Source organism: uncultured Roseobacter sp. (assembly GCF_947488185.1).
Classification (GTDB): domain Bacteria; phylum Pseudomonadota; class Alphaproteobacteria; order Rhodobacterales; family Rhodobacteraceae; genus Roseobacter.
The window spans coordinates 1066249-1167500 of sequence record NZ_CANKYM010000001.1 but is presented as its reverse complement, the minus strand read 5'-3'; the positions used below and the strand labels follow the sequence as shown (position 1 = coordinate 1167500).

Genomic DNA, 101252 nt, shown 5'->3' with positions numbered 1-101252 from the left:
AGGGGGATCAAAAGCACAAAGCCTGCCATACCGATTGTGATATACGGGCGCTTGAGGATGTCCGCCCAGATCTGGCTCAGGATGCCCACGTCCAGCACCAACCAGACCAGCAGGTGCAGGGACACATATATAAAGGCGAGCAGGCCGAACATGCGGCGGAACTTCAGCAGGTTGATCCCGAGGTAGCGGCGCAGCGGCGTGATGGTCAGGCCGATGATCAACAGTTGTAGGGCAATCTCGCCCAGTTCATGTTCCAGCGCCTTGATCGGTTCACGGCCCAACCCCCCCGTCTGCGCGAGATAGAGCAGCCAGGGCACCGGCAACAGATACAGTATATAGAGCACCCATGTGGGCACCCGGCGCGCGAAGGCGTTGATACGGTCAACAACTGTCATGGCATCAGCCTAACACAGACGGCTTAATAATTGACCGTCAGGTCCATGCCTTCATAGAGGCTGGCGACCTCCTCTTCGTAGCCGTTGAACATCAATGTCGGCACGCGTTTCGAAAACAGGCCACCGCCCACCTTGCGTTCCGTCGCCTGACTCCAGCGGGGATGATCCACGGTCGGGTTCACATTCGCATAGAAACCGTATTCGCTGGCTTGCAGCGCCTGCCATGTGTTCACGGGCTGATCTTCGGTCACAGTAATCCGCACAATCGACTTGATCGATTTGAACCCATACTTCCACGGCACCACCAGACGCAGGGGCGCGCCGTTCTGGTTCGGGATGGTTTTGCCGTAAATGCCGGTCGCCATGATAGTGAGCGGATGCAGCGCCTCGTCCATGCGCAGACCTTCGATATAGGGCCAGTCGATGGTGCGATACTTCTGACCGATCATCTCTTCGGGCCGGTAGAGCGTTTCAAAGCGCACGTATTTGCCCTCGGGCATCACACCGGCCAGCGCCAGCAGGTCCGCAAGCTCAAATCCGTTCCAAGGGATGACCATCGACCAGGCCTCGACACAGCGGAAGCGGTAGATACGTTCCTCCACCGTCATCTCGGCCATGATGTCCTTGAAGCTGTAGTCGCCCGGCTTTTCGACAAGGCCATCGATCGCCACTGTCCAGGGATCGGTCGTCAACGCGCCGGCATACGTCGCGGGATCGCTTTTGCCGGTGCCGAATTCATAGAAGTTGTTATATTGCGTGATGTCTTCCCACGGGTTCGGCTCCAGCGCCTCTTCGGCTTGAGCACCCGCACCGATACCGGCAAGGGCCACGCCGGACGCCGCACCTGCCATTAGTTGACGGCGGTTCATGAAATGCGCCTGCGGCGTCACATCTTTATGCGTCAGCGTGTTGGTCCACCGATGTGCCATCATCTACTCCAAAGCAATCGCGTTTCAGCTCATGTAGAGAGTAGTACGTGCAGGACCAAACCAATTCGAGTCACGAATGAGACAGCAGTCTGTAACTATTCACGCCAGCGTGCGCAGGTTCAGCAGGCCGGGCAGGTCATCCATGCTCCTGAAAAGAGCGTCGCAGATCGGTGCCAGACGTTCCGGATCGGTCCCTGCCACATAGCCAAGGCAATACATGCCCGCCGCCTTGCCCGCACGGGCACCACTGGCGCTGTCTTCGACCACCACGCAGCGATCAGGCGAAACACCCGCCTCGGCCGCCGCCTTGAGATAGACGTCGGGCGCCGGTTTAGGTTGGGCGACGTCCTCACGCGAGTAAATCCGACCGCTCAGACGCTGGCGCAGCCCAGTGCGGGTCAGGGTGATCTCCATCTTGCGGTGCGGCCCGTTGGAGCCAACGGCATATCCAATCCCGGCGGCATCCAATTCATCGAGGACACCGAAAATCCCGGGAACCGGTTCGACCTCTGCCGCGAGCACATCGAAAATCTCGCCGTATATACTGTCGAGCCAACCGTCCGGGAGCTTTGCCCCCATCTCACGTGCCGTTGTCATCACGCCTGCCAAAGTGCCCCCCACAAAATAGTCTTCAACCTGATCGATGGAAATGTTCAGACCGTGGCGCGCAAGATTGTCCTGAATAACGACATTCGACAGCGGTTCGCTGTCCACTAGAACGCCATCGCAGTCGAAGAGTACCAGATCAGGGGGAAAGGTCATAAAAAAGGCCGGGGTTAAGTCCCGGCCTTTGTGCAGTTATTTTGACCGTGCCGTCAATGCACGACGGCATCATCCGGTTTCGGACGGTTCGACGCAGCAATCCGGTCGCCGATGATCAACCCTTCGCTGCCCGCGCTGACACTCACGCTCTCGCCGTCTTTGACGTCGCCCGCCAAGAGCATCTCCGCAAGGGGGTCCTGCAGCGCCCGCTGGATCACGCGCTTGAGCGGTCGCGCCCCGAAAACCGGGTCATAGCCTTCATCCGCCAGCCAGGTCCGCGCGCCGTCGTCCAGATCCAGCGTGATCTTCCGCGCGGCCAGCCGTTTGAGCAGACGCGCCATCTGGATATCGACGATGCCGTCCATGTCCTCGCGGGCCAGACGATCAAAGATGATGGTCTCGTCCAGACGGTTCAGGAATTCCGGCCGGAAATGCGCCCGTACCGCATCCATCACGTCGCGTTTGGCATCCGAGGCATCCGCCCCATCCGGCAAGCGGCTGAGGCTTTGCGCCCCAAGGTTCGACGTCAGGATAATGAGCGTCTGCTTGAAATCCACGGTGCGGCCCTGACCATCGGTCAGCATCCCATCGTCAAGCACCTGCAACAGCACGTTGAAGACATCCGGATGCGCCTTCTCGACCTCGTCGAAAAGCACCACCTGATAGGGCCTGCGTCGCACAGCTTCCGTCAGCACACCGCCTTCGTCATAACCCACATAGCCGGGGGGCGCCCCGATCAGACGCGCCACGCTGTGTTTTTCCATGAACTCCGACATGTCGATACGCACCATCGCGCTGTCATCGTCAAAGAGAAACTCGGCCACGGCCTTGGTCAGTTCGGTCTTGCCGACACCGGTCGGTCCGAGGAAGAGAAAAGACCCCAAAGGCCGGTTCTCGTCATTCAGACCGGCACGTGCGCGCCGTACCGCATTAGCAACAGAGCGCACGGCGGTTTCCTGACCGATCACGCGCGTGTGCAACTGATCTTCCATACGCAGCAGCTTGTCGCGCTCGCCTTCCAGCATCTTGCCCGCCGGAATACCCGTCCAGCGTTCGACAACACTGGCGATCTGGTCGGGGCGCACGGCCTCTTCCACCAGCACATCGGTTTCGTCGCGTCCCTCGGCCTCGCCCAGCTGTTTCTCAAGCTGAGGGATCACCCCATAGGACAGCTCACCGGCCTTCGCCAAATTGCCTTCACGCTTGGCAATCTCAAGTTCAGCGCGTGCGTGATCCAGTTTTTCCTTGATGTCCCGCGCACCTGCCATCTTGTCCCGCTCCGCCTGCCATTTGGCGGTCAGCGCGTCACTTTTCTCCTGCAGTTCGGAGAGGTCCTTTTCAAGCGTGGCCAGTCGGTCCTTGCTCGCCGCGTCATCTTCCAGACGCAGAGCCTCGGCCTCGATTTGCATCTGCAGGATCTGACGGTCCAGCGCATCCAGCTCTTCGGGTTTGCTGTCCACTTCCATGCGCAACCGGCTCGCCGCCTCATCGACAAGGTCGATGGCTTTGTCCGGCAGGAACCGGTCGGTGATGTAGCGGTGACTGAGCGTCGCCGCTGCCACCAGCGCCGAATCCGAAATCCGCACGCCGTGGTGCAGCTCGTACTTCTCTTTGATGCCGCGCAAGATAGATACGGTATCTTCCACCGTCGGCTCCAGCACCATGACGGGTTGGAACCGCCGCGCAAGGGCTGCGTCCTTCTCTACATACTTGCGGTATTCATCAAGCGTGGTCGCGCCCACGCAATGCAACTCACCCCGCGCCAGCGCTGGCTTGATCAGGTTGGCGGCATCCATCGCGCCATCCGCCTTGCCCGCACCGACCAGCGTGTGCATTTCGTCGATAAAGAGGATGATCTCGCCTGCGGCCTCGGTGACCTCGGTCAGAACAGCTTTCAGCCGCTCTTCGAATTCACCCCGATACTTCGCGCCGGCAATCAGCGCGCCCATGTCCAGCGCCAGCAACTTCTTGTTGCGCAGGGACTCCGGCACGTCGCCGTTGACAATCCTCAGGGCCAGGCCTTCGGCAATTGCCGTCTTACCGACACCAGGCTCACCAATGAGAACAGGGTTGTTCTTGGTCCGACGGCTCAACACCTGCATGGCGCGGCGAATCTCTTCATCACGGCCAATGATCGGGTCGATTTTGCCTGCCTCCGCCCGCTCCGTCAGGTTCATCGCATACTTCTTCAGCGCGTCGTAGCCTTCCTCGGCGCTGGCCGTGTCCGCGGTGCGGCCTTTGCGGACATCGTTGATCGCGGTATTCAGCGCTTGCGCCGTCACGCCACCTGCGTCCAGCGCGGTCTTTGCAGCCGATTTCACCATGCACAGCGCCATCAGAATGCGCTCCACCGGGACAAAGCTGTCGCCCGCCTTCTTTGCAAGGGTCTCTGCCTCAACCAGCACCTTCTGTGTTGCATTGTCGAGATAGAACTGCGCCGCGTCACCACTGACTTTGGGCATCTTGGACAAGGCCAGCTCAACCGATTGCACGACATCTGCGGGCTTGCCGCCCGCAGCGGCAATCAGGTTGCTCGCCAACCCCTGATCGTCGTCCATCAGTGCCTTGAGGATGTGTTCAGGCGCCAGCCGCTGATGGCTGTCGCGCGTCGCAATTGTCTGTGCCGCCTGAATGAAACCGCGCGATCGCTCCGTGAACTTGGTCAAGTCCATGGGTATTCTCCTTTATGTAAAGCGTCCCGGATGTGCTGCGCCCGACTTAGCGGCACGACAGCGGTCAGGACCTTGAGGTGTATTTGGGGCGCAGGCGAGCCCGCTTCAAGAGGCTGCTACGCTCCGCATTTGCGATACCTTATCCTGCAAGTGGTTGCTCTGATATGAATCAAACGAGCAGCCCTTGTGGGAATAGCCGCCGCCCTTTCCCCGTTTTTGACCCCCTTTGATCCCCTATCTTTGATGCCATGTGAAGGCGTACCCGTACCGCAGTCCTTCATCGTATGTAACCAGTTGGCGTGTTCTGCCAGTTCCAATTGCATCCCGGGTCCTCACAGTTCCACATCAGGCCCGGGGCGCAATCTGCCACAGGAGCAAACCTCGGTTTGCCGGTAACTTACCTGCTTGATGGGTAGGGTCTGCGCGCTCCTGATCGGCTTACCACTTAAACCCGGAGCGCATGGGAGATGCCTCCGGGTCTTTTTCTGCCCCGCCATAAGATGGACAGGCTGATCCGTTCCGCCTAAGAGACACCGACGGGAAAAGGAGCGGTAAATGGTGGATGACAGACTGATCGTTGCGCTGGATGTGCCAAATGCGCTGGCAGGTCATCAGCTGGCCACGCAGCTCGGCGACGCCGTCAATTTCTACAAGATCGGTCTGGGCATGCTGACAGGGGGCGGTCTGGCGCTGGCCAATGAGCTCAAACAGGAGCATGGCAAACGCATCTTCCTGGACATGAAACTCTTCGACATCAGCGCCACGATAGAAGCCGCCGTCCGGGGGCTGGCACAGTTCGATCTCGACTTTCTCACCGTGCACGGCGACCCGCATGTGGTTGCCGCCGCAAAAGAAGGCGCTGGCGGATCGGAGATGAAAATCCTGGCCGTTACCATCCTGACGTCGCTGGACCGATCCGATCTTGATGCCTGTCAAATCCGGCAGGGCGATGTGCCGGATCTGGTCGTTGCACGTGCCGCCGCAGCCTTCGAGGCAGGTGCAGACGGTGTGATCGCCTCCCCCCAGGAAGCCGCGCGAATCCGGGCCCTGCCCGAAGCCCGGGATCGCCTGATCGTCACCCCCGGTGTCCGCCCCGCAGGCTCGGATCTCGGTGACCAGAAACGTGTGGCGACCCCCGCAAATGCTATTTCTGCGGGTGCGGACCATGTCGTCGTGGGCCGACCGGTCTGGCAATCGGCCAGTCCGCGCGCAGCGGCAGAGGCGATTCTGGCGGAGCTGAACAGCCCGCAGGCCCACAGTCCAAACCACTGATCCCACGTCGGAATTCAGGGTTGTCCACAACCTGAACGCGCCTGCTATGCCAACAGATGAACCGCAAGACACTGTGGCCGTAAGACAACAGACCACAGGATGTGGGTTTTAAGACCTTTTGGTCATTAGGCGAATTCGCCTTTAGGTGGTACGTTGACGTAAGGTGATACTCCCCAACGAACCACGTCTTCCTGAGGTTCGTTACCTCCCCCCGCTCAGATCAGCGGGGGGTTTTTCCTTAAAAGCTCCCGTTCTTCTGTCAGGTAAATGGCAAGCCGTGTCTTGAAATTCGGCACGGCCTTGGGGTGGTTCAGAAAATCGGCGACTGCCATCGCCTCCCAACGCTGACCTTCATCTCCAAACCGGATGGACCCCACGATCTCTTGCGGCACGCGCGCGACAAAGAACCAGTTCACCTCTTCCCTGGAGGGGAAGCGCCGCCCCCATGAAATCACATCTGGCCGGATCGTCAGACCCAGCTCCTCAAAGGTCTCGCGCATCGCGCAGGCCAGCGGCAGCTCGTCCGCCTCGCGCCCACCACCCGGCAGATCCCAATAACCCGGAAAGGGAATCGTCGGAATGTCATCGCGCAGGATCACGATGATCTGTTCCCCCACCAGCAGGGCCAGCTTGGCCCCGGTGAACGGCATGTTCATTTCATTTGCTGTGGCGTAAGATCGGGACATGCACGCACCTTAACTGACCTGCCGGATTATGCCCGCCCTTTGCCGCGATTGCCTGACCGAGTTTGACGACAGCCGCCGTTGCCCCGCCTGCGGCGGCCCGCGCGTTGTTGCGCATGACGAACTTTACACCCTCTCCATCGCCCATATGGACTGCGATGCCTTCTATGCCTCGGTGGAAAAGCGCGATGACCCCAGCCTGATGAGCAAACCGGTCATTATCGGCGGCGGGCGGCGCGGTGTGGTTTCCACCGCCTGCTATGTGGCGCGCATTCGGGGTGTCCGCTCGGCGATGCCGATGTTCCAGGCGCTGAAACTCTGCCCGGACGCGGTGATCATTAAACCACGGATGGAGGCCTATGTTGATGCCTCCCGCGCCATTCGCAAGATGATGGAAGAGCTGACGCCCGACATTGAACCCCTGTCGCTGGACGAGGCCTTCATGGATCTCTCCGGCACCGCGCGGCTGCATGGTCACCCGCCCGCAGTGATGCTGGCGCGACTGATCAAACGCATGCGTGACGAGCTGGGCCTGACCGGCTCCATCGGTCTCAGCCACAACAAGTTCTTGGCCAAGGTCGCCTCCGATCTCAATAAACCGCACGGGTTTTCGATCATCGGCAAGGCGGAAACGGATGATTTTCTGCGGGACCAGCCGGTACGGTTGATCTGGGGGGTGGGGGCTGCCACGCAGGCCTCGCTCGACAAGGCCGGTATCCGCACGTTTTCCGATCTGCTGCGCTGGGACCGCACCGAACTGATTGCGCGGTTCGGATCGATGGGGGACCGCCTGTGGCACCTAGCGCGCGGGCAGGATCGCCGCCGTGTGTCCGCGCATGCGCCGATGAAATCCATCTCCAACGAGACAACCTTTCACGAGGACACCTCCGACCCTGAGCTTTTGGACGGCCATCTCTGGCGGATGGCCGAAAAAGTGGCTGATCGCGCCAAGGCCAAGAGGCTCGCAGGTCGTGTCGTCACGCTGAAGCTGAAACGGGCGGATCACTCGCTGATCTCGAGGCGGCTGAGCCTGAGGGACGCGACGCAGATGGCTGATACGATCTACCGCACGGCGCGCGGGCTTTTCGACCAGGTTGGTGATCAGGGCCCTTATCGGTTGTTGGGGTGCGGTGTGTCCGATCTGATTGGGGCCGAAGATGCCGACAGGTCGAGTGATTTGCTCGACCCGCAAGCAAAGCGCCGCGGCGATGCTGAGCGCGCCACCGACGCGATCCGCGCCCGCTTTGGTCCAGACGCGATTCTGAAAGGCCGGGCGTTGCGATAGCGCCTATTCAGCGGCCAACGGCATCCGTTCCTTACCGATCTGCGCAATTTCCGCGATCACGCCACGCAATGTACGCTGAACATCGGCGAAACGCGCGGACGGGCGGATCAGGGATTCGTCCATATAGATGGCACGATCAATCTCCACCTGCACGGCATGCTGACCCCGTGTTGGACGTCCATAGGCCTGCGTCACGTAAGCGCCGGCGAAAGGTGCGTTGCGGGTGACGACGAACCCGGCGGAGGCAAATGCCGCCTCGACGCGGTCCACGACATCGCCTGCGGCTGCCGCGCCAAAACGATCCCCCAGCACAATCTCGGGCCGCTTCGCACCCGAGCGGGCAATGCCCTGCACCGCCTCATGTGGCATGGAGTGGCAATCGATCAAAACCGCTTGCCCGTGATGGTTCACCGCCTCATCCAGCAGACCCTGCAGCATGTCGTGATAGGGGTGCCAATAGTCATTGAGCCGCCGTCTGGCTTCCACGAGGCTGATCTTGCCGCGATAGATCGCACGGCCATTGGCAACCACGCGCGGGATGACCCCAAGGCCGGACGCCACACGCGGGTTATGTCCCTGGCGCCGCACCCCTTCGATCAGGGCCGGGTCAAGCTCGTCGCTGCTACGGTTCAGATCAACGAAAGCGCGCGGCGCGCCAGCCTTGAGAAAGGTGGCACCAAATTGCGGTGCGCAGTCAAACAACTGGTCAACAAACGCATCTTCGGAGGTCCGGATCGCCATATCATCCAGAACGGTTGTGCGCAGCAAGGACCATGGGTATTCCCGTCCGCTGTGAGGAGACGCAAAAACCACGCAGGATTCGTTGCTGTGGGGATAACTGACTTCAAACGCTGACTTTGGCATACACCTTCCTCCGACCCCGACCATAGCGCAGAAAAACCAAAAACCAAAAGCCCTTGATCTTGTGCGCGACTCCTTTTAAAGACCCCGCTACCGGCGCGACTTTTCGCGCCCCATTTTTATTTGGGGCACAGGGTTTCGCGCAGGTAAAGTGGGTGATTAGCTCAGCGGTAGAGCACTTCGTTGACATCGAAGGGGTCACTGGTTCGATCCCAGTATCGCCCACCACCTGTTTCACCCGTCCGGCCCGCCGGACGACCCGCAACCCCGGCGCTGGCCAGCGCGCCGACTGAGAAGAAGACATGAGGAGACGACCATGAAGGTTCGCAATTCGCTCCGCTCGCTCAAGAACCGGCACCGCGACTGCCGCATTGTGCGTCGCAAAGGCCGCGTCTACGTGATCAACAAAACCCAGCGTCGGTTCAAAGCCCGCCAGGGCTGATCGAACGACGATGACGTTAAAAAGCCGCTCCTTCGGGGGCGGTTTTTTTCATTGGGAAGAGACGGGAAACGAAATACCTTCATTCCAACGAATTGAAGGGCTTCTCAAGACCGCACGTAGACCCGCACGCCAGGCAAGGAATGCTCCTCATCCAGAACCAGGCCGTTCCGGTCAAATGACCTGCGAAGGTCCTGCATGCCTTCACGCCCGTAAATCTGGCGATGCACCTCAAAAATCACCATGTGGACCCCGTCAAGATCCGCATGTTCGAAAAACGCGCGTTCTGCCCCCTCAATATCCATGACAATCACATCATGTGGGAACTCAACCTTGAGGGTCTCATAGGCCATGACCGGCACCTGAACCTTACGGGCTTTTTCCGGTTTCTTTATCACGTTCAGAGCCGATCCCAGGAAGTTCCCGCGCAGGAAAAAATCAATCACCGAGGGCGGATCTGGCTCTGTGAGCACCACGCCATGGCGGACCTCGATGACATCTGACAACTGATTGTGCCTATACAGGCGAGTAATGTGCTCGATCAGTTCGGGATTCGCCTCCACGGACAGCATCTTGTCCGGTTTGCAGTTTTGCGCGATGACCGCCCCGACGATGCCGGAGCCTGCCCCCAACTCGAGAATGCGAGCGCCCGGTTCGATTGCCGCCAATCCGGCGCGCACCTCGTTTCGCTCATAGCGACCGTCTTGCATCGATTTGATCATGCCTGGCCCAAAGTGCGGCGCATCGGGCACTTCGATCCCATGGCACTGGGCAACAATGGTGGGGGTTACATCTGCCAATTCACTGACCTGCTATCTGACGACTGCCAATTTGGGCACTCTTTCAAAAATCTGCCCTCCGGTCACGCGGAAAGGCAATGCGCCATCAGAGGTCGGGCAACTGGACGTTTGAACCACACAAGCGACAGCCGCTGCACATCATCTAGATCCAGTCCAAATTGACCTGCGTTGGCGGGTAACTCTCTGCTACTTTTGTGCGCAGAGCTTTGAAACGGGGGGCGAGGTCACGAAACTTCTTTTCATGAGTTTCTGCCACCGTCAGGCGAATATTGTCGAAGAGACGCTGCTCCAACATGATTTCAAGCACTTCAAGTTCCGCGCCCTCAATGTCCATTTTCAAAAATGCGATCTCACCATGTTCGTCAATGAGATCACGGGCCAAGGCGGGCAGATCAACAAGATTCACATCAATGGTGTTGTCCGGGTGTTCGTCAATCCGCCTGCCACCGACCATGACCGTACTTTTCACCGACGCCCCTTTTGGATTTGCCTCGAAGTTTTCCGCCCGCATGAGCTTTATCGTTCCTGACGAAACGCCAACGGCGGCGTTGTGCAGGGTTACGTTGGGCGTGTCCGCAAAGGCACGACGCAATCTACCAAACGCATAAGGGTCCGGTTCATAGGCATGCACGGCGGCCCCCGTTGCGGCCAGCGGTCCGGTGACGTCACCAATGTTTGCGCCGCAATCCAGAACGATTTCACCGGGCTTCAACATCGAAAGGATACCCTGCATCAAACCCTTCGCATGGGCATGACGCATGTTGCGCTGCTGACGCCGCTTCAGTTTCGCCAGTTCTTCCTCCGCGCTCAAGTCTGGCATGGGTCTGCTCTCCATGTTGCCCGCGTTCGAGGCATCGACCGTCAGGTGATGTTTTCATCTCTGCCCAGATCGCCTAGAGCATTGGCCTGCTTTGGTCAAAACTTCGCTTGGCTTTCCGGCATTTTGAGCTGCGACCGTAGCCGCCGGGACTCACTCTGAGATCGTGATGAAGCCGTTGGCAGACGAAGCTGTGGCGGCGTATTCCTCGCCCATCAAATTACCTGTTTCTGACATACCGGAGTTGGTGTAACGATTCAGGCAACGAAACAACTTGGTGATCAGACAATCCTCATGCCCGAACTGAACCGCAGACCAGTGGCATCGCTCTGGATTGGCTCACGCCTTCATTACCTCAATCAACTTTGTCTGAAATCTCATGTGGTCGCGGGGCACCCCACGACACTCTATTGCACCGACGAGGTCCACAATGCACCCGACGGCGTGGAAATCCGCCCGGCCTCCGAGATTTTCGATATCGACATGAGCCTTGTGGCCAAGACAAGTGCCTCGTTTTTGTCGAATGTCTTTCGCTACAAGATGATCCGCAAGACCGGCGCGATCTGGATTGATTGCGATGCCTTCTGCCATCGTCCGTTTCCGGAGGAAGACGCCTATATCTTTGGCGAGCACAGCTATCGCGGTGCCCTGAATTGCGGCGTGATCGGCCTGCCGCAACAGTGCGATGTCATGGATCAGCTGTTGGACTATTATGATAATCTACCGGATTATCCGCCCTGGTGGGGCAAGCGGCAGCGCAAGAAGATGGATGAGCAAAACAACAATCTGTCTCACGCCGCAAGGATATATGCGACAGAACGTACCGCCTTTGGACCGCAGGCTTTCACGCATTTCGCAAAGGTCACGGGCATCTTTGATCAGGCCCGCCCGCGCGAGGCGCTTTACCCGGTACCCTTTCAGCTGAATGATGTTTTCTATGACCCCTTTGGCCAGGTCGAGGGGCATTTTACGGACGAAACGCTGTCGGTTCACCTTTACACCAACGGCACCCGTCGCTGGTGGCGCAAGCACGTGCCGGAACAAGGCTCCTATGCGGCCCGCATGTGCGAAAAGGTTGGCATAGACCCGGCGCTTGCGCTGGAGGACTGATCGATCGGGAACGCCGAGATCAATCTGAAAAAACATGTCAGCCCGCATGGCCGCACCCTGGCCGTGTCGATGATGAAGGACGAAGCGCCCTACCTGATCGAGTGGTTTGCACATCATCTGGCCGTCGGCTTTACCGATATCCTTGTCTACACCAACGATTGCACGGACGGCACGGATGACATGCTGATCCGGCTGGAAGAGCTGGGTCTTGGACATCACCGCAGAAATGTCATCCCCAAGGGGATAAAGCCGCAACCTTCCGCAATCAAACATGCGCAGGTCGAACCTCTGGTGCAGGAAAGCGATTGGGTTCTGCTGTTCGATGCGGATGAATTTCTGTGCATCAACTATGGGGACGGCAAGCTCGACAGCCTGCTGAGCGCTGCCGGAAAAGCCAATGGCATCGTGATCACCTGGCGGATATTTGGCTCCGGCGGCGTGACAGACTGGAGCCGCGCGCCAGTCACAGAACAGTATCAATACGCGGCTCCCCCACTCTGGAACAAGGGATGGGGCGTGAAAACGCTCTTCAAACATGACGCCGATTACTGGAAACTCGGCATCCACCGGCCCAAGATAAAGGCCAAACATCTGAATACCGGCTTCCCGGACACGGTTCAGTGGTTGAACGGGTCGGGTCTGCCGATGGAAGATTACTTCAAGTTCCGGGGTTGGCGATCAATCCGGCGCACGCTTGGGTACGACTGGGCCCAAATGAACCACTACGCGGTCAAATCCATCGATTCATACGCAATCCGCAAGTTCCGTGGAAATGTGAATCTCAAGAAAGACAAATACAACGGCGAATACTGGGCCCTTCAAGACCGCAACGAGGTACGCGACACAAGCATACTGCGATACGCAGAGGACCGCGCCCGGATCGTCTCCGAACTTCTCAAGGACCCGGTCCTTGGCCGGCTGCACAATGAAGCATTGGAAAGGGTCGATGCTCGTCTGGCCGAATTCAAACAGACGGACGCCTATGCGGCGCTTAAGGCGGAGCTCTTGGAGGCATCCAAAACCCCCTTGTCGAAAGTAAATGCAAAACCGCCCAAGGCCCGCGATCCGGCAAAGATCGCCGCATTGATGAGCGAAGTAGAGAAGAAATCTGCAGCGCGCTCAAAGTCCGAACGCCGAAATACCCAAACCCCTGGCGCCATCTTAACAGCGCATGCGGCAGATCCATACCTGTCCGGCTCAATTGATCGCAGCAGCGATATAACTTTTGAAAGTGTGGCAAACCACGGTGTGCAGCTGCCTGCCGACCCGCGCGTTTTCAAACCCGAGGCGCTGGCAGAGATCAGCGCCGGGAAATTTGACCGACGCCATGCCCGGCACCTCCCCTTTCTGCTCGACGGGCACCGGCGCATCCTGATGCTCGGCGCAGGCGTCAGCTTCCTGCCGATCCTCGCCTGCCTCACGCGTCCCGATAGCGTCCTGCTGGCGCATGAAGAACGTAAGGGATTGTCTGCTATCGGACGGGAGATCGCAGCAAGCCACGACATTGCCAGCAACCGATTGAAGATTGTCGATGGTCCACTTTTTTTTGCAAGCGACGAAGCAGGCAAGACATCCGGCGGGTTGAAAGCGATGGTGTCGGACTTCGCGCCAACGGCATTGTTCGTGGACCACCCGCGCCTGACGCCGGACATCTTCGCGACCTCAATCACACCGGCTGTCCGTCGCATCGTCGTGTCTGCGCGGCTGGACACAGATGGTTTCCCCGGTGCTCTCGGCCGTCTTGGCTTCGCGACCCCGGCGGAACCGCATAAATCCGGTGCGATCGTGCTTGATCGGGCAGCGCGCTAGACGTTCACGTCGACTTCAACGAAGTCTTCGCCGCGACGCTCCGAAAATTCCGAGATCAACGCGCCTTTCTCGGAGGCCGAAGCGAACTCAGGTTTGAACCCCTTGTCCACGTAACCAAGCCCCTTGAGTTGCGCAAAAAGTGCCGCGAAATCCAGCTCCCCAACCGAGCGGAAATCCGTTCGTCGGGCCCCGCCGGAAACCCAATTCTTCACGATAACATCAACCACGTCGGGCGTCGTCCTGCAGAACGACTGATACTGCAAAATGTAGTCCGCCACATTGGCCTTTGACCGACGCAGGATGATGCAGACATCGCCTTTCTCCTGCATGAAGAATGCAGCGAAGTGCAGCGCGGACCCATCCAGAGCAACGATGCGTTTGGCAGCCTTGTACCGCGCGATCTGCACTTCAAGCGGATGTTTCTCGGGATGGAAAATCTCATACCCCTGCCGGGCAAGGTTTTCTTCGATCACCTGCTCGCCCAAAATACCGCCCCGCTGAGACGACAGCCGCGCGCGGCTGATGTAGAGCTTTTCGCTGCCTTCGGAGGCAATATCCCTCCCGAGCCGCTCACGCATGAATTGTCGGTAGAGCGGAGAGCCTGCGTATTTTTCCTTCCAGCCAAATCCGAGCTCGGGCACATAAAGCTCCTCGACCCTCATTGCGGTATCAAACGTCTGGATCGGCAGGGATAGACCCAGCTGGTTAAAGAACCTCTTGAAGGTTTTTATCCCACGTCTGGCCCGCCTCACGGCCCCGCGATACGGTAGGAACAGAATACCATCCACCTGGCCTTCGAGTTTCTGCAAAGCCCAAAGACGCGCGGTCGACTCGACAAGGAAGTGACCGAAATGGCCTCTGAAATGACCGGCAAAAAGATGGCGGCCACTGAGCTCTTCGATGGGCTCTTGCGGCGACAGAACCGGGGCTGGCGTGGACTTCGTCGCGCGAATCCATGTCCGGGACATCTCGCAGTACTGCCCATCTGCCAGCAGCACACCGGACGCTAGTTTGGCGTCATGCTTGCGTTCCGGGACGGCGATTGCGTTCTGCGCTCTTACGATGGTCCCGGTGAAAGGCGGTTGCGGGTCGCCATCCGTCACGATGATGTCCTCGGCGATCACCGGCGCGCGCGAAGCTTTCTCAAGCCGCGCCTGCGCCTTTTGGAGATAACCGGCCTTTGGGTCGGTCTTCAACAAGTGTTGGATCGCCTGCCGGGCCAGTTTCGGGTGGCCCGCCTCAATGAGATCGCCCAGCAGCGCGCGACACCAAGGCCGCACTTTTCGTCGCGCGCGGCGCTTTTTGTGGAAGGCAAGGGCGTCAAAAGTACCCGTGCCGATATCTGACATCAGATCTTCCAGAACACCGCAGGCCTTGACCTGTCGGATCAACCGGTGCCCGAAGTGTCGGCATTTCATGTGATGCACATGCGGACCGGCAATGCGCAGGGCATGCGCGCGATCCTCTGGCACCATCGGGTCATAAAAGAGCCAGACCCGCCCCGCATCCGGCGCCGCCTCTGCCGCATCGAGGAAAGCCGGGTCATCCCACTCCCACTTCCGCAACCCATATTTGAAGCGACTTTCGAAAGGCGCGATCTCACGGTTCAGCGTCGTTTGTGGACTGAAAGCCAGCACCTGTGACCCCGGCAAAAGCCGTGAATAGGTCAGGGCTGCATAAGCACCCATTGATGTTCCCGTGAAAATGATCCGCTCAAAACCTTCGAACAGCCCGGCATCACGCAGACTGGTCAGCAAGGCCGGTGTATCCGCATTGCGATACCAGTCTTTCCGCCGAGCGATCAGACCCAGAACCGAAAAACCCATCTTTGCCAGGCGCGCATGCATCCACGGCTGCGGCGGGTCATATTCACCAACTGACGCAAGATTGTCGAAGGTAACAAATAAAACGGGCGAGCGCCGGAAAAAGCAGGCGTCCACGAGATCGGATTTCAATATAAACGCGTTCTGTCCAACGGCTTCCCGAGCAGACACGGCGACCGGCGGCGGCTCAAAAATGCGCCTTGAAGAAGGGGCCGTATCGGGCTCTGACATACTACGTCCCAGTCTATGGCATTCGCTGTCTGTAACGACGGGAAAGCGCCTTGGAATACCGGCAACTCTGTGCGGTTCTCACACCGTGATCAAGGTAAAAAGCGCGATTTGCCTCCGTTGAGCTGACGACGCATCCAGCGTGCAAGGGGCCGTACGTTTAACGCGGGCTTGTCTGGTTCAATGCGCCGGGGCACGCAGCTTGAGGATCTCCCGCGCCTCGTTCGGGGTCGCCGGACGGCAACCGAGCCCTTCGACCAAACGGATTGCGGCACGTACCTGCTCCGCATTGGACGTGGCAAGTTCTCCGGGCCCGGACCAGAGTGAATCCTCCAAACCCACACGGACATGGCCCCCTGCTGCGGCGACGGTGGCCGCCACGCCCATCTGATGCGCACCGGCTCCCAAGGCGGACCAAACCAGATCATCACCGAAAAGCCGCACGGCGGTGCGCCGCATGTGAGAGATGTCATCCACATGGGCACCGATCCCGCCCAGCAGGCCAAACACAGTTTGCACAAAGAACGGAGGCTCCACCGCGCCCTGATCCGCAAAATGCGCAAGATTGTAGAGGTGGGCGGTATCATAGCATTCAAACTCGAAACGTGTCCCTCCCGCGCGGCAGGTTTCCAGCACATAGGCGATGTCCTTGTAGCTGTTGCGAAATACCAGATCGCGCGATCCTTCCAGGTGATCATTTTCCCACCCAGGCATTTGCGGATGGCGCTTGAGCATCGGGAAGAGCCCCATGTTCATCGACCCCAAGTTGAGCGAGGCCAGTTGCGGCGCGAAGTGAGCAGCGGGTTGCACGCGTTCCTCCACCGTCATGTACGGGCTGCCACCGGTGGTGAGATTGAGCACCGCATTTGTTTGCGCAGCGATATGCGGCACGATGCGACCAAAACCCGCGACACTCTGATCCGGCTTGCCGGTGGCATCGTCTCGCGCGTGCAGATGCAGGATTGCCGCTCCGGCTTCGGCGGCCTCTACAGCGGAGGCGACAATCGCCTCAGACGTTGCGGGCAAATGCGGCGACATGGAAGGGGTATGGATCGCGCCGGTGATGGCGCAGGTGATGATAACGGGACGTCTTTGGGCCACGGTGCTCTCCTGACTGGGTATCGGCCCCGTCGTCCTCTTGGATGGGGGCATGCAAGATCGGCAAGATGATGGCCCGTATGGCCGCCTGCCGACAGTGGTCCGAGAGTGCACCCTTGGGCATCCCGGTCAAGCCCGACGAGGGCGGATGGCACGTCTCGCAGTCCCATTGCCGTTTCCTCCGGGTCCAAGAACTTCTTACCGGAAGGCCGGAAAAAACACCGCATGCGCAATCCGTGGCTTGACACGTCGCCCTGCCGCCCGACTCCCGCACCCGAAGAGACGGAACAAAGATATGTGACCGCTTACTCTGGCGTCTGCCCTTGCGCTGGATATTATCCGCCATACGTCAGTCCGACATAACTTTGATCAAGAGGCATCTCCCATGAGCGATACGGAAACCTACACCCCCCCAAAGGTTTGGACATGGGAGCAGGAAAGCGGCGGCACCTTTGCCAGCATCAACCGCCCCATCGCCGGGGCGACACATGACAAAGCGCTGCCGGTGGGCAAACACCCGCTACAGCTCTACTCTCTGGCCACGCCGAACGGGCAAAAGGTCACCATCATGCTCGAAGAGCTTTTGACGCTTGGCATCAAGGAGGCTGAGTATGACGCCTGGCTGATCCGGATTGGCGAAGGCGATCAGTTCAGCAGTGGGTTTGTCGAGATCAACCCGAACTCCAAGATCCCGGCAATGTTCGACACGACAACCGGCCTGCGGGTGTTCGAGAGCGCGGCAATCCTCATGTATCTGGCCGAGAAGTTCGACAACGCCTTCCTGCCCACCGCGTTGAAAGCCCGCACCGAGTGCCTGAACTGGCTGTTCTGGCTGCAGGGTTCCGCACCCTATTTTGGCGGCGGCTTTGGCCATTTCTATGCCTATGCGCCGACCAAGCAGGAATATCCGATCAATCGATTTGCCATGGAAGCCAAACGCCAGCTTGACGTGCTCGACCGGCATCTGGCGAATCATGAATATCTGGCGGGCGAGGCCTACACCATTGCCGATATGGTCACCTGGCCCTGGTATGGGCGTACTGTGCGCGGCGAAAGCTATGATGCGGGTGAATTTCTTAGCGTGCATGAGTACCACAACGTGATCCGTTGGGAAAAGCAGATTGCCGCACGCAAGCCGGTACAGCGCGGTGTCATGGTGAACCGAACCAGCGGGCCGCTGGAAGGCCAGTTGCATGAGCGCCACGACGCCAGCGATTTCGAGACCAGAACGCAGGATAAAATCGGCGAGGATGCCTAGAGCGGCGCGCGGGGTGGTGGCGTAAGCCCCACCCTACCTGTTACCGCGACGGCTCACCTGACGGCAGATCAGGACGACCGGCAGCAAACCGATCGCAACGATCACGAGGCTGGGCACAGCCGCGCCTTCGAGCCGTTCGTCCGAGGCCAGACGGTAGGCCTGTACCGCCAGCGTATCGTAGTTGAAGGGCCGCATGATCAGCGTTGCGGGCAGTTCTTTCATCACGTCCACGAAGACGATCAGCAGGGCGGTCAGCAGGCTGGGCGCCAGAATAGGCAGGTGAACCCGGCGCAGCGTGCCCGTCGGCGTTTGACCCAGAGAGCGCGCCGCGGCGTCCATGTTCGCGGGCACCATTGCCTGTCCGCCTTCGTAAGCGCCTAGAGCCGCCGCGAGGAACCGTACCATATAGGCGGCGACGAGCAGCCAGATGGACCCGGTGATCAAGAGCCCTGTCGACAGGTCGAACCGGGCCCGCATAAACGCATCAAAGGCGTTGTCGAAAGCTGCGAAGGGGACCATCAGGCCAACAGCAATGACGCCACCCGGCACGGCGTATCCCAACCGCGCGACATAAGCCGATCCGTGCGACAACCGACCAGGCCGCAACCGCTGGAAAAATCCGACGGTGATCGCAGCGGCGACAGTACAAACAGCGGCAACGGAGGCCAGCGTCAGGGAGTTCTGGATAAACCCGAGATAGCGCGGGCTCAGGAGGTTCTGCTCCGATCCGAGCCCCATGGAAAAGAGAATGACGACCGGCAGCACCGCCCCCAGCGCCACAGGGATGCCGCAGAGGATTGCGGCCATCGCGGCCCGCGGGCCCTTCAAAACAGCTGGCTCCATGCGTTGTTGACGACGCGCCGGGTCGTGATACTTGGCCCCGCCCCGCTGCGCCCGTTCAAGCAAGGCCAGCAGCAGGGCAAAGCTGAGCAGGCAAAGCGCCAGCTGTGCTGCACCCGCGCGGTCGGCGAGGGAAAACCAGCTGGTGTAGATACCGGTCGCAAAGGTCTGCACCCCGAAATAGGCGACCGTGCCAAAATCCGCGATGGTCTCCATGACGGCCAGCAAAACGCCCCCGGCAATCGCGGGTCGGGCAAGTGGCAGGCTGATCTTGAAAAACGCGGCCCAAGCGCTGGCCCCCAGCGCCCGCGCGGCCAGAAACGTCGTGGCACTTTGCTGCAGGAATGCGGCCCGCGCCAGCAGGTAGACATAAGGGTAGAGCACGAGGATCAGCATGACCGCCGCCCCGCCGACAGACCGGATTTCGGGAAACCAGTAGTCTCGTGGCCCCCAACCGGTCACATCGCGCAGCAGGGTTTGCACGATGCCCGGATGATCCAGAATATGCGTATAGGCATAGGCCAGCACATAGGCCGGGAAGGCCAGCGGCAGCACCAGCGCAATCTCAAAGAGGCGCACGCCGGGAAACCGGGTCATCGTGACCAGCCAGGCGGCCCCCACGCCGAGACAGAACGTCCCCACCGAGACCAGGGCGACAAGCCATATCGTTGTACCCGCATAGCGGGGCAGCACGGTCTGCATCAAATGAGTGATGGTCTCGGTGCCACCGCTTAGCGCGGCTATGGCGACGGCCAGCATGGGCAGGGCGCAAATGCCTGCAACCATCACGGCACAGCCCGCCAGAACGCGCAATCCGTCCTGCGCCCGGCGACGGGCCAAGGTGGGTAATGCGGTCGAAACGGGCGGTGCGTCGGACATGAGCGCCTTTTTCGACAATTTTAGTCGGAAAGGCCAGAGGCTTTGCCGGGCTCCGCATCCGTCGCATCAAAAAAGGCGCGCACGTCGTCAAAGACCGACCGATGCGTGAGAAACAACATATGGCCGTGCCCTGCGTATGTGCGCACCGGCACACCCCCCAACTTTGCAGCATAGGCCCTGGTCGCTTCTGTCGAAAACACAGGATCCTCTGTTCCGACAAAGAATGCCAACTGCTGCGGATTGCGCAGCGGTACCTCGGGTCCGGCCCATCGCCGCAGATCCCGCGCATGAGCGCGCAGCAACCCGCCTTCGGGATAGATCATGTGGGCCAACCGATCCAACGTGAGGGTGCGGGCGGTCTCACAAAGGCGATCATCCTGCAGACCGGCCCGCCCGACGAGCAACGCTTGGTAATACGCACGCCAGACCGAACGCACACCGACCGAGCGCGCCCGCAAGGCGGATGCAAGCAGGTCCATCGTTGTGTCTTTCATTGTGGGCCACCCCCCGGCGTAAGGCAAAGCAGGAGCAATCGCCGCCGTTTTCACGTCATCGCCGAGCAATGTCGCGGCGTGGACCACAATCGCGCCGCCTGTTGAGAAGCCGAGAAGGCAAATGCGCTTCTCTGCGTACCGGCGGGCGACATCAGCGATATGGCCTGCGGCCTCTGCAATGTCCAAAGGAGGTGACAATGCGCGCCCATCCAACCCGGGAAACGGATAGAAAACCGGCTCCCACCCCCGCGCGCGCCAATCCAGAACCGCATCGAAGATATCCACTCGCGTCAGCGCGCCCGGCACGCAGATCACTAGCTTCTTCGCATTTTTGACGGCAGTGGCGTCGTAGATCAGGGGAGCATGCGCATCAGACGTGTTTCCAGGTTTGGTCATCTCGCGCACCTCTAATCGTAGCTGCGCTGATCCTCAATCACCAATCCATCCCGGGGCAGACTGCCCGGCGCAAGGATTTCTACCGCGCCCTTCATTTTGAGCACGTCTACGACGCTGGCCGAAAACACCTCTGCCGATCCGCCAGCGGCTTCGACCTGCACCGTCATCGCGTCCTGTGCGCCGTCCCGGCTGGCGATCACGCGCGCCTTCACGATCTCGTCGTGCCGCGCCACCAGTGCCGCCACCTGTTCGGGCCGCACAAACATGCCCTTGATCTTGGTGGTCTGATCGGCGCGGCCCATCCACCCCTTGATGCGCGTGTTGGTGCGTCCGCAGGGGCTTTGGCCCGGCATCACGGCGCTCAGATCTCCCGTGGCGAACCGGATCAGCGGATAGTCCGGGTTCAGCGTGGTGACGACCACCTCACCGACCTCGCCGGGCGCCACAAGATCACCGGTGCCCGGCGTCACGATCTCCACGATCACGCCTTCGTCGAGGATCATGCCCTCCATCGCGGGAGACTCGTACGCGATATTGCCCAGATCAGCGGTCGCGTAACACTGCAGGCAGCTGATCCCGCGCTCTGCATAGTCCTGGCGCATGGCGGGGAAGAGCGCGCCGCCGCCCACCGCCGCCTTGGTGATGTTCAGGGTCACGCCCATCTCGGCGGCCTTGTCGAGGATCACCTTGAGATAATCCGGCGTGCCCGCGTAAGCCGTCGTGCCCACCGCAGCCGCCGCCTGCACCTGCAACTCGGTCTGCCCGGTCCCGGCGGGCAACACCATGGCCCCCACGGCGCGCGCGCCGCTTTCGAAAATCATGCCTGCCGGGGTCAGGTGATAGCCAAAGCAGTTCTGTACCAGGTCACCTGCGCCAATCCCTGCGGCATGCAGAAAGCGACCCATGCGCCACCAGTCGTGGCTGACCCCGCCGGGCTCGTAAATCGGCCCTGGCGACTGGAACACATGGGCTGCGTTCGAGACGGGGATCCCGCCGAAAGGAGGTTTCTCTTTCTGCCATTGCGCCAGATCGGATTTGCGCAGCACCGGCAGCTTGGGCAGATCGGAAATCTCCGTGACATCCACGTCTTCGAGCAGACATGTGTCCTCTGCTGCGCGGACCCGCGCGATTTGCGCCATCAAAGAGGCGGTCTGCGCTGCCTCGCGCGCATCCGCACTGCGTGTTTCAAGCTCGTCGAAATACGGGGTCATGTCATTCCGCCGCTGTCTGGAAGGGTTCATCCGCGCGCACGATATGGGTGGTGACGATCTCCATCGGTGCCGTGCCGAGGTTGGTCACACCACCATGCACCTGACCTTCCGGAAAGAACATCGGCGTGCCCGCAGCAAATTCCACCTCCTTGCCATTCGGCAAGAGCGCCAACCCGCCAACAACGATCACCGCATGTTCGTCCCCGGGATGGGTGTGCAGCGGAATGCGCCCGCCGGGCATCAGCTTGAGCTCGGAGACAATCACCACCGTGCCCTCTGCCCCGCTTAGCGGCTGCTCGTTCAGCACGTTGCGCTGCGCCAGGTTCTCTGCCCAGACAGGCAATGCCAACATCAGTGCTGCGAAAGTCAAACCCAATTGTCTCATCGCATTTCCCCCATTTTTCAGGACAACCAGCGCTTGCGCCGACGATAGCTGCGTACATCGCGGAAGGATTTGCGGCCCTCCTCCGACATGCCGAGGTAGAATTCCTTCACGTCCGGGTTTTCCCGCAGCTCGGCGGCAGGGCCGTCCATCACCACGCGGCCCGATTCCAGAATATAGCCGTAATGCGCAAAGCGCAGCGCCACATTGGTGTTCTGCTCGGCCAGCAGGATCGTCACGCCCTGCTCTTCATTGATCGATTTCACGATCTCGAAAATCTGCTCCACCAGCTGCGGCGCGAGCCCCATCGACGGCTCATCCAGCAGGATCGTCTCGGGCTTGGACATCAGCGCCCGGCCGATCGCCGTCATCTGCTGCTCGCCTCCCGATGTATAGCCAGCCTGAGACTTCCGCCGCTCCCTCAGGCGCGGGAAATAGCCGTAGACCATCTCAAGATCCGCCTGGATCGCGGCATTGCCATCGCGCCGCGTGTAGGCGCCGGTCAGCAGGTTTTCCTCCACCGTGAGGTGCTCAAAACAATGCCGCCCTTCCATGACCTGCACGACCCCACGCTTGACGGTTTCCGCCGGGTCGGCGTGGTGAATGTCCTGCCCGTGATACTTGATCGTGCCTTTGGTCACCTCGCCCCGCTCGGAGGCCAGAAGACCCGAGATCGCCTTGAGCGTCGTGGTCTTGCCTGCGCCGTTGCCGCCCAAAAGCGCGGTGATGCCGCCTTTGGGCACCGCCAGGCTGACGCCTTTGAGGACGAGGATCACGTGATTGTAGATCACCTCGATATTGTTGACGTCCAGCACCGTGTCGGCGCGAATGTCCTGTTCCTTGGCAGCATCCAGCATGGCCAGTGACCTCAGCATAGAGTTGAATGCCCCGGCAGTGGACCTGCCGGGGCAATGGTTTTAGTTACAGTTGCTTTCTATGTTGTTCTCCGCCTTGTAGGCAGCGGAATCCTCATCGATCAGCGGCTGGATGACATCCATGTCCGTGGGTGCAAAGTCCGAGATCGTCACGAACTCGCCCGCTGCCGCATCCCACTGCGTGACGGCCACCAGACCCTCGCCCCCATGGTTCTGGCAGGAGACAGAGAAAGTCGGGCCGAAGTTCGGCAGGCCCAGTTCAGTCATCAGCTCTTCGGTGATCACGAGGTTCTCCATCCCGTCGCGCATCTGGCCGGAGGTGATGTCATCGGTGCCGTGCATCTTCTGCGCCACTTTCACCGCCTCGGCGGCCAGCATGGCAGCATAGATCCCGCGGTTGTAGGGTACGGTGCCGAGCTGATCACCCGCGCCTGCGGCTTTGCCCGCATCGACCACGTATTGGCGCAGCTCATCATAGAGCGGGAAGTCGTCGCCCACCGCCGTCAGCGCGAGCGCCTTGTAGCCATTGGCCTTATCGCCCGCTGGCTGCACGTCGATCTCCGCACCGGACCACCAGATGCCGATGAAATTCTCCATCGGGAAACGGATGTTTGCCGCTTCCTGCACAGCCACCTGGTTCATCACGCCCCAGCCATACATGATCACGTTGTCGGGCTTTTCACGGCGGATCTGCAGCCACTGGGATTTTTGCTCCTGACCGGGGTGATCGACGGCCAGCAGGCTCAGCTCAAACCCGTGTTTTTCGGAGAGTTTCTCCAGCGTCCGGATCGGCTCCTTGCCGTAGGCGGAGTTGTGATAGACCAGCGCGATCTTCTTGCCCGAGATGTCGCCGCCATTCAGGTCCAGAATATGGTTGATCGCGGCAGATGCACCATTCCAGTAGTTGGCCGGGTAGTTGAAGACATGGCTGAACACATCACCATTGGCAGCGGATGTCCGACCATAGCCCATGGAGTGGATCGGGATGTCATCGGCGGTGGCCTTGGGGATCAGCTGATAGGTGATCCCAGTGGAGAGCGGCTGATAGACCAGAGCGCCTTCGCCCTTGGTGCTCTCGTAACACTCCACCCCTTTTTCGGTGTTGTAGCCGGTCTCGCACTCCAGCACGCGCGTCATGACGCCGCCGATGCCACCGTCGCGTTCGTTCAGAAGCGTAAAGTAGTCCGCGTAGCCGTCGGCAAACGGAATACCGCCCGCAGCATATGGCCCGGTGCGGTAGCTCAGCGATGGAAAGACAAGATCCGCCATCACGGGGCTTGCCGCCATCAGGCCTGCCACGGCCCATGTTCCCAGTTTACAATTCATCGGTGTTACCTCCCTTGGTTTTTGTCCGATGTGCCGGTTGCCCGGCGCTGTTTTTCTTGTTGAGGGTGGCCTGAAAGCCCACCCTACCTGTCTGTTGCTCAGTGTGGGAATGGCCACAGCCTGAGTTTCTCCTTGGCCACCCGCCAGAGCTGCGCCAGCCCATGCGGTTCCGCGATCAGGAAGACCACGATCAGCCCGCCGACGATCACCAGGTTGAGATGCGCCACGATATCCGTGGGCCAGCCCAGCCAGTCCACACCGATCACCTTGAGCGCGACCGGCAGCAGCACGAGAAAAGCGGCCCCCGCGAAGGAACCGAAGATCGACCCCAGCCCGCCGATGATGATCATGAAGAGCACGAGGAACGACTTGGTGATGCCGAAGGCCTCGCCCACTTCCACAGCGCCCAGATAGACCGCGAAGAAGAGCGCACCGGAGATTCCCACGAAGAAAGAGCTCACCGCAAAGGCCGTCAGCTTGGCCTTGAGCGGGTTCACCCCGATGATCTCGGCGGCGATATCCATATCCCGGATCGCCATCCACTGCCGCCCCACGGACCCGCGCGTCAGGTTGCGCGCGACCACCGCCGAAAAGATCGTGAAGATCAGGCAGAACATATAGGTGGCCCAGGCCTCGGTGTTGGGTCCGGTGATCAGGATGCCGAAGGTATCCCGCTCGGGCGCGTTGATCTGGCCGGAGGCCGAGTAGTTGTAAAACCAGCTCACCTTGTTGAAAAGCCACACCAGGAAGAACTGCGCGGCCAGCGTCGCTACCGCCAGATAGAAGCCTTTGATCCGCAAGGACGGCAGGCCAAAGAGCACGCCGACCATCGCCGTGATCCCACCGGCCAGCAGCACATGGATGAACATGCTGACCTCCGGAAAGCCCGTCATCAGCTTGTAGCAGGCGTAGGCGCCCACGGCCATGAACCCGCCCGTGCCAAGGCTCACCTGCCCGCAATAGCCCACCAGGATGTTCAGCCCGATCGCCGCGATCGCGTAGATCAGGAACGGCATGAAGATCGAATTGACCCAATAATCATTGATCACAAAGGGGATGATCACCACTGCGATGAACAGCACCGCGTAGTACCGCCACCGGTCGAACTTGATCGGAAAGGTCTGGCTGTCCTGTGGGTAGGTGGTGCTGAAGTCTCCGGCTTCACGATAGAACATCCGACAGCCCTTTCTTGTGAGAGAGTATCATGATCAGAAGCGACCCGCCCAAAAGCGCCAAAGGCGCACCGAACCAGACAAAGTCAGCAAAATCGGCCAATGCTGCATAGGCCGCGAGCCCCAGAGTGACGAGCGCGACCGATAGGGCCCCAGCCTTCAGAGACCGCGGCACTCCGCGCCCGCGCACCCTCACGATCATGAAGGCAACCGGTATCGCGGTGGCGAGTACGCCGGTGCCCAAAGCAACAAGCGTGACCGCTCGATCCCGGGGTGACGGCGCCCCGCCCAGGGCCCCCGACCATTCCATAAACGTCATGACGGCCACGATCCAAAGGCAGACGCCGGCCGCGATGGACGCGGTCGCCGCAGCGCTCCAAAAGACGATATCACTGGACAGGCTCATGTCAGGGCGCTCTGCCCAGAGGCGTTAACCACTTCACAATCTTTCACGGATTTTCCCAATTTCGCCCCATTTCCCCTGCCACACCCAAGCGTGGGGGCAGGAGTGGGACTGATGACGGCCATCCTGAAAGATCTGCGCGAGCTGGACGCCCGTCTGGCGCGCGGCGAGATTACGGACGTGGAATATACAGCGCAGCGGGCGCTGCTGATCGACAGTGTCGATGTCGTCGAAACCGAATTCGTCGGAACCGAGAGTCCTGCCGAACCGCAAGAGAAAAAACTCTCCAACTCCATGACATGGGGCTTTGGAATCGTCATCTGTCTTGGTGTCGTCGGCGTCTGCCTTTGCTTTGCCATGCTGGTCTTCGGGGACATGAACCTGGCGCTCACGTTAGGGGTCACGATCCTAGCCGCACTCACCGTGGCGCTGTTCCGCAGCTTGGAAGAGTAGCGCACATCCCCATGCTGCCGCCCTTTGAGGACACGAAAAGGTCCACTGGACCTTTTCAAGGCAGTGTCCCATCCGGGGCTCCGCCCTTTGCCGGGCTCAAAACCTCCCCCAGAGGTTTTTACAAAACGCCCGTCAAACCCGTTCAATGATCTTCTCCCCGAACAAGCCCTGCGGGCGGAATACAAGAAACAGCAGCGCCAGCATGTAGGCGAACCAGTTCTCGGTGGCCCCGCCGAGGTAAGGCGCACCGATCAGGAATTCGAAAAGCTTCTCGCCCACGCCGATGATCAACCCGCCGACAATCGCGCCCGGAATCGAGGTGAACCCACCTAGCATCAGCACCGGCAGCGCCTTCAAGGCAATCAGCGACAGAGAGAACTGCACGCCGGATTTAGCCCCCCACATGATACCCGCCACCAGGGCCACAAAGCCTGCGAGCGACCACACCAATATCCAGATGAAATTCAGCGACACACCAACCGAGAGCGCCGCCTGATGGTCATCGGCCACCGCCCGCATCGCGCGCCCCTGCTTGGTATACTGCGCGAACATCACCAGCGCCGCCACCAGAATGATCGCCACGATGCTCGCCACAATGTCCAGATTGTCGATAAAGAAGCCGTAACCGAACCACCCGAAGGTAGTCTCATCAATGGTCTCGTTGATCCCCTGCGGCAGGCCAACATCCAGCGTCTTGATGTCAGAGCCCCACATGAGGTCGCCCACACCCTCAAGGAAATACGCCAGCCCAATGGTCGCCATGAACAGGATAATCGGTTCCTGCCCGACCAAGTATCGAAAGATAAACCGCTGCACCATCCAGGCGAGCAGGATCATCACCCCTATGGTCAGCAAGATCGCCGCCAGGGCCGGCACGTTCCAGCCAAAGTAGTGGATCTCCGTGCCGAAAATCGCGTTGATCAGATGGGCAAAGGGCACCTGCCCATTCATGATCCCGTAAAGGGTCATGGCCGCGAACAGCGCCATGACCCCTTGCGCAAAGTTGAAGATGCCACTGGCCTTGTAGATCAGAACAAAGCCCAGCGCGACGAGCGCATAGAGCACCCCCGCCATGAGCCCGTTCAGAAACACCTCGATGGTAAAGGCCAGCTGTTCCGGCATCAGTTTGCTCCTTGTCCCAGCAGAAGCCGCGTGTGCTCGCGCTCAGGTTGATATGAGACTTTGAGCCGGGTCAGACCCGCCTCGCTCAGGTTCCAGTTCAGGGTGATCTCCGTGACTCGCCCATCTTCACGGGGCGCAGCCAAAAACACCGCCGCATAGGCCCGCGGCATTTCGCGTTTCGACACCGGCTCGAAGGGGGCCGTGGCCGCAAACTTGGCCCCCTCGCCGCCGCGCCAGTCGCGATACGCGATTAAGAGATCCGAGTATTGCATCCCCGTCATCAGCAGTTCGCACGACGGATATTCATCACCATAAACTACAGCCACCTGCGGGTTCGGCGTCGTCAAATACCCCAGCGTGACCTGCGTCAACTCGCTCGCTGCAAATCGCGCCCGCGCGCCACTGGGAATTTCGCGCAAGGTTGAGCGATCCAGCGAGGACGGGTCCTCCAGATAAGCCGCGCAATACGACTGATAAACCTCGCAAGTCTCCTGCATCGCCGGGCTCGGCTCCGCACAGAACTGCGGCGCTGCTTCCGCGTCCGTGCTCGTGTAAACTAGACTTCCAAGAGCGAACGCGCCCATTAACCACCAATTACTCATTGTACCCTCCAAAAGGTATCCATTGTCCGTCTGCTCTGTGACACCGGCCCGAGGGGCGCGGCATTGCATGAAGGACAGGATCGCCGGCAGACTAAGCATGATCTCGCCCATGCTTGGGTGGTACCACGGAAACAATCCGCCGATGGTTAACCTTTTGTTCAAAAAATATAACAGGAGTGGAGTGTTCGTGAGCGTATGTTCGCGCCGCACAGAACACAGGCACCACGCCCAAATGAAGATCTAAATACTTGCTGGGCCGACCGTTCGCCACGCACCAACGTAATACCGACGCGATACCGACCCAAAACAGACGCGTCACTGACCGGGCTAATTCAGTCATGCGCGACCCCCAGATAGGCGTCGATCACCGCCTGATTGCCGCGCACCTCAGACGGTGTCCCGTCGCCGATCTTCTTGCCGTAGTCCATCACAACGACCCGGTCAGAGAGGTCCATGACCACACCCATGTCATGCTCGATCAGCGCAATGGTCGTGCCGAACTCGTCATTCACATCAAGGATAAAGCGGCTCATGTCCTCCTTTTCCTCAACGTTCATGCCCGCCATGGGCTCGTCCAGCAGCAGTAGCGACGGCTCCGCCGCCAGCGCCCGCGCCAGCTCCACCCGCTTTTTCAGCCCATACGGCAGCCGCGAGACAGGCGTCTTGCGGATCGCCTGAATTTCCAGAAAGTCGATGATCTTTTCAGCGACTTCCCGGTTCTCGGTTTCCTCTTTCTCCGCCTTGCCCAGCCAGAACGACTGCGAAAACAGCCCGGTCTTCATATGGGTCAGCCGCCCGGTCATCACGTTGTCGAGCACGCTCATGCCTTCGAACAATGCAATGTTCTGAAACGTCCGCGCGATCCCCTGTTGTGCCACCTGATAGGGCTTCATCGGCGGCCGCGGCGCACCCTTGTAGAACACCTGTCCCTCCTGGGGCACGTAGAACCCCGAGATGACATTCAACATCGAAGATTTACCCGCCCCATTGGGCCCGATGATCGCGCGAATTTCCCCTTCGCGAATATCAAAGGAGATGTCCTTGATCGCCTCAACCCCCCCGAATCGCAGGGTAATATTGCGCATCTCCATGACCACGCCGCCGATCTTACGGCCGTCCTCGGTGGTGTAGCCTTCCGTCTGATCAAGCATGGTTTACCCCCGCCGTGCGCCAACTCCGCGATAAATTAACCATTCTCTGTTTAAGGTGACGAACGGAGCAGCAAAAAGGATCGTCACAATGCACAGCGATTGGGAACGCACCTGCCTGATCTCGATGGCCGCCAAACGCAAAAGCCGCGGCCTCACCCGTACCGAAGCCATTCACGACATCGACGCGACCCTGCGCGGCTTCTCCACAAGGTTCCACATCAGCCGCGCGGTCAGCGCCGCCTACAACGGACCAATCACAGAGTTCTAAGCGCACCCTGCGGGAGGGTGGGCGGGGCGATGGCGCAGCCGAGCGTCGTCCCATCATTCCGCCGCCATCTTCTGCGCCACGGCTTGTACCGCTGCTGATCGCACTTCCAAAGTTGCCGAAATCGAACCCTTGCGCCCGTCCTCATAGGTCACTTCCGTGACCGTGCTTATCGACGTCGATCCATCGTAAAGCGCGGCTATAATATCCGCATATTTCTCCTCGATGATCCGCCGCCGCACCTTCCGGGTCCGCGTCAACTCGCCATCGTCCGCGTCCAGCTCCTTGTGCAGCACGACAAAGCGGTGCACCTGGCAGCCTGACAGCATCTCGTCCTGCGCGATGGAGGTATTCACCTCCTCCACATGAGCCTGGATCGTGTCCATCACCTGCGGATGCCGGGCCAGCTCCTGATAAGACGCATAGCCAATGTTGTTCCGCTCCGCCCAATTGCCCACCGCCGTGAGGTCGATGTTGATGAAGGCCGTGCATTCATCGCGCCCGTTACCAAAGACCACAGCCTCCAGAATATTGGGGAAAAATTTCAGTTTGTTCTCAACATACTTGGGAGCAAACAGCGATCCATCCGCCATCTGCCCCACATCCTTTGCGCGATCGATGATGCGAAGATGCCCGGTGTCCTCCTCAACAAATCCCGCATCACCCGTGGCCACCCAGCCCTCGGCATCTTTGGTATCAGCGGTGCTTTCGGCGTTCTTGTAGTACTCCACGAACACCCCGGGCGAGCGATAGAAGACCTCGCCATTCTCCGCGATCTTCAACTCGACGCCCGGGCAACACACGCCAACCGTATCGCTGCGCACCTCGCCATCGGGCTGTGCCGTGATGAACACCGTTGCCTCGGTCTGACCATAGAGCTGCTTGAGATTGATGCCCAAAGACCGATAAAAATCAAAGATTTCCGGTCCGATTGCCTCGCCCGCCGTATACCCGACACGCACCCGGCTGAAGCCCAGCGTGTTCTTCAATGGTCCGTAGATAAACAACTCGCCCAGATTATACTTGAACCGGTCCCACTGGCTCACCGGCTGACCATCCAGAATCGCAGGGCCCACCTTGCGCGCTTGTGCCATGCAGACATCGAACAGCCACTTCTTGAAGCGCCCTGCGTCCTCCATGCGGATCATCACATTGGTCAGCTGCGTCTCGAACACCCGCGGCGGCGCGAAGTAATAGGTCGGCCCGATTTCCCGAAGATCCACATGCATCGTGTCTGCGCTTTCCGGGCAATTGGTGCAGAACCCGGTCCACATTGCCTGACCCACCGAGAAGATGAAATCCCCCACCCAGGCCATCGGCAGGTACGCCAGAATATCATCGCTCTGCCGCAGATCATCGAATTCAGAGGAGGATTTCGAGGTCTCGATCACATTGCGATTGCTCAGCACCACGCCCTTGGGCTTGCCGGTCGTGCCGGAGGTATAGAGCATCACACAGGTGCTGTCGTAGTCGAGCTTATCCTGTCGCGCTGTCAGCTCGCCCAACAGCTCATCGCGCTTGGCGCGCCCGACGTCCTGAATGTGGCTGTATTGATGCAGCCTGGAATGATCGTATTTCCGCAAGCCCCGGGGGTCGAGGTAGATCATCTGCTCGAAGTTCGGCAACTCGGCCTGCACTTCGATCACCTTATCGACCTGCTCCTGATCGCCCACAATAACAAAGCGCGCGCCGCAATGGCTCAGCACATATGACATCTCTTCCGCAACCGCATCCTGGTAGAGCGGCACGGGCACGGCGCCGCACATCTCGGCCGCCACCATGGACCAATAGAGCTTGGGCCGGTTACGCCCGATGATCGCGACAAAATCCCCTTCGGCTACCCCCAGATCCAGCAGGCCCAGCGCCAGCGCTTCGATCTCTTCGCGCGTCTCCGCCCATGTCCAGCTCTGCCAGATGCCATACTCTTTTTCACGATACGCAGGCGCGTTCGCAAACTCGGTGGCATTGCGGTGCAACAGCGCCGGAACGGACTGCGGTCCGTCAGCGCCCTTGGTGCGATCAGTCAACTGTTGTCCTCCCAGACCTTGTCTTTTGCAGACAAGCGCGGCGCTGACGCCGTCATATCAGTAACAATGTTGCTTTTAGGCTCGGCGTCAACTTTTTCGTTATGATTTCTCAATCCTTACGAATTGTTACACGCATCTCTCACACCGCTGTGTCGGACGATTTGGATTTTCACCATCTCAATCCATGATAGGTTTGCGCCGTCCGCGCGCAGTCACAGGAGCAGCATTGGCCCTTTCCGATTCCAGAACGCAGGAGCTGACCGCTGCCGGTCTCAACCTGATCGGTCAGTCTCTGACGATCTACGATTCCGACCTGCAACTGGCCGTCTGCAACGGCCCGTTTCAACGCATGTTCGACCTGCCGGATGCGTTGGTCACACCGGGTGCCACTTTCGAGGATACGATCCGGCATCTGGTCAGGCGCGGGGAGTACGGCGATGTGACCGACATTGACGCCTTTGTGGCTGAACGGGTGGAACAGGCCCGCGCGTTCGAGCCGCACTACATGGAACGCACACGCTCAAACGGGCGCATCATCAGCGTCGAAGGTGCCCCGCTGCCCCAGGGTGGGTGGGTCACGGTTTACACGGACATCACGCGCACCAAGCGACAGGAGGCCTTGCTGCAAAGCCGGTCGGAGGAATTGTCCGATCAGCTCAACACCTATGCAGAGGAACTCTCCAGCACGAACCGCGCGCTGGCTGCCATGAATGCCGCGCTGCAGGAAGCCAAGCGTGAGCTGACGGAGATCGAAGCCCGCACCCGGCTCACCACGGAAATGATGCCCGCGCATATCGCGCATATCGATGCAGCAGGGCACTACACCTATTCCAACCGACAACTCAACGCCGTGATCCCGGGACGCCCCTCAGACATTCATGGCATGCACATCAGCAGCGCCCTGGGCGCCTCTGCCTACAACCGGATCGTGCCGCATCTGGAGCAGGCCTACGGGGGACAGGCCTCCGTTTTCGAGTTCACCGATGATGCCAGTGCACGCCGCATCCGGGCGGCGTTTACCCCCGACACCCGGGGGGGTATCTACATTCTGTCCATGGATGTGACTGCCGAAATGCAGGCCCGCGTGGCCTTGCAGCAAACCCACCGCCGTGCTTTGGCAGCCCAGATGACCTCTGGCCTGACCCATGACTTCTCCAACCTGCTCACGATCATTCTGGGGCTGCAATCCAAGCTCTTGCGGCACCAGGAGCTGCCCGGTGACGTGATCGAAATGGCAGAAGGCACACTGGCCGCAGCCCGACGGGGGGGTGCTCTGCTGAGCAGCATTGCAGGCATGACCGAACAGCGCGCGCTGCGCCCCAGCGCCACCAGTCTTCGTCAGTTGATGGACGACCTGCGCAGACTTGCGGATCACACCTTGCCAGAGGGCATCGCGCTGGATCTGGATGTGTCTGCGCCCGAGGGTCTGGTGATGCTGGACGGTGGCATGGCGACGGACAGCCTGTTGAATCTCATCCTCAACGCCCGTGATGCCTGTGGCGCGACGGGTCGCATTCTCGTCAGGCTGCGCATCGTGCATGACACCTGGATTGAATGGCAGGTCACGGACACGGGGCCGGGCTTTTCGGACCGCGCACTCAGCCACGGGTTCGATCCGTTTTTCACCACCAAAGGGGCCGAAGGGTCCGGGCTCGGGCTGCCGATGGTCTACGATATGACCAAGCTCGCAGGCGGCGATCTGCGATTGGAAAACACCGATACCGGCGCCCGCGTGGTGCTGCGGCTGCCCTTCAGACCGGCCGTGGAAACCCCACAGGCGCTGGTGCTGCTGGTGGAAGACCGCGATGATCTGCGCGCCCTCTACCGCGATATGCTGACAGATCTGAATCACTCGGTCATTGAAGCGGTCAGCGCCGATGAAGCCAGCGCATTGATGGCGGATCTGCCGGAAATCTCACTGGTGCTTTCAGATATTCAACTGGCCGGAGACGCTACGGGCATCGACCTCGCACAGCGTCTGATCGGTGTCGTGCCGGTTATCCTGATGACCTCCCTGCCTGCGGACCACGCGCTGTACCAATCCGCCCAGAGAATTGCGCCTCTGCTGCAAAAACCATTTACGGCAGAGGACATCAGCGCCGTCCTGGGCCCGTCAAACAGCAAGGCAATCGCCTCATGACCGCACCCTTGGTGACCATCCTCGACGATGAACCGGCCATCCGTACCATGCTGACCGACGCGCTGGAGGAGGCAGGCTTTCGCACGCTGAGCTTTGCCCGCGCGCAGGCCTTCACCGCGGCACTGGCGCAGCATCAACCGGACGTCTGTCTTGTCGATCTATCGCTGCCCGACACGGATGGCCTGACGCTGGTGCACAAGTTGGCTCTGGAACAGGGGGCTATTGTCATCATTATCTCGGGCCGGGCGCTGGTGCAGGATAAGGTGACCGGTCTGGAACTGGGCGCGGATGACTACATCATCAAGCCCTTCGACCCGGCAGAGGTCGTTGCCCGCATCCGGGCCCGTTTGCGCACCTCGAAGCCCGCAGCCGCAGCAGGCCAGATTGCCCGCTTTGCCGGGTGGCAGGTGTTTTTCGACCAATATCTGATAGAAGACGCGGAGGGACAACAAACGCCCTTTTCCCATGCGGAAGGCGAAGTGCTCCGCCTGTTTCTTGAAAATCCCAAACGGCTGATCAGCCGGGCGCAGATGCAGGACCATCTGGGGGGTGCCGCCAGCGAAAGCTTTGACCGGGCGATGGACGTGCGCATCTCACGCCTGCGCACCAAGCTGCGCGAAGATCCGAAGAACCCGCAGCTGATCAAAACGATCTATGGTGCAGGCTACATCTTCCTCGGCGACGTCGCCTGGAGCTGACCGCTGGCAGACAGCAGGTAGGGTGGGCTTCAGGCCACCCTTAGGCGCGCACCCCAACCGCCTGCGCCAGCACTTTCAGACCCGTCACCAGATCCGCTTCACCGGTATCTTCCTCAAACGCGTGGCTGATGCCATCAATCGATGGCACAAACAGCATGGCAACCGGCATCAATCGCGACACATTGGTGGCATCGTGCAGCGCGCCGGATGTCATTCTGCGCCATTTACCCGGGACAATAGCCTCTGCCGAAATCGCCAGAGCCTCTTGCAGATCCGTATCCATGGCAACCGGCTCCAAGCCAAGGAGCGGTCCATAGCTCAACACCATATCTCGTGCCGCGGTGACCTCCGCCGCAGTTTCACGGATAATCTGCTCCATGCGCTGCAACCGATCCACGTCGGCATCCCGCCACTGCATCGAAAACACCGCCCGCCCCGGCACAATCGAGGAGGCATTGGGATGCAGGCTAACATGCCCAATGGTCCAGACCGTCTGCGGGGTTGCTACGTTCTGAAACCGGTCGTTCAGCAGCGTGTTGAAAGCTGACACAGCCTGAAACGCATCCCGGCGCAGTGGCATCGGGGTTGTGCCAGCATGGTTTTGCTGCCCCTCAAAGGTGACTTTCATGTCGCGAATACCGACGATATCCGTGACCACCCCGATTCTTTCTCCGCTCGTGTCCAGCGTGGGACCCTGTTCGATATGCATCTCGATGAACCCGGTGAACTGCGCGGGATCAACCTCGCCCGTGACCATATCCGCCACAGCCTGCCGCGCCTTTGAAAGCGGAACGCCCGAGTGATCCGTCAGCGCATCTGCCTGCCTCTGCGACATGTGGCCTGACCAGACCGCAGATCCTGTCGTCACGCCAAAGCGGCCTTCCTCATCCTGAAAGGAGACAACCGAGACAGGCGGCCCATCATTTTCGCGCGCAGCGCGGGCAATCTCCAATGCGGCAATCACGCCAAGGGCGCCATCCAGCCAACCACCCTCGGGCTGGCTGTCACTGTGCGAGCCCAGCAGAACGGACGGACCTTCCGTCAAGCCAAAGAGATTGCCCATGGGGTCAACCGCGACCTGCAATCCGGCTGCGCGTATTTGGTCCGCCAGCCACCGCCGCGCGGCCACATCGGCCTCCGAGTAGGCCGGGCGCACAACACCCTTGCCGACGCCAGCGGCTCCGAAGGACCGCAGCTTGTGCAGATCAGCGAGAAAACGATCAGGGTTCACCATGGACAAAAGCGCTCCGGTTTTTGGCGATCCTAGGTGTCGTCACTGGAAATGAGAAGATCAGGCTCCTGTCAGAAACGGGCACCAGCAGGCCGTAGACCCGATCAAAAGGAGCCTTCATGATAAAATACGACTATCCCAACGGAGCATACTGCTACCGCGCCTTGCACACAGCGCATGCGGTTTACACCAACGCGATGGCACGCTGATCGCCCGGGCGGAAAAACTGGACCGTTCGGATATGTACGAATTCGAAATCACCGGCTTCAAGCTTCTCAGCCCGGGTGTGCGCTATGAATGATCGTGGTCGCGGCTATTCCGCCGCGACCTGCTTTTCCGCCTTCTCGACCCGCACAGCGGAAAACTTGAATTCCGGGATCTTGCCATAAGGGTCAATTGCCGGGTTGGTCAGAATATTCGCCGCCGCCTCGACATAGGCAAAGGGGACAAAGACCATATCGGGGGCCACCGCGCGATCCTCCCGCGCCATGATCGAGATGCTGCCACGCTTGGTGGTCAGCACCACATGCTCGCCGGGCGCCACGTCCAGTTTGCGCAACGTGGAGGGGTGCAGCGAACAGTTTGCCTCGGGCTCCAGACCATCCAACACCGCAGACCGCCGGGTCATGGAGCCGGTATGCCAATGCTCCAGCTGGCGCCCCGTGGTCAGGATCATCGGGAACTCTTCATCCGGCACGTCATCTGGGGCAATCACACTGGCGGGTGTGAACCGCGCACGCCCTTCCGGCCGCGGGAATCCATCGCCAAAGACAATTGCCTGACCAGGGTCTTCCGGGCTGAGCGACGGGTAGGTCACCGCATTTTCACCCATCAGCCGGTCCCAGGTGATGTTCTCCAGGCTGCGCATATTGTGCTTCATCTCGGCAAAGACATCCGCAGGGCTCTCATAGGTCCAGCCAAGGCCCAGCCGCTTTGCCAGTTCAACCTCGATCCACCAGTCTTCCCGCGCCTCACCGGGCGGGGACACCGCCGGACGGCCCATCTGCACCTGCCGGTTGGTATTGGTCACGGTGCCCGATTTCTCGGCAAAGGCGCTTGCGGGCAGGATCACATCGGCGAAATTCGCGGTCTCCGTCAGGAAGATGTCCTGCACCACCAGATGATCCAGTTTGGCCAAGGCTGCGCGGGCGTGTTCCACATCCGGATCGGACATCGCCGGGTTTTCCCCCAGCACATACATGCCCCTGATCTTGTCCTCATGCACCGCATCCATGATCTCGGTCACGGTCAGACCGCGTTCATTCGAGAAATCCGCAGAGCCCCAGACCTTGGTAAAGGCGGACCGCACACCGTCATCCGTGACCGGCTGATAATCCGGCAGGAACATCGGGATGAGCCCTGCGTCCGACGCCCCCTGCACGTTGTTCTGACCGCGCAGCGGGTGCAGGCCGGAACCGGGGCGCCCCACCTGCCCGGTCATCAGCGCAAGGCTGATCAGGCATCGGGAATTGTCCGTCCCGTGAATGTGCTGGCTGACCCCCATGCCCCAGAAGATCATCGCGGCCTTCGCCCCCGCAAAGGTGCGCGCAACATCGCGCAGCACTTCGGATTCGATGCCACAGATCGGGGCCATGGCCTCGGGCGAGAAATCCGCCAGATGCGCCTTTTCCGCCTCCCAGTTCTCGGTATAGGCGTCGATGTACTGCTGATCATAGAGGCCTTCCTCGACAATCGTATGCATGATCGCGTTCAGCATCGACACATCCGCACCGGGGCGGAATTGCAGCATGTGCGAGGCAAAGCGTTTCAGCGCCTGTCCGCGCGGGTCCATCACAATCAGCTTGCCACCCCGCTTGGTGAACTGCTTGAAATAGGTCGCCGCCACGGGATGGTTCTCGATCGGGTTACACCCAATGGCAATCGCCACATCCGCGTTTTCGATCTCGTTGAAGGTCGCGGTCACGGCACCCGATCCCACATTCTCCATCAGCGCCGCCACCGAGGATGCGTGGCACAGACGCGTGCAGTGATCCACGTTGTTGTGGCCAAAGCCCTGCCGGATCATCTTCTGGAAAAGATACGCCTCCTCATTTGTGCACTTGGCTGAACCAAAGCCCGCAATCTCGCGCCCCCGGCCCTTCATGCCCGCAGCGGCAAAATCCAACGCCTCGTCCCAGCTGGCCTCACGGAAATGCGTCTGCCAGTTGCCCGGATCCACATTCAGCCCCTTGGCGGGTGCATCCTCACGTCGGATCAGCGGCTTGGTCAACCGGTGGTCATGATGGATGTAGTCGAACCCAAAGCGCCCCTTGACGCAAAGCCGCCCTTCATTCGCCGGGCCGTTGATCCCTTCGACATATTTAACCTTGTTGTCCTTGACCTTCAGCGAAACCTGACACCCCACACCACAGAAGGGGCAGATGCTCTCGACCTCTTCGTCAAAATCCGCGCTGTCCCCCACCTGGTTCTCATTCACCACCGTTGAGGGCATCAGTGCCCCCGTCGGACAGGCCTGCACACATTCGCCACAGGCCACACAGGTGCTATCCCCCATCGGGTCGGCCATATCAAAGGTCGGGTAGGCATCATGCCCCCGCCCGGCCATGCCAATCACATCGTTCACCTGTACCTCACGGCAAGCCCGCACACACAGCCCGCATTGAATGCAGGCATCCAGGTTTACCGACATCGCCACATGGCTGTCGTCGAGCAGCGGAATGCGCCCCTCTTCCAGCTTCGGAAACCGGCTCTCAGAGACGCCATTCAGCGCCGCCATCTCCCACAGATGGCTAGATTTGTCGTGCGATACCTCCTGCTCCGGCTGATCCGCCAGCAGCATCTCGACCACCATCTTGCGCGCACCCTCAGCTCGCGCGGAATTGGTCGTCACCACCATACCCTCGGCAGGCTCACGAATACAGGAGGCGGCCAGCGTGCGCTCGCCCTCAATCTCGACCATGCAGGCACGGCAGTTCCCATCCGGGCGATACCCCGGTGCGGGTTTGTGACACAGATGCGGGATCACCAGCCCACGACCGTTTGCGACTTCCCAGATGGTCAGACCCACCTCGGCCTCAACCGTCTGGCCGTCCAGCGTAAAGGTGATTTTGTCGCTCATCGCACCCGTCTCCCACAAAATTCCGCCCGACTATAGCGACGGCGCATCCCCCACCGTAGCCCCAATCCCGACACCTCACACAGGATTCACGGCAGAAAGTTTCCGATAAGAGGCACCTGTCTATTCATTGTTCCGCAAATATGCCCGCCGGAGGCACCCGCCCTTTCCACCGCGCGACCGCTCGCCTATGAAGAGCCAATGTCTCACATCACTCTCATACGCCACGGTCAGGCCAATTCCGGTGCCCAGGATGAAGCCAGCTACGACAAACTGAGCGCACTCGGCCATCAACAATCCGCCTGGCTAGGCACCCATCTGCGCAACCAGAATCAGCATCACGTGCGACTCTACACCGGCACGTTGAAAAGGCATATTGAAACAGCCCGCTCCATGGACACCGGGCTGACGCCCACCCGGGATGCGCGTCTCAATGAGCTGGAGTATCTGACGCTGGCCCGCGCGCTTGAGGAAGAACACGGCATCCCTTTTCCAACCGATCAGGTCGGATTCACCACCCATTTGCCAAAAGTCTTCGCCTACTGGCAGCGTGACGAGATTGCGGGCGCGCCGGAACGGTTCAGCGATTTCGAAGACCGGGTGGGCGCCGCACTGGCAGAGATCGCAGAAGGCGACGGCCCTGCCCTTGTGGTGACCTCGGGCGGGTTGATCTCCATGGCGATGCGGCAAGTGCTCCGGCTCGACATAACGGCGATGGCGCAGATGGCACTGGCCATCTACAACACCTCCCAACACCGGCTGTTCCCGATTGGCGGCACGCTGTCGCCCACCATGTTCAACGCCATCCCACATCTTGAAGACCCGGATCGGCATTATGCCCAGACCCATGTTTAAAAGGAGATCATGATGCGCCTTTACTATGCCCCGCGGACGATTTCGATTGCTGTGGCCATCGCCCTGGAAGAAGCAGGGCTGTCCTATGAGCCGGTGCTTGTGGATTTTCAGTCCGGGGAGCAGAAAAAGCCCGAGTATCTGGCGTTGAACCCAAAAGGGCGCGTTCCGACACTGGAAACCGATGCGGGGACCCTGCTCACTGAAACGGGTGCCTTGCTGGACTATGTCGCGGCCCTTGCGCCGGGGGCCAATCTGGTGCCAGCAGACCCCGAGCGGACCGCCCAGATGCGCAGCGTGATCCATTTCCTCGCGGCAACGATGCATGTGAACCACGCGCATATGCGCCGCGGCGACAGATGGGCAACGCAGCAATCGAGCTTTGACGACATGGCGGCCAAAGTGCCCGAAACCATGACCGACTGCGCGCGTTATTTCACCAGCGACTGCCTTGAAGGCGACTATGTGCTGGGGGACAGATTCTCCATCGCTGATCCACATGCCTACATGCTGTGCAGCTGGCTCGAACGGGACAACGTGTCCCTGGATGACTTCCCTGAGATCAAGGCCTATCTGGCGCGTATGGCAGCGCGCCCATCAATCCAGGCGGTCACCGCCAAGGGCATGCTGTGAGCCAGCTGCATCTTTGGGTCCGGGCAGAGCAACGCGAAAATGAAACCCGTGTTGGACTGACCCCGAAAGGGGCCGCCTCCCTTCTGGCAACAGGCATGACGGTCAGCGTCGAACACTCTCCCACGCGTGTCATCCCGGATGCGGCCTACGCCGACGCAGGGTGCCAGATGGAACCCCCTCACAGCTGGCCCGACGCGCCCGGGGACGCGGTTATCTTTGGCCTCAAGGAACTGCCCGAGGACGGCACGCCGCTGCGTCACCGCCACATCATGTTCGGGCACGCCTTCAAGGGGCAGCCTGCCGGGTTGCGCCTGCTGCAGCGCTTCAAGGCGGGCGGCGGGACCTTGCTGGACCTCGAATATCTGCTGGATGACGACGGGCGCCGGGTGGCGGCCTTTGGCTATTGGGCCGGATATGCCGGTGCGGCCGTGGCGCTGAAGTGCTGGGCGGCGCAACAGACCGGTGGCATCGCAGGTCCGATCACTGCCTATGACAGCTCCACGCATCTGCTGTCCGAATTGCAGGCTAATCTCGTGGCAACGGGCAGCCACCGACCCAACGCCCTGATCATCGGCGCGCTGGGGCGCGTCGGCAAAGGTGTCGCCGATCTCTGCACAGCCATGGGTGTGGCAACCACCAAGTGGGACATGGCGGAAACTGCTTCGGGCGGTCCCTTCCCGCAGGTTCTGGCCCATGAGCTGTTTTTCAACTGTGTGCTGGCACGTCCCGGCACGCCGGTCTTCGTGCCGTCAGATGCGCCAACCCGCCCGCGCAGGCTCAGCGTGATCGGCGATATCGCCTGTGACCCGGACAGCGATTTTTCCCCGATCAAGGTCTATGACAGGACCACGACTTGGGACGCGCCCGCCCTGCGGGTGCATTCAGAACCGATGCTGGATGTGACCGCCATCGACAACCTGCCGTCGATGCTGCCCCTGGAGAGCAGCGAGGACTACGCGGAACAGCTCCTGCCGGTGCTGGCCCAGCTTGGGACACCGGACGCGCCCGTCTGGACCCGCGCCGCACAGACCTTTCAGGACCACGCCGCGCGGCTCTAGGAAAAAATCCGGAAATACAGCCAGTCCGGCAGCAGCTGGCTGCCCCGGAACACCAGTGAAAAGAGACGCGGAAAGCTCAGCTTGAACCGGTCGCTGTTCATGTGTTTGAACATGTATTCCGCAGCCTCTTCAGGTGTCATCAGGAAGGGCATCTTGAAATCGTTCTTGTCGGTCAGCTGCGTCTTGACAAAGCCGGGATTGGCCACCTGCACCTGCACCCCGGTCTGCCGCAGATCGGCATACATGCACTCCGCCAGTGACATCGTCCCGGCCTTGGACGCGGTGTATCCGATGGACCCCGGCAAGCCGCGAAAACCGCTGAGACTGCCTGTGATCACAATGTGGCCCGCATCCCGGCGCACCATGCCCGGCACAACGGCGCCCATGACACGCATCAACCCGGTGAAGTTGATATCCGCCATGGCGGTCGCCTGGTCCGCATTCCATTCCTGTGCGGGAAAGGGCCAGTACACCCCGGCCAGAAAAACGACACCGTCGACCGGGCCAACGGCTTCTGCTGCCGCCTTGACACTTTGATCGTCGGCCACATCGACCGTCTGGTAGCTGCCGTCCGAGGGCAGCGTATCGACCAATTCCTTCAACTTGTCTTCTGACCGGGAGGAGACAATGACATGGGCCCCTGCCGTACTCAGACGGGTGGCCAGCGCAGCCCCGAGACCGTCACCGGCGCCGACCAGCCAGTACCGTTTCCCGTTCCAGTTTTTCATGTGATGTCCTTTGGCCGCATGGTGGCGACCAGTTCGGCAACCTTGATCCCGAACTTGCGAAACTGGGACCGGTTCATGATCGTGCCGTTTGGCGTCAGGTACATCCAATCGACGGTGTTCAGGACATGACCGCCGGACCCGTCGGGCAACCTGATCCGGTATCTCAACTGCACCGTTGGTCCGAGCTGCTGCCCCGATCCCTCCCCCACCACATCGTCGGCCCGTGCACAGATCTTGCCGTGATTGTCGATCTGCAAATGCCACTCGCGGTCCTGAACGCTGCCATCGTCGTACACAAAATGCTCTTTCATCGAGCCCGAATTGCCCTCCCACGTGGCATCGAAATCTGCAACAAACCGGCTGCTGACCCGCCCTGTCGGGCCGTAAATGACCCCTTCGCAGAGGAGCGGGCCATTGAGATGCTTACGGATGTCAAAGTCCGGTGTGCCGTCTTCGTAGTCTTCCGGTTTCTGCGATGCAAATCCGACGATGCGTCTGCAGAGCCAAAGGGCCACCAGAGCGGCCACGGCACCGAAAGCCAAAAACATCCATTCACTCATCGTCTCAGACCTCGCTCAGATCGGTGATGGCCAGCAAGGCGATGGAGATCACCTTGAGACCGCAGGGAACCGCAGCATAGAGGATCGCCAGCAAGGCCAGCGTCTCTGGGCTGTTCTGCGCCGCGCTGCCGCTTTGAAACCCCGCCCGCTCCAGCATCGGCAACAGGGTGACGGCGGCAAAGGCCAGTGTGAGTTTCGACACGAAAGACCAAAGCCCGAACCCTTCCGCTGCGGAGGGCGAAATCCGCGCCATTCGGTTGGCGAAGATGGCGGGCATCAGCGTGAGGTCAGCCCCCAGCGTCGCCCCGGACATCACGCAGATAATCGCGAAAAGCACCCAGTCGCCAGGGCCCAGCGTCAGTGTCAGCCCAAAGGCGCAGATTGCCAGGATCATGGCGACAATCAATACGTCTTTTGGGCCAAATCGCTCGGCCATTGCGCCCCAGAACGGCGCGGCAGCAGCAGCCGACAGGAAGAACACCAGCAAAAGCGGCCCTTCGAAGCCCGGCGCGTCCAATTTGCTTTCGACGAAAAACAAAAACAGGGTCGAGCTGACGGCGACGGGTGCCGCATTAACCAGCGCGATGAGCAACAGGCGGCGCGCCAGTTTGTCCTTCAAAACCACGCCGAAGCCGGTGGATGCCGCAAGGCCAGCCGTGCTCCATTCCGACCGCATGGCCAAAGCGGCGATCACGGCGAGGACGGCGAAACCAATGGCAAACCACGCAAAGGGCGCGGCAAAGACCGACGCCAATGCGACCGGCGCCACCGCTGCGACACAGACGCCCAGAAGCGCCCCACTCTCGCGCCAGCGGGCCAGCCTGAAATGGCCCTGGCCGGACAACCGCGTGCCTTTCATCACCCCCTGGGCGTAAAAGTTGATTGTCAGAAAGCTGAACGCGGAAAACACCAGCGTCAGCGTCAGACCGAACCAGACCAGTGGCGGCAAAAGCGGTGGGATGGCAAACAGACCGATCATGGCCAGCGCGATCACGGCACAGCCTGCGGCGACCGCCACTGCACGCTGATCCCGCAGCTTTTCCGCCAGCTTGCCCAGCAGCGGATCCTGCACCACGTCCAGCAGCCGAAGGCCAAAGAGGACAGCTCCGAGAGCCGCCAGCGACACGCCGTATTCATCCACGTAGAATTTCGGCGCGTGGATATAGATGGGCAGGCCAGCGGCTGCCAAAAGCGCAGCGAAAAGGGAATAGGCCGGTAATCGCTCGCTGTCCTGCGTCACCGTGAGACCTCTTTCTCAGGTGGCACCGGACGGGCCCGATACCGCGCCCCCTTGGCCCACAGTTTGAGTGCCTGCCAATGGATCAACGCGAGGACACGGCGTGCGCCCAGTGGCCGGAGAAGGGCGGAACGCAAGATGGCCCGATTGGTCAGCGGCTTGCGTTTGCCGGTCAGCGTGGCAATCAATCCGCCGTTGCCTCGTGTGTAGTCGATCCAGATGCCGATCCGCGCGTCGTTGATGTCGAAGCGGAAGCTATACCCACCCTCGACGGGCTGAAACGGTGAGACATGAAAAATCTTTTGCGCCTTGAGCGTGTCGCTGGGCTCAATCGGGTGCAGATCGGGGTGGTGGCACAAATAGCTGTGGCGATCGCCAAAAGTATTGCTGACTTCGGCAATCACCGTGATCAACGCGCCATCGTCACCGCGGCAGAGCCAAAAGCTGACCGGGTTGAAAACATGCCCCAGCATGCGCGGCTGCGCGAGCAGTTCGATCTGTGCTACGCCAGTGATCTGATGCTGTACCAGCACCTCGCGCACCCAAAGCGCGCCACGACCCGCTTTGGGCGGGCCGCCATGGTCGCTGTCATGCAGCGAGGTCAGCGCCGATCCGTTGCGCGCAAAAAGGCGCGGGCAACGCACCTGTGCTTCGGCATCCAACAGGATGTAATCCACGGAATAGCGAAAGGCATTCTCAATGGCGCCTTTGCGACCGTGAAACGTCAGGCCTGAGATATGATCGACCCGGGCGGTCATTCAGCTGCAACCCGCTCGCGGTGTACCATGCGCAGGCTGCGCACCACGTCCACGGCGCTGGACAATCCGTCTTCGTGAAAACCGTTTTTCATCCAGGCGCCGCAGAACCAAGTGTTCGCCGTCCCGTTGAAAGTCCTGATGTCCTTTTGGGCCTCAAGTGCTGCCAGATCATAGATCGGGTGGCGCAGGGTCACCGCGTCATAGATCAGCTCTTCGCGGATCTGGCGTTTGGTGTTGAGGGTGACGAAATGCGGGTCATCCTGCGGAATGGGCTGCAAGGAGTTCATCCAGTACGTGAGGTCGATCCGGTCGGATTGGGCGTCCTTGTCTTCGGTGTAGACCCAACTGGCCCAGGTCTTGCGGCTTTTCGGCATCATATCGGTATCTGCGTGCAGAACGATGTCATTCGGCTGGTAGGCAATTGCGCCCAACGCTTTCTTCTCCTGCGGTGTCGGATCGCCAATCATCCGCAGGGTATCGTCCGAGTGAGTGGCGAAAATCACGTGATCGAAAACCTCAGGGGCGCCGCCAAAGGGATGCAGGATCACATGGCCAGCCCCCCGGGTCACAGATTTTACGGGCGCGCCAAGCCGGATGTCGTTGCCTGCGCCTTCCAATGCCGCTGCCAGACGGCTGACGTATTGGGTGGATCCGCCATCAACCGTGTACCACTGATGCTGCCCGTGCACGCCGAGCAGCGCGTGGTTCTTAAAGAACTCAATCATGGCATAGGCTGGGAAATCCATGATCTTTTCTGTCGGCGTCGACCAGATCGCTCCCGAAAGCGGCAGAAGATAGTAGTCGCGAAACCACCTGCCGGTCCCGAGCTTGTCGAGAAAGGCGCCGAGGCTCAGACTGCGATCTTCTGCGATGCTGACCGCGTGTTTGTTGAACCGCAATATATCACGCACCATGCCCAGAAACGCAGGGGTGATGGCGTTTTTGCGCTGCGCAAAAAGGGCGTCGAGCGAGGTCAGCGCGTATTCCAGACGCCCGCCGTCGATGGACGCGCCAAAGCTCATGTTCGACTCCACAACCGGCACGTTCAGCTGTTCAAACAGGGCCGTCATATAGGGGTAGTTTGCGCGGTTGAAGACGATGAAACCGGTGTCGACGGGCTGGTCACCACGTTTGCCCGCCATCACCGTCCGGGCATGGCCGCCCAGCCGCGGCTCCGCCTCGAACAAGGTAACGTGACTGTCCTTGCCCAGCATAAAGGCCGCACCCATCCCCGAGATACCGCCGCCGATGACGGCGACTTTTCGGGTTGTTCTGCGAATGTCAAAGGGAGCAAAGGTGCCTTCGGTCAGGGCTTCAAAGGGCATAAAGGACGTGTCCGGTCTTTCTGGTTGCAGTGCCATGTATACGGCGTGTTGGATAAAATGGATGCATTGCGTTAAAAACAAAGTTTTTTTGATCTAATTCTGCATGCGCAGCGTAATCTGAGCATGTTGGCGGGTGTAGAACCAGATATAATAGACGCAAGCGCACGATCGATGGGCACACCATCGGCGGCACCTGCGGTATCGATGAAGAAGGCTGGGCAAAAAAAAGTGATTGCAACGACCGGACCTGCGCGGATGCTTTGGGTGGAGCATGTGGCCCGTATCCGTGACGATCAAGATACGCAGGCATTTGCCGAGTTGTTTGCCCATTTCGCCCCCCGGGTGAAGGGCTTTTTGATGAAATCCGGCGCGGATGCCTCCCTCGCAGAGGAATGTGCCCAGGACGTGATGGCGACGCTCTGGCACAAGTCGCATCAGTTCGACCCCGCCCGTGCTTCTGTGGCGACGTGGATTTTCACCATCGCGCGGAATCGGCGCATTGACCTTATCCGCCGACAACGGCGGCCGGAACCGGAGGACCTGACGTGGGGTCCCGAAGAAGAACCAGATCAGGAAGACGTCCTGACACTGCAACAGGAAACCGAAATTCTCGGTGCGGCGCTGGCAGAGTTACCAGATGCGCAGCGGGAATTGATTGAAAAGGCGTATTTCGGGGATCTGACCCACAGCGAAATCGCCGCCGAAACCGGTCTGCCCCTGGGCACGATCAAATCGAGAATTCGACTGGCGCTGGACCGTCTGCGCCACGCAATGAAGTGAAATGTAAGATGACCGAGACAATCAAACATCACCTGAATGACGCCATCCTGATGGCCTATGCAGCGGGATCGTTGCCCGAGGCCTTCAACCTGATGGTGGCCTCTCACCTGTCGCTCTGTGACAGCTGTCGGGCGCAGGCCGAGAGCTTTGATGCTCTGGGCGGTGAAGTACTGGACCAGATGCGCGATGATGAAGTGGCCGACCTTCAGCCGGAAAGCCTCGAGGCGACGCTGGCGTTGATCCTCGGAGGTCCCATGGACAAACCGCATGTAGCCGAGACCGATGTCTGCGCCGTGCTGCCCAAGCCACTGCGTGACTACGTAGGCGGGGATCTGGAAGCGATCCGTTGGAAACCGATTGGCATGGGCGTCAAACAGGCTATTTTGCCAACGTCAAAGGACGCCTCTGCGCGGTTGCTCTTTATCCCTGCGGGCACCGCGATGCCGGATCACGGACACCACGGGACGGAGATGACGATGGTGCTGAAAGGCGCGTTCCAGGATGAGGATGATTACTTTGCCCGTGGTGACGTGGAGATCGCGGATAGCGACATGCATCACACGCCTGTGGCGGACATTCACGAGGATTGCATCTGTCTGGCCGTGGCCGACGCACCGCTGCAGTTTGACCGGCTGATCCCGAAGATTGCACAGCGGTTTCTGCGGATCTGACCTTTGCGTCCAGGACAAGCTGCGGGATTTGCATATTTTTGGAACAATGAAGCGGCGTTGGTCCGGTTGTCATACTACCGTTCGCGTTACAGGCGCACCTCAAACGGCACAAGCTGTGGCCAGTCGAAGACAACGCCCACGCCGGGATCATCGGGGGCCACCGCTCGGTGGTCCTTTATGACAAGGGGGCGTGTTGTGTAGCGGTCAATCGGGAAGCTGTGCACTTCGATCCAGCCGGCATGCGGTTGCGCAGAGACCAGGCTGACATGAAGTTCCTGCATACCGTGGCTGCACACCGGAACATCTGCCTCCCGCGCCAGATCGGAGGCCTGTAACCAGCCGGTAACTCCGCCGCAATTCGAGGCATCGGGTTGGATGAACCCAAGCTCTCCCTGTGCCAGCGCCATCTCGAATTCATGGATCGTGTGCAGGTTCTCTCCCTGCGCTACGGCCATGCCCGTAGCCTCCGTGATCTCAGCGTAGCCTGCGTAGTTATCCGGGATAATCGGCTCTTCGAACCACAGGATGTTCTGATCCTTCACCGCATTTGCCAGCGAGATCGCCTGCGGCACCGTCATCGAGTAATTTGCGTCGATCATAAAGGCCGCATCGGGCCCGATCTGCTGGCGTACCGCGCGGATGCGGTCCACATCTTCGGCTTCGGTGGGCTGCCCGATCTTGATCTTCACCCCGTTCAGCCCGACATCGATGTAGCATTGCACATGGTCCAGTAGTTTAGGCAGCGGGTAGGCCAGATCAATGCCGCCGCCATAGGCTTTGCAGGTCTTGTCCGCACCGCCCGCCATTTGCCATAACGGCTGGCCTGCCGCCTGACAGCGCAGGTCCCAGAGCGCGATATCCACGGCTGAGATTGCAAAGCTGAGGATGCCGCCGCGCCCCACGTAATGCATATGCCACTGCATCGCATCATAGAGTGCTTCGACATCTTCGGCCTCTTGCCCTACCAGAAAGGGTGCCAAGTCATGGGTAATCATAGCGGCAGTCGCGTGACCTCCGCGACCGCCGTTATAGGTGTACCCCGTGCCACTGCGACCGTCCTCTAAGGTCACGCTTGCCGTGATCAGGTGGAAATGACTGTGAGACCCATGTTTGGCATCCACCAGCACTTCATCCAACGGCACATTGAAAAGCCGCGCTTGAACCGAGGCAATCCGGCTCATGGGCTCACATATCCGCGCATTCCGGGACCGGGCTGATCACCGTGCCGTCCTTGAGATGCTGCAGCAGGTTGTCCACCGTCAGCGCCCCCATGGCGGCGCGGGTCTCCAGCGTGGCGCTGCCCACATGGGGCAACAGAACGACGTTGTTGAGTTTGCGCAGCGCTTCGGGCACATGTGGTTCTGCCTCGAACACATCCAGCCCCGCCCAGCCAAGGCGACCGTCCTGCAAGGCAGCAATCATCGCCTCTTCGTCCACAACCGTTCCCCGGCTGACGTTGATCAACGTGCCCTGCGGCCCCAGCGCGTCGAGCACCTCGCGGTTGACGATCTTGTTGGTCGCAGGCCCACCGGGCGTGATGCAGATGAGCATGTCCACATCCCGCGCCATGTCGACAAGGTTAGCGTAGTACTTGTAGTCCACCTCTTTCTGGCTACGTGAGTGATAGACAATCTTGGTGCCCCAGGGTGCGAGCTTGTCCGCAATCGCCTGACCAATCCGGCCAAGGCCCAGAATGCCCACGGTCTGATTGTCCGCCGAACGCGTCAGCGCCGAATTACCCTCTGTCTCCCACCGTCCGGACCGCACATAGGCATCGTCGCGCAGCAATTCGCGGTAGCAGGCCAGCATCAACAGAACGGCCGTGGTCCCGACCTCGGCGTTCAGCACATTCGGCGTATGTGTAACCACAACGCCCTTGGCCCGCGCCGCATGGGTATCGATGGCGTCATATCCGACACCGTAGCAGCTGATGGCTTTGAGGTTGGGCATCGCCGCCATGAATTCGGGCTTTACCCCATCGTGACCATTGGTCGCCACATACTCGATGTCATTGCCATTTGCCGCCAGCCACGCCTGCGGATCCTCCATATCCTGTGCCCGGTGAATGGTGAATTTCTCCCCCAAGCGCTTCAGCATCACGTCCGTCGCGCCACCAATCATGAAAAGCTCGGCCACCTATGCGTCCTCCGTCACGGTTTGGCGCTGCGCACCCAGACCTTCGATGGTCAACTCCATGACATCCCCCTTCTTGAGGTAGACAGGGTCGGGCTTGATGCCCATGCCCACGCCCGGCGGCGTGCCTGTGGTGATCACATCCCCTGGATGCAGCGTCATCAGAGACGACAGGTGTTCGATGATCTCCGCCACCGTGAAAATCATGGTCGAGGTGGTCCCGGTCTGCATCCGCTTGCCGTTTACATCAAGGCTCATGGCAAGGTCTTGTGGGTTCGGTACCTCGTCGCGGGTCACCAGCCACGGCCCTGTTGGTCCAAAGGTGTCGCAGGATTTGCCCTTGGTCCATTGGCCCGTGAGCTGGGTCTGAAAATGCCGCTCGCTCACGTCGTTCACGACACAATAGCCCGCGACGTGATCCAGCGCGGTCTCCTTGCTCACATATTTCGCGGTGGTGCCGATCACCACGCCCAGCTCGACCTCCCAATCGGTATGGGTCGACCCCCGCGGCATGCTGACCTCATCATAGGGGCCGACAATGGCGGAGTTGGCCTTGAAAAAGAGGATCGGATGCGCGGGAATGTCCGCGCCTGTCTCCGCCGCGTGGTCGGAGTAGTTCAACCCGATGCACAGGAATTTCCCGATATTGCCAACACAGGCCCCGATGCGCGGGGCGCCGTCAACCAAAGGCAGGCTGGCAGGATCAATTGCGCGCAGCTTTTCAAGCCCGGCATCCGACAACACGTCTCCCGCAATGTCGGCAACATGCGCTGACAGATCGCGCAGGGTCCCCTCGGCATCCAGCATTCCAGGCTTCTCTGCGCCCCTCTCCCCATATCGCACAAGTTTCACGTCTCTTGGTCCTTCTCAGTTTGCGGGTAGGGTGGGCTTTCAGGCCACCGCTCCTCGTCGCCACGCCAGAGGCGCGCTAGTGATCGTCGCCCTGAGGGCGCGCTAATGGTTATCGCGCGGCATGAACCGGCGCGAGATATCCTGGTACTTGTCGGCGTCCTCCAGGATCATGCCCTGATCAAAGCGGCCGACTTTTTCGCGGAAATACTGCTGCCAGGGCGACTGGCTCTCCGGCGCGTCATAGCCGCCCGCTGCTTCGAAAGCGCGTGCCCGTTCAGCAAGTTCATCCAGCGGCACCAGCATGTCGGCGGTACATTTGTTCAGGTCGATCCGCACCCGGTCCCCGTTTTTCAACAGCGCAAGCCCACCACCTGCTGCCGCTTCGGGCGACGCGTTCAGAATCGACGGGCTGCCAGAAGTGCCCGACTGCCGCCCGTCCCCCACACAGGGCAGCGCCTCGACACCCTTCTTCAGCAGGTAGGACGGCGGGCGCATGTTCACTACCTCGGCCCCGCCCGGATAGCCCTTGGGCCCCGCCCCACGCATGAACAGCACGCAATCCTCGTCGATATTCTCCGCCGGGTCGTCGATCCGATGGTGGAAATCCTCCGGCCCGTCAAACACCACCGCGCGGCCCTCAAAAGCGTTCATGTCGTCCGCGTTTGACAGGTATTTCGCGCGGAATACCTTGCTGATCACGCTGGTCTTCATGATCGCGCTGTCAAAGAGATTGCCGGACAGGTTGATAAACCCGGCCTGCTCTTTCAGCGGCTCCGACGCAGGCTTGATGACCTTGGTGTCTTCACTGCGCAGATGCCCGCAATTCTCCGCCATCGTCTTGCCATTGGCGGTGATCACATCCGGATGCGGCAGCAACCCCGCCGCGATCAGTTCTCCCACCACCGCAGGCACGCCGCCTGCGTGCTGGTAGTCCTCGCCCAGATACTCACCCGCCGGCTGCAGGTTGACCAGCAGTGGCACATCATGGCCCACGGCCTGCCAGTCATTGTTGTCCAGCGGCACGCCCAGATGCCGCGCAATTCCGTTCAGGTGAATGGGCGCATTGGTCGACCCGCCAATCGCCGAATTGATCACGATGGTGTTCTCGAAGGCCTCGCGGGTCATGATGTCGGAGGGACGCAGGTCCTCCCAGACCATCTCGACAATCCGCCGCCCCGTCTCATAGCTGATCTGTCCGCGCTCACGATAGGGCGCAGGGATCGCCGCCGAGCCTGGCAGTTGCATGCCCAAGGCCTCGGCCAGTGAATTCATTGTCGTCGCCGTGCCCATAGTGTTGCAATACCCAACCGACGGGGCCGATGAGGCCACCAGTTCCATGAACCCATCATCGTCGATCTCACCCGCCGCGAGCATCTCGCGCGCTTTCCAGACGATGGTGCCTGAGCCTGTGCGCTCGCCCCGGAACCAACCGTTCAGCATCGGACCAACTGACAGTGCAATCGCCGGGATATTCACCGTCGCCGCCGCCATCAGCAGCGCAGGCGTGGTCTTGTCACAGCCGATGTTCAGCACCACCCCGTCCAGCGGATAGCCAAAGAGCGTCTCGACCAGCGACAGATAGGCCAGGTTCCGGTCTAGCATCGCCGTGGGCCGTTTGCCGGTTTCTTGGATCGGATGCACCGGCACCTCGATACAGGTGCCGCCCGCGGCAATGACCCCATCCCGAACCCGCTTGGTCAGCTCTAGATGGTGGCGATTGCAGGGGGAGAGGTCACTGCCCGTCTGCGCAATCCCGATGATCGGTTTACCCGACTGCAGCTCTTCCCGCGTCAGCCCGTAGTTCAGATAGCGCTCCAGATAGAGCGCGGTCATTTCCGGATTGTCCGGGTTCATGAACCACTTGCGCGACCGTAAGTCCTTGATCTCAATCTTCTTGGTCCCAGAATCTGTCACTGTCCTGACCAGCCTCCGTCAATGATATGGGGATGCCCCGTTGTAAATGCGCTCTCGTCGCTGGCCAGATAAACGACCAGCGCCGCGATCTCCTCGGCTGTGGCCACGCGGCCCATGGGTTGGCGCGAGACAAACTGCGTAATCGCCGCGTCCTTGCTGCCCAATTGCTTGCCCAAGGCGTCCACCCGGTCATGCCAACTCGGGCTTTCCACCGTGCCGGGGCATATCGCGTTGCAACGGATGCCCTTGGATACGTAATCCACCGCAACTGATTTCGTCAGCCCGATCACCGCCGCCTTCGTGGTGCCATAGATGAAGCGGTTCGGCGCGCCGATCACGCTGGAGCAGGCCGAGGACATATTGATGATCGATCCACCCCCGCGTTCCAGCATCCCCGGCAGGGCGGCACGGATTGTGCGCAGCATCGAACGCACGTTCAGATCAAAGGCAAAGTCCCATTCGTCATCGGTTGCATCCAGCACAGACCCATGATGCACAAAGCCCGCGCAGTTGAACAGAACGTCCGGCTGCGCCCGCGCCACCCCGGCGGAGACACTCTCATCGCTGCGGGCGTCAAGTTCGAAAATTTCGATATTTTCGTGATTCGCCTCCCGAATCGTGGAAAGTGCATCCATGTTGATGTCGGTGGCAAAGACCTGCGCACCTTCTGCCGCCATGGCCAAAGCACTGGCGCGCCCGATCCCCTGACCAGCCGCTGTCACCAACGCCCGCTTTCCCTTAAGCCTTTGCCCTGTCATAAAAAAGTGTCCCCCGTAGTGCTTGCGGCCGGCTCTCCACACCGGGTGATACACCCCCGGCCGCAGCACAAATTTTGCCGTCTTCATCAAAAAACCACCGGACGGGCTGGTCCAATGGCTGGTTTTCGTTAGCGTATGACAACAGCGCCAGTTTGGCTACTGCTTTGGAAAACGGATTAAGGGGGATGTCCGGCACCATGACCACATCGCGAAAAATAACGCTGATCGGAACGGGGCTGATGGGCGTTCCGATGAGCCGCAATCTGCTCAAGGCTGGGCATGACCTCACCGTCTGGAACCGTACACTGGCCCGGGCCGAACCTCTCGCCAAGGATGGCGCCACCGTTGCCCCCGATGCGATGACCGCCATCAAGGGCGCCGAGTTCGTGATCACCATGCTCTCGGATGGCTTTGCCTCCGGCGCCGTGATCGAAGAGGCGCTGGCTGCAAAGGCGCTCAGCCCCGGGGCCGTCTGGATCGACATGTCCAGTGCCAAGCCGGAACATGCGCGCGCCCAGGCCAAGCTACTCGAAAGCCTCGGCTTCGCGCACCTGGATGCGCCGGTTTCAGGCGGGACCAAAGGGGCGGAGGCCGCCAGCCTCGCCATCATGGTCGGCGGCAAACCCGAGACCTTCGATGCGGCCCGCGCCGTCTTCGAGGCCATGGGCCGGCCGGTGCACGTGGGCCCCTCGGGCGCGGGGCAGCTCTCGAAACTCGCCAACCAGACCATCGTCGCCGTCACCATCAGCGCCGTGGCCGAGGCCATGCTGCTCGCCGAACAGGGCGGCGCCAATCCGGCAGCGGTGCGCGCCGCGCTCAAGGGCGGCTTTGCCGACAGCGTGATCCTGCAACAGCATGGCGAACGTATGACGACAGGAAATTTCAAGCCCGGCGGGCTGACCAAGTTTCAGGTCAAGGACCTCAACAACACCTTGGACGAGGCCGCGAGCCTTGGCCTCACGCTGCCCGCCACGGAAAGCGTGCGGGACAGATTCCAACATTTCATCGACGCCATGGATGGCGCGGAGAAGGACCATTCAGGGCTTTACCTCGAACTGAAAGCCAGAAACGGATTGAGCACATGACCCGCGTTCTGATCATCGGCGGCGGCGGCATGGTCGGGCAGAAGCTGTTGGCGCGGTTGCTGTCTGAAGGCCTGCCGGGCCACGACACGCTGGATATCTCGCTGTTTGACATCGGCTTTCCGCCCAGCTGCCCCGAGGGGCCCGCGCAGATCACTGGCAATCTCACCGACCCTGCAAAGATCACCCAGCTCGCCGGTCTGCGGCCCGATCTGATCTATCATCTGGCTGCCATTGTTTCAGGCGAATCCGAGACCGATTTCGACAAGGGCTGGGCCACCAACATGATGGCCATGTGGCATCTGCTGGAGGCCCTGCGCGGCGAACATGACGCAAGCGGTGGCGCATATGTGCCGCGGGTGATCTTCACCTCTTCCATCGCGGTTTTTGGCGCGCCCTTCCCGGACAAGATCGGCGACGAGTTCCTTTGCTCTCCGCAAACCAGCTATGGTGCACAGAAGGCCATTTCCGAACTGATGCTGCAGGACTTCAGCCGCAAGGGCTTCATGGACGGCATGTCGCTGCGACTGCCCACAATCTGTGTTCGCCCCGGCAAAGCCAACCTGGCGGCCTCCTCCTTCTTTTCCGGGATCATCCGCGAACCGCTCAACGGGGTCGAGGCGGTGCTGCCGGTGCCGGATACAGTACGACACTGGCACGCATCACCACGCGCTGCTGCTGGTTTTCTGATCCATGCGGCAACCCTCGACACGGATCAGCTCGAAGGCCGTCGCGCGCTCAGCCTGCCGGGGCTCAGCTGCACCGTGGCCGAGCAGATCGAGGCACTGCGCCGCGTCGCAGGTCAAAAGGCGGTCGATCTGATCAAGCCGCAACCAGATGAGGCCATCATGAAGATCGTCGCGGGCTGGCCACGCAATTTCGACCCGGCCCGCGCCGCGGCGCTCGGATTCAGGGCGGAGAACGGTTTTGACGAAATCGTACAGACCTATATCGCGGAGGATTTACCGAAGGCATCAGGGTAGGATTTGCGGGGCAGAGGTCGCGTCAGATTTCGTGCCAGGTGGTCGTTCACACAGACACGCATCAGGTCTTCATTGCGCTGCAAAGCGGCATCCAGAATCGCCTGATGCTCGCGAATATTCTCCGGAAAATACCCGTAATTTGTCTCCGCAGAGACCAGTTGTTGCCGAAACTGTTCGTAAATTACCACATGCGTACGCTTTAATAGTCCGGACCCGCAGGCGTCGATCAACGTCTCATGGAATTCCTGCTCCGCCCGGCTCCAGAGCCCCAGCAGGGGAATCAGATCGCCCGATGAGCGCACCCGGGTTTCGATGTGAGACAACTTGTGGTGGGCCGCGGTCAGACGGGATTCCCACTCGACGCCCCCCAAACGTATCGACAGGCACGCGCCTTCCGTCTCCAGCAAAATACGCATATGGGTCAGCTCATGTTGCCGCTCAACTGACTGATATGGCGATCTAAATCCACGCTGCTCCTGAAAATCTACCAGTCCGACGGTGGACAGACGAAACAGGACTTCCCGCACGGTGCTCGCAGAACAGTTGTAATCTTGACGTAGCTTTTCCGCGCGCAGTTTGGTACCATATCCAAACTCGCCCGTGATCAGCCGGTGACGCATGTCGTCAAAAATATCGGCATCCTGCGTGGCCATGTGAAGTCTCCCAGTCTCCCTCCAGCGTTACGCTCAAAATTTCGAAAATCAAAGAAAATATCGAAATTCTGGGAAAATAAAATATTTTCTTGCTTGAAGCGCCCGCCTCAGCCTAACGTTTCGTTAGCGTAATCACCGCCGGGGCATTCAAGTCCCGAAAATTAGCGCGCTCAACGTCTGGGAGGACAAAATGAAAATGATGAAAAAGGCGGCCACGGTCGCCGCTGTAGCAGCCTTTGCTGCGTCGACTGCGCTGACCGCGTCGGCAGAGACAAGCAATCTTCGCATTCAAACACATTATGCGCCTGAAACTGTTTCGGGCAAACTGGCAGCACAATACGTGCAGGACATTCAGGACATGTCGAACGGCGAGATCGTCGTGGAGATGTTCTATTCTTCATCCGTCGTAAAATCGGTCGAGACTTTCGATGCCGCATCCACGGGCATTCTCGACTGCGACATGACGGGCGGCGGGTATCAGACCGGTAAGAACTCTGCCTTCCAGTTCGTCGGCGACATCATGGGCGGCTACGACACGCCGTATCAGCAGCTGAGCTGGCTCTACTTCGGCGGCGGTCGGGAAGCAGCGGCACCGCTCTATAACAAATACGGCATGGAGCTGATCGGCTGGTGGGTCTACGGTCAGGAGAGCTTTGCCTCCTCCAAGCCGATTGCCAAGGTTGAAGACTTCAAGGACTGGAAATTCCGGTCGCCCCCCGGCATGGAAACCAAGATCTTTGAAAAGCTGGGCGCCTCGCCCATCGTGATGGACTTCACCGAGATCTTCACCGCACTTGAAACCGGCATCATCGACGGCGCGGACGCGTCAGGCCTCGCCAACAACGTGGGTCTGGGTCTCTATGACATCGTGAAATATGCCAACTTCCCCGGCTTTCACTCGATGCCGTCCGATCACCTGGCGTGCAATAAGGCCGTGTTCGACGCGATGCCTGCGCACCACCAGAAGATCATGAAGGTGGCGATGGAAGCGCTGGCCCTGCGCACCGCGCTGACGTTCGAGAAGAAGAACGCCGAAGCGGCCGCTCAGCTGCGTGAGCAAGGTGTGACCCTGTCGCAGTGGGCACCTGAAGAGCTGGCGAAGTTCCGTGCAGCAGCACAGGCCACATGGCCTGAGTTCGCCGACACACCGGAAGCCAAGGCGCTTGTCGAAAGCCACCTGGCCTATCTGGAGCAGCTCGGCCTCAAGCAGTAAGCCGGCCTGAAACCGGACCCCGCCTGCCAAGGGCGGGGTCTTTTTTGTCTCTGGCCGGGGCAATCACCAACAATCGGCCGCTGGGGGAGAACCATGCAGGAAAAATCCGGAAGCCTTATCGAATGGCTTATACCGCTCGCCTTCATCGTCTGCGCTGCGTGGCTGACATGGCATCTTCCCGCCTTTACGCTCTCGTGGTTTCCCCCCGAGGACCCATCGCAATTTGACAAGCTCAGCGCGCTTTTCGGGCGCATCGACGTGACGCCCGAAATGGGTGGACTTTTTGGCGGTTACGCCGACATGGTGGATTGGATCACGCTACTGCTCTTGCCGATCTTCGGCTTCATCGGTGTGCGCACCGTCCGCCGCGCGCCCATGGAATTTGAAAGCTGGCGGCCGCTGGACCGCCTTGCCGTTTTCATCGGGCGGCTGACCATGATGCTGATTGTCCTGCTCTGCTCTGTGATGATTTACGAGGTTGTGTTGCGTTATGTCTTCGAGGCGCCAACCCTCTGGGCCAATGAACTCTCGCTCTGGCTCGCCGGGTTTGTGTTCCTCTGCGCCGGGCTCTACGCCATGCAGCAACGCAGCCACATCCGCATCTTCCTGCTCTATGACATGCTGCCCCGCGCCTTGCAGCGCACTTGCGACTGCATCTCTACGCTGCTGATCGTGACCTTCGCCTTCTTCCTCGTCTATGGAGGCTACGGCGAGGCCTTCGACAAGTTTTACCGGTGGGAAACATTCGGAACCGCCTTTGACCCGCCCATTCCTGCCACGCTGAAACCCATGGTCTTGCTGGTGATCGTGCTTGTGGCTTTTCAGGCCGTTGTCAATCTGGTCTCCGATTGGAACGCCGAGCCGGTGATCCATACCGCTGCCGACGACATCGACCAGGACGAGTTGGAGCGGATCAAGGCTGCCGTCGGCGCGGACGGCACCGGCGACCTCGACGTCACACGCGGCAGCATTCAGTCCAAAGGATCCAACTGATGGATATCGGTACAATTTCACTGGTCCTCATGCTGGGCCTGATCCTTTTGCTGGCCATCGGCATGCCGCTGGGCTTTGCCTCTGCCATCCTCGCCGTGCTCGTGCTGGTGATGAAGTTCGAACCGGCGCTGCTGACCGCACCCTGGACCTTTGGCGACGGCATTTTAACCGGCAGGCCCGGTGCGGGGCCGCTCAACATTCTCGCGCAGAAAATATATGGGCTCTTAACGGACTATGTCCTCATATCCATCCCGCTTTTCATCTTTATGGCGGCCTTGCTGGAACGATCGGGCATTGCCAAGGATATGTACTCCTCGCTGAACGTCTGGCTGAACCGCACCCGTGGCGGCATCGCCATCGTGACCTCGATCATGGCGGTGATCATGGCCGCGATGTCCGGCATCATTGGCGGCGAAGTGGTGCTGCTGGGTCTGATCGCCCTGCCACAGATGCTGCGTCTCGGCTACAGCCAGAACCTTGCCATCGGCACCATCTGTGCCTCAGGCTCGCTGGGGACGATGATCCCGCCGTCTATCGTGCTGATCATCTACGGGCTGATCACGGAAACCTCGATCAAGGCGCTCTTCACCGCCTCCTTCCTGCCCGGCTTCATGCTGGCCAGTTTCATCATCCTCTACATCATCATCCGCACCCAGCTGCGCCCTCAGGATGCGCCGCTGCCCGACCCTGTTGAGGGCGAGCCCTATGGCATGGAGAAAGCCAAACTCTTTCTCGCCTTCCTTTGTGTCCTGATTGCCGGCTTTGGCACGGCACTCTTCCTGCGGGCCCTTTTCTTTGAGCTCTCCGGCCAGAACGCAGGCAATACCGGGGCCGCCATCGCCTATGGCACCGCCGACTGGTTGCCGTGGTTCGGTGGCGCCGTGGCGCTGTCTTTCGTGATGATGTTCGCGGTTCTGGGCAAGGCGCGCACGGCCTTGGGCTGGTCGATGGGCAAGGGTCTTGTGCCCCCCATCGTCGTCATCGGCGTTGTCATGGGCTCGATTTACGGCGGTATCACCGGCATTACCGAAGCGGCGGGCATGGGCGCACTGGCCGTTCTGGTGATCGCCATCTGCCGGGGAGAAGCCTCTTTCGAGCTGGTCTGGGACAGCCTCATGCGCACGTTGAAATCCACCGGAACCATCATCTGGGTGACCATCGGCGCAGCAGCGCTTGCGGGCGCCTATACCATCGCGGGCGGTCCGGTCTATGTGGCCGATTTCATCGTCGGCTCTGACCTGCCGACCATGGGGATCATCCTCGCGATGATGCTGATCCTGCTCTTCATGGGGGCCTTCATGGATTGGGTCGGCATCGTGCTGCTGATCATCCCTGTGTTCCTGCCCATTGTGCAGCGCCTGCCCATCGAGGAAATCGGTGTCTTCGGCGAGCTGAACCCCCGCCATGTCGCGATCTGGTTCGGTGTGGTCTTCTGTATGAACATGCAGGTGAGCTTCCTGAGCCCGCCCTTTGGCCCTGCAGCCTTCTACCTGAAATCCGTGGCGCCGCCGCACATCAGCCTGACGGATATCTTCAAGGGGTTCCTGCCTTTCATCGGTATCCAGCTTTGTGCCCTGTCGGTACTGCTGATCTGGCCCCCGATCGTTTCATTGCTCTTACCCTGAGGAATGTAAAATGCTGACCTATGCCCAACGTCGTGCCTTTGCCACCGATGGCTATCTGGTGCTGGAAGACGTGGTGCCAGCGGAGATCAGGGCACAGGTTGAAGGCGAATATGCCGCGCTGCTGGACAGCCTGTGCGAGGGTTGGGTTGCAGACGGCCTGCTGCCGCAGGAGGTCGTGCAGCAGGATTTCTGGCAAAAACTGCTGACGGCCTATGAGGCCGGATGTGACTGGTTCCAGCCCATGGACATCAACTTGCCCGGGGATGAAGTCACCCCGGATACACCGATGCATTTCGGCCCTGCCGTTTTCGACCTGGTGACATGCCCTGCCATTCTCGACGTTGTCGAAGCCCTGATCGGGCCGGAGATCACGTCAAATCCGATCCAGCATGTGCGGATCAAACCGCCCCGCCCCGCGCTTCAGGAAAATGAAATCCGCGCCCATGTCACCCAGACGGACTGGCATCAGGATCGTGGCGTTGGTCTGGAAGAGGCCGACCAGACGGAGATGGTCACCGTATGGATCGCCATGACGGACGCGACGGAGGAAAACGGCTGCCTGCAGGTGATGCCCGGCACCCCCGACACCATGCTGCCGCATTGCCCAAAGACCCAGACGGCCATCGCTGATGGGTTCATCGACCCCGCGCAGGCCCTGCCCCTGCCCGTCCGCGCAGGGGGCATCGTGCTGCTGCATCCACTCACGCCGCATGCCTCGCTGCCCAATGGCACCGATGCCTTCCGCTGGTCCTTTGATCTGCGCTACAATGTAACCGGCCAACCCACCGGCCGCGCGCATTTTCCCGATTTCGTCGCCCGCAGCGCCGCCCAGCCGGAGACGGCCTTGACCGACTGGCGCACATGGCGGCAGATGTGGGAAGAGGCCCGGGCAGACCTTGCCGGCGGGGCTCATATCCCGATCCATCGCTGGCAAAGCGATGCCCCCTTCTGCGCCTGAGGAGCTGTCATGGACATTGTCCGTCTTGATCCCGCCGATAACGTTGTGACCGCCACCCGCGCTCTGGAGGTCGGCGTGGCCGTCGAAAGCACCACAACCCGCGCGCTCATCCCTTCAGGGCACAAGATCGCAACCCAGGACATCGCCAAGGGGGAGGCCATTCGCAAATACGCGCAGGTGATCGGCTACGCGGCGGATGACATTGCGGCGGGCGATCATGTGCACACGCAGAATGTCGAATTTCGTAACACCGACGCGGATTACGACTATGCCACCGACCTGCGCCCGGTCACGCCCGTTCCCGAAGACCAGCGCGACAGTTTCATGGGGTATCGGCGGGAAAACGGTCAGGTCGGCACGCGCAACTATATCGCCATTGTCACCTCGGTGAATTGTTCTGCCACCGCCGCGCGGATGATCGCCGCGCATTTCACGCCCGAGGTGCTGGCCGACTATCCCAACGTCGACGGTGTGGTGGCTTTTGTGCATGGCACTGGCTGCGGCATGGCCGATTCCGGGGATGGCTTTGAAGCGCTGCAACGCGTGATGTGGGGATACGCGCGCCACCCCAACCATGCGGGCGTGCTGATGGTCGGCCTGGGCTGCGAGATGAACCAGATCGACTGGTTGCTGGAGGCTTACGGCCTGAAACAGGGGCCCACCTTTCAGGTGATTAACATTCAGTCGGTCGCGGGATTGCGCAAAACAATCGAGTTGGGCATCGCGAAGATCGAGGCCATGTTGCCCATTGCCAATCAGGCCACGCGAGAGCCCTGTCCGGCCTCTGACCTGATGGTGGCCCTGCAATGCGGCGGATCTGATGCCTGGTCGGGGATCACCGCCAACCCGGCGCTTGGCTACGCCTGCGATCTGCTGGCAGCTCAAGGCGGCACCGGGGTGCTGGCGGAAACGCCGGAGATTTATGGTGCAGAGCATCTGCTGACGCGTCGCGCAACGGATCGGGCGACGGGCGAGAAACTGGTAGACCTCATCAAGTGGTGGGAGGATTACACCGCACGCAACCTCGGATCGATGGACAACAACCCGTCGCCTGGCAACAAGGCGGGCGGGCTGACCACCATCCTCGAAAAATCGCTGGGCGCCGCGGCCAAGGGCGGCACAAGCCCCCTGATGGGTGTCTACAAATATGCCGAACCAGTGCGCGCCCGCGGGTTCACCTTCATGGACAGCCCCGGCTATGATCCGGCCAGCGTCACCGGCCAGATCGCCGGGGGCTGCAATCTGGTGTGTTTCACCACCGGGCGCGGCTCCGCCTTTGGCTCAAAACCCAGCCCGACGATCAAGGTGGCGACAAACTCGCAGATGGCCCAGCGCATGGCGGAAGATATGGATGTGAATGCGGGCACGATCCTCTCCGAAGGCACCACGGTCGAGGAGAAGGGCCGCGAAATCTACAATCTCTTCCTGAAGGTCGCCAGTGGTGAGATGACCAAGTCCGAAGCGCAGGGCCTTGGGGATTACGAATTCGTGCCTTGGCAAATCGGGGCGGTGATGTGAAACGCATCCTTGTCGTGGGGGGAGGTCTGATCGGCATTCGGCATGTTGGGGCGGTGCAGGCTCATCCGGGCTGCCACCTCGTCGGGCTGGCCGATCCGGACATGTCTCTTGCGCCGGATGTCCCACGCTTTGCCGATATGGCGGAGGTGGCGGACCCAGTGGACGGCGTCATCATCGCAACACCCACGGACCTGCACGCCCGTCACGGGGGCTACGCCGCCAAACGCGGCTGGCATATGCTGATCGAAAAGCCGGTTGCAGGCGATCTGACCGGCGCGCGCGCCCTGCGCGATGCGGTGGCGCGCGCCGGTGTCGGCTCTCTTGTCGGACATCACCGCCGGTATCATGCCGCCGTGCAACAGCTCAAAGCCATGATCGCGGAGGACACTATCGGCAGGGTGGTCTGCGCCAACCTGATCTGGGCGATGCGCAAACCGGATGACTATTTCGCCGGGAACTGGCGGGCCGCAGGCGGCAGTCCCGTGATGATCAATCTGGTACATGACATAGATATCCTGAGGTTTGTCGTGGGCGAGATTGCGGCTGTTACCGCCCTGCGTGGTGCGGGGTTGCGCGGACGGAACCGCATTGAAAGCGGGGCTGTGGCGCTAGTCTTTGAGAATGGCGCCACCGGCACCATCAGCTTTGCCGACACCAGCCCCAGCCCCTGGGGGTTCGAAGCGGGCACAGGGGAGAACCCGAACATCGGCACCACCGGGCAAGACATGATGTGGATCATGGGCACGGAAGGGGCGATCAGCTTCCCGTCGATGACCCTCTGGTCTGGCACGGAATGGAGCCAACCGGCACAAAGGGTTCCCCTTCAGAAGGCGGAGAACGCACGGGCACCGCTTGAGGCGCAGCTTGACCACTTTCTCGACGTGATCGACGGGGCCACGCCCCTCATTGATGTCGCCGATGCCACGCGCACCCTCGATATCGCCCTGCAGATCGAAACCCAGCTGACCGACACAGTGGAAGGGGCAGCCTATGCCTGAAGTGCTCTCCCCCGATCAGATCGCGCTCTATCAGGAGCAAGGGTATCTCGTTCTGGAGAACCAGATCCCTGCGGCATGGCTCGCCCGTATCCACGCCGAAATCGCAAGGTTCGAGGAGGAAGCACGCGGGATGACCGCCAGCAACGACCGGCTCGATCTGGAAGACAGCCACCGGCCTGACGCACCCCGCCTGCGGCGGATCAAGCTGCCGCATCTGATCTCGGATGTCATGCGGGAGCTGATGTATTCCGATCACATCCTCGCCCCAGCGCGCGATCTGGCCGGGCCTGATCTGCGGCTGCACACGACCAAGCTGAACATGAAATCGGCAGGCTATGGCGCCGCCGTCGAATGGCACCAGGACTATGCGTTCTACCCGCACACGAATGACGACATCCTCGCCATTGGCGTGTTGATCGACGATATGGCCAGCGAAAATGGCCCGCTGATGGTCTACCCCGGCTCGCACAGAGGGCCGGTCTATGACCACCACGTGGACGGTGTCTTTGCGGGCGCGATGCTGCCGGAAGAAAACGGGCTCGACCCGAAGGACGCGGTGGAACTGACCGGCCCCGCGGGATCGATCAGCATCCATCATGGGCGCATCGTGCATGGCTCGGCGCTGAATACCTCTGACCGCGCGCGGCGCATTCTGTTTTACGAGATGATGGCGGCAGACGCCTTTCCGATCATGGGGTCGATGACCCGCTGGGATGGGATCAAGGATTACGACACCCGCATGCTCTGCGGCAACACCACGCTGAACCCACGGCTCAAGGACATTCCGGTGCGCATTCCGCAGCCGCAGCCGGATGTGCCGATCTCCATCTACGAAATCCAGAAAGGCCTGAAGAAACGGGCCTTTGACACCATTTCAGAACCAAAAGACGTAAAGGACAGGACATGACACACCCCACAATCGGATTCATCGGGCTTGGGCTGATGGGCGCAGCCATGGTCGGGCGCCTGCAGGACAAGGGCTATGGCATGACGGTCACCGCCAACCGCTCCCGCCCGAATATCGATGCCGCCGTGGCGCGCGGGGCCACCGAGGTCGCCACCGCGCGCGATGTGGCGGCGGCCAGCGACATCATCATGCTTTGCATGGACACCAGCGACAGCGTGGAAAGCCGGATGCGTGGGGCAGACGGGGTGATCGCGGGCCTGAAGCCCGGCGCGGTGGTGATCGATTTCGGCACCTCCCTGCCCGGCAGCACCCGCGCCCTGGGCGCAGAGGTCGCGGAGGCGGGCGGCACCTACATGGACGCGCCGCTGGGCCGCACGCCCAGCCACGCCAAGGACGGGTTGCTGAACATCATGGCGGCGGGCGACAAGGCGGCCTTTGACAAGGTGGAACCGGTCCTCAAGGACCTGGGCGAAAACGTCTTTCACTTGGGCGCGCTGGGATCGGGCCATACGATCAAGCTGATGAACAACTTCTTTGGCATGACCGTCGCCAATGCCATGGCCGAAGCCTTTGCCATGGCGGATGTCGCGGGCATCGACCGTCAGCAGCTTTACGACGTGATGGCCGCCGGGCCGCTGCATTCCGGCATGATGGACTTCGTCTCGGGCTATGGCCTCAAGGGCGATCCGAACCAGCTGGCCTTTGCCATCAGGAACGCCGCCAAGGATGTGGGCTACTATGCCCGGATGGCCGAAGAGGCAGGTGTCGAAAGCATCATGTCGAAATGCGCGCTCTCTGCCCTGCGCGAAGCCACCGAGACCGGCCACGGCGACAACATGGTCAGCCAGATGATCGATTTCTACGCCAGCAAGATGGGCAAGTAACATGGCAGTGGCCGCGCGCCTGATCGAGGATCGGCCACATTTCGGCATCCTCCTGATGCTTGGCGCGTGGTTCCTGTTTTCACTGGTGGACACCAGCGCTAAATGGCTGGTGATCGCCGGGTTTTCGGCATTCCAACTGGCCTTCATGCGTTACGCCGGTCACTTCGTGATCTCGCTGGCAATGATCGCCCGGGGCGGCGTCACCCGCGACCGCTTTCAGACCACGCACATGTGGCAGGTGGTCAGCCGCGCCATGCTGCTGATCATCGCCACCCTGTCGAATTTCTACGCGCTGAATTTCCTGCCGCTGACCGTCACCTCGGCGATCATGTTCTCCAGCCCCGTTATCGTCTGCGCCCTGTCGGGACCTCTGCTTGGCGAGCGGGTGGGCCCGTGGCGGTGGTTCGCGATCCTTCTGGGATTTGCGGGCGTTCTGGTTGTCATCCGCCCCTTTGGCGAGGCCTTTCACATCGCGATGCTGCTGCCGCTGTTCAATTCGCTCAGCCTTGCGCTCTACTCCATCATGACGCGCAAGCTGGCGGGCGTGGTGGCCACCGAAACGATGCAATTCTACATGGGCGCGCTTGGCACCGCCGTCATGTTGCCAATGGCTGTCTGGGCGTGGCAATGGCCGGACACCGCTGCCGACTGGCTGATCCTGATCGGGCTGGGTGTTTTCGGCTGGGCAGGCCATCAGCTGCTGACCAACGCCCATCGCTTCGGTTCTGCCAACACCTTGATGCCCTATACCTATTCCTTCATGATCTACCTCTCAATCCTGAGCTATCTGGTGTTCGAACACTTGCCGGATCGGTGGACGGTCATCGGGGCCGTGATCATCGTGGTCTCCGGCCTCATCATCTGGAAAAGGGAACAGCGATGACACGCGTGGCCTGTATCGGCGAAGCCATGATCGAACTCTCCATGCAAGGCACCACCGCGCAGGTCGGTGTGGCAGGGGACACGCTCAACACGGCAATCTATCTCAAACGCGCGGCACGGGATGTCTCGGTCGACTATGTCACCTGCCTGGGCGATGACCCTTTTTCAGAGCAGATTCGCGCCTTCATCGGGGCCCAGGGAATTGGCTGCGCGGCGATCCGCACGATTGAGGGCAAATCACCCGGCCTTTACGCGATTACCACGACCGACGCGGGCGAGCGGTCCTTTACCTACTGGCGCAGCGCCTCTGCCGCGCGCGACCTCTTTCAGGCGGATGGCGGCTATGACTTTGACCTGCTCGCCGGTTACGACCTGATCTACCTCTCCGGCATCACCATGGCGATCCTGCCCCACGCGGTTCGGCTGGCCCTGATCGACTGGCTGGCCGACACGCCTGTGCGTTTCGCCTATGACAGCAACTATCGCCCGAAGCTCTGGGAGGATCGGCAAACCGCCCAAGAGGTGACGCAAGCCCTCTGGGCGCGCGCCGATATTGCGCTGCCCTCCATCGACGACGAGATGGCCCTCTTCGAAGAGACCGAGGCGGATGTCGCGGCACGCTTCGCAGCCTACCCCGGCGGCGGTGCGCTCAAACGTGGCGAAACCGGACCGCTCTCACTCGCCGATCCCGTGGATCAGACCTATACGCCCGCCACTAGGGTGGTCGACACCACCGCAGCCGGAGACAGCTTCAACGGCGGGTACCTCGGCGCCCTCGTGCAGGGAAAACCACAGGCCGAAGCCTTGAGGGCAGGCCATGACTGCGCCGCCCGCGTGGTCCAGCACCGCGGCGCGATCATTCCAGAATAACGTCCTTGAGATCCGCCGCGCCAACCAGCGCAAGCAAGTCCGCATCCGACCCGCCGGAGCGGACGATGGTGGCAATCTCTTCCGCCTTCGGGTCCTGCAACGCCCGCCCTGCGGCCACCTCGGCGCGGCAGAACGCGATCCATGCGCGGACGCCTGCGGCGAGCGCGGGCCCACCATCCCGCAGCGTCTGCAGACTGTCGATCATCCGGTAGGGCAGCTTCTGCGTCCCATCCATCGCGATCTGGCGCAGACTGTGATTGATGTGGCGGTTGTCGAACCGCGGCACCAGCGCCGCGGCATAGGACGAGGCCATCTTTTGCATTTCGGGCGCCAGCGTCTGCGCCGCCTCCGCCATCAGCGCCCGCGCCGCCCTCCGCAATGTCGCATCCGCCATCGCCTCGTGCACATAGGTGTGCCCCGCCAAGGTGCCCGCATAGGCCAGCATCGAATGCGCGCCGTTCAGCATCCGCAGCTTGCGCATCTCATGCGGGGCCACATCTCTGGCAAGGACCACGTCCGGCCAGTCTGGCCGAGGCCCGGCAAAGTGATCCTCGATTACCCATTCCCGAAACGGCTCGGTCGGCACGGCCATCGCATCTCCCGTCTCGGCGCGCAGCGCGTCCGAAGTCGCGGGCGTGATCCGGTCCACCATGCTGTTGGGAAAGCGCGCTTTTGCTGCCCTCATGTCCAGCCGCGCCTCCGCGGCAAAAGCCACCACCGCACCGCGCAACACGTCGCCGTTGTGCGCACGGTTGTCACAGCTCAGCACCGTGACCGGCGTTGTCCGCGCAGCGATCCCTCGTGCCAGAAACCCGATCACCGTACGCGGCCCACCACCCTCTAGGTCCTGCGCAATCAGGGGATCCTCCAGATCCAACCGGTTCTCCGGCGTCAGGTGATAGCCCTTCTCGGTCACGGTGACCGAGATGATGTGCACCCCGGGGTCAGTGATCTGCGCCAGTACTGCCTGCGGGTCCTCCGGTGCGACCAGCACGCTGTCAAAAACGGTGATCTGTTTGACGCCCTGCCCCTGCACCGACAGCCCATAATCATAGCCCTGCGCCCGCAGCCCATCGCGCACCGTGGCCGAGCGCAGGCTCACCCCGGTGATCGACCAGCCGCCCGCATCCTGCGTGTAATCGGCGATATGCGCCCGCGCAAAGTTGCCCACACCGATATGCAGAATGCGCGGCATCATGTGGTCAACCTGTAGGTATCCCGCGCCAGATCAACCGCCAGCAGGGGCGCGATCTCCCGCGCATCCGCCAGATCGAACACACCCCGCGTCACCTGCTGTTCAAGGTGCAGCGCCACGCCCCGCCGCCACATGTCGTGCCGCGCCGGAATCGACAGGAAGGCCCGCGTGTCATCATTGAAACCGGCGAGGTTCCAATAGCCCGCTGTTTCCACCACTTGGTCGAAATAGCGCGCAATCCCCGCGGCACTGTCGTGGAACCACCACGGCGGGCCAATCCGCAGGCACGGCCAATGGCCCGCCATCGGCGCCAGCTCGCGCGCATAAGTGGTCTCATCCAGCGTGAACAGGATCAGCATGAAATCGGGCGTATTCCCCACCCGGTTCAAAAGGGCCTCCAGCCCGCGCACCCAATCCACGGCAATGGGGATATCCGCGCCCTTGTCGCGGCCAAACTGATCCATGACCGTGGCATTCGTATTGCGCCTGCTACCTCCGTGGATCTGCATGACCAGCCCATCCTCGACAGACATCTGCGCCATCTCGATCAGCATATGGCCGTAAAAAATCCGAGCATCCTCCTCTGACCCGGTGCCTTTGCGCAGCCGCTGATAGACCCTGTCCGGATCCTCCAGCCATTCCGTATGGATTACCTCGATCGCGTGGTCGGTTGCCGTGGCCCCCATCATCTTGAAAAATGTGCGGCGCGCACGCAGGGCGGCAAGGAACCCATCAAAGCTACTGACGTCTTCCCCGGTGTGCATGGCAAGGCGACCCAGGTTTTTCAGGAAATCGGGATCGCTGGGGTCAAGCACATTATCCGGTCGGAAGGTCGGCACGACGCGTCCGGTCCAGGTGCTGTTGGTGATGGCCTCATGATGCGACAGGTCGTCCAGGGCCCCATCCGTCGTGGCCAGCACCTCGATCCCGAACTGATCGAAAAGGGCGCGCGGGCGGAAAGCGGGATCAACCAGTTTTTCGGCAATCCGGTCGTAAATCTCATCCGCTGTCTCCTCGGATAGCGGTGTTTCGATCCCTAACGTTTGGGTCAGCACATAGCTCATCCAGAACCGCGACGGCGTGCCCAGAAACAGCGGCCAGTGCCGCGCAAACAGCCGAAATATCGCGCGCGGGTCAGCCCCCTTACCGGGCGTGCCCACCCCGAGATCCGCGAGGCTCACCCCTTGTGAATACAGCATCCGGAAAACATAGTGATCCGGCACGACCAACAGGGTCGCCGGGTCCGGAAAGGGATTGTCCGCGGCAAACCACTCCGGCGCGCAATGGCCATGGGGTGACACAATCGGCAAACCCTGAATTTCCTCATAAAGAGTGGCCGCCGTTCCTGTCAGATGTTGCACTGCTATCCCCCTTATCCATGCGCTGTGCCACGTGATACCACGCTTTGGCGCTTGTACATCTTTTGCTTGGCCTTATCCGATCTTTCCTGCAAGTGTTGCCTCAATCGGGAGGGGGTATGAAGACTGTTTTGATCGGCCTCGGCATGGTCGCGGACACGCATCTTGCGGCGATCCAGCATTCCACAAAAGGCATCGAACTGGCCGCCGTCATGGGCCGCGATTGCGCGCGCGCCTATGCGTTTGCCGGCAAGGCGACAACGGCACTTGGCTATGCCGTTCCGGTCGCGGAAACGGTGCGGCACATCGCGCAAGACGATACCATTGATTTCGTGATCATCGCCACGCCACCCGACGCGCGGCAAGACCTCGTGGCAGAGCTGAGCGCGGCGGGTAAACCCATCCTGATGGAAAAACCCATTGAGCGGACATTGGCTGCGGCGACAGCGATCGTTGCGCAGTGTGAAGCGGCAAGGGTGCCGCTCGGGATCGTCTTCCAGCATCGTGCCCGTGCCGCATCGCAACAGCTCAAGACGCTCCTGACCGAAGGCACGCTGGGGGATGTCGCCACCGTGGATATCCGCGTGCCCTGGTGGCGCGATCAGGCCTATTACGATGCGCCGGGGCGCGGCACCTATACCCGTGATGGCGGTGGTGTGATGATCAATCAAGCCATTCACACGCTTGATCTGGCGCTTTGGCTGCTGGGTCCCATCCGCAGCCTGCAGGCCACGATGGGGAAAACCCCGCTGCATGATCTGGAAGCCGAAGACTGGGCCAGCGCGGTTTTCGAAATGGAGAGCGGCGCACTCGGTAATCTGACCGCGACGACAGCAGCCTTTCCCGGCGAAGCTGAAAGCCTGACAATCCAGGGCACAGAGGCAGCCGCCCATCTGGCCTCCGGCGTTTTGACGCTGACTCATCTGGACGGACGTGTGGAGGCGTTCGGCGCAGATGCCAGCACAGGTGGCGGCGCTGACCCCATGGCCTTTACTCATGACTGGCATCAGACCATTCTCGAAGACTTTGCCACATGCATCACCACTGGGCAGGCCCCGCTTGCCTCCGGCACCAGCGCGCTGGAGGCACACCGCGTGATCGACGCCATGGAACGGGCCAACGCATCCGGACAACGCACAGAGGTGACACCCACATGACGCTCTCCTTCATCGCCTTGGGGCTGGACCACCGGCACATCTTCGGCATGACGCAGAACATGCTGGACATCGGGGCGACCTGCCTTGGCTACTGGACCGAAGGCGCGCCCGAAACGCTTGCTGGCTTCACCAAGCGGTTCCCCGAGTTGTCGCGCTTTGACAGCCTCGACGCGGCGCTTGCCAGCGGCGCGGATCTGGCTCTGGTGTCCGCCATTCCCGCCGACCGGGCCGCCCTTGCAACCCGCGCCATGCGACAGGGCATGGACGTGATGACCGACAAACCCGGCTGCACAACGCTGGCCCAGCTGGAAGAAATCAAAGACTGTGTGGCCGGGACGGGCCGCATCTGGTCCGTCAACTTCTCGGAACGTTTCGAGGTCCCTGCGGTGACCCGGGCAACCGAATTGGTCGAAGCTGGTGCAATCGGCAAGGTCGTGCACACCGCAGGCCTTGGCCCCCACCGGCTCAACCGCGCCACCCGGCCCAGCTGGTTCTTTGAACGGGAGCGTTATGGCGGCATCCTGACGGACATCGGCTCTCACCAGATCGACCAGTTCCTGCACTTCACCGGATCAAGCGAGGCCGAAGTTGCCCATGCTATGGTCGCAAATCACACCAACCCGGCAGATCAAGGATTGCAGGATTTCGGTGAAATCTCACTGCGCAGCGCCACGGCCTCGGGCTACATACGCGTGGATTGGTACACCCCCGATGCGCTGCCCACCTGGGGCGACGGGCGGCTGACCATCCTTGGCACCGAAGGCTACATCGAGCTGCGCAAATACGTGGATGTCGGCGGCACGGACGGCACGGACCATCTGCTGCTGGTCAATGGCACACGCTGCGAGAAAATCGACGCAAGTGGAGCCGGATTGCCCTATTTTGAAAGACTGGCGCATGACATCCGCAACCGGACGGAAACTGCGATGAGACAGCGACACTGCTTTACGGTGATGGAACTGGCGCTAAAAGCGCAGGCGATGGCGGAGGGTGCGGACACATGATCCGCGTCGCTATCCTTGGCGCGGGCATCGGGCGCGAACATCTTGCTGCCTATCGTGCGCTGCCAGACCTCTTTTCGGTGGATATCCTCGTTGATCAGGACGCGGCCCGCGCAGAGAGCATTCGCGCGAACGATACATTTAACGTCGAAACCGATCTACAGGTCGCCTTGGACGATCCGCAGATCGATATGATCGATGTCTGCCTGCCGCCCCACCTGCATGTACCCGTGACCCTGCAGGCGCTTTCCGCTGGCAAGCATGTGATTTGTGAAAAGCCGCTGGCCACATCCATGGCAGACGTGGATCGCATCCGCCATGCGGCATCACAATGCGGGCGCCGCGTGTTTCCGGTGTTCCAATACCGCTGGGGGCCCGCATTGGCGCAGCTGCGCGGTCTGATCGCCGCCGGGTTGACCGGCGCACCGCAGGTTGGCGCGATTGAGACGCATTGGTCACGGGGCGCTGATTACTACGCCGTGCCCTGGCGCGGGACATGGGCGGGTGAGCAGGGCGGTGCCGTGCTGGGTCATGCCATTCACAACCATGACCTGATGACCCATTTCATGGGGCCGGTCGCCCGCCTGTCAGCCATGACAACCACGCGGGTGAACCAGATCGAAACCGAAGATTGCGCAGCCATCAGTTTCCAGATGAAAAACGGCGCGCTCTGCACCAGCAGTATCACGCTGGGTGCCGCAACGGATGAAACCCGCATTCGTTTTGTCTTTGAGCACCTGACCGCAACCTCCGGCACAACGCCCTATGCCCCCGGCGCCACAGACTGGCAATTCGTCGCCCGTACCCCCGACGACCAGCACACGGTGGACGCCTGTCTGGCCGCAACAGCACCCGAACCCATCGGGTTCAAAGGTTTTCTGACAGCCATCGCGCAGGACATGGCCGGAGAGGACAACCACGCCGTTTCACTAGAGGAGGGCGCGGCCTCCGTCGCGCTGGTGACGGCAATTTATCACGCGGCCCGCAATGGCGTGCGCGTGAACCTCCCGCTCGACGCCGCGCACCCGCTGTATGAAGGATGGCAACCATGAAACAATGCTGGCGCTGGTTCGGACCACACGACACGATTGCCCTGGACGATCTGCATCAGGTCGGGGTGGAAGGCATCGTAACCGCGCTGCACCACATCGCCCCCGGCATGCCCTGGACCGAAGACGACATCGCCAAGCGGCAAGAGATGCTGAGCAGCGCCGGGTTTGCCTGGGACGTGGTTGAAAGCCTGCCCGTGTCCGAAGAGATCAAGACGCAGGGACCGGAGGCGCGGCAGCATCTGGAGCACTATAAATCCAGCCTGACCGCCCTGGCCGCACGTGGGATCAAAACGGTGTGCTACAACTTCATGCCGATCCTCGACTGGACGCGCACATCGCTCCGGGCGCCGCAGCCGCATGGCGGCACTGCGATGCTGTTCCACCTGCTGGATTTCGCTGTCTTTGACCTGCACATCCTCGCCCGGAATTCGGCGCCAGAAGACTATTCCGTCGCGATGCGCGAGGCCGCCCGCGCGCAATTTCAGGCGATGTCAGGCGCGGAACGCCTGAGCCTGCAGCGCAACATCATCGCCGGTCTGCCCGGTGCAAACGATACCTGGAGATTGCCGGATGTGGCCGCACGACTGGGCACATATGATGGCATCAGCCCGGACAAGCTACACGCCCATCTGGTTGATTTTCTGGCCGAAGTTGCGCCCGTTGCCCAATACCTCGGCCTGCGCCTGTGCTGCCATCCGGATGATCCGCCTTTTGGGCTGCTGGGGTTGCCGCGGGTGATGTCCACAACCGATGACTATGCCGAAACGCTGGCCGCCGTTGATGTGCCTGCCAACGGGGCCACTCTCTGTACCGGGTCGCTGGGCGTGCGATCGGATTTCGACGCACCGGGATTCGTGGAACGGCTTGGCTCACGCATCCATTTCGTACATCTGCGCAACACCAAACGGTTGGGCGGTGAGCCGAACCGACCGGATTTCTTTGAAGCGGCGCATTTGGAGGGCGACACCGATATGGTTGCCACAATCCGGGCGCTGATGCAGGAACAGGCCCGGCGTAAGGACGCGGGCCGGCCAGATTGGCAAATTCCGATGCGCCCGGATCACGGGCAGGAACTGCTCTATGACAGGGAAGCGGGCAGCATGCCGGGTTATCCGCTGATCGGGCGGATGCGCGGGCTGGCGGAACTGCGCGGCATCATGGCTGCCTGCGCCGATTAGACGTCCTGCTTGGCGAGTGGAACGACGTTTGCCGTGTCATCATCCGGGCTGATCTCTTCGAAATCGAAGTTGTCGAGACGGTGCGCCCGTTTGCCCGCCTTATCCGCGCTGATCTTGATTTCCTCGATGTCTTTCGAGGCCTGATTGAAATGCCGGTCAAGGTTGCCCACCCGCGTCCCCAGACGGTCCACATCTGCCACCAGCTTGGACAATTCAGACCGGATCGCCCCCGCGTGCTCGCGCATCCGCGCGTCTTTCAGAATGGCGCGCATGGTGTTCAGCGTCGCCATGCAGGTGGTGGGGGACACGATCCAGACCCGAGCATCAAAGCCCTTGCGCACCAAATCGGGAAAATTGGCATGCAGTTCGGCGTAGACGGCCTCAGACGGCAGGAACATCAACGCCCCATCCGCTGTTTCACCGTCGATGATGTATTTCGCCGCGATGTCGCTGATGTGTTTTGTCACCGCGACCTTCATCTTGGCCACCGCTTCTTTCAGCTCCCAATCGGTCTCTGCCGCGCGCAAAGCTTCGTAAGCTTCCAAGGGGAATTTACTGTCGATCACTATAGGCCCCGGCGGGTTCGGCAAGTGAATGAGGCAATCCGCGCGTTTGCCGTTGCTCAGCGTGTGCTGCAACGCAAAACTATCCTTCGGCAAGGCTTTGGAGACGATATCCCGCAGCTGAATTTCGCCAAAGGCCCCGCGCGTCTGCTTGTTGCTGAGAATATCCTGAAGCGACAGGACATCGCCCGAAAGCTTGGTGATATTATCCTGCGCCTTGTCGATGGCCGCCAGCCGTTCCTGCAGTTGCGTCAGCGATGTGGTCGTCTGCTTGGAGGACCCGTGCAGGGTCTCCTTCATCCGTTCCTGCATTTCCGAAAGGGAGCGGGCCGAGCGCAGGGCGTTGTCGGCCAGACGGTCCTGCATCTGCTGCTGCACTGTGGCAAGGCGAGCCTCTACCGTCTGGATAACCTGCGCCTGCGCGGTCGCCTGTGTGTCAGACACCGTCTGCAACCCCCCGCGAAGCTGTTCCTGACCTGCCCCCAATTGCTGCACATGCTGGCCCAGAAGGCCAATTTGCTGCATCAACGGGGCGGAAACGGCCGCGCTCCGGCGCGCCGCCCGAACCGTCATGATCAGCAGTATCAGGATCACCAGGACGACACCGGCGCTGGCCAAAATGACCATCACCTGCGGATCCGTCAGGGAATAGGTTTGTCCAGCAATTTCAATCACGTGCGTCCAAACAGGCGTTCGATGTCGCTCATTTTCAACTCGACATAGGTTGGTCTGCCGTGGTTGCACTGACCTGAGTGCGGTGTCGCCTCCATCTCGCGCAGCAGGGCGTTCATTTCTTCCGCGCGCATCCAGCGACCCGAGCGGATGGAACCGTGGCAAGCCACACGGCTGAGGATGGCTTCTATTCTGGCTTGTAGCGTGTTGCTGCTGTTCTGATCGGCAAGCTCGTCAAGGATGTCGAGGACCATCGCCCGCGCGTCGACCGTGCCGAGAATGGCAGGGGTTTCGCGCACGGCAACTGCGCCGCCTCCAAATGGTTCAATGCCTAAACCAAACTTTTCGAGCTCCGCTGAAACATCCATCAACCTGGCGCATTCCGCTTCCGAAAGCTCAACAATTTCAGGGATCAACAGGGCTTGCCGCGCCACACCGTTTTCCGCCATTTGGCGTTTGAGCTTTTCGTACACAAGTCGTTCGTGCGCGGCGTGTTGATCAACAATGACCATGCCCTTTGCCGTTTGCGCGATGATGTAATTCTCGTGCACCTGTCCCCGCGCTGTCCCAAGCGGGTAGTCAGGTGCCTCTTCCGGCTCCGTTTCGGGGACTGGTTCCGGCGTATCGACCACCCGCCCCCAAACCGGCGCGGTCTCAGCAAAGCTTGGCGCGTGGGAGGACGGCGGGCGACGGTCCATCTGGTAGACCCGCGCGCCCACGGGCTCTGGCGTCATCGCGCCCAGTGTCGCCCCTGCAACCGTTGTGGACGCCCGATGCCCCGCATTGGCCAACGCGTGACGCAAGCCGGACACGATCAACCCACGGGCCACGCCAGGATCGCGAAAGCGTACCTCGGACTTGGCCGGATGCACGTTGACGTCCACCAGGTTGGGATCGCAATCAATGAAAAGCGCGGCAACCGGGTGTCTGTCACGGCTGAGGAAGTCAAAATACGCCCCCCGCAGAGCACCGGTGAGCAGTTTATCCCGCACGGGCCGTCCGTTCACAAAGAGATACTGAGCAACAGCCGATCCCCGCGAATAGGTGGGCAAGGCCGCAAAACCCGTCAGATGCAGCCCTTCGCGCTCGGCGTCTATGGGCAGAGAATTCTCGGCGAACTCGCCCCCCAGAACACGGGCGAGACGCCCCTGCAACGCCCCGAAAAGGTCGCCCTGTTCAGCGTCGGCGCGAAAGACTTCCCGTCCTTCGCCGTCGCCTGAAATATCGCGCAAGATGAACTGCACAAAGGGCTCCGCCATCGCCAACCGCTTGACGACGTCGGTGATTGCCTGGCTTTCAGCACGGTCCGTGCGCAGAAACTTCAGGCGCGCGGGCGTAGCGTAAAAAAGGTCACGCAGGGTGACGGTCGTGCCGGTGTTCAGTGCTGCTGGCCGGAGCGCGCTCATCTGCCCGCCGGTCACAGAGACTTCCACACCTGTGGCACCCTCTGCACGGCTGGCGATGGTCAAGCGCCCCACGGCTCCGAGCGACGGCAAAGCCTCGCCCCGAAACCCGAAGGTATGAATGGCGAGCAAATCCGATCCGTCGATCTTTGATGTCGCATGACGTGACAAGGCCAGCGGCAATTCGTCTTCGCCCATGCCACAACCGTCATCCTGTACCCGGATCAGGGTCTTGCCACCATCCGCATAGTCAATCGTGATCCGGCGGGCGCCGGCATCCAGCGCGTTTTCAACCAGTTCCTTGACCGCAGAGGCGGGGCGTTCGACAACTTCTCCGGCAGCAATACGGTTGATGGCTGCTTCATCCAGTTGCCGAATGACAGGGCGGTTTTCGCCTATATTGGGGTCGAGAGATGCCATACCCCAAGGTTTAGCATAGTCGCACCCGATTCTAAAACCGCTTCTGCGCAGATGGTGGCCTAAAGCCCACCCTACCTGCCGCCCACGTCGGGATGAGGTAGACAGGTAAGGTGGGCTTTAGGCCACCCTTGGTCACTCTGCGGTCGCGGCACGGTACCAGGCGACAATCAGCGCGCGCTCTTCTTCTTCCATATAGGACAGGTTCGCGGGCGGCATGGCATGGCTCATACCGGCCTGCAGGTAAATTTCCCGGGCTTGCCGCGCGATCTGATACTCCGTTTCCAGACGCACAGCCTTCGGTGCCCAATGCAGCCCTTCCCATACCGGTTCCGCTGCATGGCACATGGAGCAACGCCCCAGGACAATGTCCTGCACGTCAGAAAACCCATCCGCCTGTGCGAACTTCAACGCGCTTCCTTGAGCCGTCTCCAGCTCTTCCGCGCGGAACATCGGTGCCGTCGATAACCACATGATCAGAATGAAGATCAGCGCCGTGATCGCCCAGGTCCAATGCGGGTTCCCTGTCCGGGCGTGCATAGAATTGAAGTAATGGCGGATGGTCACCCCCATCAGGAACACAAGGCTTGCAATCAACCAGGTGAACTCAGTTGCGAAGGCCAACGGGTAATGATTGCTGAGCATCAGGAATATGACCGGCAATGTGAGGTAGTTGTTGTGCGTGCTGCGCTGCTTGGCAATTTTCCCGTATTTTGCATCCGGCGTGCGCCCGGCCATCAGGTCCGCCACGACAATCTTCTGGTTCGGGATGATAATTATGAAAACATTGGCGCTCATGATCGTGGCGGTGAATGCGCCCAGATGCAGCATCGCCGCACGGCCTGAAAACACCGATGTATAGAAATAGGACATCGCCACCAGGACACCGAACAAGGCCACCATCAGCGTGGTCTGGTTGGCGTCGACAAACACCCGGCACAGCGCGTTATAGGCCACCCAGCCGAAGGTCAGCGAGGCGAGCGAAATACCAACAGCTTGCCACACAGCCAGATCAGCAATCGCGGGGTCAATCAAGTAGAACTCGGCGCTCAGATAGTAGACCAGCACCAGAAGGATAAACCCGCTAATCCACGTCCAGTAGCTTTGCCATTTATGCCAGATCAGCCCGTCGGGCATGTTGTCGGGTGCCACCAGGTACTTCTGGATGTGATAAAATCCGCCCCCGTGCACCTGCCATTCCTCGCCATCCGCACCGCTGGCAAGATTGCGATCCCGGTGCAGCCCGAGGTCCAGCGCAATGAAGTAGAAGGACGAACCGATCCACGCGATGCCGGTGATGACATGCAGCCACCGCACCGCAAATTCGATCCAGGCGCCCATGGCGGCGAAATCATACATGGCATTTGTCCTCTGCAGCAGTTGATGAATCGATGTGAAACCCTGCCAACAGCACGCCGCGGTGCCCGAACGGACAGGGGTTCAACCAATCATCGTCTGACTACACATCATCCGGCAGCGCAAGGTTCAACACGATGGCCACCAGGGCGGTGGGTGCCACCGCAGAGGTCGCCAGCGTCTTGACCACACCCGGCAGATATTGAACCGCCGTGGGCACCAGATTCAACCCCAATCCAGCCGCCAGAGACACGGCGATGATCACCATGTTGCGGCGGTTCATTTCGATCTCGCTCAGGACGTTTAACCCCGCCGCGGCCACCATGCCAAACATGACGATCACACCACCCCCCAGCACGGGCAGTGGCATGGAAGCGATCACCGCACCGATTTTCGGCACGAGACCACAAAGGATCAGAACCAGCGCCCCGATCGTGACCACATGACGGCTCATGATGCCTGTCATGCCGACGATACCCACGTTCTGGCTGAAAGACGTGTTCGGCAGACCGCCAAAGACACCTGCAATGGCGGTGCCCAGACCGTCGGCATAGGTCGCACCGGAGATTTCCGCATCTGTGGCTTCGCGCCCCGCACCAGCCTTGGTTGTGGCCGAAGTATCACCGACGGTTTCAATGGCCGAAACGATAGAAACCAGCGTCACGGCGATCACGGCGCCAAGCGAGAACTCAAAGCCGTAAGGCAGCGGTGTAATGGCGGTGAACCAGCCGGCATTGGCAACCGCGCCAAAGTTCACCATGCCCAGCATCAACGCCAGCAGATAGCCCACGATCAACCCGATCAGGATGGCTGCATTCGACAAAGTGCCCTTGGTGAAGAACTTCAGCACCAGCGCCACGATCACCACGCTTAGCGCCACGGACCAATGCATCAGCGATCCGAAACTTTCGGCCTCCATCTGGAAGGTCGCCGCCCCGCCCGCCGCATATTTGATCGCCACCGGGATGAGGTAGAGGCCAATGGCAAGGATCACCAGACCGGTGACGAGCGGCGGGAATAGCCAGCGCAGGTGTTTGATGAAGGCGCCCAGCACGAAATGCACGCAGCCGCCGATGATACAGGCGGTCAGCGCTACACTGAGCCCCTGGGTGGCCGCCACCCCGGCCAACACACCGACAAAAGCAAAGCTGGTGCCCTGCATGATCGGCAACCGCGCCCCGATCGGACCCAGCCCCACTGTCTGGAACAGCGTGGCCACCCCGGCAAAGAGCATCGCCATCTGGATCAAGTAGACCTGTTCCGGCCCGCCAAAGGCCAGTCCTGCAGCCCCGGCCACGATGATAGAGGGCGTCACGTTCGAGGCAAACATCGCCAACACGTGCTGCAAGCCCAAAGGCACGGCCTGCGCCAGCGGCGGGGTCTGATTGGGGTCGCGGAAAGCGCCAGATGCGGTGTCGGTCATGATTTTGTCCCTGTCATGATTGGCCTGTTTGTCGGCCTCAACCGGTTATGGAACCACGCGATAGGGCGGATCAAGCAAAACTTCTTCAAGGTTCGGCGTTTCCCCAATCCGGTCCACAACTGCAAAAATTCCGGGCGCGGCGAGCGGGGTCAGCACCCCGTGCCACGTGCCCTTGTGAAAGTTGATCGCCTGATGGGGGGCGGTCAGAAACGCCCGAGGGGCACCCGGCTTGCCACCCGCGTCCGGGGCGACGGTCACCAGAAAGGGCTGATCCGTCATCGGGATGAAGGCCTGGCTGCCTTCCGGGTGCCGTTCCATCAGGTCAAGCGTGTAGGGCAGAGCGCGCGGCTCGGCATGGAACAGGCTGATGCCTGCGCGACCACCTTCACCGAAATCAAGCCTGGCGCGGTCATGGTAGCGCCCGCAGAGCCCTGCGTTGATCATCTTGTCGGGTGTGCCGCTGCAATCGAGCAAATCACCATAGGGCGCAAAGGCTTCTGCGGTCAGCGGTGCGCAGCGGATCTCCCGTCTCACAGGCGCACGTGACGATTCACGTCTTTGTAGAGCAGGTAACGGAAGGGCTCGGAGCCCGTGGCGATGCAGGCTTGGGGGCAAAAGGCACGCAGCCACATGAAATCCCCCGGCCCCACGGTGACCCAATCCTTGTTCAAAAGATACTCGGCGGTGCCCTGTAGCACGTAGAGCCCGTGTTCCATCACATGGGTTTCCGCAAAAGGGATGCGCCCGCCCGGCTGAAACGTCACGATGTTCACGTGGCAATCATGGCGCAAATCCACCGGGTCCACGAAACGGGTTGTCGCCCAGACACCACCGCAATCGGGCATGGGCGTCGGAGCAACGGATTGGTCTGATGTGACAAAGCTTTTGGGCGCTTCGATATTTTTGGCGGATTGGTAGGCTTTGCGGACCCAGTGACATCTAAAATGCGCCGTGCCGTCATTCCACAGCGTCCAGAAATCCCCCGGGGCGATATAGGCATAGCTCCCCGGTTTCAGCGCGTACTCATTGCCTTCCACGGTCAGGGTCGCCTCTCCCTCGGCCACGAAAAGGATGGCTTGTGCGGATTGGTCCGGTTCTGGCGCATCCGATCCACCTCCCGGGGCAATCTCGACGGCGTATTGCGCAAAGGTTTCTGCAAAACCGCTCAGCGGGCGGGCGAGAATCCAGACTCGCGTGTCTGCCCATTCCGGCAGAAAGCTGGTGACGATATCGCGCTGTGTGACGGCGGGCAGGACCGCGTAGCTTTCAGTGAAAATCGCGGTGCCTTCGGGGTGTACGGATTGATCCGGCAGCCCGCCCGGGGGAAATGCATAGCTCATAAAAGCGCCTCCAACCTGATCTCGGCAATGCGTTCCACCTGACGACAGGCCTCGTCAAATTCCGCGTCCGTCTCATGTTCCAACCGCCGCTGGAAAGCGCGCAGAATGCTCGCTTTGTCGTAGTCTTTCACAGCAATAATGAAGGGAAACCCGTGTTTCTTGACGTAGTCGGCGTTCAGTTTCTCAAAGTCCTTGCGTTCCTTGTCGGTCAGCGCGTCGAGCCCGGCACTGGCCTGTTCCTCTGTGCTTTCGGCGGTCAGGCGTTTGGCGGCCGCCAGTTTCCCCGCCAAATCGGGATGCGCCCGCAAGACGCCCAGGCGCTCTTCCACCGTGGCGCTGCGAAACATGCGCGCCAGTGCGGAGTGCACGCCGGTGACCGTATCATGCGCGGGCCCAAGCTCCAGCTCATAGGCGCGTTCCGCAATCCACTCAGAATGCTCAAAGATACCGCCAAACCGTTCGATGAAATCGGTTTTTTTCAGCGCCGAGGGCCGCGCTGTGCGCGTTGGCGGATGTACTTTGCGCCAATGCTCCGCAATCTCGATCCGCCGGGGGCACCAGACACCCTCAAAGCCCTGAATATATTCGACAAAGCGTTTCAGCGCCTGCACCCGACCGGGCCTGCCGATCAACCGGCAGTGCAGCCCGACGGACATCATCTTGGCCGCCCCCACTGCGCCTTCGGCATAGAGTGCATCGAAGGTGTCGCGCAGATAGGCAAAGAACTGATCCCCCGAGTTGAACCCCTGCGGCGTGGCAAAGCGCATATCGTTACAATCCAGCGTGTAGGGGATGATCAGCTGATTGCGCCGCCCGATCTTGCGCCAATAGGGCAGATCATCATCATAGGTATCCGAGATGTATTCGAACTGCCCCGTCCTAGCCGCCAACGCCACCGTGTTCTCGGAGCAGCGCCCGGTGTACCAGCCACGCGGGCTTTCGCCGGTGACCTCACCGTGCAAACGGATCGCCTCCATCATATCCGCCGCCTCGTCGGCCTCGGAGTGATCCTTGTAGTCGATCCATTTCAGCCCGTGGCTGGCGATTTCCCAGCCTGCCTCCTGCATCGCGCGAACCTGCTCGGGCGCACGGGCCAGCGCCGAGGCCACACCGTAGACCGTGACCGGCACGTGCGCGCCGGTAAACAGGCGGTGCAGCCGCCAGAACCCGGCGCGCGCGCCATAGTCGTAAATCGATTCCATGTTCCAATGCCGCTGTCCTGACCAGGGCTGCGCGCCGACGATTTCGGAGAGAAATGCCTCTGACGCGGCGTCCCCGTGCAGCAGGCAGTTTTCGCCACCTTCCTCGTAGTTCAGCACGAATTGCACGGCAATCCGGGCACCGCCGGGCCACTGCGCATCTGGCGGATTGGCCCCATAGCCTGAAAAATCCCGGGGATAGCGTTTCACAAACGAACTCCTGTGCCTGCCGCACCATTCAATACCGGGTTGCGGGCCGTTGCAATTCGTATCTGGGCCGGGCAGGTTGCGGGTGAACCAGCAGGAAACGCGCCAATGCCCGAGGGATATCTGACCACCCATGTTCTCGACACGGCGCGCGGCTGCCCGGCGGAAGGGCTCCGCATCCTGCTGTTCCGTGTTTCCGGCAACAGCCACCGGAAAATTGCTGAGGCGGTCACTAATGCGGATGGCCGCACGGATGCACCAATCCTCGGCAAGGACAGGTTCGAGACGGGCGTCTACGAGTTGATCTTTGAAGCCGGGCCCTACCTCATCGCCAGTGGTGTCGCGCCGGAAGAGCCGCGCTTTCTCGACAGCATTCCGATCCGCTTCGGGATTTCGGACAGCGAAAGCCATTATCACGTGCCACTGCTGCTCTCGCCCTTCGGGTATTCGACATACCGCGGCAGCTGAAGTTTCAACAGCAATTGCGCGCGTGACGCGGCGTGCCGGTTCTTGCCAAGCCTGACGGGCCATGCGACTTTGCAGTCCCGCAGGTTCAGGAGTGCCGCGATGCTCAGCCAGACAACACAAACAGCGACCGCAAGCCACCAGTTGCCGCAGGTCACCGAACCGCGCAATCCCGGCATGGCGTTGGATCTGGACTGGGTGCGCAGCCTTCAGGCCAACACCTCCGCCATTGAACGCCGTGCAGCCAGCCTGCCCGCGCGGCGGTCCGTCAAGAAAAAGCATCAGGCCGCGTGGCTCTTGCGCGCAGTTACCTGCATCGATCTGACCACCCTGTCCGGCGATGACACCGAACACCGTGTGGCGCGGCTCTGCGCCAAGGCCCGGCAACCCATTGCGCAAAGCCTGCTGGATGCAATGGGCATGGGCCCGATCACCACCGGTGCTGTTTGCGTCTATCACGAGATGATCCCGCCGGCGGTGCGTGCCCTGAACGGATCGGGCATTCCCGTGGCCGCCGTCAGCACCGGTTTCCCTGCGGGCCTGTCACCTTTTCACCTGCGCCTTGCCGAGATCGAAGAAAGCGTCAAGGCCGGAGCCGCAGAGATCGACATCGTGATCTCCCGCCGCCACGTGTTGTCTGGCAATTGGCAGGCGCTCTATGACGAGATGCGCGCCTTCCGCGCGGCCTGTGGTGACGCCCATGTCAAGGCAATCCTGGCCACCGGTGAATTGGGGTCGCTGCGCAATGTCGCGCGGGCCTCGATGATCTGCATGATGGCGGGCGCCGATTTCATCAAGACCTCGACCGGCAAGGAAAGCGTGAATGCCACGTTGCCCGTCACCCTGGTGATGATCCGCGCGATCCGGGATTATTTCGAGCGTACCGGCTTTCGCGTCGGCTACAAACCGGCGGGCGGGATTTCCAAAGCCAAGGATGCGATCACCTATCTGGCGCTGATCAAGGAGGAGCTGGGCGACCGCTGGCTGCAGCCCGACCTCTTCCGCTTTGGAGCCTCGTCGCTGCTCAATGACATCGAACGGCAGCTCGAACACCATGTGACCGGCAATTATTCCGCCAGCTATCGCCACCCGACCAGCTGATACGACCGAAAGGGCCATGTGCCATGACCATCTCCGAGATTTTTGAAACGATGGATTACGGGGTCGCCCCGGAAAGTGCTGCCGAAGCCCTGGCGTGGCTGGTGGATCAGGGGGACCGCTTTGGCCATTTCATCGACGGGGCCTTTACCAAACCCGGCGAAGGCTTCGACAGCCGCAACCCCGCCACCGGTGAGGTCCTTGCGACGCTGACACAGGCCACGCAGGCCGATGTGGATACGGCGGTCAAGGCCGCGCGCAAGGCACAGCCCAAGTGGGAGGCCTTGGGCGGACCGGGCCGCGCACGCTATCTCTATGCGCTCGCACGTTTGCTGCAAAAACACAGCCGCCTTTTTGCCGTGCTGGAAACGCTGGATAACGGCAAGCCGATCCGGGAAAGCCGCGACATTGATGTGCCCCTGGCCCAGCGGCATTTCTATTTCCATGCGGGCATGGCGCAGCTGATGGAAGAGGAACTGCCCGACCGCGAAGCGCTGGGTGTCTGCGGTCAGATCATCCCGTGGAACTTCCCGCTGCTGATGCTGGCGTGGAAAATCGCGCCCGCGCTGGCCATGGGCAACACCGTGGTGCTGAAACCGGCGGAATACACTTCGCTCACCGCGCTGCTCTTTGCAGACATCTGCCGTCAGGCTGGCCTGCCAAAGGGCGTGGTGAACATCGTGACCGGCGATGGCACCGTGGGCGAGATGATCGTGGCCGCGGAGGTGGACAAGGTCGCCTTCACCGGATCCACCGCCGTGGGGCGCCGTATCCGCGAGGCCACCGCAGGCTCCGGTAAGGCGCTGAGCCTCGAGCTGGGTGGGAAATCCCCCTACATCGTCTTCGATGACGCCGATCTGGATTCCGCCGTCGAGGGCCTTGTCGATGCGATCTGGTTCAATCAGGGTCAGGTCTGTTGCGCGGGCTCACGCCTTCTGGTGCACGAACCGGTGGCAGAGGTGTTTTACGCCAAACTCCGCGCCCGCATGGACAAGCTGCGCGTCGGCAGCCCGCTGGACAAAAGCATCGATGTCGGCGCCATCGTCGATCCGGTGCAGCTCAACGCCATCGCCGGTCTGGTCGCGGCCAACACTGCGGGCGAGACGCATGTCGCGGCCACCGAACTACCCTCCGAAGGTTCCTTCTATCCGCCCACGCTGATCACCGGGCTGAACCCTGCCGATACGCTCATGCAGGAAGAAATCTTTGGCCCCGTGCTCGTCTCCACCACCTTCCGCACACCGGATGACGCCGTCGCGCTGGCCAACAACAGCCGCTACGGACTTGCCGCCACGGTCTGGAGCGAGAACATCAACCTCGCGCTCGACATCGCGCCCAAACTGGCCAGCGGCATCGTCTGGGTCAACGGCACCAACCTGATGGACGCCGCCGCCGGATTTGGCGGGGTGCGGGAAAGCGGGTTCGGCCGCGAGGGCGGTTGGGAAGGTCTGTCTGGCTACACCAGAGTTAAAGGCACGCCAAAGCCCCTCAAGGACATCCAGCCCAATCAAGGGGATGGCGCGCCCACCGACCCGATAGACCGCACGGCAAAACTATACATCGGCGGCAAACAGGCCCGCCCGGACGGCGGCTATTCCGCACCGGTCTGGGCCAAATCCGGCAAGCTGCTGGGGCACGCCTCGCTTGCCAACCGCAAGGATGTCCGCAACGCGGTCGAAGCCGCCCATGCCGCGAAAGGCTGGTCCAAAACCACAGGCCACCTGCGTGCGCAAATCCTCTATTACATCGGTGAAAACCTCTCCGCCCGCGCGGATGAGTTCGCCCGCCACCTCGACGATATGATGGGGGGAAAACAGGGCGCAAAAGAAGTCGAGGCCGCGATCAATCGCCTCTTCACCTATGCCGCATGGGCAGACAAATACGACGGCAAGGTACATGGCGTGCCGATCCGCGGTGTCGCACTCGCCATGAAGGAACCGGTGGGCGTGATCGGCGCACTCTGCCCCAGTGAAGCCCCACTCCTCGGGCTGATTTCCTGCATGGCCCCCGCCATCGCCATGGGCAATCGGGTCATCCTCAGCGCCTCGGACCCCTACCCGCTGGCCGCCACGGATTTCACCCAGGTGCTGGAAACCTCAGACGTCCCGGCGGGCGTGGTGAACATCCTGACGGGTCTGCAGGGAGATGTCGCCACTCCCATGGCCGCCCATATGGACATCGACGCGGTCTGGAGCTTCGGGACAAGATCGCTCTCAGGAGAGATCGAAAAAGCCAGTGCCGCAAATCTCAAACGCACATGGGTCAATCACGGCCTGGCTCGTGATTGGATGGGGACCGCTGGTCAAGGACATGAGTTCCTTGAAGCGGCAACGGAAATCAAGAACATCTGGGTGCCCTACGGCGAATGACGCCTGACCGAGGCGACAGCACTCGACCCAACCGGGTCGAGGACATGGCGTGGCGCGTCAGCGCCTCATTCTGGTAACGGCAGCTCAGTTTGCGGGCGTACTCTCCAGCCCGGTGGGCTGGCCCACAACAACGAAGTGGAGCCCCGCAGGGTCCAGCAGATCGGCCGCCACACGCTGCACATCTTCCAGCGTGACCGCCTCCACACGATCATTCCGGGTCGCGATGTAGTCAATGGGCAGGCCCAGCATCTGCATACCCACCATGATCTGCGCGATCGGCCCGTTCCCGTCAAAGCGCAGCGGATAGGCGCCGGTCATGTACGTCTTCGCATCATCCAGCTCGGTCTGGGTAAGACCCTCTACGGCAGCTTTTGCCCATTCGTCACGGATCACCTCAATCGCCTCTGCGATCCGGTCATTGGCCGAACTCACCGACCCCAGGTAAACCTCCGCCAGATCCTTGGCCAGCAGGTAGGAATAGACACCATAGGTGAGACCGCGTTTCTCCCGGACCTCATCCATCAGGCGGCTCTCGAAACCGCCACCGCCCAGAACCTGGTTGAGCACAAGCGCGGTGAAGTAATCCGGATCGTCCTGTGCGATACCACCATGGCCGAAAATCGCCACGGATTGTGGCGTGTCGAAGGGGACCACCGTCACCCCACCGGGGATCTGAACCTCTGCAGGCGGCGGGATCGGCGCACCGGTTTCCGGCAAATCCACAAGCAGATCATCCATCAGCACGCCCAACTCCTCCGGCGTGATGTCCCCGACGGCCCCGATATAGATCCGGTCCCGCGCCAGCACCGCGCGGTGCGCGGCCAGCAGATCATCCCGGGTCAGCGCCGCAACGCTTTGCTCTGTCCCGCTGAGCGATGTGGCATAGGGATGCCCGGGAAAGGCGATCTGGTCAAAGGCCCGCGACGCGATCTCGTTCGGATCCTTGGCGTCTGACCGGATGCCCGACAAAACCTGTTCACGCACGCGGTCAATGGCATCCTGATCAAAACGCGGCTCTTGCAGCGCCGCCCGCAGCAAGGCGACAGATGCCTCCTTGTTTTCGGTCAGGAACCGCGCCGAGACCGAAAGCGAATCGTCGCTGATATCAAAGCCAAAAGAGGTCGCCAGCGCCTCGGTAGATCGCGCAAAATCGCGCGCGTCCATATCTGCCGCACCCTCCTCCAAAAGCCCCGTCATCAGATTGATGGCCCCGCGCTTGTCCGGCGCATCCAGAGATGCACCGCCCCGGAACCGGATTTCCAGCGCCACGAAGGGAATGGAGTGGTCTTCCACCAGCCAGGCGGTCAGCCCCGCGTCGGATGTCACTTCCTTGATGTCCACCTCCGCTGAGGCGGGCAGCGCGAAACCGATGACAATACAAATCGACAGGAAAAAGCGGATCATTGGGTGACCTCCTCACGCATCAGCCAACCGGTGACCGAGGCCCGTTTATCAAACACATCGCGGGCGGCTTCGATGATATCCTCAGCCGTCACAGCCTCCAGCACATCCGGCCACGCCTGCACATCCTCTACGGTCAGCCCCGACGACAGCGCCTGACCATAGCGGTTGGCAATCCGGTCCACATCATCCCGCGCATAGATCTGATCGGCACGGATCTGCAGCTTGATCCGGTCCAGCTGTTCCGGATCCACGCCATCGATCAAAAATTGCGCCACCGCCGCATCCAGCGCGTCTTCGGCCTCCTGCAGGCTGACACCCGGGCGGGGGACAACGATGAGGTTGAACGTCGTGTCATCCAGCGAAACCCCACGGTAGAAAGCCGCGGAATACGTCGCAATCTGTGTGTCGAACTGCAGCGCGTCCGTCAGGTAGGATGTCGTACCACCCCCCAGAATCTCCGCCAGAAAGGTGAGCGCGGCGGCCTTCTCCTGCGCACCGGGATCGCGTTCCGGCGCCAGATAGGACCGGCGCACATAGGGCTGCGCGACGCGCGCATCGCGGAAGATCAACCGGCGCTCAGCGGTCTGCGGTGGCTCTTCGGTGCGAATACGCTCTGGCAGGTCAGGATTTGCAGGGATCACGCCGTAATACTTCTCTGCCAATGTGCGCACTTCTTCGGGCGTCACATCGCCCGACACCACCAGAATCGCGTTGTTGGGAGAGTAGTAAATTTCGTAGAATCCCAGCGCGTCCTCCATATCCAGCGTCTGCATCTCATGCATCCAGCCGATGATCGGCACGGCGTAACGGTGGTTGAGGTATTGCGCCGCTGCGATCTGTTCGCCAAAAAGCGCGTTCGGGTTGTTTTCCGTGCGTTGGTTGCGTTCCTCAATGATCACATCGCGCTCGGTCTCGATGTTCTCTTCGGTCAGACGAATATTGCGCATCCGGTCGCTTTCCATGCGCATCATCAGCTCCAGCCGATCCGCGGCAACCCGCTGAAAATAGGCGGTGTAATCATAGGAGGTGAAGGCATTGTCCCGCCCGCCATTACGGGCGACGGTCGCAGACAACTCACCGGCTTCCAACGTGTCGGTGGCCTTAAAGAGCAGATGTTCCAGAAAATGCGCCACACCGGACGATCCCTTGGGCTCATCGGCGGAGCCTGCCCGGTACCACACCATATGCTGCACAACCGGGGCCCGGTGATCCTCGACCACCACAACCTGCATCCCGTTGTCGAGAACAAAAGTCGTCACGGCCTCGTCATTCGCGGTCAGCAGACCGGGCAGAAACGAAAGGATGGCAGCAAGCGCAGGCAGTCGGATCATGATCTGTCCTTCTAAAGGTCAAGCACATCGGGTCTGGGCAAGAAATACGTCCCAAGCCGCGCGGTTCAAGTCACGCTGTCACGAAAGTGAGGTGCGCGGCTTGCGCACCGTGATCAGTTCGGCGGATAGCTCGGCGTTCGGGCCCCGGCACGACGCCACCGCTCCGCCACATCACTGGCGTCCAGCGCCTGACGGCGGTAGGCCTGCAGATAGCGGTCTTCGCGGAACAGGCGGTACTGCGTGAACCGCGATTGCCTGCGGCGGAAATCCGCATCTTCTTCGGCAAGGTTCTGCCGGATGTTCGGTGTCACGCCAAACCGGCTGGCCGCTGTGACCAAAGCACCATCCGTGGCAGGCACCGCGGTTGCGTTCGACGGACGACCGCCCAGTGCCACCACCACATCAGACAGCGGATCATTATCGGTCAGATTGCCCTGACCCGGCGTGGGCGCGGGCAGGCTGGTCAGATCATCGGGCGTCTGCAGCGGCGCCTTTGGCTCAATGATGAATTCATCGGGCCCACGCGTGTTCGACCGCAGATCGCGCAGCCCGGTATTGGCGCAGGCGCCAACGCATGCTGTGATCAGGATGAGGGCCAAAATACGGCTCATGTCAGGTCTCCTCGCGGTCTGCCTTTTGATACGCCATGCAAGCAGGCAATGTCACTGGCCTTTTTTCGGTGCGTCCTTGGGATCGGGTGACAGGAAAACCAATGCGATGGCCCCCCCGAAAATGAACACATCCGCCAAGTTGAACACAAAGGGGTTTTCGATCCCGCAGCAGGACATGTTCAGAAAATCCAGCACATAGCCATAGATCAACCGGTCGAGCACATTGGCCAGCGCCCCGCCGATCAAGAACCCGGCACCAACCTGCGCCCAAAACCCAAGCTCCTGCCGCCATGCCCAGATCAGAACCGCCGCGCAGATCACAACCGCCAGCCCAATCAGGACCCACCGGCTGGCGTCCGACGCATCGCCAAAAAGGCCGAAGTTGATGCCCCGGTTCTCGCCATAGCGAAAATTCAGCACCGGCGGCAGCACATCGATGGCGCGGACACGCCACAACTCCATCCCATGGATCACCAGATACTTGCTGAGCTGGTCGATGACAAAGGCGATCAGGGCCGCCAGAGCAAGGGCACGCATGACGGCTCCTCTCTCAGTGGCGGAAGTGGCGCATGCCGGTAAAGACCATGGCGATCCCGGCGTCATCCGCCGCCGCGATCACCTCGTCATCCCGCATCGACCCGCCCGGTTGAATGAGCGCGGTTGCACCCGCGTCTGCTGCCGTGATCAACCCATCGGCAAAGGGAAAAAACGCATCCGACGCCACGACCGATCCTTGGGTCAGCGGCGCGGGCAGGCCCATCGCCTCCGCCATATCCTGTGCCTTGCGGGCGGCAATCCGCGTGCTGTCCACCCGGCTCATCTGCCCGGCACCAACTCCAACGGTGGCCCCGTCCTTCACGTAGATGATCGCGTTCGATTTCACATGTTTCGCCACGGTCCAGGCAAACAGCAGATCGGCCATCTCCTGCTCCGACGGCTGGCGTTTGGTCACCACCTTCAGGTCATCCAGACCCACATGACCCACATCCTTGTCCTGCACCAGATATCCGCCGGACACCTGCCGCACGGCCAGCCCCGCTGCGCGCGGGTCCGCAAGGCCGGATGTGGTCAACAGACGCAAGTTCTTCTTCTGGCTGAAAATATCCATTGCGCCCTGGTCAGCGCCGGGCGCAATCACGACTTCGGTAAAAATACCGGTGATTTCTTCCGCCGTTGCAGCATCCAAGGGCTGGTTTAACGCGATGATCCCGCCAAAGGCCGACGTGCGATCACAATCAAAAGCGCGCGTGTAGGCCTCCGTCAACGTGGCACCCCGCGCAACACCGCAGGGGTTGGCGTGTTTGATGATCGCACAGGCCGGACCTTCCGCCGGATCAAAGGCGCTCACCAGCTCAAAGGCCGCATCGGTATCGTTGATGTTATTGTAGCTTAGTTCCTTGCCCTGATGCTGCCTGGCTGTGGCCACGCCGGGCGCACCGTCGCCATCGGTGTAGAAAGCCGCGGCCTGATGCGGGTTTTCGCCATAGCGCAGGGTCTGCGCCAGTGTCCCGCCAAACGTCCGTCTGCGCGGTGTTCCCCCCACTTGTGCCGCCATCCACGTGCTGACAGCCGTGTCATAGGCCGCTGTGCGTGCATAGGCTGTCTGAGCGAGACGCTGACGCAGCGCGTAGCCGGTTTGCCCGTCGTGCGCGTCCAGTTCCGCCAGTACGGCATCATAGTCTTCCACATCCACAACCACTGTCACGAACCCGTGGTTCTTCGCCGCCGAGCGGATCATCGCGGGGCCACCGATATCAATGTTCTCGATCACTTCGGCGTAGCCCGCGCCCTTGGCCACGGTCTCCTCAAAGGGGTAGAGGTTCACCACCACCAGGTCGATGGGACCGATGCCGTGCGTCTCCATCGCCGCCACGTGATCGTCATTGTCCCGCAGCGCCAGCAGACCGCCGTGTACCACCGGGTGCAGGGTCTTGACCCGCCCATCCATCATCTCGGGAAATCCGGTCACCTCGGCGACGTCGCGCACCTGAAGCCCTGCGTCCCGCAGTGCTTTCGCCGTCCCGCCGGTGGAGAGCAGTTCCACCCCTCTCGCCGCCAGCGCCTTGCCGAAATCCACCAGCCTGGTCTTGTCGGATACGGAAAGCAGGGCGCGGCGCAGCGGGGCGAGATCGGTCATGGGCAGGGTCCTTTAAGGCTCGTCGGTCAGGTCAGGCGCATCCTGGCTGAGATCCCGGATGCCAATCGCAGTTTCCTGCGCTTTGGAGAGAGACCAGCGGACACGCGTGGCGTATGACATAGCCTTGCCCGAAAGAACAATCTGATTTGCGCCTCTGGGCTTCAATCTTCCGGTTTCCAGATAGACCGACGGCTGCAGCGTCAGATTTTGCCCCCCATCGTGACGAAACACCCAAATCTCACCGCTTTTCAGCGCCATGGAAACGGCAGCCCCACCCAGATCCAGCGTCGCATCCACCTCCGGATGCAGGTGGAACCGGATGTCAAAGGCGATACCCTGTAGTTTGGTCGCGTCCAGCGCCAGATCAAACCGCCGCTTTTCCGCATCATCCAGCGCCAGCAACATGTCCTCACCGGCCATGGCGCGGCCATCAAATGTCATCTCCAACGTACGTGCGTGTGTCAGACCGTGCGTGGCGACAAACCCGTTGTGCCCTCCCTGAAACCGCAACCCGTCGCTGACATGACCAATCTCGATCGGCACCTTGGTTGGCGCTTCGATCAACTCTTCGCGGCCTGTGGACCTGTCCGCATCCCCCAGTCGCGCGCTTGAGTATCCATCCAGCGACAGCGTCGAATGTGACGGCGTGGCACGGCCCGCCCGCCGCCAATCCGGCCCGAAGGAGCGGCCAGAGCCGCAATTGACCACCAAAGGTCGTCGCCCGGAAGTTAGTTCCAACGCCAGTGTCGAAGCATGGGCATTGTAGGACGCGCGCCCTGTCGGTGGCTTGCTGGCATCGACAATCACGCTGGTGCGCCCGGCAGAGAGGCGCGCAAACCCCATCGATAAGCCATCGGGCTGGCGCGTCTTGACCTTGGCTTGTGCCAGCGCGTGATCCAGCCAGCCCTCGGGCCCGCGACCTCCACCGTGAAACCGCGCAAGCCCGCCATCCGAATGACGCAAGGTGCGTAATGTGGGCGCAATACGCTCGATCGCCTCCAGATGTTCTGGCGGCGCGGCATGCCCAGCATCGGATAGAGCAGCGGCGGCCCAGGACAAAAGTGTGAAGACATCCAATAGTTCTTCAGGGTTCCGTGTCGGCAGCCCGCCCTGCTCGTCAATCTGGGTATGACATTCCTTTGCCAGTGCCCTGACCGCTGGCACGGCCATGCTTTCCATCCCCTCCAGCGAGAGCCCCGCATATATCAACCCGGTGAGGGCCTCGAAACGAGGCAAACCGCTTGCCGCGCCTTGCCAGCGCTTGGCCAGGAAATGAGTCTGCTGGTGCAGACTGCGGTAAAAGGCGTCGCTGTCCGGTGCATCATTGCCGCGCAGCATGAAGAGCGCATGGTTGATCCAGCGGATAAGCCGCCGCCCGGTCAGATCCGGCGTCCAGCCTGGTCCACGGCCCCGACCGTAGCGCTCGATCCAGCTCCAGAGCCAGCGCTGCGCCGCCGCGCGGGCTTGCAAATCTCCAACTGCGGCCAGATCGTCCAGCCAGGCAAACCCATGAATTTCCTGCTCGTAATCCGCATTCGGCGCGGGCAGGTCCCAAAGATCAGTGTCCTTATGCTCCAGCAGATGGCCCGCAAACAGGAAGTTTCCCGCCAGTAATTGTCGCCCCTTGGCAAAGCTGCCGATGGTGCGCGGCTCAGGGGAAGAGACGAATCCGACCGCTCGTGCGCGCATCCTGCCTGCCTTTGCGGCATGCCAGCGGTTTAGAAAATGCACCTTGCGGGCGGCAAAACTTCTGTTTTCGGACATGGGGTTCTCTGCCTGAGGACGCTCTGACGGCGCTTTGATGCATGTTAACCCGAAGGCTGATTTGAGTCACCGCATTATATTTGGTGGATCACATGATACAAAGCGGCAGGCCGGATGTTATGCAGACTTGCGCAGACAAGCGATATAAAACCCGTCCATGCCGCCCAGTTCTTCCCAATAATCCGGACGCAGACGCAGCCCGCCCTCAGCGGTGTGCCAGTCCTTCTCGACACCTGGCAGAGCCAGCGCCGCCGTGTCCACGTGCATATCCTGATGGCGCAACAGCGCCTCATCGATCTGCACCTCGCCCTCATCGGGCAAAAGTGAGCAGGTGCAGAACACCATTCTGCCGCCGGGTTTGAGCAAGCTCCACGCGTGATCGATCAAGGTACCTTGCAAATCGATCAAGGCCCCGAATTCGGACCCATCCTTGGCGTGGGGCAGATCAGGGTGGCGGCGGATTGTGCCGGTCGCGGAGCAGGGCGCGTCCAGAAGGATCGCATCGTAGGAGCCCGCGTGTGCCAGCGCATCTTGCACAACCAACTCTGCCGTCAACCCGGTGCGTTTGAGATTTTCTGTCACCCGCGACATGCGCCCGGCAGAATCGTCCACCGCCGTCACCCGCGCCCCGGCAGCGGCCAGTTGCATTGTCTTGCCGCCCGGCGCGGCGCAGAGATCAAGCACCATCTCGTCGGGCTGAGGCGCCAGTACCTGCACGGGAAGGGCCGCCGCCGCGTCCTGAACCCACCAGTCGCCTGCCTCAAAACCTGCCATGGTGGACACCTGCCCCGCGTCTACAATCCGCACAGACCCATGGGGCAACACCGCGCCGCCGGTGGCTGCGGCGACTGCCGCCGCATCGCCTTTGGCGGTCAAATCCAGCGGCGCTCCCGCAAAATGCGCCCGTTCCATCGCCACCATCGCTTCCGGCCCCCAAGCCGAAACCAGCGGCCCACGCAACCATTTTGGCAATCGCGGCGCACGCAGCGCCTCCCATGCCTCCGGTCCCTCGGCGGCAATTTTACGCAATACCGCGTTGGTCAGGCCTTTCAGATGCCCCAACCTTTTGTGACGCGCCACCAGTTCGACCATCGCATTGACAACACCATGCGCCGCCTGGCCCTGACACAGCTCCACCGTGCCAACCCGCAGGGCATTGCGCACGGTGAGCGGTGGATATTTCGACAGGTGTTTCTGCAGCAGACGGTCTGCCCGCTCCAGCCCGCGCAGGGTATCCTGCGCCAACCGTGCCGCCCGCGCGCGATCTGCCACCGGCAGCGCCTCCAGCGCGCCTGCGCCCAGAAGCTCTGACATCAGACGCCCCTCCCCAAGGATCTGGTCGAGCAGGTAGACCGCCCTTTTTCGGGCGGGAACGCCGGTATCGGACATGTACAAGGCTCCATTGAATGCTGGCGGGTTGTCTGCGCCAAAGAGCGGCGTATATCAAGGTGGCAGATCAAAGAGATGTAGCAATGCCAGACGACGCGCACAGACCGCAGGATAAAACAAAGCTCCCACCCGCCGCACAGCGGGCGCTGGCAGAGGCTGAGGACCGGCGACAAAAGGCCAAAGCGCTTGATTTGCCAACCGAACTGGGTGGGCGGGACGGCCCGGAACCCGTGCGCTATGGCGATTGGGAAAAGAAAGGCCTCGCGGTCGATTTCTGATCAATCCGCCTAGATAAAGGCGCCAATTGCCCGGAACGGGCGCATGTCGTACGCGCGCAGCGCATGCCTTTGGATCAGGCGGCGATATAGATTATTTGAGACGAAATTCCGCCGAATCGCCACGCCCCTTGTCGGACGTGAAGCGGATGCGGTTGTCATGCGCCTCAACAGCCTGGCAATTATATCCGAGCGGATCGCCACCCCAGAAGAGATCCCGGCAGAAATACCCTTCGCGCCATGTCCAGTTTCCGCTGACTGCCCATGCGGCACCAACGCCCGAGATATCCCCTTGCGGCGACACTTCCAGCTTCACAAACGGACGCCGAAGCTCCTTGCCGGAAATGAGGGAAACAAACTCCTGCTGGCTGTCCACCTTGGTGAACTCCGCCGCCGCAGAAGTTGCGATCAAGATCGCGACAACAGTCATGGTGCTCAACAGCAAGCGCATCGGAAGTGGCCTCCTAATTCATGCTCTGAAAAGAATACGCAGCAGCACGCGACTTGGATGACTCAAAGGATCGTCTTGGCAATTTATTGCTCGGAGAGTCCCAGCACGTCGAGCATATCGTAGGCGCCGGGTCGCTTTCCGGCAGTCCAGAGCGCGGCCTTCAAGGCGCCACGGGCAAACACGGACCGGTCAGAGGCGACGTGCCGCAGGATAATCCGCTCGCCATCGGCAGCGAACATCACATCATGTTCTCCGATGATATCGCCGCCACGAATGGCGGTGAAACCGATACGCCCCCTGTCGCGCGCGCCGGTAATGCCGTCGCGGGCGCGGTCGGACACATCATCGAGGTCAACACCACGCCCCTCCGCCGCTGCTTCGCCCAGCATCAGTGCCGTACCCGAGGGCGCGTCCACTTTCCGGTTGTGATGCGCCTCGATCACCTCGATGTCGTAATCATCGTCGAGGGCGGCCGCGACCCGCTTGGTCAGCTGCACCAGAAGGTTGACCCCAAGGCTCATGTTGCCTGCCCGCACAATAACGGTCTGCGTTGCCGGAGCATTGAGCTGCGCGATCTCCTGCGCTGTCATGCCAGTGGTGCCAATCACATGCGCAACACCCGCCCGTGCTGCCGCCTGCGCAAAGGCGATGGTGGCTGTCGGTGCCGTGAAGTCAATGACAACATCGGCGCCTGACAGGGCTGCGTCGATATCATCCGTGACGACAACACCGCTAGCTGACCCGCCCATGGCGACACCCAGATCCTGCCCGATCCAGTCATGCCCCGCCCGCTCGATGGCCGCCGACACCACGGCCCGGTCGGAGGCCTCGATTGTCTCCACCAGCATCCGCCCCATCCGGCCCGACACACCCGTGATCGCAATTCTCATCGGCTTGTCCATTCTGCAATCCCCGCTTGCCTGCCCCGCGCCTTGCTTATCGCGACAGCGCACGCTTGGCAAAGCCCCGGTGACCCCTTAGATGGGGCCCATGGGAAAGAACAAGTTTCACGAGGGCGCAGGTCCGTCGCAACGACAACTCAGGGTAGGCGAGTTGATCCGCAGGGCGCTGTCGGATGTGCTGGCGCGCGGCGACGTGCATGACCCCGATCTGAACAGGATGTCGATCACCGTCGGTGAAGTGCGCACGTCGCCCGACCTGCGCATTGCCACGGCCTATGTGCTGCCCCTGGGTGGGCGGGGACAGGAAGAGGTCATCCGCCTTCTCGCCCGCAACAAGGGTGAATTGCGCCGGGTCGTGTCCAAGAAGCTATCGCTGAAGTTCGCGCCTGACCTGCGGTTTCAGCTTGATGAGACCTTCGACCGGATGGATGAGACACGCGAAATGCTGAACCGTGACGACGTGCGGCGCGACACCGACGCAAGCAGCAGCGAGGAGCCCGATTCGGAATGATCCGTGTGCTGCTTTCCACCGCTGCTTTGTGCCTTCTTGCGCATGACGCGGGGGCGGTGGAGTGTGAACCCGTGACATTTCAGGACACGCGCTACACCGTCTGTGAAGTGGATGCCGCCACCGAAGCGCTTGAGCTCTTTCTCTATGACGAAGGCGGTGCCCCGTTGGGTCAGTTTTCGGAAGTAGACAGAAAGCTCGCAGCACGGCAGCAAAAGCTGGTCTTCGCCATGAACGCGGGCATGTATCACGACAACCGCGCGCCCGTCGGGCACTACGTCGAAGATGGGCAGGAGATCATGCGGGTCATCGACACCGCAGGCCCCGGCAATTTCGGCCTGCTGCCCAACGGTGTGTTCTGCCTGCGCGAAGATCGGGCGGATGTCTTCGAAACGCTGGCCTTCCTTCAGGAACAACCCGAGTGCCGGGACGCCACGCAATCCGGGCCGATGCTGGTCATCGACGGCGCGCTGCACCCGCGATTTCTGGAAGACGGCACCTCTGAGTTCATTCGCAACGGTGTGGGGACATCGTCAGATGGCCGACGGGTCGTCTTTGCCATTTCGGATGAACCGGTGAATTTCTACAGTTTCGGACTGCTGTTTCGCGATCATCTGGACCTGCCCAACGCGCTTTACTTCGATGGCAAGGTGTCCCGGCTTTATGCGCCTGCTCTGGGGCGCAGCGACTTCGGGTTCAATCTAGGGCCCATCGTCGGCGTCGTGACACCGGCAGAGTAGCGGCATCCTGCAGCGTATAACGATTTTGCGGCAGGACGGCAAAAGAACGCTGGCAGTTAGGGGCACAGACCGTTATGGCACCGCGCGCAGGAGCACGTGAGGCATCATGGGACGCAGGAAAAACGGCAGAGAGATTTCGGGGTGGCTTGTGGTGGACAAACCCGCGGGCCTGACCTCCACGGCGGTGGTCAATAAGGTCCGCTGGGCGCTGGACGCCAAGAAAGCGGGACATGCGGGCACATTGGACCCGGACGCCACCGGCGTTCTTGCCGTCGCGCTTGGCGAGGCGACCAAGACGGTGCCTTATGTCACCGACGCACTGAAAGCCTATGAATTCACCATGCGGCTTGGTCAGGCAACCAACACCGATGATGCAGAGGGTGAGGTCATTGCGCAAAGCGATCTGCGCCCGGATGACGAGACAATCAAGCAGGCGCTCGGGGCGTTTGTGGGCGATATCGAGCAGGTCCCGCCCCAGTTCTCAGCCGTCAAGATCGACGGCGAACGCGCCTACAAACGCGCCCGCGACGGCGAAACGATGGAAATCGCCGCCCGCCCCCTCTATGTCGAAAGCCTTTTGCTGATCGACCGTCCGGACCCGGATCACGTCACCCTTGAACTGGTCTGTGGCAAGGGCGGATATGTCAGGTCCATTGCGCGCGATCTGGGGGAGGCTCTGGGCTGCTTCGGGCACGTGCGGGAATTGCGCCGCATCTGGTCGGGGCCCTTTGATGCCAGCGACGGGCTGACCATGGACAAGATCGAAACGCTTGCCAGGACCCCCGACCTCGATGAACATCTGCGCCCCGTGGCGGAGGCCTTCGTCGCCCTGCCCGAAGTCAAGGCCACCCCCGAAGGGGCCGCCCGGTTGCGCAATGGCAATCCCGGCATGGTTCTGGCCAGTGATGTCGACTATGGCGAGGAGGTCTGGGCCTCTTTCGAAGGTCAGGCTCTGGCCATCGGGCGCTATAAATCGGGGGAGTTGCATCCCACCCGCGTGCTGAACATTAAGAACTGATCAGTTCCGAATATTTCAATCTGACGCAAACCTCGCGCCGATGTCAGCGAGATCCGGGGTTTGTTACAAAGAATGTTACGAAAATCCGCGCGAAGGTAAGCCTTGTGTGAGGAGGCTGCACAAGACGCGCAGGCACTGCCATATCGGGGTCAGCAGTCGAACCCGTTCCAACATGGAGACCCTGATATGAAACGCACAGCCCTGACAATCCTGACCGCCGGCGCCTTTGCAACCATCGCTTTTGACACCTTCGGACAGGCGCTCAGCCCGCTCTTTGGCTACGCGAAACTGGCACCTGTCGGTCTTGCCGGCGCCACACTGAAATCCGTCTTTGGCGCCGCCCCATCCGGTGCCGCCTATCTGCTGCACACGCTGACCGGCCTCATCTTCTATGTCGTGGGCTATTTCGCCATTGCCCGCCCGGTACAGCGCGCCGTCCTGCCGCAACTGCACTGGGGCATCACCGCCGTGGTCTACGGCGTCGCCCTCTGGGTCTTTGCCCTCTACGGCATGGCGCATCTCGTGGCAGGCATGAAACCCTTCCTGGGCTTCACCGGCATCACCTGGGTCGCGCTCTGGGGCCACACCGTCTACGCCGTGGTTGCTGCCGCAATCCTGGAACTGCGCGGCGAAGTGCTGGAACTGCCCCGCAAGAGCGTCACCGTAGCCGCTTGAACGCAAACATACTTTTCCAAAGGGCCGCCTCAGCAGGGCGGCCTTCTGCACGTCTGCCTTGCGGCGCTGCCGACCGGCTGGCATGAAGCCGCATGCTCACCCGCACCCATCAAAGCGCCGACAGTTGGTCCGAAGCTGTCTATTCTGATTGCGCTGCGTATCGCTACAGCCTGTGCCGGATTTGGCAACCCGAAGGCAGGCGCGTGAACTTTGTCATGCTCAACCCGTCGAAAGCCGACGAAATCAGAAACGACCCGACGGTGGAGCGCTGCGAACAACGCGCCCGCAGGTTGGGATTTGGCGGCTTTCAGGTGACCAATATCTTTGCCTGGCGGGATACTGATCCGCAGGCGATGCGCCGCGCCGACCGTCCCATCGGACCCGAGAACGACGTGGTATTGATCGAGGTTGCGCGACAAGCGGATCAGGTCATCGCCGCCTGGGGTGTGCACGGCGCGCATCTGGCGCGGGGCACAGCAGTCGCCAAGCTGCTGACTGATGCGGGATGTGACCTCTTTCACCTGGGCCTGTCCAAGGAGGGACATCCCCGTCATCCTCTTTACCTGCCCTATGCCAGACAGCCGGAACGCTGGCTCATGCCAGGCTGACGTTAACACATTGGTCAGGATTTGACCCTAGAACCCAATGTGGATTGCGGCATCGCCTATGGTGGTTGATCTGTCAGAGGGCCGCGCATGAACGGTAAAAGGTCTTGATCTGATGTTATGGCTGGCCGGATTGATGGGTGTGGCGGGAGTCGGCGCTGCTGCCTTTGTGGGAATCAAGGCCGACGTTGACGAGGAAGAAGAAGACCTGCTGCAGGACGAGAGCGAGCAGACCTCGGACGTCGGCGACCTTCTCAGTCAGATCAAAGAGCATAGCGATGCTGGTGGGCTACTGCAGTCTGACACGCAAGTGGCTTTCAATACGGCTGAAACGGCTTATCCTGCAGGCGGCTGGGGCGATGACATTCTCAATGAAGTGATGGCTGAGCCGGAAGCTGCGGAAACAGATGCGTCAGTGGAGACCTCTCCCTCCCAAGAAATTATCTACAGCTCCGCAATGCTTGAAGCAGACGAGGTAGAGTTTGACGCCCCTTCAGAGGGAGACGGAGTACTGTTGAGTGACTGGATTGAACAGCGGGACGGTTCTGAGATCCTTGACTATCAGGCACAAACAGAAAGCTTGATGTTGGTCTGGGATGATACGCACGAGGGCGCGGCAGAACCGGATGTCGACGTTGCTCCGGATCCGGATGACCCCGAGGTGATGCAGGTTTCCATGAACGGTGAAAATGTCGCCGAGGTCTATGGGGATGCAGAACTGAGCGTTGCCGACCTAACGCTGATCCCCTTGAGTTCCGCGATGGTGATCGGTTTGGAAGCCGTCTGATCAGACATCGAGTGGTGCTGGCGACCAGTCTACCGGCCAAGTCCCGCATTCAACAATTGCCATTTCCAATCAGGACGCTTATACGCGCGCATCGCCTTGGGGAATCTCTCTCAAGGACGGTATCTCCATCGGCCTGTGCTGGACGACATCCCGGCCTGCGCCTTGACCCAAACACTTATTGTATAGGAGCCCCCGATGTCGATCACTGCTGAAGACAAAGCCCGCGTCATGAAGGAATACGGAACCAAGGAAAGCGACACCGGGTCGCCCGAAGTTCAGGTTGCCATCCTCAGCTCGCGCATCGCGACCCTGACCGAGCACTTCAAGACCCACAAGAAAGACAACCATGGCCGTCGTGGTCTGCTGAAGATGGTGGCCACGCGCCGCAAGCTT

95 protein-coding genes and 1 tRNA gene (2 of these 96 only partly in view) are annotated in these 101252 nt (G+C 60.9%); 43 read left to right on the top strand and 53 right to left on the bottom strand.

The window, feature by feature from the left end:
• From msrQ to clpB, 4 genes are all read right to left on the bottom strand, one after another.
• Positions 1 to 395, bottom strand: partial view of a protein-methionine-sulfoxide reductase heme-binding subunit MsrQ gene (gene msrQ / locus Q1A52_RS05830; RefSeq protein WP_299956634.1) — the 5' portion only. Its footprint begins 211 nt before the window's first position; the window shows 395 of its 606 coding nt (coding positions 1-395); the start codon lies at positions 393 to 395; its stop codon lies beyond the left edge, outside the window.
• A 23-nt stretch (positions 396 to 418) separates the two neighbouring features.
• The gene (gene msrP, locus Q1A52_RS05825) at positions 419 to 1324 is read right to left on the bottom strand and encodes a protein-methionine-sulfoxide reductase catalytic subunit MsrP (RefSeq protein ID WP_300012067.1); all 906 of its coding nucleotides are present in this window, start codon (positions 1322 to 1324) and stop codon (positions 419 to 421) included.
• Positions 1325 to 1423: 99 nt separating this feature from the next.
• Complete coding sequence (locus Q1A52_RS05820) at positions 1424 to 2086, bottom strand: HAD family phosphatase (protein ID WP_300012064.1); 663 nt, start codon at positions 2084 to 2086, stop codon at positions 1424 to 1426.
• Between the two features lie 53 nt (positions 2087 to 2139).
• Positions 2140 to 4758: an ATP-dependent chaperone ClpB gene (gene clpB, locus Q1A52_RS05815; RefSeq protein WP_300012061.1), complete on the bottom strand. Its 2619-nt coding sequence runs from the start codon at positions 4756 to 4758 to the stop codon at positions 2140 to 2142.
• 555 nt (positions 4759 to 5313) lie between these two features.
• Here clpB and pyrF point away from each other — a divergent pair.
• Positions 5314 to 6030, top strand: coding sequence for an orotidine-5'-phosphate decarboxylase (pyrF, locus tag Q1A52_RS05810; RefSeq protein ID WP_300012058.1), 717 nt, complete (start codon positions 5314 to 5316; stop codon positions 6028 to 6030).
• 215 nt (positions 6031 to 6245) lie between these two features.
• Here pyrF and Q1A52_RS05805 read toward each other — a convergent pair whose 3' ends face one another.
• Positions 6246 to 6716: an NUDIX hydrolase gene (locus Q1A52_RS05805; RefSeq protein ID WP_300012055.1), complete on the bottom strand. Its 471-nt coding sequence runs from the start codon at positions 6714 to 6716 to the stop codon at positions 6246 to 6248.
• A gap of 28 nt (positions 6717 to 6744) precedes the next feature.
• Between Q1A52_RS05805 and Q1A52_RS05800 the strand changes: the two genes are divergently transcribed.
• Entirely contained in the window at positions 6745 to 7998 is a 1254-nt protein-coding gene (locus Q1A52_RS05800; protein ID WP_300012052.1) for a DNA polymerase IV, read from the top strand.
• A gap of 3 nt (positions 7999 to 8001) precedes the next feature.
• On the opposite strand, the gene Q1A52_RS05795 is transcribed toward Q1A52_RS05800, so the two are convergent.
• Complete coding sequence (locus Q1A52_RS05795) at positions 8002 to 8862, bottom strand: N-formylglutamate amidohydrolase (RefSeq protein ID WP_300012049.1); 861 nt, start codon at positions 8860 to 8862, stop codon at positions 8002 to 8004.
• Positions 8863 to 9012: 150 nt separating this feature from the next.
• Between Q1A52_RS05795 and Q1A52_RS05790 the strand changes: the two genes are divergently transcribed.
• Together Q1A52_RS05790 and ykgO are read left to right on the top strand one after the other, a co-directional pair.
• A tRNA-Val gene (locus tag Q1A52_RS05790) sits at positions 9013 to 9087 on the top strand.
• Positions 9088 to 9175: 88 nt separating this feature from the next.
• Positions 9176 to 9301 (top strand): type B 50S ribosomal protein L36, encoded by a 126-nt coding sequence (ykgO, locus tag Q1A52_RS05785; protein WP_039685556.1) that lies wholly within the window; start codon positions 9176 to 9178, stop codon positions 9299 to 9301.
• Positions 9302 to 9405: 104 nt separating this feature from the next.
• Here the strand turns inward: ykgO and Q1A52_RS05780 are convergent, their stop codons facing one another.
• Complete coding sequence (locus Q1A52_RS05780) at positions 9406 to 10098, bottom strand: FkbM family methyltransferase (RefSeq protein WP_300012046.1); 693 nt, start codon at positions 10096 to 10098, stop codon at positions 9406 to 9408.
• Between the two features lie 142 nt (positions 10099 to 10240).
• Positions 10241 to 10918, bottom strand: coding sequence for an FkbM family methyltransferase (locus Q1A52_RS05775; protein WP_300012043.1), 678 nt, complete (start codon positions 10916 to 10918; stop codon positions 10241 to 10243).
• Positions 10919 to 11209: 291 nt separating this feature from the next.
• Between Q1A52_RS05775 and Q1A52_RS05770 the strand changes: the two genes are divergently transcribed.
• Together Q1A52_RS05770 and Q1A52_RS05765 are read left to right on the top strand one after the other, a co-directional pair.
• Positions 11210 to 12025, top strand: a complete 816-nt coding sequence (locus Q1A52_RS05770) for a hypothetical protein (protein ID WP_300012040.1) — start codon at positions 11210 to 11212, stop codon at positions 12023 to 12025.
• A gap of 69 nt (positions 12026 to 12094) precedes the next feature.
• Entirely contained in the window at positions 12095 to 13834 is a 1740-nt protein-coding gene (locus tag Q1A52_RS05765; protein ID WP_300012203.1) for a glycosyltransferase family 2 protein, read from the top strand.
• Here the strand turns inward: Q1A52_RS05765 and Q1A52_RS05760 are convergent.
• Complete coding sequence (locus Q1A52_RS05760) at positions 13831 to 15789, bottom strand: glycosyltransferase family 61 protein (protein ID WP_300012037.1); 1959 nt, start codon at positions 15787 to 15789, stop codon at positions 13831 to 13833. The genes Q1A52_RS05765 and Q1A52_RS05760 overlap by 4 nt on opposite strands.
• Before the next feature lie 276 nt (positions 15790 to 16065).
• Positions 16066 to 16986 carry a 3-keto-5-aminohexanoate cleavage protein gene (locus Q1A52_RS05755; protein ID WP_300012034.1) on the bottom strand — a complete coding sequence of 307 codons (921 nt, stop codon included), beginning with the start codon at positions 16984 to 16986 and terminating at the stop codon, positions 16066 to 16068.
• Positions 16987 to 17368: 382 nt separating this feature from the next.
• Between Q1A52_RS05755 and yghU the strand changes: the two genes are divergently transcribed.
• Positions 17369 to 18241, top strand: a complete 873-nt coding sequence (gene yghU / locus Q1A52_RS05750) for a glutathione-dependent disulfide-bond oxidoreductase (protein WP_300012031.1) — start codon at positions 17369 to 17371, stop codon at positions 18239 to 18241.
• 33 nt (positions 18242 to 18274) lie between these two features.
• Here yghU and Q1A52_RS05745 read toward each other — a convergent pair whose 3' ends face one another.
• From Q1A52_RS05745 to Q1A52_RS05710, 8 genes are all read right to left on the bottom strand, one after another.
• Positions 18275 to 19960: an iron ABC transporter permease gene (locus tag Q1A52_RS05745; RefSeq protein WP_300012028.1), complete on the bottom strand. Its 1686-nt coding sequence runs from the start codon at positions 19958 to 19960 to the stop codon at positions 18275 to 18277.
• A gap of 20 nt (positions 19961 to 19980) precedes the next feature.
• Entirely contained in the window at positions 19981 to 20850 is an 870-nt protein-coding gene (locus Q1A52_RS05740) for an alpha/beta hydrolase (protein WP_300012025.1), read from the bottom strand.
• Between the two features lie 11 nt (positions 20851 to 20861).
• Positions 20862 to 22061, bottom strand: coding sequence for a phenylacetate--CoA ligase family protein (locus Q1A52_RS05735; protein ID WP_300012022.1), 1200 nt, complete (start codon positions 22059 to 22061; stop codon positions 20862 to 20864).
• Between the two features lies 1 nt (position 22062).
• Positions 22063 to 22446, bottom strand: coding sequence for a cupin domain-containing protein (locus tag Q1A52_RS05730; RefSeq protein WP_300012019.1), 384 nt, complete (start codon positions 22444 to 22446; stop codon positions 22063 to 22065).
• Positions 22447 to 22463: 17 nt separating this feature from the next.
• Positions 22464 to 23300 carry an ABC transporter ATP-binding protein gene (locus Q1A52_RS05725; protein ID WP_195821246.1) on the bottom strand — a complete coding sequence of 279 codons (837 nt, stop codon included), beginning with the start codon at positions 23298 to 23300 and terminating at the stop codon, positions 22464 to 22466.
• Positions 23301 to 23360: 60 nt separating this feature from the next.
• Entirely contained in the window at positions 23361 to 24644 is a 1284-nt protein-coding gene (locus tag Q1A52_RS05720) for an ABC transporter substrate-binding protein (protein ID WP_300012016.1), read from the bottom strand.
• A 98-nt stretch (positions 24645 to 24742) separates the two neighbouring features.
• Positions 24743 to 25819, bottom strand: coding sequence for a branched-chain amino acid ABC transporter permease (locus Q1A52_RS05715; protein ID WP_299826251.1), 1077 nt, complete (start codon positions 25817 to 25819; stop codon positions 24743 to 24745).
• Entirely contained in the window at positions 25806 to 26222 is a 417-nt protein-coding gene (locus Q1A52_RS05710; RefSeq protein ID WP_300012012.1) for a hypothetical protein, read from the bottom strand. Before Q1A52_RS05710 ends, Q1A52_RS05715 begins: the two co-directional genes overlap by 14 nt.
• Before the next feature lie 111 nt (positions 26223 to 26333).
• On the opposite strand from Q1A52_RS05710, the gene Q1A52_RS05705 reads away from it, so the two are divergent.
• The gene (locus tag Q1A52_RS05705; protein WP_300012008.1) at positions 26334 to 26672 is read left to right on the top strand and encodes an SHOCT domain-containing protein; all 339 of its coding nucleotides are present in this window, start codon (positions 26334 to 26336) and stop codon (positions 26670 to 26672) included.
• A 132-nt stretch (positions 26673 to 26804) separates the two neighbouring features.
• On the opposite strand, the gene Q1A52_RS05700 is transcribed toward Q1A52_RS05705, so the two are convergent.
• The 3 genes from Q1A52_RS05700 to Q1A52_RS05690 all read right to left on the bottom strand — a co-directional run bounded on the left by Q1A52_RS05700 (position 26805) and on the right by Q1A52_RS05690 (position 29547).
• Complete coding sequence (locus tag Q1A52_RS05700) at positions 26805 to 27794, bottom strand: branched-chain amino acid ABC transporter permease (RefSeq protein WP_300012006.1); 990 nt, start codon at positions 27792 to 27794, stop codon at positions 26805 to 26807.
• Positions 27794 to 28507, bottom strand: coding sequence for a hypothetical protein (locus Q1A52_RS05695; RefSeq protein ID WP_300012003.1), 714 nt, complete (start codon positions 28505 to 28507; stop codon positions 27794 to 27796). Before Q1A52_RS05695 ends, Q1A52_RS05700 begins: the two co-directional genes overlap by 1 nt.
• A gap of 221 nt (positions 28508 to 28728) precedes the next feature.
• Positions 28729 to 29547: an ABC transporter ATP-binding protein gene (locus tag Q1A52_RS05690; RefSeq protein WP_300012000.1), complete on the bottom strand. Its 819-nt coding sequence runs from the start codon at positions 29545 to 29547 to the stop codon at positions 28729 to 28731.
• 88 nt (positions 29548 to 29635) lie between these two features.
• On the opposite strand from Q1A52_RS05690, the gene Q1A52_RS05685 reads away from it, so the two are divergent.
• On the top strand, positions 29636 to 29815 hold the full coding sequence (locus Q1A52_RS05685; RefSeq protein WP_300011997.1) for a hypothetical protein: 180 nt from the start codon (positions 29636 to 29638) through the stop codon (positions 29813 to 29815).
• Positions 29816 to 29868: 53 nt separating this feature from the next.
• On the opposite strand, the gene Q1A52_RS05680 is transcribed toward Q1A52_RS05685, so the two are convergent.
• Positions 29869 to 31839 carry an AMP-binding protein gene (locus tag Q1A52_RS05680; RefSeq protein WP_299826240.1) on the bottom strand — a complete coding sequence of 657 codons (1971 nt, stop codon included), beginning with the start codon at positions 31837 to 31839 and terminating at the stop codon, positions 29869 to 29871.
• Between the two features lie 226 nt (positions 31840 to 32065).
• On the opposite strand from Q1A52_RS05680, the gene Q1A52_RS05675 reads away from it, so the two are divergent.
• The gene (locus Q1A52_RS05675) at positions 32066 to 33979 is read left to right on the top strand and encodes a PAS-domain containing protein (protein ID WP_300011993.1); all 1914 of its coding nucleotides are present in this window, start codon (positions 32066 to 32068) and stop codon (positions 33977 to 33979) included.
• On the top strand, positions 33976 to 34677 hold the full coding sequence (locus tag Q1A52_RS05670) for a response regulator transcription factor (RefSeq protein ID WP_299860130.1): 702 nt from the start codon (positions 33976 to 33978) through the stop codon (positions 34675 to 34677). The genes Q1A52_RS05675 and Q1A52_RS05670 overlap by 4 nt, the downstream gene beginning before the upstream one ends.
• 40 nt (positions 34678 to 34717) lie before the next feature.
• On the opposite strand, the gene Q1A52_RS05665 is transcribed toward Q1A52_RS05670, so the two are convergent.
• Entirely contained in the window at positions 34718 to 35911 is a 1194-nt protein-coding gene (locus tag Q1A52_RS05665; protein WP_300011990.1) for a hydantoinase/carbamoylase family amidase, read from the bottom strand.
• 310 nt (positions 35912 to 36221) lie between these two features.
• A complete protein-coding gene (gene fdhF, locus Q1A52_RS05660) occupies positions 36222 to 38987 on the bottom strand; it encodes a formate dehydrogenase subunit alpha (RefSeq protein ID WP_300011987.1) in 2766 nt (921 codons plus the stop codon).
• Between the two features lie 198 nt (positions 38988 to 39185).
• Here fdhF and Q1A52_RS05655 point away from each other — a divergent pair, with 198 nt between their 5' ends.
• The 3 genes from Q1A52_RS05655 to Q1A52_RS05645 are packed head-to-tail and all read left to right on the top strand — an operon-like array spanning position 39186 to position 41527.
• The gene (locus tag Q1A52_RS05655) at positions 39186 to 39839 is read left to right on the top strand and encodes a histidine phosphatase family protein (protein ID WP_300011984.1); all 654 of its coding nucleotides are present in this window, start codon (positions 39186 to 39188) and stop codon (positions 39837 to 39839) included.
• A 9-nt stretch (positions 39840 to 39848) separates the two neighbouring features.
• Positions 39849 to 40469 (top strand): glutathione S-transferase family protein, encoded by a 621-nt coding sequence (locus Q1A52_RS05650; RefSeq protein ID WP_300011981.1) that lies wholly within the window; start codon positions 39849 to 39851, stop codon positions 40467 to 40469.
• Positions 40466 to 41527, top strand: a complete 1062-nt coding sequence (locus Q1A52_RS05645; RefSeq protein ID WP_300011978.1) for a saccharopine dehydrogenase — start codon at positions 40466 to 40468, stop codon at positions 41525 to 41527. The genes Q1A52_RS05650 and Q1A52_RS05645 overlap by 4 nt, the downstream gene beginning before the upstream one ends.
• Here Q1A52_RS05645 and Q1A52_RS05640 read toward each other — a convergent pair.
• From Q1A52_RS05640 to Q1A52_RS05620, 5 genes are read right to left on the bottom strand one after another with little or no spacing between them, the layout of a single operon-like run.
• Positions 41524 to 42255, bottom strand: coding sequence for an SDR family oxidoreductase (locus Q1A52_RS05640; protein WP_300011975.1), 732 nt, complete (start codon positions 42253 to 42255; stop codon positions 41524 to 41526). The two genes, Q1A52_RS05645 and Q1A52_RS05640, sit on opposite strands and share 4 nt — an antisense overlap.
• Positions 42252 to 42815, bottom strand: a complete 564-nt coding sequence (locus tag Q1A52_RS05635) for a DUF3833 domain-containing protein (RefSeq protein ID WP_300011972.1) — start codon at positions 42813 to 42815, stop codon at positions 42252 to 42254. Before Q1A52_RS05635 ends, Q1A52_RS05640 begins: the two co-directional genes overlap by 4 nt.
• Positions 42816 to 42819: 4 nt before the next feature.
• Complete coding sequence (locus Q1A52_RS05630; protein ID WP_300011969.1) at positions 42820 to 44055, bottom strand: MFS transporter; 1236 nt, start codon at positions 44053 to 44055, stop codon at positions 42820 to 42822.
• A complete protein-coding gene (locus tag Q1A52_RS05625) occupies positions 44052 to 44810 on the bottom strand; it encodes a DUF1365 domain-containing protein (RefSeq protein ID WP_300011966.1) in 759 nt (252 codons plus the stop codon). Before Q1A52_RS05625 ends, Q1A52_RS05630 begins: the two co-directional genes overlap by 4 nt.
• Entirely contained in the window at positions 44807 to 46135 is a 1329-nt protein-coding gene (locus Q1A52_RS05620) for an FAD-dependent oxidoreductase (RefSeq protein ID WP_300011963.1), read from the bottom strand. Before Q1A52_RS05620 ends, Q1A52_RS05625 begins: the two co-directional genes overlap by 4 nt.
• Before the next feature lie 255 nt (positions 46136 to 46390).
• On the opposite strand from Q1A52_RS05620, the gene Q1A52_RS05615 reads away from it, so the two are divergent.
• Entirely contained in the window at positions 46391 to 46915 is a 525-nt protein-coding gene (locus Q1A52_RS05615) for a sigma-70 family RNA polymerase sigma factor (RefSeq protein ID WP_299781372.1), read from the top strand.
• 8 nt (positions 46916 to 46923) lie between these two features.
• A complete protein-coding gene (locus tag Q1A52_RS05610) occupies positions 46924 to 47586 on the top strand; it encodes a ChrR family anti-sigma-E factor (RefSeq protein ID WP_300011960.1) in 663 nt (220 codons plus the stop codon).
• A gap of 86 nt (positions 47587 to 47672) precedes the next feature.
• Here Q1A52_RS05610 and Q1A52_RS05605 read toward each other — a convergent pair whose 3' ends face one another.
• From Q1A52_RS05605 to Q1A52_RS05585, 5 genes are all read right to left on the bottom strand, one after another.
• Positions 47673 to 48767, bottom strand: a complete 1095-nt coding sequence (locus tag Q1A52_RS05605; protein WP_300011957.1) for a mandelate racemase/muconate lactonizing enzyme family protein — start codon at positions 48765 to 48767, stop codon at positions 47673 to 47675.
• Between the two features lie 4 nt (positions 48768 to 48771).
• Positions 48772 to 49722, bottom strand: coding sequence for a 2-hydroxyacid dehydrogenase (locus tag Q1A52_RS05600; protein ID WP_300011954.1), 951 nt, complete (start codon positions 49720 to 49722; stop codon positions 48772 to 48774).
• Positions 49723 to 50571, bottom strand: coding sequence for a fumarylacetoacetate hydrolase family protein (locus Q1A52_RS05595; protein WP_300011951.1), 849 nt, complete (start codon positions 50569 to 50571; stop codon positions 49723 to 49725). It abuts the gene before it with no gap.
• Positions 50572 to 50673: 102 nt separating this feature from the next.
• Positions 50674 to 52485, bottom strand: coding sequence for an IlvD/Edd family dehydratase (locus Q1A52_RS05590; protein ID WP_300011948.1), 1812 nt, complete (start codon positions 52483 to 52485; stop codon positions 50674 to 50676).
• Positions 52482 to 53243, bottom strand: a complete 762-nt coding sequence (locus tag Q1A52_RS05585) for an SDR family oxidoreductase (RefSeq protein ID WP_300011945.1) — start codon at positions 53241 to 53243, stop codon at positions 52482 to 52484. The genes Q1A52_RS05590 and Q1A52_RS05585 overlap by 4 nt, the downstream gene beginning before the upstream one ends.
• A gap of 197 nt (positions 53244 to 53440) precedes the next feature.
• Here Q1A52_RS05585 and Q1A52_RS05580 point away from each other — a divergent pair, with 197 nt between their 5' ends.
• On the top strand, positions 53441 to 54328 hold the full coding sequence (locus Q1A52_RS05580) for an NAD(P)-dependent oxidoreductase (RefSeq protein ID WP_300011943.1): 888 nt from the start codon (positions 53441 to 53443) through the stop codon (positions 54326 to 54328).
• A complete protein-coding gene (gene denD, locus Q1A52_RS05575; RefSeq protein WP_300011940.1) occupies positions 54325 to 55308 on the top strand; it encodes a D-erythronate dehydrogenase in 984 nt (327 codons plus the stop codon). Before Q1A52_RS05580 ends, denD begins: the two co-directional genes overlap by 4 nt.
• Here denD and Q1A52_RS05570 read toward each other — a convergent pair.
• A complete protein-coding gene (locus Q1A52_RS05570) occupies positions 55272 to 55961 on the bottom strand; it encodes a GntR family transcriptional regulator (protein ID WP_300011937.1) in 690 nt (229 codons plus the stop codon). The genes denD and Q1A52_RS05570 overlap by 37 nt on opposite strands.
• Before the next feature lie 190 nt (positions 55962 to 56151).
• On the opposite strand from Q1A52_RS05570, the gene Q1A52_RS05565 reads away from it, so the two are divergent.
• The 10 genes from Q1A52_RS05565 to Q1A52_RS05520 all read left to right on the top strand — a co-directional run bounded on the left by Q1A52_RS05565 (position 56152) and on the right by Q1A52_RS05520 (position 66809).
• On the top strand, positions 56152 to 57174 hold the full coding sequence (locus Q1A52_RS05565; RefSeq protein WP_300011934.1) for a TRAP transporter substrate-binding protein: 1023 nt from the start codon (positions 56152 to 56154) through the stop codon (positions 57172 to 57174).
• 93 nt (positions 57175 to 57267) lie between these two features.
• Positions 57268 to 58167, top strand: coding sequence for a TRAP transporter small permease subunit (locus tag Q1A52_RS05560; protein WP_300011931.1), 900 nt, complete (start codon positions 57268 to 57270; stop codon positions 58165 to 58167).
• Positions 58167 to 59792, top strand: a complete 1626-nt coding sequence (locus Q1A52_RS05555; protein ID WP_299826199.1) for a TRAP transporter large permease subunit — start codon at positions 58167 to 58169, stop codon at positions 59790 to 59792. Before Q1A52_RS05560 ends, Q1A52_RS05555 begins: the two co-directional genes overlap by 1 nt.
• Positions 59793 to 59802: 10 nt before the next feature.
• Positions 59803 to 60750: a phytanoyl-CoA dioxygenase family protein gene (locus Q1A52_RS05550; RefSeq protein WP_300011928.1), complete on the top strand. Its 948-nt coding sequence runs from the start codon at positions 59803 to 59805 to the stop codon at positions 60748 to 60750.
• A gap of 9 nt (positions 60751 to 60759) precedes the next feature.
• Positions 60760 to 62268 carry a UxaA family hydrolase gene (locus tag Q1A52_RS05545; RefSeq protein WP_300011925.1) on the top strand — a complete coding sequence of 503 codons (1509 nt, stop codon included), beginning with the start codon at positions 60760 to 60762 and terminating at the stop codon, positions 62266 to 62268.
• On the top strand, positions 62265 to 63266 hold the full coding sequence (locus Q1A52_RS05540) for a Gfo/Idh/MocA family oxidoreductase (protein ID WP_300011922.1): 1002 nt from the start codon (positions 62265 to 62267) through the stop codon (positions 63264 to 63266). Before Q1A52_RS05545 ends, Q1A52_RS05540 begins: the two co-directional genes overlap by 4 nt.
• Complete coding sequence (locus tag Q1A52_RS05535) at positions 63259 to 64173, top strand: phytanoyl-CoA dioxygenase family protein (protein ID WP_300011919.1); 915 nt, start codon at positions 63259 to 63261, stop codon at positions 64171 to 64173. Before Q1A52_RS05540 ends, Q1A52_RS05535 begins: the two co-directional genes overlap by 8 nt.
• A complete protein-coding gene (locus tag Q1A52_RS05530; RefSeq protein WP_300011916.1) occupies positions 64170 to 65057 on the top strand; it encodes an NAD(P)-dependent oxidoreductase in 888 nt (295 codons plus the stop codon). The genes Q1A52_RS05535 and Q1A52_RS05530 overlap by 4 nt, the downstream gene beginning before the upstream one ends.
• Before the next feature lies 1 nt (position 65058).
• Positions 65059 to 65940: a DMT family transporter gene (locus Q1A52_RS05525; protein WP_300011913.1), complete on the top strand. Its 882-nt coding sequence runs from the start codon at positions 65059 to 65061 to the stop codon at positions 65938 to 65940.
• Positions 65937 to 66809, top strand: coding sequence for a sugar kinase (locus Q1A52_RS05520; protein WP_300011910.1), 873 nt, complete (start codon positions 65937 to 65939; stop codon positions 66807 to 66809). The genes Q1A52_RS05525 and Q1A52_RS05520 overlap by 4 nt, the downstream gene beginning before the upstream one ends.
• On the opposite strand, the gene Q1A52_RS05515 is transcribed toward Q1A52_RS05520, so the two are convergent.
• Together Q1A52_RS05515 and uxaC are read right to left on the bottom strand one after the other, a co-directional pair.
• Positions 66796 to 68007, bottom strand: coding sequence for a mannitol dehydrogenase family protein (locus Q1A52_RS05515; RefSeq protein WP_300011907.1), 1212 nt, complete (start codon positions 68005 to 68007; stop codon positions 66796 to 66798). The genes Q1A52_RS05520 and Q1A52_RS05515 overlap by 14 nt on opposite strands.
• The gene (uxaC, locus tag Q1A52_RS05510) at positions 68004 to 69365 is read right to left on the bottom strand and encodes a glucuronate isomerase (protein WP_300011904.1); all 1362 of its coding nucleotides are present in this window, start codon (positions 69363 to 69365) and stop codon (positions 68004 to 68006) included. Before uxaC ends, Q1A52_RS05515 begins: the two co-directional genes overlap by 4 nt.
• A gap of 116 nt (positions 69366 to 69481) precedes the next feature.
• On the opposite strand from uxaC, the gene Q1A52_RS05505 reads away from it, so the two are divergent.
• The 4 genes from Q1A52_RS05505 to uxuA are packed head-to-tail and all read left to right on the top strand — an operon-like array spanning position 69482 to position 73750.
• Positions 69482 to 70519 (top strand): Gfo/Idh/MocA family oxidoreductase, encoded by a 1038-nt coding sequence (locus Q1A52_RS05505; RefSeq protein ID WP_300011901.1) that lies wholly within the window; start codon positions 69482 to 69484, stop codon positions 70517 to 70519.
• Positions 70516 to 71523 (top strand): Gfo/Idh/MocA family oxidoreductase, encoded by a 1008-nt coding sequence (locus Q1A52_RS05500; RefSeq protein ID WP_300011898.1) that lies wholly within the window; start codon positions 70516 to 70518, stop codon positions 71521 to 71523. Before Q1A52_RS05505 ends, Q1A52_RS05500 begins: the two co-directional genes overlap by 4 nt.
• Positions 71520 to 72572, top strand: coding sequence for a Gfo/Idh/MocA family oxidoreductase (locus Q1A52_RS05495; protein WP_300011895.1), 1053 nt, complete (start codon positions 71520 to 71522; stop codon positions 72570 to 72572). The genes Q1A52_RS05500 and Q1A52_RS05495 overlap by 4 nt, the downstream gene beginning before the upstream one ends.
• Complete coding sequence (gene uxuA, locus Q1A52_RS05490; RefSeq protein WP_300011892.1) at positions 72569 to 73750, top strand: mannonate dehydratase; 1182 nt, start codon at positions 72569 to 72571, stop codon at positions 73748 to 73750. The genes Q1A52_RS05495 and uxuA overlap by 4 nt, the downstream gene beginning before the upstream one ends.
• Here the strand turns inward: uxuA and Q1A52_RS05485 are convergent.
• The 7 genes from Q1A52_RS05485 to puuE form a co-directional block, all read right to left on the bottom strand.
• Positions 73747 to 74988, bottom strand: a complete 1242-nt coding sequence (locus Q1A52_RS05485; protein ID WP_300011889.1) for a DNA recombination protein RmuC — start codon at positions 74986 to 74988, stop codon at positions 73747 to 73749. The genes uxuA and Q1A52_RS05485 overlap by 4 nt on opposite strands.
• The gene (gene mutL / locus Q1A52_RS05480; protein ID WP_300011886.1) at positions 74985 to 76808 is read right to left on the bottom strand and encodes a DNA mismatch repair endonuclease MutL; all 1824 of its coding nucleotides are present in this window, start codon (positions 76806 to 76808) and stop codon (positions 74985 to 74987) included. The genes Q1A52_RS05485 and mutL overlap by 4 nt, the downstream gene beginning before the upstream one ends.
• Positions 76809 to 76940: 132 nt before the next feature.
• A complete protein-coding gene (locus Q1A52_RS05475) occupies positions 76941 to 78164 on the bottom strand; it encodes a urate hydroxylase PuuD (RefSeq protein ID WP_300011883.1) in 1224 nt (407 codons plus the stop codon).
• A 100-nt stretch (positions 78165 to 78264) separates the two neighbouring features.
• Entirely contained in the window at positions 78265 to 79584 is a 1320-nt protein-coding gene (locus Q1A52_RS05470; RefSeq protein ID WP_300011880.1) for a nucleobase:cation symporter-2 family protein, read from the bottom strand.
• Between the two features lie 45 nt (positions 79585 to 79629).
• On the bottom strand, positions 79630 to 80118 hold the full coding sequence (locus tag Q1A52_RS05465) for an ureidoglycolate lyase (protein ID WP_300011877.1): 489 nt from the start codon (positions 80116 to 80118) through the stop codon (positions 79630 to 79632).
• Positions 80115 to 80924: a bifunctional allantoicase/(S)-ureidoglycine aminohydrolase gene (locus Q1A52_RS05460; protein WP_300011874.1), complete on the bottom strand. Its 810-nt coding sequence runs from the start codon at positions 80922 to 80924 to the stop codon at positions 80115 to 80117. The genes Q1A52_RS05465 and Q1A52_RS05460 overlap by 4 nt, the downstream gene beginning before the upstream one ends.
• Positions 80921 to 82333 (bottom strand): allantoinase PuuE, encoded by a 1413-nt coding sequence (puuE, locus tag Q1A52_RS05455; RefSeq protein WP_300011871.1) that lies wholly within the window; start codon positions 82331 to 82333, stop codon positions 80921 to 80923. The genes Q1A52_RS05460 and puuE overlap by 4 nt, the downstream gene beginning before the upstream one ends.
• 105 nt (positions 82334 to 82438) lie before the next feature.
• On the opposite strand from puuE, the gene uraH reads away from it, so the two are divergent.
• From uraH to Q1A52_RS05440, 3 genes are all read left to right on the top strand, one after another.
• Entirely contained in the window at positions 82439 to 82798 is a 360-nt protein-coding gene (uraH, locus tag Q1A52_RS05450; RefSeq protein ID WP_300012200.1) for a hydroxyisourate hydrolase, read from the top strand.
• A gap of 99 nt (positions 82799 to 82897) precedes the next feature.
• Positions 82898 to 83896 (top strand): deoxyribose-phosphate aldolase, encoded by a 999-nt coding sequence (deoC, locus tag Q1A52_RS05445; RefSeq protein ID WP_300011868.1) that lies wholly within the window; start codon positions 82898 to 82900, stop codon positions 83894 to 83896.
• 23 nt (positions 83897 to 83919) lie between these two features.
• Positions 83920 to 86262 carry an aldehyde dehydrogenase family protein gene (locus Q1A52_RS05440; RefSeq protein ID WP_300011866.1) on the top strand — a complete coding sequence of 781 codons (2343 nt, stop codon included), beginning with the start codon at positions 83920 to 83922 and terminating at the stop codon, positions 86260 to 86262.
• An 84-nt stretch (positions 86263 to 86346) separates the two neighbouring features.
• Here Q1A52_RS05440 and Q1A52_RS05435 read toward each other — a convergent pair whose 3' ends face one another.
• From Q1A52_RS05435 to Q1A52_RS05405, 7 genes are all read right to left on the bottom strand, one after another.
• Positions 86347 to 87666 carry a pitrilysin family protein gene (locus tag Q1A52_RS05435; RefSeq protein WP_300011862.1) on the bottom strand — a complete coding sequence of 440 codons (1320 nt, stop codon included), beginning with the start codon at positions 87664 to 87666 and terminating at the stop codon, positions 86347 to 86349.
• Positions 87663 to 88997 (bottom strand): pitrilysin family protein, encoded by a 1335-nt coding sequence (locus tag Q1A52_RS05430; RefSeq protein ID WP_300011859.1) that lies wholly within the window; start codon positions 88995 to 88997, stop codon positions 87663 to 87665. Before Q1A52_RS05430 ends, Q1A52_RS05435 begins: the two co-directional genes overlap by 4 nt.
• A 113-nt stretch (positions 88998 to 89110) precedes the next feature.
• On the bottom strand, positions 89111 to 89608 hold the full coding sequence (locus Q1A52_RS05425; RefSeq protein WP_300011854.1) for a DUF3035 domain-containing protein: 498 nt from the start codon (positions 89606 to 89608) through the stop codon (positions 89111 to 89113).
• A 51-nt stretch (positions 89609 to 89659) separates the two neighbouring features.
• Positions 89660 to 90145, bottom strand: a complete 486-nt coding sequence (gene lspA, locus Q1A52_RS05420) for a signal peptidase II (RefSeq protein ID WP_300011851.1) — start codon at positions 90143 to 90145, stop codon at positions 89660 to 89662.
• Between the two features lie 13 nt (positions 90146 to 90158).
• The gene (gene purH / locus Q1A52_RS05415; protein ID WP_300011848.1) at positions 90159 to 91745 is read right to left on the bottom strand and encodes a bifunctional phosphoribosylaminoimidazolecarboxamide formyltransferase/IMP cyclohydrolase; all 1587 of its coding nucleotides are present in this window, start codon (positions 91743 to 91745) and stop codon (positions 90159 to 90161) included.
• A gap of 12 nt (positions 91746 to 91757) precedes the next feature.
• Entirely contained in the window at positions 91758 to 93509 is a 1752-nt protein-coding gene (locus Q1A52_RS05410; protein WP_300011845.1) for a heparinase II/III family protein, read from the bottom strand.
• 117 nt (positions 93510 to 93626) lie between these two features.
• Positions 93627 to 94898 (bottom strand): RsmB/NOP family class I SAM-dependent RNA methyltransferase, encoded by a 1272-nt coding sequence (locus Q1A52_RS05405; protein ID WP_300011842.1) that lies wholly within the window; start codon positions 94896 to 94898, stop codon positions 93627 to 93629.
• Between the two features lie 83 nt (positions 94899 to 94981).
• Between Q1A52_RS05405 and Q1A52_RS05400 the strand changes: the two genes are divergently transcribed.
• The gene (locus Q1A52_RS05400; RefSeq protein ID WP_300011839.1) at positions 94982 to 95176 is read left to right on the top strand and encodes a DUF1674 domain-containing protein; all 195 of its coding nucleotides are present in this window, start codon (positions 94982 to 94984) and stop codon (positions 95174 to 95176) included.
• A 91-nt stretch (positions 95177 to 95267) separates the two neighbouring features.
• On the opposite strand, the gene Q1A52_RS05395 is transcribed toward Q1A52_RS05400, so the two are convergent.
• On the bottom strand, positions 95268 to 95624 hold the full coding sequence (locus tag Q1A52_RS05395; protein ID WP_300011836.1) for a dihydrodipicolinate reductase: 357 nt from the start codon (positions 95622 to 95624) through the stop codon (positions 95268 to 95270).
• Positions 95625 to 95707: 83 nt separating this feature from the next.
• A complete protein-coding gene (gene dapB, locus Q1A52_RS05390) occupies positions 95708 to 96526 on the bottom strand; it encodes a 4-hydroxy-tetrahydrodipicolinate reductase (protein WP_300011833.1) in 819 nt (272 codons plus the stop codon).
• 88 nt (positions 96527 to 96614) lie between these two features.
• On the opposite strand from dapB, the gene rbfA reads away from it, so the two are divergent.
• The 7 genes from rbfA to rpsO all read left to right on the top strand — a co-directional run.
• On the top strand, positions 96615 to 97037 hold the full coding sequence (rbfA, locus tag Q1A52_RS05385) for a 30S ribosome-binding factor RbfA (RefSeq protein WP_300011830.1): 423 nt from the start codon (positions 96615 to 96617) through the stop codon (positions 97035 to 97037).
• Complete coding sequence (locus Q1A52_RS05380) at positions 97034 to 97774, top strand: phosphodiester glycosidase family protein (RefSeq protein ID WP_300011827.1); 741 nt, start codon at positions 97034 to 97036, stop codon at positions 97772 to 97774. The genes rbfA and Q1A52_RS05380 overlap by 4 nt, the downstream gene beginning before the upstream one ends.
• Before the next feature lie 106 nt (positions 97775 to 97880).
• On the top strand, positions 97881 to 98792 hold the full coding sequence (gene truB / locus Q1A52_RS05375; protein WP_300011824.1) for a tRNA pseudouridine(55) synthase TruB: 912 nt from the start codon (positions 97881 to 97883) through the stop codon (positions 98790 to 98792).
• 186 nt (positions 98793 to 98978) lie between these two features.
• A complete protein-coding gene (locus tag Q1A52_RS05370; RefSeq protein ID WP_300011821.1) occupies positions 98979 to 99467 on the top strand; it encodes a hypothetical protein in 489 nt (162 codons plus the stop codon).
• Between the two features lie 92 nt (positions 99468 to 99559).
• On the top strand, positions 99560 to 100075 hold the full coding sequence (locus Q1A52_RS05365) for a DUF1643 domain-containing protein (protein ID WP_300011817.1): 516 nt from the start codon (positions 99560 to 99562) through the stop codon (positions 100073 to 100075).
• Between the two features lie 112 nt (positions 100076 to 100187).
• Positions 100188 to 100859 carry a hypothetical protein gene (locus Q1A52_RS05360; protein ID WP_300011814.1) on the top strand — a complete coding sequence of 224 codons (672 nt, stop codon included), beginning with the start codon at positions 100188 to 100190 and terminating at the stop codon, positions 100857 to 100859.
• A 195-nt stretch (positions 100860 to 101054) separates the two neighbouring features.
• Positions 101055 to 101252 carry the 5' portion of a 30S ribosomal protein S15 gene (gene rpsO / locus Q1A52_RS05355; protein WP_300011811.1) on the top strand. The gene runs 72 nt beyond the window's last position, so 198 of the gene's 270 nt are visible here — the first part of the coding sequence; the start codon lies at positions 101055 to 101057; the stop codon falls past the right edge of the window.

Bases quoted from the DNA above. Each gene is read 5' to 3' on its own strand.
- Q1A52_RS05440 (WP_300011866.1), top strand. From the start codon at position 83,920: ATGACCATCTCCGAGATTTTTGAAACGATGGATTACGGGGTCGCCCCG.
- Q1A52_RS05670 (WP_299860130.1), top strand. From the start codon at position 33,976: ATGACCGCACCCTTGGTGACCATCCTCGACGATGAACCGGCCATCCGT.
- Q1A52_RS05635 (WP_300011972.1), bottom strand. From the start codon at position 42,815: ATGAGTGAATGGATGTTTTTGGCTTTCGGTGCCGTGGCCGCTCTGGTG.
- Q1A52_RS05400 (WP_300011839.1), top strand. From the start codon at position 94,982: ATGCCAGACGACGCGCACAGACCGCAGGATAAAACAAAGCTCCCACCC.
- purH (WP_300011848.1), bottom strand. From the start codon at position 91,745: ATGACCGATCTCGCCCCGCTGCGCCGCGCCCTGCTTTCCGTATCCGAC.
- Q1A52_RS05805 (WP_300012055.1), bottom strand. From the start codon at position 6,716: ATGTCCCGATCTTACGCCACAGCAAATGAAATGAACATGCCGTTCACC.
- Q1A52_RS05405 (WP_300011842.1), bottom strand. From the start codon at position 94,898: ATGTCCGATACCGGCGTTCCCGCCCGAAAAAGGGCGGTCTACCTGCTC.
- denD (WP_300011940.1), top strand. From the start codon at position 54,325: ATGACCCGCGTTCTGATCATCGGCGGCGGCGGCATGGTCGGGCAGAAG.
- dapB (WP_300011833.1), bottom strand. From the start codon at position 96,526: ATGGACAAGCCGATGAGAATTGCGATCACGGGTGTGTCGGGCCGGATG.
- Q1A52_RS05470 (WP_300011880.1), bottom strand. From the start codon at position 79,584: ATGACCGACACCGCATCTGGCGCTTTCCGCGACCCCAATCAGACCCCG.
- Q1A52_RS05800 (WP_300012052.1), top strand. From the start codon at position 6,745: ATGCCCGCCCTTTGCCGCGATTGCCTGACCGAGTTTGACGACAGCCGC.
- Q1A52_RS05605 (WP_300011957.1), bottom strand. From the start codon at position 48,767: ATGAGCCGGATTGCCTCGGTTCAAGCGCGGCTTTTCAATGTGCCGTTG.
- Q1A52_RS05560 (WP_300011931.1), top strand. From the start codon at position 57,268: ATGCAGGAAAAATCCGGAAGCCTTATCGAATGGCTTATACCGCTCGCC.
- Q1A52_RS05615 (WP_299781372.1), top strand. From the start codon at position 46,391: ATGCTTTGGGTGGAGCATGTGGCCCGTATCCGTGACGATCAAGATACG.
- Q1A52_RS05380 (WP_300011827.1), top strand. From the start codon at position 97,034: ATGATCCGTGTGCTGCTTTCCACCGCTGCTTTGTGCCTTCTTGCGCAT.
- Q1A52_RS05765 (WP_300012203.1), top strand. From the start codon at position 12,095: ATGATGAAGGACGAAGCGCCCTACCTGATCGAGTGGTTTGCACATCAT.
- Q1A52_RS05685 (WP_300011997.1), top strand. From the start codon at position 29,636: ATGCACAGCGATTGGGAACGCACCTGCCTGATCTCGATGGCCGCCAAA.
- Q1A52_RS05545 (WP_300011925.1), top strand. From the start codon at position 60,760: ATGGACATTGTCCGTCTTGATCCCGCCGATAACGTTGTGACCGCCACC.
- rbfA (WP_300011830.1), top strand. From the start codon at position 96,615: ATGGGAAAGAACAAGTTTCACGAGGGCGCAGGTCCGTCGCAACGACAA.
- Q1A52_RS05720 (WP_300012016.1), bottom strand. From the start codon at position 24,644: ATGAATTGTAAACTGGGAACATGGGCCGTGGCAGGCCTGATGGCGGCA.
- Q1A52_RS05705 (WP_300012008.1), top strand. From the start codon at position 26,334: ATGACGGCCATCCTGAAAGATCTGCGCGAGCTGGACGCCCGTCTGGCG.
- Q1A52_RS05620 (WP_300011963.1), bottom strand. From the start codon at position 46,135: ATGCCCTTTGAAGCCCTGACCGAAGGCACCTTTGCTCCCTTTGACATT.
- Q1A52_RS05555 (WP_299826199.1), top strand. From the start codon at position 58,167: ATGGATATCGGTACAATTTCACTGGTCCTCATGCTGGGCCTGATCCTT.
- Q1A52_RS05625 (WP_300011966.1), bottom strand. From the start codon at position 44,810: ATGACCGCCCGGGTCGATCATATCTCAGGCCTGACGTTTCACGGTCGC.
- uxuA (WP_300011892.1), top strand. From the start codon at position 72,569: ATGAAACAATGCTGGCGCTGGTTCGGACCACACGACACGATTGCCCTG.
- yghU (WP_300012031.1), top strand. From the start codon at position 17,369: ATGAGCGATACGGAAACCTACACCCCCCCAAAGGTTTGGACATGGGAG.
- Q1A52_RS05735 (WP_300012022.1), bottom strand. From the start codon at position 22,061: ATGACCCCGTATTTCGACGAGCTTGAAACACGCAGTGCGGATGCGCGC.
- deoC (WP_300011868.1), top strand. From the start codon at position 82,898: ATGCTCAGCCAGACAACACAAACAGCGACCGCAAGCCACCAGTTGCCG.
- Q1A52_RS05525 (WP_300011913.1), top strand. From the start codon at position 65,059: ATGGCAGTGGCCGCGCGCCTGATCGAGGATCGGCCACATTTCGGCATC.
- Q1A52_RS05550 (WP_300011928.1), top strand. From the start codon at position 59,803: ATGCTGACCTATGCCCAACGTCGTGCCTTTGCCACCGATGGCTATCTG.
- mutL (WP_300011886.1), bottom strand. From the start codon at position 76,808: ATGGCATCTCTCGACCCCAATATAGGCGAAAACCGCCCTGTCATTCGG.
- Q1A52_RS05770 (WP_300012040.1), top strand. From the start codon at position 11,210: ATGCCCGAACTGAACCGCAGACCAGTGGCATCGCTCTGGATTGGCTCA.
- ykgO (WP_039685556.1), top strand. From the start codon at position 9,176: ATGAAGGTTCGCAATTCGCTCCGCTCGCTCAAGAACCGGCACCGCGAC.
- fdhF (WP_300011987.1), bottom strand. From the start codon at position 38,987: ATGAGCGACAAAATCACCTTTACGCTGGACGGCCAGACGGTTGAGGCC.
- msrP (WP_300012067.1), bottom strand. From the start codon at position 1,324: ATGGCACATCGGTGGACCAACACGCTGACGCATAAAGATGTGACGCCG.
- Q1A52_RS05585 (WP_300011945.1), bottom strand. From the start codon at position 53,243: ATGACAGGGCAAAGGCTTAAGGGAAAGCGGGCGTTGGTGACAGCGGCT.
- Q1A52_RS05775 (WP_300012043.1), bottom strand. From the start codon at position 10,918: ATGCCAGACTTGAGCGCGGAGGAAGAACTGGCGAAACTGAAGCGGCGT.
- Q1A52_RS05650 (WP_300011981.1), top strand. From the start codon at position 39,849: ATGATGCGCCTTTACTATGCCCCGCGGACGATTTCGATTGCTGTGGCC.
- pyrF (WP_300012058.1), top strand. From the start codon at position 5,314: ATGGTGGATGACAGACTGATCGTTGCGCTGGATGTGCCAAATGCGCTG.
- Q1A52_RS05690 (WP_300012000.1), bottom strand. From the start codon at position 29,547: ATGCTTGATCAGACGGAAGGCTACACCACCGAGGACGGCCGTAAGATC.
- Q1A52_RS05580 (WP_300011943.1), top strand. From the start codon at position 53,441: ATGACCACATCGCGAAAAATAACGCTGATCGGAACGGGGCTGATGGGC.
- Q1A52_RS05665 (WP_300011990.1), bottom strand. From the start codon at position 35,911: ATGGTGAACCCTGATCGTTTTCTCGCTGATCTGCACAAGCTGCGGTCC.
- Q1A52_RS05475 (WP_300011883.1), bottom strand. From the start codon at position 78,164: ATGTATGATTTCGCCGCCATGGGCGCCTGGATCGAATTTGCGGTGCGG.
- Q1A52_RS05395 (WP_300011836.1), bottom strand. From the start codon at position 95,624: ATGCGCTTGCTGTTGAGCACCATGACTGTTGTCGCGATCTTGATCGCA.
- Q1A52_RS05710 (WP_300012012.1), bottom strand. From the start codon at position 26,222: ATGAGCCTGTCCAGTGATATCGTCTTTTGGAGCGCTGCGGCGACCGCG.
- Q1A52_RS05500 (WP_300011898.1), top strand. From the start codon at position 70,516: ATGACGCTCTCCTTCATCGCCTTGGGGCTGGACCACCGGCACATCTTC.
- uraH (WP_300012200.1), top strand. From the start codon at position 82,439: ATGCCCGAGGGATATCTGACCACCCATGTTCTCGACACGGCGCGCGGC.
- Q1A52_RS05700 (WP_300012006.1), bottom strand. From the start codon at position 27,794: ATGCCGGAACAGCTGGCCTTTACCATCGAGGTGTTTCTGAACGGGCTC.
- Q1A52_RS05515 (WP_300011907.1), bottom strand. From the start codon at position 68,007: ATGATGCCGCGCATTCTGCATATCGGTGTGGGCAACTTTGCGCGGGCG.
- Q1A52_RS05610 (WP_300011960.1), top strand. From the start codon at position 46,924: ATGACCGAGACAATCAAACATCACCTGAATGACGCCATCCTGATGGCC.
- Q1A52_RS05640 (WP_300011975.1), bottom strand. From the start codon at position 42,255: ATGAAAAACTGGAACGGGAAACGGTACTGGCTGGTCGGCGCCGGTGAC.
- Q1A52_RS05565 (WP_300011934.1), top strand. From the start codon at position 56,152: ATGAAAATGATGAAAAAGGCGGCCACGGTCGCCGCTGTAGCAGCCTTT.
- Q1A52_RS05425 (WP_300011854.1), bottom strand. From the start codon at position 89,608: ATGAGCCGTATTTTGGCCCTCATCCTGATCACAGCATGCGTTGGCGCC.
- Q1A52_RS05535 (WP_300011919.1), top strand. From the start codon at position 63,259: ATGCCTGAAGTGCTCTCCCCCGATCAGATCGCGCTCTATCAGGAGCAA.
- Q1A52_RS05795 (WP_300012049.1), bottom strand. From the start codon at position 8,862: ATGCCAAAGTCAGCGTTTGAAGTCAGTTATCCCCACAGCAACGAATCC.
- Q1A52_RS05715 (WP_299826251.1), bottom strand. From the start codon at position 25,819: ATGTTCTATCGTGAAGCCGGAGACTTCAGCACCACCTACCCACAGGAC.
- truB (WP_300011824.1), top strand. From the start codon at position 97,881: ATGGGACGCAGGAAAAACGGCAGAGAGATTTCGGGGTGGCTTGTGGTG.
- Q1A52_RS05370 (WP_300011821.1), top strand. From the start codon at position 98,979: ATGAAACGCACAGCCCTGACAATCCTGACCGCCGGCGCCTTTGCAACC.
- Q1A52_RS05435 (WP_300011862.1), bottom strand. From the start codon at position 87,666: ATGATCCGCTTTTTCCTGTCGATTTGTATTGTCATCGGTTTCGCGCTG.
- Q1A52_RS05460 (WP_300011874.1), bottom strand. From the start codon at position 80,924: ATGAGCTATGCATTTCCCCCGGGCGGGCTGCCGGATCAATCCGTACAC.
- Q1A52_RS05430 (WP_300011859.1), bottom strand. From the start codon at position 88,997: ATGATCCGACTGCCTGCGCTTGCTGCCATCCTTTCGTTTCTGCCCGGT.
- Q1A52_RS05740 (WP_300012025.1), bottom strand. From the start codon at position 20,850: ATGACCAAACCTGGAAACACGTCTGATGCGCATGCTCCCCTGATCTAC.
- Q1A52_RS05820 (WP_300012064.1), bottom strand. From the start codon at position 2,086: ATGACCTTTCCCCCTGATCTGGTACTCTTCGACTGCGATGGCGTTCTA.
- Q1A52_RS05570 (WP_300011937.1), bottom strand. From the start codon at position 55,961: ATGGCCACGCAGGATGCCGATATTTTTGACGACATGCGTCACCGGCTG.
- Q1A52_RS05495 (WP_300011895.1), top strand. From the start codon at position 71,520: ATGATCCGCGTCGCTATCCTTGGCGCGGGCATCGGGCGCGAACATCTT.
- lspA (WP_300011851.1), bottom strand. From the start codon at position 90,145: ATGCGTGCCCTTGCTCTGGCGGCCCTGATCGCCTTTGTCATCGACCAG.
- Q1A52_RS05365 (WP_300011817.1), top strand. From the start codon at position 99,560: ATGCTCACCCGCACCCATCAAAGCGCCGACAGTTGGTCCGAAGCTGTC.
- clpB (WP_300012061.1), bottom strand. From the start codon at position 4,758: ATGGACTTGACCAAGTTCACGGAGCGATCGCGCGGTTTCATTCAGGCG.
- Q1A52_RS05695 (WP_300012003.1), bottom strand. From the start codon at position 28,507: ATGGGCGAGATCATGCTTAGTCTGCCGGCGATCCTGTCCTTCATGCAA.
- Q1A52_RS05655 (WP_300011984.1), top strand. From the start codon at position 39,186: ATGTCTCACATCACTCTCATACGCCACGGTCAGGCCAATTCCGGTGCC.
- Q1A52_RS05360 (WP_300011814.1), top strand. From the start codon at position 100,188: ATGTTATGGCTGGCCGGATTGATGGGTGTGGCGGGAGTCGGCGCTGCT.
- Q1A52_RS05520 (WP_300011910.1), top strand. From the start codon at position 65,937: ATGACACGCGTGGCCTGTATCGGCGAAGCCATGATCGAACTCTCCATG.
- Q1A52_RS05505 (WP_300011901.1), top strand. From the start codon at position 69,482: ATGAAGACTGTTTTGATCGGCCTCGGCATGGTCGCGGACACGCATCTT.
- Q1A52_RS05730 (WP_300012019.1), bottom strand. From the start codon at position 22,446: ATGAGACAATTGGGTTTGACTTTCGCAGCACTGATGTTGGCATTGCCT.
- Q1A52_RS05745 (WP_300012028.1), bottom strand. From the start codon at position 19,960: ATGTCCGACGCACCGCCCGTTTCGACCGCATTACCCACCTTGGCCCGT.
- Q1A52_RS05410 (WP_300011845.1), bottom strand. From the start codon at position 93,509: ATGTCCGAAAACAGAAGTTTTGCCGCCCGCAAGGTGCATTTTCTAAAC.
- Q1A52_RS05725 (WP_195821246.1), bottom strand. From the start codon at position 23,300: ATGCTGGATGCTGCCAAGGAACAGGACATTCGCGCCGACACGGTGCTG.
- Q1A52_RS05530 (WP_300011916.1), top strand. From the start codon at position 64,170: ATGACACACCCCACAATCGGATTCATCGGGCTTGGGCTGATGGGCGCA.